Below are 115,343 nucleotides of genomic sequence, written 5' to 3'. Positions count from 1 at the left end.
TGCCGAAGCGGTCACAGCGAACGGTATTTCCCGGCCAGACCAGGGTGGTGGTGTCGGCCTGGGTGATTATCGCCGGCCCTTCACTGCACCAGCCGGGACCGATTGATTGTCTCTGGTATACCGGCAGGTCATGGTACCGGCCATGCAAATAAACCCGCCTGGTGCCTGAAACAAGCGGCTGGTCGCCGGCCGGCCGGGTTTGGGGCAGCGGTTTGGGCAGCGCGCCGGTGGCGGCCAGGCGCAAGGTGACAATTTCCACCGGGGCATTTTCCCGGCAGTAGCCGTAATGCTGCAGGTGCCGGCGGTGAAAACGCTGTCCGATGGCAAACAGGTCGGCTGCGATAAGGGGATTGGCGGGAACCGCCAGGGTCAATTCATAGGACTGTCCCCGGTAACGCAGATCCATAAACCTGCTCAGGGTGATTTGGGAGTTGTCAAATCCTTCCCCGGCCAAATCCCGGCGTGCTTTTTGGGCCAGCACTGCATAGGCGTCATTAATGGCACCACAGGCGGCGGGGGTTAAATCCGTGATATGGGTGACGGAATAATCGTGGCGCACGTCGGCGGAGAGCATGCCCCAGGCCGAGGTGACTCCGGGGTGGGGCGGCACCAGTACCCGCGGTATGCCCATCTCCCTGGCCAGTTCCACAGCCTGCAGCGGCCCCGCGCCGCCAAAGGGCACCAGGGTGAAATCCCGCGGGTCATAGCCCCTTTGTACCGATATAACCCGCATGGCCCTTACCATGGCGGCGTTCACCACTTTTATAATCCCCTCGGCGGCCGCCTCCAGGGAGAGTTTCAAAGGGTGGGCTATCTTTTCGCTGATGCACCGGGTGGCGGGCTCGACGCTGACATTATCCAGGCCGGTGAAATCACCCGGTGCCAGCCGGCCCAGTACCATATTGGCGTCTGTTACCGTGGGCTCGTTGCCCCCCAGGTTGTAGCAGGCCGGCCCGGGCAGCGACCCGGCGCTTCGGGGACCCACCCGCAGCGCCCCGCCCCGGTCAATCCAGGCAATGCTGCCTCCCCCGGCGCCGATGGTATGGATGTCCAGCATGGGCAGCCGCAGCGGGTACCCGCCGATGGTGCCCTCGGTGGTGAAGCGGGGTTTCTGGTTGTGGATGAGGCAGATGTCCATGCTGGTGCCGCCCATATCCGCGGTCAGCAGGTTATTATGCCCGGCCTGGCGGGCCAGGTAAACACCGGCCAGCACGCCGCCCGCTGGGCCGCTTAACACGGTCCGGGCACTTTGCTGCCGGGCCTGGTGGGCGGTGATCACTCCGCCGTTGGATTGCATGATAAATAATTTGCCATCGATACCGGTGGAACGTAAATTTTGGGCCAAACGGCTGACATAACGGTCAATGGTTGGCTTGACCAGCGCGTTGATTACGGTGGTGCTTGTCCGCTCGTATTCCATACATTCGGGCAGTATTTCGGAGGAAATCGTTACGGACAGGTGGGGCAGCGTTTCCAGCAGTGCTTTCTTTAGTTTTTGTTCATGGGCCGGGTTGATATAGGCGTGCAAAAGACACACGGCCACCGATTGGGCACCTGTTTGCTTCACTTGTTCCACCAGGTTGTTTATATCCCCTTCTGTAAGGGCGGTTTTAACGGTACCGTCCGCTAGAATACGCTCGTTGACCTCCAAAACCATGTGGCGGGGGAGCAGCGGAGCCGGTTTTGTGGTCCAAAAGTTATACAGGTGCGGCCGGTTTTGCCGCCCGATAAAAATAATATCCTTGAAACCGCGGGTGGTGACCAGTGCCGTCGGGGCACCCCTTTGCTCCAGGATAGCGTTGGTGGCCACTGTGGTACCGTGCAGCACTAAATCGATGGACCCGGGGTCAATACCATGCTGCAGCGTTATTTTTTTTATACCTTCCAGTACAGCCCGGGAAGGGTCGTCGGGGGTTGACGGTTCCTTGGCGATAAAAACTTCGCCGCCGGTACCCAGCAGGCAAAAATCAGTGAAGGTGCCTCCGGTATCCACGGCCAGTTTATATTTGGTCAAATCAATCACCTACTAATAAATATAATTTACGCCTGCTGCTTTTCGGCCAGTTCCTTCCGGCCGGGCAGCAGCAGGGCCAGCACAAGACCGATCACCGGGAAAATAATCATTGTCTCAAACACCGCCGGCAAGCCCCAGCGGTCGGCCACCCAGCCCAACAGGGTGGCGCCCACTCCGCCCATACCGATACCAAACCCCAGCATCAGCCCCGAAGCTAAACCCACATTACCGGGCATCATTTCCTGGCCCAAAACCACCGTTACGGCAAAGGTGGAAATAATGGCAAACCCCATCAGCGCCACTATAACCGTGGTCCAGATACCCTCCAGGTGCACGAACAAATACAGCAGGGGTACCAGTGCAACCATGGAGGCCACGATGATGTTTTTCAGCCCCCAGCGGTCGGCTGCCGGGCCGCCCACCAGCGTGCCGAAAACACCGGCAAACAGGAACACCGAGGTGATGGCGGCGGCATACTGTTCACTGTGCTGCAGGTAATGCACATAATACTGGGGCAAAAAGGTGACCAGGCCAAAATGCACAAAAGAACGCATGACGACCACTGTTATCAGCAGCGCCACCGGGAGCACATACCAGGGTATCCCTTTGCCCGCACTTTTTATGTCCCGGGCGGGAGGCGATATTGGGCCGGCGTTGGGCTTGATTTGCCCGGCGCTAGTAACCCCTGTGCCCCCCGGTGCGGCTGTTATGCGGGCCAGGGTAAGCCAGAGCAGCCCGGCCATAATGCCGTTTAATACCAGGAATCCCACCGATCCGCGCAAACCGGCCAGGGCGAAGAAAAAAGTAGCCAGCACGGGACCGGCTGCAAAACCCAGGTTTCCCCCCACTGAAAATATGGACATACCCGTGGCTTTGCGTTTTCCGCTAGCCAGGCGGGCATATTTGGAGCCTTCGGGGTGGTAAGCGGCCACGCCCAGCCCGCTGGCCAGCGATACCGCGAGCAATACCGGAAAATTAGTGGAAAAACCGGTCAATGCCATACCAACTCCGGCCAGCAGGCAGCCCAGGGGGATAAGCCAGGCCGCCCGGAAACGGTCACTGAGGATACCGAAAACAGGCTGTATCACCGAAGAACTTAAATTAAAAGCCAGCATCACCATACCTACCTGCAGTTGGCTAAGGGCAAACACGGGCTGCAAAAAAGCCAGCATCATGGGTAGCGCGCCCTGGCTGATGTCGGTCATGGCATGGCCGGTGCCCAGTAAAGCCAGTATTCTTTTGTTCATTTTCATTTGTGTTGATCCTTTCGTAAAAAGTATTAAATGCAGTGCAATCTATAAATTCACCCGCTGTATTTTTTTTCATCATTTAACCCGAAAACCCTTTTAATTATTGGATAAATGACAGTACGGGATGGTATCTTTCTGATAAGGCAAGGAGAAAATTTTTAGGAATGTGCTTGAAAGTTAAAAAGAGAAAGACGCAAAAAAAGCGCATTAAACCAAACGGTAAATGCGCTTCATTAACATACTGCAACATACTGCGACAGCACAAACCAAACTTAACAAGTCTATTCAAAAAGCCTGTGGGAATCCCATTAATAATCTTTGCGATAACGGGATTTTGTGGTGCTCATGCAGGTGCCGGGTGTTGAGTTATTTAATCTTTCAACACCCGGCGTCAAAGCTACATTTCAAATAAACCCCTAAGGCAGCTTATTTACAGTACTTGTTCATGGCGTCGGTAAAAAGCTGCAGGTGATGCTGCTCATCCATAATAAACCTTTCCAGCATTTCCACGATATAAGGGTCCCTGATTAATTGCTGGTGTTTGCGATATTGTTCTATGGCCGACTTTTCCGCAGCTATGTCGGCGGCCAGCCGGTCACAAACCGAGTTGCCGTAATACACATAATTACCGCACCAAAAAGTTGTCTTATTATTGGTCAGGGTGCGCAACTGGGGGTCCACACCCAGCAGGCGAATAGTTTCACCCAGCATTTCCAGGTGCCACATTTCAATTATGGAAATACACTCTTCCAGTTCAGCCAGGTCGGAGAACTTCTCCTCAAATACAATATGGTGGTGGAAGTACTGGTTGATGGCGGTCATTTCGCTGACCTGGCCGGCATAATCCTCCAGTAATAACTCGGCATAATAGCGGTTCGGCCTTTGAACCCTGACTTCCGGGTACGGTGTGGGCAAAGCGCACCACCTGTATATGTGTGCATTGCGGGTATTGGTCTGGTTCGTCGCGTTTGGATTAATAAAAATCACCTCCTTATTGATTGGCCGTTTAATGGTTGTTCTGCCGGGTAAAAAAGAAAATGTATCAATAAAGTATATGGTTGCTCATGATTAGTTAGAATGCAAATCCCGGCGAGCGAGGTCCCGGGTATCTGGGGGGTAGCGGTAAAAACTGTTGGTTCGTGGGATGGGTGTTGTATTTAATCTGTAAAGGGATGGTTAATTGGCCGGTGGGTTTGCGGGAGCGAAACTCTGACTTGGTAAAACCCGTCCCTTCGTTTTATAATGACACTTGCCTGTACATACTTTATTGGCTTTGATTTATTATGGAAGGAGAAAACCCCATGGAAAAAAACACAGCGCCAAACGATATTATAAACATAGTGGCCGGGGAAACCGGTATCCCCGGGCATAAAGTGGAAAGCACCGTCCGGCTGTTGGAGGAAGGGAATACCGTGCCCTTTATAGCCCGGTACCGCAAAGAAGTAACCGGCGAGTTGGACGAGGTGCAAATACGCCGCATCGAGGAGTTGGTTAAGTTTCACCGCCACCTGCAGCAGCGCAAGGAAGAGGTGCTCCGGCTCATTGATGAACAGGGTAAGCTGACCGGAGAACTCCGGGCGCGGATCGAAAGTGCTGTTAAACTCACCGAGGTGGAAGACCTTTACCGTCCTTACCGGCAGAAACGCAAAACCCGGGCCGGGGTGGCCCGGGAGCGGGGGTTGGCTCCGCTGGCTGAATATCTTCTATCCTTTCCCCGGGCCGGCAACCCGGAAGGTGAGGCTGCCAAATACTTATCTGATGCTGTGCCCACGGCCGAGGAGGCCTTGCAGGGGGCGCTGGATATAGTGGCTGAGCAGGTGGCCGATGACCCTGATGTGCGCGGCTGGGTGCGGGATTATACCCGCCGGCAGGGCCGGTTGGTGACCCGGGCCCGGGATGACGGAGCCGAATCGGTGTACCGGATGTATTATGATTACCAGGAGCCGGTGAGTAAAGTGGTGCCCCACCGGGTACTGGCCATCAACCGGGGTGAGCGGGAAGAGTTCCTTAAAGTAGCCGTACAAGTGGATGAGGATGTGGTAATTGACTGGCTGTATCGCCGTTTTGTCAAGCCGGGGGCGGTTACTACAGAACTGGTGCAAAGGGCGGTGGCGGATGCCTATAAAAGGCTGGTGGCACCCGCCGTGGAACGTGATATTCGCAATGAATTGACAGCGGAAGCCGAATCCCGGGCCGTGCAGGTCTTTGCCCGTAATTTGCGCAGCTTGCTGATGCAGCCCCCGGTTAAAGATGTGGTGGTACTGGCCATTGATCCCGCCTACCGGACCGGGTGCAAATGGGCTGTGGTGGATGAAACCGGCAAACTGTTGGATGTAGGCGTAGTTTATCCCACGCCGCCGCAAAAAAACATAGCCGAGGCCGAAGCTAAGCTCGCCGGGGTGGTAAAGCGGTACGGGGTGCAAGTGATTGCCATTGGCAATGGTACGGCCTCCCGGGAAACAGAGCAGTTTGTGGCCGATTTCATAAAAAAACAAAAGCAGCCCGGCCTGGCCTATACCATAGTGAGCGAGGCCGGGGCCAGTGTTTATTCGGCTTCAGAATTGGCCGCCAGGGAATTTCCCGGTCTGGACGTGTCCGCCCGCAGTGCTGTTTCCATCGCCCGGCGCCTGCAGGACCCGCTGGCCGAGCTGGTGAAAATTGAACCCCGGGCCGTTGGGGTGGGACAATACCAGCACGACGTGGCCCCAAAACAGCTTAACGAAAGCCTGGCCAAAGTGGTGGAGTCGGCCGTTAATTATGTGGGTGTCGATTTAAACACGGCATCGGCGGCGCTGCTTGGTTATGTCGCCGGTATCAACGCTGTGGTGGCCAATAATATCGTGCGCTACCGGGAGCAAAACGGCCGTTTTGTGAACCGCCGCCAGTTGCTCAAAGTGCCCCGTTTGGGACCCAAAACCTTCGAGCAATGTGTGGGATTTTTGCGTATTAGCGGCGGGGATAATATTCTTGATGCCACTCCCATTCACCCCGAATCTTACCCGCTGACTGCCCGGTTATTAAATATTTTAGGATTAAAAATGACGGATGTTGGCCGCCCGGTTCTGCGTTCTAAGCTGGCGGGACTGGATGTTGAAGCCGTGGCGGACCGGCTGGGTGCCGGTGTGCCCACCCTGCGGGATATTGTGGAAAGCCTGTTGCGCCCGGGTCGTGACCCCCGTGATGAATTGCCCCCGCCGGTGTTCCGGTTCGATGTGTTGAGCATAGAGGACCTCCGGGCGGGTATGGTATTGATGGGAACCGTGCGTAATGTGGTGGATTTTGGTGCCTTTGTGGACATTGGTGTTAAAAATGACGGCCTGGTGCATATATCCGAGTTGGCTGAAGGTTATGTCCGCCACCCGCTGGATGTGGTGTCGGTGGGAGATGTGGTTACCGTACGTGTTCTTGAGGTGGATGCCGGTCGTCACAGGATAGCCCTGTCCATGCGGGTGTAGCTGCACAGTCTACACCCGGCACTTGCATGAACACCGCAAAAGCGATCCAACATGGAGATTATCAGCGATTTCGCCCGGGCTTTTGAAAAGCCTTTTTTGAATATTTTCGTGTGGTGACAAAAAGTAGTTGCAAAAATGAAAAGAATTAAATATAATCTTAGTAAGTTACATAATGCACAAGCCGAACTCGTAATAATGACGGATTCCGGTAACAAAAAACAAATTAAAGTACGAGAGGAGGTATAAGGGAATAACCTGGACTTATATATAGTGTCTAGTGATATATTTCACTACCACTGATTGATAATTATTTTACTAATTGACTTCTGGGCTTAGTTAATTCTTTTGGGGGTGGTTATATGAGTAATACCACACAAGCAACCGTCAGCGCATCCGTGAAGGCCGAACAAGTTAATAATTTATCCGGCGAGTGGAAAAGAATAGCCTTTGCAACACTGGGTATCGGGCTGTTTGCACTATTTTACTTCCTGCCCCAGCTTCCTCCTGCTATAGATCCCACGGGTAAAGTATTCGAATTATCCCGGGAGGCCCAACTGGCCATCGGACTTTTCCTGCTGGCCGGGGTATGGTGGGTGTTCGAAGTGATACCCATCGGTGTAACCAGTCTTACCATCGGCGTTATGCAGGCCGCCTTTCTGATCCGCCCGGCTAGTGAAGCCTTTGCCGTGTTTATGGACCCCTCGGTGCTGTTCATTTTGGGTTCGCTGCTGCTGGGCGTGGCCTTTACCAAGGCGGGGGTAACAACCCGGCTGGCCTTCAAAATGCTGTCCGTGATCGGTGAAGATTCCCGTAAAATATTGTTGGGTGTGTTTATGGTGACCATGGTGTTGACGCTGTTGATGGCGCACACCGCAGTGGCCGCCACCATGTTTCCGCTGATGCTGGTCATTATGAGTATGTATGGTAAAGAGGATCAGCCCTCTAATTTTGGTAAAGCGATGTTTATCGGTATGGCCTACGCCGCCGGTGCGGGCAGTATGATTACGCTGCTGGGTGCCGCCCGCGGCCCGGTGGCCCTGGGATTTTTCAAGGAATTCACCGGTATTGACGTTGGCTTCCTGCAGTATTCCATAGCCATGGCACCCTTTGGTATCATTATGGTGTTGCTAACCTGGTTCTTGTTGTGCTTTGTGTTCTTCAAACCCGAACAAAATAAAATCGACGGTTTGAAATCGAAAGTGGAAGAAGTATATTCCCAAATGGGTCCCATTACTGGTAAAGAAATATTCGTCATCGTGCTGGCCCTGTCGGTAGTGACCGTGCTGGCAACCCAGCAGTTTATCCCGGCCATTGCAGATATGAGCAGGAGTATCCCCATATTGGTAGCGGCCATCATTATGTTTATGACTAAATTGTTTACCGTGGAGGATTTGGAAAAAAGCGTTCCCTGGAATATCGTGCTGCTGTTCGGCGGTGCCATGAGTATCGGAACCTGCCTGTGGGTGACCGGGGCCGCCGAGTGGATGGCCATCCACTGGCTCTCCATGTTCCAGAATGCCAACTGGCTGGTTTTTGTAGTGGCCATAGCCTTTTTGGTTATCATCATGACCAACTTTATTATGAACGTGGCGGCCATTGCCATTACCATGCCCGTGGCCCTGGTAATGGCCGGGTATTTGGGTGTTAACCCGTATCTGATTCTTTACGCCTGTCTGGCCATGGCGGCATTGCCCTATTTGCTGCTGGTGGGTGCAGCGCCCAATGCCATCGCTTATCAATCCAAGCAGTTTACCACCGGTCAATTCTTTATGGTGGGTGTTCCCTTCACCATCCTGGCTTTGGTGATGGTGGCGGTATTTGCCCTGGTGGTATGGCCCTTACTGGGCATTCCGGCCCTGGTTAATTAATGGATAATCCGGGTGACCGGTAAGAAAAACAAAGGCAACTGGTGCAGGTTATCTGCAGGCAGTTGCCTTTTTTCACGCTATAAATTTATGCTTGCTATTTTGGTTAAAAGCCAAGGATTTAAGTACAGAAATGCGCGCGTGAGAAAACCGGTTGGCGCGCTTTTCCTGTTGGTGTATTGCACAAATTATCAGACGTTAAATCAAGGCGGGATGATCCCGCCTTATTCCTTGTTTTTGATAGTGTTCACGCTGGCTTCTTTGATGATTTTCATTACCTGGTTCATCATGTTCTGAAATTTTTCCTGGGCATCGGAAAATGCCTTGATGGTCCTGTTTTCCACTATTTTAAGCTGTACCTGTTCGAATTCTTTAGCCTCTTCCGCTGTTAGCTGCTCACCTTTTTTTTGTTTTTCCTTTTGCAGTTGCTGTAATTCATGAAATCTTTTCAGTAAATTTTGCGCATCGGGATTGCCAATCATATCCCTTTCCCTGTCCTGTACTTCCTTGAACTCCTCGGATTCAATGATGCTTTTGCCCAGTGCTGAGGCTTTTTCAAATACATCCCGGGACATTGGTACCCTCCTTAAAATATGTAATTTAAGCACGTCCGACGGTAAAATATGATCGCCCTGGCTAACTTTCTACAGTATAACATAAATACGCATTATATCACAGTGGACAGGGAAGCAAAGCCTGTTTTTTAGTATTGGCTGTGGTGTATATTCTGATATAATAAACAACATTGATGAAGATTATTTATAAATAGCGGTTAGAACATATTTCATGCCGGTTGGGTGATATGACAATAACAACATTCGATGTAAGGAGAATGTAAAATGTTAAGGGACTATGTATTGTTTGATCTTGACGGTACTTTGCTGGATTCGCTGCCGCTGATTGAAGCTACTTTCCACCATGTATTTAATCAAATGCACATTCCCTGGGATGATGGTGCGGTGATGAAAACAGTGGGGCTACCCCTGCGCGATGCCTGCAAACAGTTTGGTGGGGAAAGATGGCAGGAGTTGTTTGATAGTTATGTTAACCACCAACTGTTGATACATGACCGGTATATTAAATTATACCCGGGGGCCTTGAAAACGCTGGATGCAATAACACCGCTGGCCAAAGGCCTGGGGGTGGTGACCTCCAAACGCCGGCCAATGGCGGAACGGGGGATCGCCGTAACGGGATTGGGCCGTTACTTTAAACACCTGGTTACCCTGGAGGATGTAAAAAAGCCCAAACCCCACGCTGAACCGGTGCTGCGGGGTTTGGATATATTGGGGGCCAAACCGGAACAGGCCGTATTCGTGGGTGATAGTTATTACGACATCGAATCGGGCCATAATGCCGGAGTGCTTACAGTGGGTGTCTCCTGGGGTATGGCTACCCGGAAAGAATTGCAAGCCTGTGCTCCGGACTATATCGTAGATACATGGTCTGAATTGGTTGCATTGTTAACCCGTTAGTTTCACCCACTCTTCCATGTACTTCTCCAACCGGGCTCGAAGTTTCTCCAATTCGGAGTTTTTAAGCCGGTAGACTTCATGGTCGTTATATACCTCGGGTAAATAAAGCTCCTGCTCCAGGCTAAATATTTCGGTTTCGGTAACGGTGATTAGATTTTCCAGTTCCTCCGTGCGGCGTTGTGCCTTGCGTTCCTCCCGTTGTTTTTCCTTGCGCCGCAGGTAATCTTGCTTGGTAGCACTGGCCTGGCCGTGCTTGCTTTCCTGCTGCCTGTCTTTGGCCCGGGCAGCCTTTTTATTTTGGTAATCGTCAAAGTTACCCGGAAAGTTAAAAACGCCGTCCGGGGTCAGCTCAATGACCCGGGTGGCTATTTTATTTATGAAGTAGCGGTCATGGGAAACAAACAGCAAAGTGCCCGGATATTGCAGCAGGGCCTCCTCCATTGCTTCGTTGCCCAGTATATCCAGGTGACTGGTTGGTTCGTCCAGCAGCAAGAAATTGGCCTTGTGGCACATCAGCTTGGCCAGGGCCAGCCTGGCCTTTTCGCCGCCGCTTAGGTCGGCTACATTTTTAAAAACATCCTCTCCACTGAATAAAAAATTACCTAAAATTGAACGAACGGTTTGCTCATCATATTGCGGGTATTCGTCCCATAATTCCTCGATTACCTGTTTGTGGCCCGACAGGTGCTTTTGTTCCTGATCATAATAACCCGTGCTGACATGGTACCCTTTTGTTATTGAACCCGATAAGGGGGGCAGCATGCCGGCCACCGTTTTGAGCAGCGTGGTTTTGCCGGTGCCGTTGGGTCCCAGCAGGGCCACCCGCTCACCGCGGTGGATGCTAAAGGTTATATTACGAGCCACCGCACGGCCCCGGTAGCCCACGTCCAATTCCCTTACCGCCAGCACCTCTTTACCACTGGACCGGGTGGTGCCCATGGAAATATTGATTTTTTTGTTGTCTGTTTGGGGTTTATCCAGGGGCTTGATTTTTTCCAGTAACTTTTGTTTGCTTTTAGCCCTCCCGGTGGTGGATGCCCGGGCAATGTTGCGCCTGACAAATTCCTGCAGCCGGGTGATTTCCTCTTGTTGTTTACGGTATTGTTTGGCCTGCTGTTCCAATTCCCCGGCCTTTAAGACAAGATAGCGGGAATAATTGCCATTATATCGCTTCAGGCGGGAAAACTCCAATTCATAAATCGCCTCGGCCAGGGTATCCAAAAAATAACGGTCGTGTGAAACGGTCAAAATAGCACCGGTGTATGTTTGCAGGTATTTTTCCAACCACCCCAGTGTCTCCATGTCCAGGTAATTGGTGGGTTCATCCAATATAAGTACTGCGGGCTTGGCCAGTAGTAATTTGGCCAGGGCCAGGCGAGTCTTTTCCCCGCCGCTTAAACGGTCCACGTCAATGTGATAATACTCCTCGCCAAATTGTAGCCCGTGCAGCACCCCGCGAACCGCGGCCTGGTATTCATAGCCGCCACTTCTGGCGAAACTTTCCCGCATATCGGTATATTCTTCGGTAATCTTTTTCAGCAAAACAGGGTTGGCGGCATTTTCAGGCCTTCCCATGGCAAATTCCAGCTTGCTGATTTTTTCTTCCATGGTTATGAGGTGGTCAAAAACCGACATCATTTCCTCCCAGACCGTGCGGTTTGATTGCAGGCCGCCCTGCTGGGCCAGGTAACCCAGGGTGACAGTTTTGGGGCAAATGATGTCCCCGGCATCCGGGGGCAGTTGTCCGGTAAGAATCTTGAGCAACGTGGTTTTTCCCGCTCCGTTTCTCCCCACCAGCCCTATTTTTTCCCCTTCCTTCACGGTCAGGGTAACATCGTCAAGTATTTTAGCGTCGCCAAAGGATTTGTGAATATGTGACGCCTGTAATACGATCATCCAACATCACTCCCGTATCCATAAAGTTTACCTTAACTGTACGGGTATAAACAAGTGAAAAGTTGTTTTTAATAGCCGCGTAAATATCGCAAAAGCCGGCCGGCGTGGGATCTCACGCGGGCTTTTCGAGCAGCCCCGATTGGTATCAGACGATACGAAAGTGAAAAGGATAATACTATAATTTACATGGTGCGGAGGTGGAAAAAAGTATGCGCACCAGTATTGCAGGGTTGATATGCGTGCTTTTAAAACCCGGGTCGTTGCGGGTCGTAGCTGGTTTGGTATTTGTCGCGGTTTTGCTTATGGCCGCCCGGGATTTACAGGCCGGTGAGCAACGGGAGTTGTTTTGGGGGGACCGGGGTGCTGATGTGGCCCGGGTACAGCGAAAACTAAAACAGTTTGATTTATACGGCGGGCCGGTGACGGGTTATTTTAGCTGGGATACCGTTCAAGCGGTACGCGATTTTCAAAAAAAGCATAAAACCACCGCCCGGGGTGTGGTGGATAATGAAACCCGTGCATTGTTATTCAGGGTTGTGCCAGAGGAAAAAATATCTCAAGAGGATATTTATTTACTGTCGGCCATTATAGAAAGTGAAGCCGCCGGTGAGTCCTATCTGGGTAAAGTTGCCGTGGGGGCGGTGATTATAAACCGGGTGGAAAGTGCCCAGTTTCCCAATACTTTAGGGGGAGTAATATTCCAACCGGGGGCCTTTGAGTCGGTGGCCAACGGGCAATTCGGGCGGGGGATCACGGCTGATTCGCGCCGGGCCGCCCGGGACGCCTTGTTGGGGCAGGATCCCACCGGCGATGCCCTGTACTTCTGGAACCCGGCCAAACCGGTTAATCCATGGGTTTGGCAGCGCCGGCAGGTGGCGCAAATAGGCCGGCATGTCTTCGCCCGTTAAATTGCCACTATTAAATGTACGTTAAAAAAATGTTAAGCTTGCAAATAAATTTTAAATTTGTTGTAAAAAAAATGTAAAAGCAAGCGCAGATAACCGGTAATTTGGTAGAATTGACGTGGCTTTTTATAATATCTGCGGGGGGACAAGTCATGCCTTTTTCGGTCCAAGATGTATTATTTTATGCGCTGGGCGGCCTGGGTATTTTTTTGTTTGGCATCAAATATATGTCCGAAGGATTGCAGAGCGTGGCCGGCGAACGTATGCGGGAGTTTTTGGAAAAGGGAACCAAAACACCGCTGCGTGGCGTTATCACCGGGACGCTGGTCACCGCCCTGATTCAAAGCAGCAGCGGTACCACGGTTTTAACGGTGGGTCTGGTTAATGCCGGGCTACTCACATTACGGCAGGCCATTGGCGTAATCATGGGGGCCAACATCGGCACTACCATGACCGCCTATTTAATTGGTTTTAAATTGGAACACTACTCCTTGCCTATAATTGCCATTGGAGTTATCATACTTTTCTTTGTTAAAAATAAAAAAATTGCCAATATGGGGCAGGTAATATTTGGCTTTGGCATGTTGTTTTACGGTATGAGTGTGATGGGCGACGGCCTTAAACCTTTAAGGGATTGGCCGGTTTTTCTTGATTTAATGATTAGTGTAGAAAATAACCCGCTTTTGGGGGTAGCCATCGGTACGGCGTTCACTTTTATCGTGCAAAGCAGCAGTGCCACCATCGGTGTACTGCAGGAATTGGCCGACCAGGGAGCTGTCACCTACTACCAGGCGGTACCTATTTTATTTGGCGATAATATCGGTACCACAGTCACCGCCTTGCTGGCCTCCATCGGTACCACCATTGCGGCCCGGCGGGCGGCACTTACCCATACCTTGTTTAATTTGAGCGGTACCGCCCTGTTTTTGCCCCTTTTCTTGCTGGGCATATTCCCCGAGTACGTTCGTTTGGCTACAAATTATTTTTTTGTGCTTTTTCCGGGCTTTGAGGGTACCTGGGAGACTATTAATATTCGCATGCAGATTGCCCAGACCCACGGCATGTTTAACATAACCAACACGTTTATTCAATTACCTTTCGTATCCTACCTGGCCTGGGCCGTCACCAAACTTGTACCCGGTGCGGATGCCCAGTTCGATATTAAACCGCGCTATTTGGAGCCCCGATTGCTGGCCAACCCGGCGGTGGCATTAGGACAAGCTGCCAGGGAAACACTGCGCATGGGGCAGTACGCCAGTGAATTTTTCAAAGAGTCAGTGCAGTTTTTCATGAACCCCAAGAGCAAGGAACTGAATCCCCTGTATTTGGAACAGAAAGAGGAACTGATCAACCGGCTTGATACCAATATTACCGATTACCTGGTAAAACTATCCTCCAGTAAAAAAATGAACGAGGACCAGTCCAATTACGCCCAAACTTTATTGCAGGCAATCAATGACCTGGAGAGGATTGGTGACCATGCGGACAATATAGTGGAACTGGCGGTTTACAGTGTGGAGCATAAAATAAAATTTTCGGATGAAGCCATGGCCAGCGTGCGTTCCATGGCCAGGTTGACCGGGGAAACACTGGACGCTGCCTTAAAAGCTTTGCAAACCAGTGATCGCTCCCTGGCCAGGCAGGTAATAAAAAATGATGTTGTTATAGATAACCTGGAAAAAGAATTCCGGGAAGGTCACATCATGCGTTTAAACGAAGGTATTTGTACCGGAACCGAGGGTTCGGTGTTTTTGGATCTGCTCAGTAACATGGAAAGAGTCGGTGACCATTCCGTTAATATAGCGGAATACGTGCTGGGACAAATGGGGGCCGTAGAGCGATTGGAAGTGAAAATGGCCAGCAAAAGGATAGCCTCAGGTGAGGATGTGGAAAGAAAAATAAATTAAACTTTTTAAAAAAGCAGGATTTTAAAATTGCATGTCGTATAAATCATAGAGGTAGGATAAGCTTGTTTATCAACTCTGTATCAGGGAATATCAAGCAGGCGAACATATTTGCTTGTTGCGGTTAATCAAAGATGTACCGGTGAAAATGGATACTCTTTTGCCTGATGAACCTGTTGCACTCCTTGGTACGGAATGATAATATAATGCTTAGTAGAAAAAGCTTTTCGCCCTAAAAATAGATATAGATAAATAAGAGAATTTTTTTTAGGGGAAAAATGAGAAAATCATTTTAACAATATTTTTGGAGGTGTAAGATTAATGGCTTTTCTTGAAGTGGATGGAAAGCAAATTGAACTGGATGAGGACGGTTTTGTTCTTAACCCTGACGAGTGGACCGAAGGCGTAGCGATAGCTTTTGCCGAAGGCGAAGGCATTAAGGAACTCACCGATGACCACTGGAAAGTAATTCATTACTTGCGTGATTATTACAAGCAATTCCAGGTTGCCCCGATGGTAAGAAAAATGTGCAAACAAACCGGTTACAGCCTGAAACAGATTTATGAACTTTTCCCGTCCGGCCCGGCCAAAGGCGCATGCAAATTGGCTGGTCTGCCCAAGCCAACCGGTTGTGTATAAATAAAAAACCAACCCGCCGATTAAAGGCGGGATTTTTTTATGCTGTTTATATTGACATTATGTTCATAATTAATTACAATCTAAATTGGGTAATTTTTCGAAATAAACAGGTGATTTACTAAGCGCTGGGAAACTACAGCAAGTGTTGTGGGATTGATTCAATTAGATAACAAATAATGGTAGCATTGGAGGTGCGCTAAATGAAAATTGCTTTACCCCATGAGTACGGTTATATTAACCAGCATTTCGGCAGGAGCAAAGAATTTATCATTGTTGAATTGGATGAAGGCCAAATTGCCAACAAAAGAATTGTTTCGGCTGAGCAATTACAGCATAATCATGAGGGGTTGGCCGGTTTATTAAAGGGTGAGCAGGTGGATACAGTGATAGTGGGCGGAATCGGTGCCCGCGCCCTTGAGCCCTTGAAGGCCAACGGTATGCAGGTGGTTACCGGAGTCAGTGGTAAAATTGATGAAGTGGTGATCAAATTTGCCCGGGGGCAGCTGCCCACCGGATCGGAGGCCTGCTGTAGTCATCACCACGGTGAGCACGGCCACGGCTGCAGTCATTAATCTAAATTCCATAACCGGCCAGCACGCCAGTTAAGGTCAATAAAAAGCCTGCACCGGTTATGATGATAAATTTCTTGGCCCGGTTATCCCAGTTTGCAGGGAGGAATCCGGGCCAATTGCCTGTTCCGGCGATATGCAGGGTCAGCAGCAGTATCCCGGCAACTATGAAGCAAATACCTGTTAAAATAAAAATAAAGCTTACCAATATCATCTTTGCGGCACACCTTTGACCATTATCTATTAGTTTATTAATGCGTTGTGGAAAAAAATAATTTTGTATTTAATCCCGATTTAATTTATTATAAGGTTGGTTGTGGTAACGACTCAAGATTAAATTTAGGAGGAGTTGGTGCTTTAATGTTGCCGTTGGTCAAACTGTTGCCGGCTATCAGCCAGGCCGAGGAAAACAAGTTGTTTGATAAGTTGGATGAAATATATGATCAATTGCCTGATACCGTATGCGGGCGCTGTGGAACTTGCTGTACCGTGCCGCCCCCGGCATATATAGTAGAGTATTTAAATATGTTTCGCTTTGTCAATAAGAACTTCCCTGAAAGGTGGCCCGGGTTTATAGCCGGCGCAGTCAGGTATTATTTTTTGGAATTGGTGGATATCAACCAGCGCTGCCCCTTCCTGGATGAGCACAATAACTGTCAAGTTTATGAAGCCCGACCCTTTACGTGCCGGACTTACGGTTTGATGGGCAAAGGGAATGAGACGCAGGATATGGTGCGCCGCAATATGGAAAAACTAGTTGAGAAATACAGATCGGAACATGATATTGAACTGCCCAGGGAAATAGTGGAATATGAGTTGCCCGGTTGTGATAAGGTAAAGGCGGTCAATGGGGCCAATAAAACTCCTTCGGAATTGATTCATCTTTTAACCTCGGATCTCGGGCAGTTGGAATTGTTCTTTGTGCCTATGCCTGTGGTGGAAAGCCAGTATACATTTGTGCCTTATGTAAATCACCTGGTTGCCAGTATCGTCAGCGAAGGGGCAAGGTTCAGGCGTCCCAGGGTGATGAAAGAATTCCTGGCCGAAGGCCGCAGTGAATTGCTGGAAGGTTATATAGAAAAATACAGGAACACATCATTTTAATGGTGTGTTCCTGTATTTTTCCATGCAACAAGGGGTTTTACAGTTCTTATGTCGTAGTGAAGGGCTTTATAAAGCTTGTCAAAGACTGTGATTCATGTTATATTCAACATATCATAAGGACGGGGTTTTTTGGGGTGCATTTTTGTGCACATCTTCACAATAGTAAAACCAGCATTACCTTTCTTAAATATTTTTTATTTTCTCGGTAACGAAAGAAGGAATATCCGCACCTTGTGTCTAATTTCATTAATATAACCCAGTGTATTTTAAACGGTATGCAGCATACCCGGATAGCAAATGAGCGACATTACCATGACAACTAGCTGACAGTTGCCCGCGTAGGGCCGTGTGGGGTGCTGTGTATATGTAATTGGGGAAGAGATTAAAAATCTATATTTAGTATCTGGGGAGATTGGGTTTTCAAAGGGAGCATTTTGCTCCTTGATTGCAAAATAAAAAAAATAGGAGGGGGAATCATTTATGGCGCTACCTAAACCACATGGCCCTGAAGGAAAATTAATGCCTTTGTTACTGTATGGCGACGAAAGAGCCGCTGAAATCAAAAGGGCGGAAGGTCTGCCCAAGGTTTATATGAGCTCAAGGGAGACTTCCGATGTCCTCATGCTTGGTATCGGTGCATTTACACCCTTAAAAGGCTTTATGAAAAAAGATGACTACACCGGCTGTGTATTTGATCTCAAATTGACTGACGGGACTATGTGGCCCATGCCGGTAACTCTGTCCATCACCGCCGAAGAGAAAGACGCCATTGGCCTCAAGGAAGGTATGGAAGTAGCTCTTTATGATAGGGCTTCCGGTGAACTCTATGCTACCATGCTGGTGGAAGAGATTTATACCTACGATAAAGAAGCCGAGTGTCGTGAAGTTTTTAAGACTCTGGATGCCGAAGGTCACCCCGGGGTAGCCAGCGTTATGAAGCAAGGGGAATTTAACCTGGGTGGCCCCATCAAAGTACTTAACGAGGGTGTGTATCCTCAAAAATATCCCAAATACTACCTGTATCCCGCTGAAGCACGCAAACTGTTTGAAGAAAAAGGCTGGTCAAATGTTGTTGCTTTCCAAACCAGGAATCCCATGCACCGCTCCCACGAGTATCTCTGCAAGTTCGCCCTGGAAAGCGGTCTGGTGGATGGCTGCTTCATCCATGCCATCGTTGGTGCATTAAAGCCTGGCGATATTCCCGGTGAAACACGTGTCAAGTGTTATGAGGTTTTGGTTGACAAGTATTTCCCGCAGGAAAATATTGCTCTGGGTGTTTACCCCATGGAAATGCGTTACGGCGGACCCCGTGAAGCTTTGCTGCATGCTGTTTTCCGCCAAAACTGGGGTTGCAAGTACCTCATCGTGGGGCGTGACCACGCCGGTGTGGGCGACTACTACGGCCCGTTCGATGCCCAGAAGATATTCGATACCCTCTGGGAGGGAGCCCTGGAACTTAAGCCCATGCTGATTGCCTGGACATTCTATTGTTACAAATGCCAGAGCATGGCCAGCCAGCGTACCTGCCCGCATGGCCCGGAAGATCGCTGCGTGGTCAGTGGTACCAAGTTCCGCCGCATGATGCAGGATGGCGAAGAGATTCCCAAAGAATTCGGCCGCCCCGAAGTTATGGAAATTCTTCGCGAGTACTACAAAACTGCAGAAAAAGTGGAGATCAAAAAGGGTGCTTATGAAGACATCCCTGGTCCCCAGAAATAAGACCGGCCTAGGGTTCGCTTGTTGCGCATGATTAATATAGTTACTTCTGCTTAAATAGTATATATTTAAGCAGAAGAACATCCCATATTATGCCGCCGGTTGGACTGCCAATGATACAACCCGCGACTTAAAGCGATTATCTGAACACAGAAAAAAGCAATAAAAAAATTAAAGATTATCGCTTGGGAAAGCAGGAACCCCGGGCAGATACGTCGAAAGTATAATTATCATTTAAAACAGTGTAACTTTTATACAATTATAAAACTATAAATTTTACTCATCTAACTTAATTCTAACATGGACCGAAGATGGATTTTAGCAATTAAGCGACAAATTGTGAGCAGGTACCTGACAAAAGAATATGAGGTAGCCCAAAAGCACAGACTAAATAGTTTTTGAAGGAGGTGATTTTACAGCACGGTGTATTATCAAGCACCGGCGCAAAATCAGTAAACATACAGTAAGGTTTTTCAGGGAGGGGAAGGGCTAGTTTTTTGTAACTGGTTAACTGTGTGCCGTGCTCCTCAAGAAGTAAAAACTACCTGTTATCGAAAAGTCAAAGTATTATTTAAAAGAAATTGGGAACGGGAGGTTGAATAAATGCCAACTTTTGTAATGGCTGAGAAATGTGACGGTTGCAAGGGTCAAGACAAAACCGCTTGCATGTATGCATGCCCCAACGATATTATGGTTTTGGACAAAGATAAAATGAAAGCTTATAACCGTGACCCCTGGCATTGCTGGGAGTGCCTGTGCTGTGCCAAAGCTTGCCCGCAGCAAGCTATTGACCTGCGTGGTTATGCTGACTTCGTCCCCATGGGCGCCAGTGTAACTCCTCTGAGAGGTTCGGACAACATTATGTGGACCGTTAAATTCAGAAACGGTATGGTTAAACGTTTCAAATTCCCCATCAGGACTACCGAAGAAGGTACTGCAGTACCCGGCGGCGATTTTGCTGAGGGCGATGGCGACCTGAATAGCCCAGCTCTATTCACCGAGCCGGCATCCCTGTTGCTGGATGCAGTGCCGACCATCAAGAAGTAACCAGTAATCCAGGTCGAGTTTAATTAAGAGAACTTTACGGAGGAGGTTAAATATAAATGCCGATGAATTTTGAAACTGTTGAAGTTACCACTGACCTTCTGATTGTGGGCGGCGGTATGGCAGCCTGCGGGGCAGCTGTGGAGGCAGCATACTGGGCCAAGAAAAACGGGTTGAAAGTTACCCTGGTTGATAAAGCCGCTATGGACCGTTCCGGTGCTGTAGCCATGGGTCTGTCCGCCATTAACCAGTACCTCGGTGTGGGTAAAGGTAAAAATACAGTAGAACAGTATGTTGAATATGTTAAGCAGGACCTCATGGGTGTTGCCCGTGACGACCTGGTATACAACATTGCCCGCCACGTTGACGGCAGCGTGCACCTGTTTGAAAAGTGGGGTCTGCCCATTTGGAAAACAGAAGATGGCGAATATGTAAATGAAGGCCGCTGGCAGATCATGATCAACGGTGAATCCTACAAGGTTATCATTGCTGAAGCTGCTAAGAACGCCCTGGGTATGGACAACATTTACGAGCGCGTATTTATCATTGAGCCTCTGCTGGATGGCGACAGAATCGCCGGTGCCGTGGGCTTCAGTGTCCGCGAAAATAAATTCTATGTGTTCAAGGCTAAAGCCGTTCTGGCTGCCATGGGCGGTGCAGTAGGCGTATTCAAGCCCCGCTCCACCGGTGAAGGTCTTGGCCGTTCCTGGTATCCTCCGTTCTCCACAGGTTCCAGCGCTTACTTCACTATCCGTGCCGGCGCTGAAATGACCTGTCAGGAAGTACGTTTCATCCCGGTCCGCTTCAAAGATGCTTATGGTCCGGTGGGTGCATGGTTCCTGCTCTTCAAATCCAGAGCCACCAACGCATTCGGCGGTGAATACATGGTTGAGCGCAGGGACGAGCTGCAAAACTGGGCACCTTATGGCCTGGTCAAGCCGATTCCGGCCAACCTGCGTAACTATCTCGGCATGCTGGATGAAAGCGAAGGTAAAGGCCCTCTGTTCATGAGGACTGAAGAAGCTATCGCCAACCTGGCTGCTGCATATAAAGATGATCCCAAGGCCTTCAAGAAGAAAATGAAGGAACTGGAAAACGAAGCTTGGGAAGACTTCCTTGATATGACCATTGCCCAGGCCCTGTTGTGGGCAGCAACCAACACTGCTCCGGAAGAAAAATCTTCTGAGATTGCCGCTGCCGAGCCTTACTTCATCGGCTCACACTCCGGCGCTTCCGGTGCATGGGTATCCGGTCCCGAAGACATTGCTCCGCCCGAGTATTTCTGGGGTTATGCCAACATGACCACTGTTAAGGGCCTGTTTGCCGCTGGTGACGCTTCCGGCGCTTCCAGCCACAAGTTCTCTTCCGGTTCACACGCTGAAGGCAGAATTGCTGCCAAGGCTGCTATTAAGTTTATCGTTGAGAACAACACCCAGCCCAATGTTGACCCGGCCAAGGTGGAAGAACTGAAAGCTGCTACCTACAAGCCGCTGGAAGTTTACGAAGCCAATAAAGACTTCACCACCGATCCCGAAGTCAACCCGAATTACATTAAGCCCAAAATGTTCATGTTCCGCCTGCAGAAATTGATGGATGAGTATGTCGGTGGTGTAACCGCTAACTTCTCCACCAACAAAGCTAAACTGGACAGGGCTATGGAACTGCTCGGCTTTTTGAAGGAAGACGCAGAAAAGCTGGCCGCCAAAGACCTGCATGAACTGATGAGATGCTGGGAAAATATCCACCGTATGTGGCAAGCCGAATCCCACGTACGTACGGTTATCTTCCGTGAAGAAACCAGGTGGCCCGGCTACTACTTCCGTGCCGACTATCCGAAGATGGACGAAGAAAACTGGCTGTGCTTCGTTAACCTCAAGTGGGATCCTGCCACCGGCCAGTGGGATGTATTCAAGAAGCCCATTATCCGCCTGTTTGGCTAGTTAATAGAAATGGGACACACCTCCAAATAGCTCCCGGGATACTCCTCCTTGGAGGGGTATCCCAGCGATTCAATGTCCCAACGATCTCACCCCATGTCCCGGGCGAGATCAAGTAACTCTTCGCATGTGCCATCCACGGCGCAAAGAGGGCCCGTAGCCGATGGCCACGGGCCTTTTGCGCTGTATAATAAAAAACAGGGTGCGCAAGCGAACGGTTATCATTGCGGTCTTGGCTGTTTCACGCTGTAGGGACTGGGCGAATGTTTATCGCAATAGTATTTTGCCAGGCGTCCTTACAGGCCGCCTGGAGTTTTTTTGCATTCCCGGTGGCATAAGAAAAAATTTATAACCGATGTTTAATAATCAGGATAAATACAAACACGGGAGAAATGGCGTGGTGATAATATATGGCAAATAAAAGTATATTGGTAGTAGGGGGAGGAATAAGCGGTTTAACTGCGGCCCTGGAAGCAGCTGAAACAGGGCAGCAGGTATACATCGTGGAAAAAAAGCCCTACCTCGGTGGTAAGGTAACCCAGGTAAACCAGTACTTCCCTAAGTTATGTCCGCCAAACTGTGGTTTGGAAATCAATTTTCAGCGGATAAAGAAAAACCCGCGGATTAATTTTTTTACCATGGCCGAAGTTGAAAGTATTTCCGGGCAGGAAGGTAACTTCGATGTTACTGTAAAAATTAATCCGCGTTTTGTTAACGAAAACTGCACCGGCTGCAATAACTGTGTTGATGTATGTCCCGCCCAAAGACCCAATTCCTTTAACTATGGCATGGATAAAACCAAGGCAATTTACCTGCCGCACCAATTTGCCTTCCCTATGAAATATGTTATTGATATGGACGCATGTCAAGGAGCACAGTGCGGAAAATGTGCCAGTGCCTGTTTATATGATGCCATTGATTTAAATATGCAGCCCAAGACAATTACCCTAAACGTGGGAGCCATTGTATGGGCTACCGGATGGGATGCCTATGATGCAAACAAACTCAGTTACTATGGCTTTGGCCGCTATGATAATGTTATTACCAATGTAATGATGGAAAGACTGGCCGCCATTAATGGACCAACCGGTGGTAAGATTTTACGTCCTTCCGACGGCAAGGAAATTAAGAGTATAGCTTTTATTCAATGTGCCGGTTCCCGGGATGAAAACCATTTAAAGGCTTGCTCATCGGTATGTTGCTTAGCTTCCCTGAAACAGGCAACATACGTGCGGGAACAGTATCCGGAAGCCGATATTTATATTTATTACATTGACATCAGGGCCCGGGGCAAGTATGAAGATTTTTATACCAAGGTGGAACGGGAGGCCAACGTTCAATTTATCAAGGGTAAGGCCGGCGAAATCAAAGAAGATCCTTCAACCAAACAATTAATTGTTGTGGCTGAAAACCAGATGGAACAGAAAGTCGAGGAAAGAGCTTACGACATGGTAGTACTGGCCACCGGAATGGCACCTGCTACCGCTGTAACCAAGGTGCCCGCCGAAGTGGCTTACGACGAAGACAACTTTTTAATATCCGGTTCGCAGCCTGGTATTTATGCCGCCGGATGCGTCAAAAACCCGTTGGACGTTGCCTCAGCTGTGAGAGATGCCACAGCCACAGCACTTAAGGCGATCCAATCTACGGTGAGGGGGCAACAGTAATGGAAAAAAAGATAGCTGTATATATTTGTACCGGATGCGGAATTGGGGATGCCCTGGATATAGATGCCCTATCCAAAGTGGCATCTAAAGAATTTAAAGCAAACATTTGCAAAACCGATGCCTTCCTATGTGGCAAAAGTGGTATTGATTTAATTAAACAGGATATAGATGGAGAGGGAGTTAACACGGTTGTCGTTGCGGGTTGTTCCTCTCGGGTTAATACCGATGTCTTTAATTTTGGACCGGACAAGATAGTGGAAAGGGTAAACCTGCGGGAACAGGTTATCTGGTGCCACCCCGGCGAGGATGAAGACACCCAAATGCTGGCCGAAGACTATCTGCGCATGTCTCTGGCCAAACTTAAAAATCTAAACTTACCGGAACCCTTTATCGGTGAAAATCTTTCCAGTACTGTTTTGGTGGTCGGTGGTGGATTCACGGGTCTTACCGCTGCTTTGGAATCGGCCAGGGCCGGTTATAAAACAGTGTTGGTGGAGAAGGAAGCCGAACTGGGTGGCTATGTAGGAAAAATGTATAAACAAGTTCCCATGAAGCCGCCCTTTACCGATCTGGAAGAGAACAGTATACCGGCTTTGATCAAAGCAGTGGAAGATGCAGGTGTCAAGGTGTACACATCCGCTGTTATAGCTAAAACAGCCGGTGGACCCGGTATGTTTGATGTCACCATCAATCAAAACGGCACTGACGTTGAAGAAAGGGTAGGCTCCATTGTTTTGGCCACCGGTGCCAAGCCGTATGAGCCCGAGAAACTGGGACACCTGGGCTTTGGTCAATATAAAAATGTGATCACCCAGTTAATGTTTGAAGAAATGGTTGCCGCAGGTAAGATGGATGCAAATAAGGTGGCCTTTATCCAGTGCGCCGGCTCCAGGGATCAGGAGCACCTGCCGTACTGTTCCGCTGCCTGCTGCATTGAGTCCATCAAACAAGCCTTGTATGTAAAGGAAAAGAACCCTGAAGCCAATGTATATGTGTACTATAAAGACATTCGCTCCAACGGCCAGTACGAGCATTTTTATAAAAAAGCCCAGCAGGCCGGCGTTATATTTATCAAGGGCGATATAACTGACATCAGCGAGAGCGATGGCCAGTTAACCATTGAAGCGGATGACCACACCATGGGCACCAAGTCCGTAGCAGATGAGTTTGATCTGGTGGTGCTGGCCAATGGTATGGTACCGACCGCTGCGCTAGGTGAAACGGTTGAAGAGGCTCCCGCTGAAGATGAAGCCGCAGCGGCCTCTGACGAACCCAAGGTAACTGTTGCACCCATTATCAAATCCAATCTGTTAAATTTGGAGTACCGCCAGGGGCCTGAGTTGCCGGCTCTTAAGTACGGTTTCCCCGATTCACATTATATCTGCTTCCCTTATGAAACCAGGCGAACCGGCATTTACGCGGCCGGTGTGGTCAGGGCGCCCATGGATATGCTTTCAGCGGCTGAAGATGCCACCGGTGCCGCCCTTAAAGCTATCCAGTGTATTGAGTCCACTCTGAAAGGGGAGGCAGTGCACCCCCGTTCCGGCGACATGTCTTTCCCGGAATTCAACATGAACCGTTGCACCCAGTGCAAACGCTGTACTGAAGAATGTCCCTTCGGGGCCATCAACGAAGATGAAAAGGCAAACCCGCTGCCCAATCCCACCCGCTGCAGAAGGTGTGGTACTTGTATGGGTGCCTGCCCTGAGCGGATTATTTCCTTCAAGAATTACTCGGTGCCCATGATCGGTAACATGGTCAAGGCCATCGAAGTGCCCGAAGAGGCTGATGAAAAACCGAGAATCCTCATTTTTGCCTGTGAAAACGATGCTATTCCCGCCCTCGACATGGCCGGCATCAATCGCTTGCAATATAATCCCTGGGTGAGGATTATTCCCGTTCGCTGCCTGGGCTCGCTAAACCTGGTATGGATTAACGATGCCATGGCCAAGGGCTTTGACGGTGTGCTCCTGATGGGGTGCAAACATGGCGACGATTACCAGTGTCACTTCATGAAAGGTAGTGAATTGGCTGAGATTCGTCTTTCCAAGATATCCGAGACATTAAACAGGCTTGGTCTCGAATCCGAGCGGGTACGTGCCACCACGGTAAATATTATGGATTACGACAAGATACCTGCTATGCTGGATGAATTTGCTGCTGAGCTGGAGGAATTCGGACCCAACCCGATGAAAGACTTCCAGTAAAGTTAATCTTATCTTAGTTTGTTAAAGTCAACATAGACAGAAAGGACGGCCGCTACTAAGGCCGTCCTGTACTCCTTTAAAAAAAAGAAAAGGAGCATTTTCTTTTATGGAACAAACTACAAAATTACCTGAATCAGTCAAATATGATTTGACCTTTGCCCGGGAGATATACAGTTTAGAAAATGGTTCTTATATAAAACAGTGTATGCAGTGTGGCATGTGTGCCATATCATGTGCAACCCGAGATATCATGGATTATTCACCACGAAGGTTGTTTAATTTAATCAAGCTGGGCAAAAAAGATGAGGTACTGAAGTCCAATACCTTCTGGTATTGTACCTCTTGCTGCACCTGCAAGGCCCGCTGTCCCAGGGGTATTCCCCTGGTGGATGTTATGCACGATTTAAAAAGGTATGCCATTAAAAATGGCTATGTTGATTATCCCCAGGCAGCCTTTTGCAAGGCCTTTTGGGCGGAAGTGGCCGGCCGGGGCAAGGTTTTTGAAGGTGGTGTTACAGCCCGCTTTTATTTGATCCGCGGTTTGGATGAAGTTTTAAAAGCCATGGAAATGAAGGATATAGGCATAAACATGCTCAAACGTGGCCGGTTGCCCATGTTCCCGCCGAAAAAAATCAAAGGTATGGGTAACCTGAAAAAAATTATTCGCAAAGCGCAGGAAATACAACGAAAGGAGGAGGCCAGATAAAATGAAATATAGTTTTTACCCGGGCTGTTCCATGGAAGCAACCGCCCAGGCTAATTTGGTATCCATCAAGGCTGTGGCCTCCGCCCTGGATTTGCAACTGGAAGAAATACATGACTGGAACTGCTGCGGTGCAACGGTGGCCTCCGGCGTGGTGGGTGACTTTACCCAGCAGGTGATGACCGGGCGTAACCTGGCCATAGCCGAACCTAAGGGACAAGACGTTGTTGTGGGTTGCAGTTCATGTTACCTGAGCCTGGCGGTAACCAACAAGCGTTTCAGGGAGGATGAGCACTTCCGGGCCTTGGCCAATGAGGCCCTGGCTGAAGGTGGTTATAAATACAACGGTACGCTGCGGGTGCGTCAGTTTTTGGAAGTGGTTATTAACGATGTTGGTTTTGAAAAAATAGCTAAGAAAGTAAAACGCCCGTTAAAGGGGTTAAAAGTGGCCGGGTACGTAGGTTGCCAGACCGTAAGGGCTATCCCCTATGAGTTTGATGACCCCGAGTATCCCGTACTCATGGACCGGTTGACGGAAGCCCTGGGTGCAACGGCTACGCCGTTTCCCATGAAAGCACGCTGTTGTGGGAGTTCCAATGCCATTGCCGACACTAAAATAGTGTTGGATTCGGCGCTCAAAATATTTGAGTCCGCCAGCCAGGGCGGCGCGCAGCTTATGGTTACCCCTTGCCCGATGTGTCAATTAAATTTGGATGCTTACCAGCAGCTTGTCAATAAGGTGCATGGCACAAGCTACAATATGCCTATTTTGTTCTTCACCCAGTTAATGGCCATCGCCTTTGACCTGCCACCTGATGCTTGGGCGCTTAAATATAACATCGTACCACCCGGTGCTGCTCTGGCTTCTTTTGGAGTGGGATAAAAATGATATATGTATTAACTATGGCTTTTAAGCTCCCTTCGGAAAAGAGGGGAGCTTAAACTTTTTATAGCTTGCAACAGTGACAAAAGAAAAGCTTAAATCCCCCTTTACTGTATCCTGTATTATGAAAAAAACTGAATTGAATAGGCGGCAATGTTGTGCTAAAATAAATATAAAGTAGTGCAGTAATGACAAATTTTATTTTCTGTGCTATTTTTTTAATAAATAGATAGTAAATTATTTCACAACTGTTGGAAAGGTTGCCGGCGGTTAATTGTAGTGCATTATGTTATATTAGACAAATGAGCTTTTACTTGAAAGGTGGGGTAAATAATGAGATTTTTATGAATGGCAAATTATACTTATATATAAAATTAAACAAAGTATTAGCTAGCTTAGTTATCACTTTATGATAAAGGGGGAAGAGATTTGCCGGAGCACCTGCAAGTATATTTTGCCACTGCAATTTTTTTAATCACCTATGCTATCATAGTATCCGAAAAAATTCACCGGGCTGTTATTGCCCTGGTTGGTGCGTCGCTAATTGTCGTCACCAAAATATTAAGTCCCGAAGACGCGGTGCACCACATTGATTTCAACACCATCGGCCTGTTGGTGGGCATGATGATCATTGTGGGCATTACCAGGCAGACGGGAGTTTTTGAGTTTCTGGCCATAAAGGCGGCTAAAAGTTCAAAGGGTGAACCGCTTAAAATTATGGCTGCCCTTTCCCTGGTTACAGCGGTTTTATCGGCACTTTTAGATAATGTGACTACTGTACTGCTTATTGTCCCGGTAACTTTCGCCATTGCCCAAAAGCTCAAAATAAACCCCATGCCGATATTAATCGCTGAAATACTTTCTTCCAATATCGGCGGCACTGCCACTTTGATAGGCGACCCGCCCAATATTATGATCGGCAGTGCGACCCACCTGGGATTCATGGACTTTATAATTAACCTTACACCGATTGTTGTGGTTGTGTATGTGGTTACCCTTACTTTATTGCGTTTGATTTACCGGTCGCAGTTGGTAACGGACCCGGAGCGGCAGGCTAAAATTATGGAGTTAAACGAGCAAGACGAGCTAAAGGATATGAAGTTGCTGCGGAAGTGCCTGATTGTGCTGGCTCTCACCATAACGGGTTTTGCCCTGCACCAGTATGTGCACCTGGAATCTTCAGTTATTGCTTTGACTGGAGCCAGTTTACTGCTTTTAGTCAGCCGTGAGGACCCCGAACATGCCCTGCACGCTGTGGAGTGGCCTGTTATATTCTTCTTTATAGGTTTATTCGTGCTGGTGGGCGGTTTGGTGGAAACCGGTGTTATCGCTGCAATAGCCGCAGCTGCCATGGATTTAACCGGTGGTGCCTGGATCCCCACTTCCATGCTTATACTGTGGCTTTCCGGTATTGCATCGGCATTTGTGGACAATATACCATTTGTGGCTACCATGATTCCCATGATTAATAATATGGGCATCTTAATGGGCATTACCGATCCCAGTGCCCTGAATCTATTCTGGTGGTCTTTATCCCTGGGTGCCTGCCTGGGTGGAAACGGTACCATAATTGGTGCCTCCGCCAACGTTGTGGTGATCGGCATGGCGGAAAAACGCGGTATTCATATAACCTTCATGAAATACTTTGTAGTAGCTTTCCCGTTAATGTTAGTATCCCTTGTGCTGAGCAGCGCATACATGTTATTGTGGCATATTTATCCCGAGACAATTACTATTTTAGTCACGCTGGGATTTGGTGTGCTGGTGGCAGTAGCAGCCATGCCTATAAATAAGGCGCTGGAAAGAAGCGCTGCCCGGAAATTAAACGCTTAAAGGGTTAAAGGGTATACAAAAATAGTAAATGAGCATAATAGATGAGCATAATAAGGTTAGTGGATAATTAATAAAGGCTGTTCAAAAAGTTCGCGCGTGATTAACTTCATCTCTATGTTAGCCGGCTTTTGTGGTGCTTACGTAGGTGTCAGGTGTTGAAAGATCGAAAACCTTTAACCTTTCAACACCCGGCCCCAAAGCCTACTCTCGAACAAGCTTTGTTGTTGTTGGTTAAAAGGCACCCACCCTTGGGGTGCCTTTAACCTTGAGCTTGAATGTCTCTTTCGGGTTGCCGGCGGTTTTTAAAAAGGGGACAGGGTTTTATCCGTAAATGGCCTGGCTGTACGATTCATTTTGGGCATGAGCCCTTTCACTGACAATTAAACGAGTTATTTCGTGGAATAAATCGGCTCTGCGCACCATACCCACAATGCGTTCCTTGTTCTTAACCGCTATCTCATCAACATTATATTGAGTCATGTAATATGCCGCTTTGAGTAAGGTATCATTTAAACCGATATGGTTTTCAATTGGTTTCATGTAGTCAATAACCTTCTTACCGGTAACCTTCAAGCAGCGCTCTGTGAGCAGTCCTTCCCAAAAAATTGGCATTGCCCAAACATTGTATGTTTTTGTGCCACCAAACACGGTTCCCTTTAGATGACGGGGCTCAATGGCTGAGAGCAATTCGGTGACACCAAATGTACCCACCATTTCATTGTTTTCCACAACAAAAACACACTGGCGTCCCGTTCGGGGCTTGTTTTTTTGTGATGTATATGCGTTTGCCAGTACCCGTACGGCAGTTTTAAGGGTTGCCTGGGCAGAAACTGTGGGGTAATCGTAGATGGGGATCATAATGTCTTGCACCTTTTTTTCGCAGGGGCTATCCATATTAAATGCCTCCCTTCGCTTACCATTACCATGTTTTTATAAGTAGTGACGAAAATATAAACAAAATTATTGTCAAAAGGCTTTAGTTGTGATATTATTTACAAAAGCAGAATATTAAAAAGTATGATAAATATAATGACAAAAGTTTTTCAGGCGTGTCGTGTTATACTGTAGTAATTAAAGTAACTTTAAAGTGTTAAGGAACAGGGGAAGTTATCTTTGACCGGGTGGGGGCCGGGTTAAAGGACTTCCCTGATACGCTTTTTATTTTATTAACACCCCCTTTGCGTTGACAAATAAATTATCAAGTTTTTTGTATAAACAACGTGTTTTTGTGCGTCGTAGAAGATATATTTTTTAGAGTAATTATACAATAACCAGTAACATAGTGCAATGTTTCACATTTAAAATAAAAAAATTTTTGGGCAAGTCCACTGGTTATTATTGTTTAATGCTATCCAGTGGATGGTTTTATCTGCTCAAGTGTTCCTTGCACCCTTTTTATGGTATAAAGGGTGCTGTTTTTTTGTTGCTGTTGAAGTATAATTAAAGATAACCGGCTGTCAATATGCCCGTCTAGATATATGGTTAAACGAGGGTTTTATGGATACGCGCAAAATTATTGATTTAAAAGATTTCAGAAATAAGGATAACCCTTCCGGACATGAAATTTTGCCCCCGAGCGGCAGTCCAAAACGGCGGTTTGACGAGCGCAAATGGCTTATTTTAGCCATGTTGCTGCTTGTTTTTATTTGTCTAATGCCTACGCCCGAAGGGCTTTCCAAAGAAGGTAAATATGCCATCGGCCTGTGGGTATTTGTGGTGGTTTGTTTTTTGACCGAAGCTGTTCCACTCCCCATGACCGCCATGATAATTGGCTCTTATCAGATTATCATGGGTATCAGTGCATACCAGGAAGTGCCGCGTACTTTTATGGACGATACCGTGGTATTTATTATGGGTGTGCTGATGATGGGGGCCATGCTGGTTAAATATAATATACATAATAAGCTGGCCATGTACATGCTCAGCATATCCGGAACCAGGATTAGCCGGGTAGTGCCGGGTATGGTTGCTTTTTGTGCTTTAAGCGCCGGTTTCATCACCGAGCATGCTACGGTGACCATTATGCTACCCATAGGTGTAGGCATTGTATCCTTAAGCGGGGGTATTAAAAAAGTACCCAATCTTGGCAAGCTGATGATGCTGGCCATTGCCTACGGGGTGATTATAGGCGGAGTGTTTACACCTTCAGGCGGTGCCCGTAACGCTCTGATGTTAAGTTATTTAAACAGCCTGGGGATCAATATGGGTTACGGCCAGTGGATTTTGATGGCCTTCCCGTTTACCTTGCTGATGATACCCCTGGTGTCTTTTTGGCTGCTGAAATTGTTTAAACCTGAAGTTAGTGATTTGGAGGAAGTATTGGAAAGGATACAGCAGGAAATTGATGCCGACGGCCCTATGACTGTCCGGGCGAAACTTGCCCTGGCCATATTCCTTTTGGTGGTGGCGGGTTGGGTGTTGTTCAGCCGCCAGTTGGGGGTGGGTAATATAGCCATGATAGGCATCGTCGCGGCGACTGTATTAGGTTTGGTGGACTGGAGTTATTTACAGCAAAGAACCCAGTGGGGCGTGGTACTCCTGTATGCAGGGGCCATATCCATGGGCAAAATGCTGGTGGCCACCGGTGCGGCGGCCTGGTTGGCCGCTCAACTGCTTGATGCCGCAGCCGCCATTGGGGTGACTATGGGTCTATCGCTGCTGGCTGTAACTACCGCCATAACTGCGTTTACCACCAGTACCATGGCTGATGGGCCGACCGTGGCCCTTTTGGGGCCGGTTTTTATCCAGGCGGCGGAATTGACCGGTACCTCTCCCAGCGCCATTGGGGTGGCCACCTCCTTGGGATCGGCCCTGTCGTATTTGCTGATCATAGCCACTCCGGCCAATGCCATAGTTTACGGGCCGGGGTTTTTAAAGGCATCGGATTTTTTAAGGGCGGGCAGCCTGTTGTTTATACTATCCCTTACGCTTATAGTGGTTGGCCTGGCGGGTATGTGGTGGCACTTGCTGGGAGTCTGGTAACTGCAAATTTTAAATGAAAAAAAGTGACAATATTAATGGTGCCTGGTACTTATGATTAATAATTCAAACTATTTAAACTATTTAAATCTGCCTGGTGAAATATTGCACAAAGACTATGGATGTGATATATTAAGTTTAAATAGATAAAGTGTTTTCCCCATGGAAAACATAGCGAGAGGTAGTGCTTAAAAGTGGTGAAAACCACGGGGTAAAAATTATAAGCGTGATGGCCGGTGGTAATGTGCCAGTAGCGATCATATTATTTAATTAAACGTATAATTGTGTGGTTATATTTTTATACGGCAAGGTGGTGATTCTAGTGTTTTTCCGGAAAATAACCAGCCGTAGTAACGGTAAAGAATATACCTACCTGAAATTAATAGAAAATTACAGGGAAGGCGATAAGGTCAAACAACGGGTTATTGCTAATTTGGGCAGTATGGATAAGCTGACTCCAGATAAGGTTAGCGGGTTGATTGCCGGCTTATCAAAAATATGCGGAGTTTCCCGCCAACCCGGCAATTTGGAAACTAAAAAAATATTACGCTATGGAGAAGTCCTGGCTATTCATAGAGTATGGGAACTGCTGGATGTTGATGGGATTATTCGGGATGTTGTGGCAAGTCCGAACAGGGATGACGAATCAATAAATATACCTTTGCTGGTTGAATTGATGGCCATTAACCAGGTTATTCAACCGCAACACAAACAGGCCATCAGTGATTGGTATAAATGCCTGTATATGCCGTCACTGTCAGGAAAGGAACTATCCGCGCAACATTTTTACCGGGCACTGGATGTGGTTGCCGATTACAAGGAAGAGCTGGAAAAAAGATTGTTTGAAAAATTAACTTCCTTGACGCACATTAATACTGACCTGGCGTTTTGTCGCCTCACCACGGGTATGATAGAACCGGCACCCAGGATGGAACTAAATTTGACAGCATACGGTAAATATATCATAGGGGAACCTGAAGAATATCAAAAGGTGGACTTCGGGTTGCTGGTTAGCCGGGATGGTATGCCTTTAGGACACCGCGTTTTGCGAGAATCTTCGGATGATTGGGAACTGAGAAGTGTGATGGATTACCTGAAGGCGAACTTTGATACAGATAGGTGTATTTTTATAGGGGAGCGCAATATTATGAGCAACCCTAACCTGGAAATTTTAGTTGCCCATAATTATGATTATATTATTGGCAGTAAATTAATGACCAGGCAAAAAAGAGAGCTATTTATTAATGAATGGTATGCAAACAGGCATGAATTTCAGGAAGTATCTGAGGACTTGTGGTTCAAGGAAATTAGGGATGGCGATATCAGGTACCTCTTATGCAGTAACCCCACGGGATCAGAGCAAGTGAAAGCTCTTCTCGGTGAAAGGTTGCACGATATAGAGAATGAATTAAGAGCTGTTCAAAAGGCAGTGGAAGATAGGCGTGGTATTAACGGTAAGCCGGCATTCAACAAAAACCTGCCTGTTTTTAAAGATAGCTATTGCCGTAAATACTTCGAATGGCATTATAATGAAAATGCTAAAGAATTTAGTTTTCGGCGCAGAGATGATTTGCTGGAGCAGGATGGTATGTTGGCCGGAGCTTTTCTTCTGGAAAGCAACAATAATTTTCTTAGAGGTCAAGAGGTAATTAAAGCTTATACAGGACTTGCCCTGATGGCGGAATCATTCAGGGAAATCAAAAACTTCGAGCCGTGGCCAAATTTGCTGCACGCTGAACTTAAAGTATCAGCTAATATATTTGTCTGTGTTCTGGCTGTTATTTTGGAAAAATTTTTGGAAAGGTTGTTGCGGCAAGCGGGACTAACATTTGATGTGCGTCAAGCACTGCTTATGCTGGAAGATATCAAGATTGTTATAAACCAGTTGGATGATCAGGAATTTAAATCATTAACCCACATTTCCAAACACCAAGATGATATATTAAATGCCATTGGCTTGCCTAAAGAACATAGAACCGTAGTTTAATACGCCAACGGGAATTTTATTTATAGTTGTCTGGTAACGGACAGCTATTTTTTTCTGTTTTGGTTTGTTGAAAGATTCTCAAAAAGAGCCACCGAAAATTTGTAAATTTTAAACCCTACTTTTACACAACATATTAACACAACCTGGCACCATAATTCAATAGTTTTTTAAAAATTTTTGTCACGGAATTTGTCACCACTTACAGCGGGCGGTGTAAATCACGGCTTGTTCCCCCCATTGTTAATCGGCTATGGTCTAATACCAGGCGGCTTTTTTGGTGGTTGAATAGAAAAATAAAGCGACATCTGCTATTATAAAATAAAAGTAAGGCATGATGACAGGGGGTAGATTTGTGTCGGTTGAATTCAGGCGCCGCCTATTATTTATCGGGCTGGCCGCGTTTGTCGCCGGCGTAATGTTTGCCGGGGGTTGTCTTCTGGTAAATGACGGGCAAGGAGACGGAAACGGGGCAAAAAATATTTTGCTCGGCAATAAGACAAACGCCGAACAGGTCGTTCCAGGAGTGAGTGCCGGCACCATAGCTGAAATCGTCAAGAATGCCGGGCCTGCCGTGGTTAAAATAAATGTAGAAAAAATAAACCGGGGAACCCGTAACGACCCGTTCTGGGATGATCCGTTCTTCCGTTATTTTTTCGGTTCTTCCGGGCCGCAGCCCCGCACGGAAAGTGGTTTGGGTTCGGGGTTTATAATATCCCCTGACGGCTATGTTTTAACCAATGAACATGTGATATCGGGAGCCGATAGAGTGATGGTGGAGATGCAGGATAATGAAAAACAATATGAGGCCAAATTGATAGGCGCGGATTATGATCTGGATTTGGCGTTACTAAAAATAGAAGCCGGCAAAGACTTGCCCCATTTAGAATTGGGGGATTCCGGCAATATCCAGGTTGGTAACTGGGTTATTGCCATAGGCAACCCCTACGGTTTTGATCATACCGTAACAGTGGGAGTGATCAGCGCCAAGGGAAGGCCGGTACCCGTGGAGGGAAGATATTACAAAAATTTGCTGCAGACCGACGCCGCCATTAACCCCGGCAACAGCGGTGGTCCATTGCTGGATTTGCATGGTGAGGTGATCGGCATTAATACTGCGGTGGCCCAAGCTCAGGGGATTGGTTTTGCCATACCTACCAGCACGGTTAACGACGTGCTGGGAGAGTTGATGGAAAAGGGTAAGGTGATTCGGCCGTGGTTGGGTATACAAATGCAGGATCTGACTCCTGAACTGGTGGATTATTTTGGTCTAGCCAGTGACGACGGGGTTGTGGTGGTCGGTGTTGTGCCGCAAAGTCCTGCTGCCAGTGCGGGTCTGCGCCAGGGTGATGTGATTTTGGAGATAAATGAGAAACCCGTCAAGAACTCCGAGCAACTGGCGGAAGAAATCCAAAATGCGGGTGTGGGGCAAAAAATACTGCTTCGGGTATACCGGGAACACAGTGCCCTTTATGTTACTGTTCAAGTGGGAGAGAAGCCGGCAAACCTGCAATAGGAATTTACAATACCGGCTTTGGTATGAATGCTTTTTATGCTTTGCTTAAACCTCCAAACCCGGTGCCAGGTGTAACAAAAAAACCTCCGGTTTTAAACCGGAGGTTTTTGTTTGGCCATCCAACTTTGCAATTCTTTGCGCATTAACTTGCCGGATGATGTTTTGGGTAAATTGTCTACAAAGCGGAAATAGCGGGGTATTTTATACTTGGCCATTTTATCCTTGCAAAAGGTCTTCAGTTCCGCTTCGGTCATTTCGTGTCCTTCCCTGGGCATGATATAGGCTAATATCTCCTCGCCCATTACCGCGTCCGGGACGCCCACCACGGCAACTTCAAATATGCCCGGGTGGTCGTAAAGCACTTCTTCAATTTCACGGGGATTAATATTTAACCCGCCGCGGATAATAAGGTCCTTTTTGCGATCTACTATATAAATGTAGCCGTCATTGTCCTCATAGGCCAAGTCGCCGGTGTGAAACCAGTCGTTACGCATAAGCCATCGCGTTTCCTCTTCCAGGTTTAAATACCCTTTCATTACGTTGGGACCGCGGACAACAATTTCACCTACCTGGCCTTTTGGTACTTCGCGGTCTTCGTAATCAAATATCTTGACTTCCACACCAGGAATGGGTTTGCCCACAGATCCCCTTTTGCCGGACTCGCCAATAAAGTTAATAGTTACCACCGGAGATGTTTCAGTTAAACCATAGCCTTCGACAAGTGATATGCCTAACTTTGAAATCATTGATTCATAAAGTCCCGGCGGTAGACTGGCACCACCGCAAAGGGCTATGCGCAATGATTTAACATTGCATTTGTCGAGTTCCGGGTACTTCAAAAGCAGGCTGTACATTGTGGGCGTGCCAAAGAAAAAGGTGATCTTTTCCTCAGCTATTTCCTTCAAAACTTCCTCTGCACCTCTCCAGCCCTCCTGTATAACAAGGGTGCCACCTGAAACAATTGTACCATTCATTACGCAGGTCTGGGCAGCCGCATGGTAGACAGGTGCCGTCAGCAGGGCGCGATCTGCCGGGCTTAAGGAACAAACCTGGGCGAATGTCAGTGCATTGCTATAAAGATTATAGCTGGTCAGCATTGCCCCTTTGGGTTTTCCGGCCTGGCCGGCGGTATACATGATTTCAGCCACATCTTCATGGCTGTATTTTACTTCTTGAAAAGCAGCAGTTCCCTTTTTATTAATTTGTTCATAAGTGAAGATGTCCTCTTTTTCAGGGTCGCAGCTGTTAACAATTATTCCGGCCGGGATTTTTATTGTCCGGCTTATTTTTTCAAATAATTCCTGTTTTTCCGGGCAGGTTATTACGGCGGCCGGCTGGCAGTCCTTAATAATTACACCCATTTCATTAATGGTATAATGAGGGTTGACTGGCACCACGATACCCTTCATGCGCATTATGGCGTAATAAGCAATGACGTATTCCGGGCAATTACGCATGGCTAACAGTACCCGGTCACCCGTTTTAATGCCCAGTTGCTTTAAGCCACTGGCCAACTGGCTGACCCGGGTATCCAATTGAGTGTAGGTCAATCTTTGGTTCTTAAAAACAATGGCTTCCTGACCCGGGGAAACCCTTGCTATTTCTGCAAGCCTTGTAGGCAGGTTCATGTGGATACCCTCCTTGTTGTGCCGGAGATAGGGGTTATAAGCGATTTATCCTGATATATGATGAAATATATTATGAAGCCTGTATCATTATATTTCCTATTACATGGCATACAATATGATTCTCTATAAAAGTGCGGAAATCCTTCTTTGTTAAGATATTGTAAGGTCAAATGCTTTATTGTAATAATTCGTGTAACCCTGGTTTATCGATGTTTTGCTATTTTACTTTAAATGTTCTAATTTAATGTTGACATATTGGGTGTTTCTTGATAATATATATTTGATTAAGTTTCAAATTGCTCCTTTGCCGAATCGAACAACGATAGGTTGTCCATATTTAATGGGCAGCCTATTTTTTTACACCACCCAAGTAAAAGATTAAAACCAATGACAAATAATAAAACCACATTAATAAAAAGATGTTATATATCGCTATTCTCGCAAAAAAAGCTTGCTAAAAAATGTGGTGACAAGGTAAAATATAATCAGGTATCCCAAACCGAAAAGATTAATTTGTGAAACACTAGACTTTAGTTAATGGGTTTTAGGTTTGCAAAATTTGCTTTTCGGCATGAAAACGGTTCCTGATTTTCAGGAGTTGGTTATTATATACGAAAAGGGTGGTGAGTAAAAATGTCGAGTATATCCCAAACAAGTAATCACGGTTTTGAGTTGGGAATAGCAAATGTAATGCAGCACTTGTTAAAATCTTTGGAAGGTTTTTTTAGTGCACCAAATATTACAAAGAAAGCTCGCATTTGGCACGGCAACTTTTCTTACCCCCTGATACCCAATACATCAATTCGAAATTTTTATAATATGCCTCCCGTAACATCAATTGATACCGGTGATTGCTATATATGTGTTTTTGAAGCTATAGGGTACCAGGGGAATTACCGGATTATCGGACCGGGAGAGAAGGTGCAGTTAAACGATTGTAGCTCCCTGGTGGTTAGTAGCCAGAAATTCTCCGTGGCTTCGATACGCCATAATGCCAAACCTCCTGCGGGGTATTGGGAAATGGACGGTCCAACTTATCTGGCGCGTTTTTCCTCGGGCTATCGGTACGCTTAGTTGAAATACAGTAAGATATATATACAAAATAGATAAAAAAAACTGCCGGCATTACTGCTGGCAGTATAGTAGCGAGAGGGAACCGGGTTAGCTTGGTCGGGCCTTACCCGGTTTCGTTAAGCTTGAACCTTTTGGGCCGATTTGGTGGCGGTAATGCCGAAACCATCAGCCAAAAAGTAGATGGCGAAACCGTACCACATGGTATACACAACGTAGAAGACCAGTAACAAAATGACAACTGCTGCATAGTCCGCAACCTTTTTGGGTTCAATGCCATAGTAATTGTAAGAGGGTTCCAGGGCTTTTTGCATGACACTCTGGATGGCAGCAGATTCCGCGAAACTTTGCTGCTTCTCCAGGGCAGCGCTTATGGCCTTAAATGAAGTGTGCCAGCCATAGACTGCAACCTTGGCCTCCACACCATAACTGCCGGCAATCCGGTCACCCTGGTTGTTGTACATGGCATCGCTGTCAGCAATGGCTGCTTTAAGAATACCGCCAAGATCGCCACTCAGGGTGAGTTCAGTGCCGCTAACGCTGATATCAGCGCCGGCAGCGGTGTAAAGTTTTTCCCAGGTTTGAGCTTGGGTGTTATCAGCCGCCGCGATCGTCACATTAATTTCATGGCCGGTCATCTGATCCGCCTTCCCCATTTCTTCTTCAATAAAGTAGGCGGAGCCCTTGGAAAGCGAGTTAAACATGTCATCGGCATATTCCAGGCCGTTTCGGCCGTTGCCGAAGGAAGGCGACATTATAAAGGCGAACACAGCCATAAATGAAAACATTAACACAATACCCAGGGTGAATGTTTTCTTATTGGTGATCATGAAGTCATTCCCCCTTTCCGCCGGAGGCCAGTGCTGCTTCTTCCCGCAATCTGGGTACGCTCTTGATAAATACCCCTATGACCCAGGCGGCAAAAATTCCGACAATGGCAAAGAAGACAACTGCGCCAATCTGTGAAATAAGGCTAACTGTTCCAGAGCTTATTGAAATATAGCCCATTTGCTGGAGGTTTTTGGGCATATCAAACAGCCTGTTTACAAAGCCCGCCAGGATGGTGATGGCGTAAAAACCGTTAATAGTGGCACCGGATACAACCTTGGTGGTCATGGCCCCCACTTGAATGCCCAGCAGGGAACCCACCAGCATGCCCATGGCCAGGGTGTAGAACACATAACCGTAAATTGCATACTGGGTAATGGCACCAAAACCGGCGGTAAAGATAATTTGCAAAATATCAGTGCCTACAGTGGTAAAGGATGATACGCCGAGGCCATATACGAACATGGGGAAGGTTAAAAAACCGCCGCCTACACCCATGATCGCGGCCATGAAGCCGACGATGGATCCGCAAATAGCCACGAATACGCCGGAAATTTTCCTGCCGCCGGGATAGATATCCTGGTCAAAGGTTATCATGGGCGGAATCTTGGCTGATTGCATTTTTCTTGCTATACTGGTAAGATCGGTAGATCCTCCGCCGTGACCGTGGGCATTGCTGGAATTTCCGGATTTTCTGGATCTGAAGAAGTCGCTTAATGCATAAATGGCTAAGAAGCCAAGCATAATAACATATACGGTATTTATTACAAAACCACTTAATGCAGGGTTCATGGTAAAAAGCGCCCTGTTCAGCATGCCGCCTGCGGTAACTCCCAGCAGTGAACCGCATAAGAATGCTATGGCCAAACCAACATGGACGTTGCCAAGTTTTTTGTGCACCACAGTGCCCATAATGGATTTGGCAAAAATATGGAATTGGTCGGTACCTACGGCCATAATCCCTTTAACACCCATGGTCATCAGGGCGGGGGTGATGATAAATCCGCCGCCGGCGCCTACACACCCTGTGATTAGACCTGCGGCAAGACCCACCAATATGGAGCCGTAAAAGATGGTCGGGTTATAATATGAAGGACCGTAAGCTGATTTACCTCCGATTATCTCCGGTAATCCGGTGCCGCTTGCGGCGTGGGCAATGGCCGGGATAATTACAGGCAAAAGCATAACGAATAAAAGGAATACTCTTTTGCGATCTCTTAATATGGCGTTGGAGTTTGCTATCTCCCACCGGGCATATGACCTTGAGGCCTGCATCATGCCCTCGTAGACTCTCCTCATGGGTTTGCCCCCCTTTTTTTAAACGATTGAAGATGAATAACGGTTAATACTGAAATATCCAAATCGATAACTGTGGTATCTACTCCGGGGTCAAGGGGTCCCCGGGGCAATGACAAAAATTCTAATTAAATGAGTCCTTAACCCCTAATTTGATTGGGCTAAGATGGTGAAAAATTTCACAAATGTAGTGAAAAAAAATACTTCTTTCTTCTTGTCATTATCACTTCCCTTCCGGCTTATTGCAAAGGTATCCTTGTTCATACCTCCCCCAAATGGCTATTCCTACTCAAGTACCCACGCTTGACATGGAGTTGCTTTAGTGAACAAATGAGCCGGTTATTACCTAATTGATTACTTAATAATAAGTATATATATGTCACTACATTTGTCAACAGGCACTTGTAAAGTTTTTCACAATCAATTGAAATTTTTTTACCTTGTTACCTTGGTAGATGGTTTTTCTACAGGCTTGCAGTACTTCCGTTGGTAATATATACTTTTTTCAAGAATGTTACCGTCTTACAACGGTGTTATATGAGCGGGGGGATTTTTTTGCATGTCGAGCAAGGTCCAATAAGGCCGCCCAGCGAGGCATCCAGTTTGCTTATTCGGGTTACCAGAAATTGCCCTTGGAACAAATGCGCTTTTTGCAGCACTTATAACGGCAAACAGTTCAGCAGGCGTGCGATTGAGGAGATCAAGCGGGATATAGACACGCTGGCCATGGTAACCGAACAGGTCAGACAGATTTCCCGGGACAAGGGATGGGGAGGACGAATCAACGGACAGGTGGTAAGTGAGGCGGGGGCCGTTTATGGTTATCTGCATTACCATGTGGCCTGGTGGCTATATCAAGGTGCGAAAAATGTTTTCTTGCAAGATGCCAATTCGCTTATCTTAAAGACTTCTGATTTGGTGCATATTATAAAGTATGTGCGGGCCACCTGGCCATCGGTGGAAAGAATAACTACCTACGCCAGGGCTGACACTGCCTCCAGAAAGAACCCCGGGGAATTGCGGGAATTGCGGGAGGCGGGGCTGGTTAGGATACACATGGGTATGGAATCGGGTTCTGATATAGTATTGAAAAAGGTCCGCAAGGGGATTACCGCCAAACAGTTGGTAGAAGCGGGCCAAAAAATTGCAGCGGCGGGTATATCCCTCTGCTGGTATATCATACCGGGTTTAGGTGGCAGGGAGCATTCCCGGGAACATGCCCTGGAAACCGCCGCCGTAATTAACCAGGGAAAACCGGATTTTATCCGTTTTAGGACACTGGCGGTGCGCAAAAACACACCATTATATGAAATGATGTTAAGCGGTGATTTTACGCCATTAGATGAGGATGAAGCAGTGACAGAGCAGCGGTTGCTGCTGGCATCATTATCAGGGGTCAATGTAACGGTGGTCAGTGACCACGTTTTAAATTTACTGCAGGAACTTGAAGGTACCTTACCCGCTGACCGGGAAAGGCTTTTGGGTATTATAGATCGCTACCTGGACATGACACCGAAAGAAAAAGCGATTTTTCAGCTAGGCAGGCGGGCCGGGGTTTTTGTAAATATGAATGACATGCGGGACCGAAACAGAGTTGGGTATGTGGAGAATTTGCTCAACAAAATAAACAGCCCGGAAAAACTACAGGCGGAGTTGGCCAGGATGCGTCGCCAATTTGTGTAATGTCTGGCTCCGGCGGTTATGGTGCGGGTTGTATATTGGCACGGAGGGATGAATTTGTCCAACAGAAACGGGCATGATAAGCAAAGCGGGCCTAAGAAAATAATCATTGGCCGCCTGGCTGTTGATCCGGTATTTTTACTTATCTTTTTGTTTTTTACGGGCTGTTCGTTACTTATGTTTTTTATCATGTGGCTGGCCGGTTAACTGCATATCGTAAACCCGTTTGGTTAAACTAAATTAGTTGCCAAACGGATTTTTTTGTGTATAAATTCGGTATTCAAGAGACTATAACGTCATCGCGGAGCGTCATATTCTACTTTTTGAGATAAGGTGAGCCAATGCAATGCAAAATGAAATACGGGCATGGCGAACTGAGCCTTGACCTGCCTGATAATCACGTGCAAAGCGTAATTAAACCTTGTTTCCCTCAAATAGACGACCCCTGGTCTTTGTCTGTGGCGGCTATGCAAAATCCCATTGCTTCCCCGGCGCTGTCCCAGCTGGTTAAAGAAAGACGCCCGGAGCAAGTTGCCATAGTTGTTAATGACCACACCCGCCCCACTCCGTACCGTTTCCTGTTGGCTGCCCTGTTAAGGGACCTGGAGGAGGCTGGAGTTAATAAGACTGCCATAACTTTTGTGGTGGCCACCGGGGCGCACCGGGGCAATACTGGGGAAGAACATGCCCGGTCACTGGGACCGGCGGTGCAGGGTTACAGGATTATTAATCACGACTGCCGGGGTGAGCTTGTTTATATGGGTATGTTGAGCAACGGGTGTAAACTGGGGGTAAACCCCCTGGTGGCCGGGGCGGATATGCTTATTCTCACCGGGCTCATCGCGCCCCATGAGTTAGCCGGTTTCTCCGGGGGACGTAAATCAATTCTCCCCGGGGTGGCCGGTATGGAAGCCGTGTCGGCCAATCATGCATTACTCACCACAGGGGGCATAGGTGCGGGAAAACTGGATGGTAACCCTGTGCATCGTATCATGATGGAAGCAATGGGTTTGGTCCGGCCCGATTTTATTATCAATGTTGTGGCGGATAGCGAGCACAGACCGGTTCAGGTGGTGGCCGGTGACCCCGAAAAAGCCTGGCTGGCGGGGGTTGATTTGTGCCGCAAGGCAGTGCAAGTGAGTGGCGAAAAACAGGCTGAGGTGGGATTAGCCAGTGCCGGGGGATATCCCCGGGATATTAATTTATACCAGGCCATTAAATCCATGCGCAATGCGGCCAAGCTGATTACCGAAGGAGGGACTCTGGTGATTTGCGCCCAGTGTGCCCAGGGGGTGGGAAATGCTGTGTTGGAAAACTGGGTCGCTGGGGCCAAAAATCCCCGGGACATTACTGCCAGGCTGAAAAAAGGATTTGTTTTGGGAGGCCATAAAGCATACTTGCTGGCCGAGCTGGTGGAAAAAATCTCCGTGATTTTGATTTCTTCTATGCCTGGACACACGGTGCGTAACTTTTTTATGACCCCGGCTGCGGATTTTGAAGAGGCGTTAAAAATTGTTACCCGCAAGCATGGCGATAATTACCGGGCCGTCGTTATGCCCGAAGCGGCATTGATAATGCCCGGGATCTAATATGATATTGTTTGACAAAGATTTAACCGTGGAGTAAAATTTTAGCAAACGAATGTGATATATGTCGCAAATAGTATACAGAAAGGTGGTGACAGGCATAAAACAGCGGGTGTTTTATGCCGGGCAGGTGCGTATTGGCATTAAAACGAAACTGGCTTTATTTTCCACGGTAATAATAGTTATTTTAGTATTATCAATTGGTTATCTATCGTATAATAAATCCGGGGATATGCTGTTTAAATTTACTGAAGAAATGCTTTTGAATAATGGTAAAATATATGCTGATATGATAGACAAATATATCTATGAGCGCAGCCGGGATGTGCTGATTATGGCCGAACATCCTTTATTAATGGATGCCAAGGCCCCGGCGGAGGAAAAGTCGGCCCTGCTCAGTAAATTTAAAGCGGATTACGGACACTATGATACCATTTCCCTGACAGATACAAAGGGGCTGCAGATTGCTGATAGCGACGGTACTGTGGGGATGATGAAAAATGAATTGGAATGGTTTAAATCCGCCATTCAAGGTAATTTGTACATATCTGATGTTAGATTATCCATTGACTTGCAAAAACCGATTATAAATTTTGCCGGTCCGGTTAGGGATGATGACGGCAATATTATCGGCACAATTACTACCCGTTTGATATTGGAGGACAGTATTTGGGCCATGGTGGACGAATTTGCCGTTGCCCAGCAAGAGGCGGGTAAAAGCGGGTATGCTTATATTATTAACAAAGAAGGAGTATTTATGGCACACCCCGTAAGGGAAATGATCTTGCGGGACAATGTACTGCAATTGGGTGTGGAAGAGCTGGCGACTGCCGGTCAAAAAATGATCCGGGGCGAAAGCGGTTTTGCACGTTACTCCTTCGAAGGGGTGGATAAATATGTGGCCTATGTCCCCCTGGACGGCTGGGGCGGCTATGAGGGTATGGGGTGGTCCATAGCTCTCACTTCACCGGTAAATGATTTTCTTGCCCCTGTATATAGCCTGCGTAATTATATCCTGGTACTGGGAATCGTCGCGGTACTGGTGGGACTGGCGTTAATGCTGGTGGTTGCCCAAAAAATGGTTCAGCCCATCAATGAAATTTTGGATAGCGTCCGGCAGGTGGCCCGGGGGGATTTAACTAAGCAAGTGCGGGTCAATACAGCCGATGAGATTGGTGACCTGGCGGGTGGCTTTAATCAAATGATTAACAGCTTGCGGGACATAGTGGCCAAAGTACAGGACAATTCCTTCAAACTATCTTCCCACAGCCAGGAATTGGCCGCTTCCGGGCAACAGGTGAGTGCAGCCATGGAAGAGGTGACCGGGACCACCGGTGAGGTGGCGGCCACCTCCCAACAAAGCGCGGACAATGCCCGGGAGGCCGAAAAGGAATCGATGCGTATGCGGGAGGTGGCCGGGGAAGGCCATGCCGCTGTGAGCCAGGCATTGGATAAAATTAATATCATTGCCGAAAACAGCAAAATGCTCTCCGGGGCAGTGGAGGATTTGGGGCGTCAATCAAATCGTATTGGTCAAATTACTGGTGCCATTATCGACATAGCTGAACAGACAAATTTGCTGGCTCTCAATGCTGCCATTGAGGCTGCCAGGGCAGGGGAGCACGGCAGGGGATTTGCAGTGGTGGCCGAAGAAGTACGTAAACTTGCTGAACAGTCCGGACGGGCCGCCGATGAAATTACCGGTCTGATTAAGCAGGTGCAAGGAGGTGTGGATAAGGCTATAGCGGCCACGAAACAGAGCGTGTCCGGAGTGGAAGAAGGGGTTGTGCTGGCCGGTAAAGCAGGAACGGCGCTGGACGAAATAACCCGTTCAATAATCAAAAATACCGATATGATCAAGAACCTGGCTATTAGCTCGGATCAAGTCAATGAGGGTACCCAGCAGCTTTCTTCAGCCAGCCAGCAAATCTCTTCCACCATACAGCAGCTGGCCGGTGAAGCGCAAGAACTGGCCGACATTGCCCTGGAATTGCAGCAAATGGCGGCCAAGTTTAAAGCGGAATAAGCAAAAAAAAATTACGATGGCGAAACTCAGCCAGCCCGCTGATAAATAGGGCGTTGCCTGACAGTCGGTTTGACGGACTTGAACCAATTAACTTAGTTTCATACAATGTCGAAATGTTGCATCACTGAAGAGAGAAGTGACCGGTATTTATAAGGAGCCGTATACGTGGCCCGTGCGTACCGTTCTGTAACAGGGTTGACGCCGCAGCTAATTACTGCGGCGTTACTCTACTGACATATATATTTTTTGTGCTACCCCGGCACGTCCCGGTAAAACTAGTGTTCAGGGTGGCGGGATACCGCCAGCAGGTAAATTTCCTGCCCGGCGCCGGCATTATTTAATTCTTTTTCGGCGCTAATCAAGCGATTCAACTGTTCCTGGCTTAAATTGGCCACTTCCATACCCTTGGTGTCTATATTGGCCATACGGGCACCTCCTTCTAGGGTTATATTAAATTATCTCGAACCAATGGTTATATTTTTACCCGTTGGACAAGTTTTTATAAAAACATATTGACCGTGGTACAACTTAAAAATATAATATGAATGAGAACGGTTTTCTTTATCACCGACTGGAGGATTTTACATGACGCTGGATAAAGTGAAACGGGGCGATTTGATTAGAATTATATTCATTGGCAACTCCGGGATTAAAGAAAATGCACTGCGCATGGGTATTAATGAGGGATCTGTTTTAACTTGCGCGGAAGTAATACCCGCCGGTCCGGTGGTACTGGGCAAGCACAGGCAGGAAATAGCCATTGGCCGGGGTCTGGCGCAAAATATCCATGTCGAGCTGTTGGCCCGGGCGGGAGAGGCCAAAGCGATTGCTTCCCAATTGACAAGCGAATCGTGTTAAATATAATTAAATAATAAACCCCGGTTTACCGGGCTTTTTTATTGTTTGGATGTTGTGCCCCGGAAATGTAAAATTTTTTGCCAAGGACGGAATTAGCCATGCATAATTACAACAAAAATAGCAGAAAAAATACTAATGGCCCGGAACAAAAAAGAATAGTACTGGTGGGTACCCCCAATGTGGGCAAATCTGTTTTCTTTCACCGGTTAACCGGTCAGTATGTAGATGTCTCCAATTTCCCGGGTACCACCATGGAATTTTGCTGTGGTAAGTGGGAGGAGAACTTCCTGATAGATACCCCTGGGGTATACGGGCTTTCTTCCAACACATCCGAGGAATCACTGGTGCGGGACGCTGTGCTGACTGCTGATGTGGTAATAAACGTTGTGGATGCGGTGCACATTGACCGCGATCTTTTTCTTACCTGCCAGCTTGCCGACATGGGTATTCCCATGCTGGTGGTATTAAATATGGTTGATGAACTACTGGCCCGGGGGTTGGAGATAAATTTGACCAAACTGGAAAATTTGCTTGGTGTACCGGTGGTGCCAACGGTGGCCACCAATAATGAGGGATTGGATACACTCAGCCAGCGCTTGAGCCAGGCTTGCCCCGGACAGCCGTCAGTTATGGTGGCAAGATTACTTTCGTCGAGCTATTTGGGTTTACCACGGGGGGAAGCGCTATTGGCGCTGGAGGGAGATCCCGAGGTGGCGGCCCGCAATAATGTGGCTCCCGGTGGTGATAGGGAAAAAATATACGCCGACCGGAGGGCGCGGGCCAATGGGATTACCGCAGCCGTTCTTGTTGAAAGATCCGCTGACGTGGCCTTTGCCACCCGGTTGGGGCACTGGTTGATTCGCCCGCTGACCGGTATCCCGGCGCTGCTAATAGCCCTGTGGTTGTTTTATGAGCTGGTGGGAGTGTTTTTTGCCCAGACAGTGGTTGGCTATACCGAAGGTATTTTAATGACCAATTATTACGAACCGTGGATACGTTCGCTATTGGGCCGCTTTATTGATCTCAAATCTTCCCTGGGGACTATACTGGCCGGGCAGTTTGGTCTTTTGACCATGGCCATTACCTATGTACTGGGGCTGCTGTTGCCTCTGGTGCTTGGTTTTTACCTGGTGCTGTCAACCCTTGAGGACTCCGGTTATATGTCCCGGATAGCTATTTTAATGGACAGGTTAATGGGTTATCTGGGACTGAACGGACAGGCTGTGGTGCCAATGGTGTTGGGTTTTGGATGTGTAACCATGGCTCTAATTACCACCCGCCTGTTGACCACCGAGCGGGAACGGCGCATTGCCACTTTTTTACTTGCCCTTACAGTGCCCTGTTCCGCCCAACTGGCCTTTGTGGCCGCTATTCTGGGCGCTTTGGGGCCGGGTTATATGCTGTTATACGGGCTAATTATTTTTAGCCTGATGGCCGGGGTGGGTACTTTGCTGAACCGGTTTATGCCCGGAGGCAGCGTGCCGCTGCTGTTGGACTTGCCTCCGCTGCGCTTACCCAGGTTGGATAATGTGCTGCTTAAATCCTGGACCAGAACCTTTAGTTTTATTAAAGAGGCGTTTCCTGTTTTTTTGGGGGGCGCGCTGTTGTTGAGCATTTTGAGTATTACGGGGCTAATTGAAAAAATTCAACGGCTCATGGAACCATTGACTATGGGGTGGCTGTACCTGCCCGGTGAAACGGCGAGCGCTTTTATCATGGGATTTATTCGTCGTGACTTTGGTACTGCCGGTATTATGGAAATATCCATGGATCCATTGCAAATTTTTGTGGCCCTGGTTACATTGACCATGTTTGTGCCCTGTATAGCCTCGACGCTGGTTATCTATAAGGAGCGGGGATGGCGGGAAGGTACAGCGATTTGGTTGTTAATTACAACGCTGGCTTTTGTGTGCGGCGGGTTGTTGACCCGGGTGTTAAATTTTGCCCATGGTATGAACCCGGTCATGACGTTGCCTCTTACCGCACTGATCATATTGACAGTACTTTTTGTCATCGTGTTTATTGCACGAAAAAGGCAAACTATTGGTTGATGAAATAACCTGTGGTAAAATTACAGGTGGATATCGTCATTGAAACTAATCAGTCAGGGGAAAGAATAGCTTGGTAAATAAAGTTATTGCTTGGCCGGTTTTCATTATGTTGGTAGTTATTGCTGCCTTACCTGCTTTTGCCGCCCCGGAAACTGAGCCGCAGCCTGTGGGTAAGGCGGCGCTTGTGATGGATAGTGACACGGGGCAGGTATTGTATGAAAAAAATGCCACTCAGAGGATGTACCCGGCCAGTACCACAAAAATAATGACCACCTTGCTGGCCCTGGAAAAGTCTTCTTTGGATGACCTGGTTGTCGTGAGCAGGCGGGCGGCTGAAATAGGTGGCTCCCGAATCGGGCTGCAGCCCGGTGAGCAGGTGCAGATGAAACACTTGCTGTACATACTTATGCTCAGTTCCGCCAACGATGCCGGCATTGCCATCGCAGAGCATGTGGGTGGGTCGGTGGAGGATTTTGCCCGTATGATGAATGACCGGGCCCGGGAATTGGGGGCAAAAAGTACCAACTTTGTTAATCCGCATGGTATGCCTGACAAGAATCACTATACCACTGCCATGGATCTGGCGGTGATCAGCCGGCAGGCTATGCAAAATACCACTTTCCGCGAGATAGTGATGACCCTTAATTACAAAGCAGACCGTAAAAAAAATATGTCCCCGGAATTATTGGCGCAGGTGGAAAAACTGGAGAGTATTTACGGGCCGGTTCAGGAAGACTTTTATAATCACAATAAACTGTTGGGGAACGGTTACTACAGCTACAGCGGTGCTAATGGTATAAAAACCGGCTACACCGTTGAGGCGGGTCAGTGTATAGTGGCCTCCGCCCGGCGGGGAGGGCGGGAAATGATCGCTGTGGTGCTGAACAGCCAGGGTGCCAACCTGTGGTCCGATGTAGCAATGCTGCTGGATTATGGTTTTGATAATTTTACACCGGTGGCTCTGGTTAAGCCACGGGAAATGATCACCGATGCTAAGGTAAAGCACGGGGCTAAAAATGCAGTGCTGGAAACCGCCGGTTATTTTTATTACAATTTTCCGGTAGGTGAAGAACCCCAAGTTACCCGCCGGGTTGAGCTGGTGGGAAATATTCAAGCCCCGTTGGAAGAAGGAGAGAAGCTTGGTGAACTGGTGCTGACAGCCAGTGGTGAGGAACTGGGCCGGGTACCGCTGGTAACTGTTTACCCTGTCTCCCGGGATATTAATAGTTATTGGTGGTTCTGGGCCGGGGCGGGGCTGGCAACTTTATTTTTACTGTGCATAGTAAAGGCATGGTTTAGAAGCAAACGCCGTTCCCGGCTGCGTATAAGACGCTGGTAAATAAAATTAGTGCTGGTTGTTGAAGGTAAAACCGGATAAATGGAAACAGCGCCTGCTGATTCCGATAAAGCCCCGGAAAAGCCGGGGCTTTAATAGTGGGCTGGTTTAATGAACATTCACTGGGTGCCCTGTACCGGATGAATAAAAACCTGTATTTTATGATAGATGTATATATTAATGATAGATGGCAATGCTGGTTCCCCGGGTTTTACTTGTTACCGGGCACTATCATGCGAACCAGGGCGGTGAATTGGTAAACCAGCGGTAGGGCAATCAGGCTGCTGATAATGTTAAACAACGCGTGGGCATTGGCCACCTGGCGGGGCAGTGTATCGGTTGTAAAGGACACCAGCGTTGCAAAAGGGTGCAATAGAGGCAAAAACAGCAATGCGCCCAGCACATTTAGCAGCACATGAGCTGCGGCCACCTGCCGTCCTGCCCGGGAGCCCCCCAGACTGGCCAACACAGCGGTGATACAAGTGCCGATATTATTGCCCAGCACCAGGGCCACTGCTGTGGGTAGTGCTATGAGCTGGTAACCGGATAGTAGCATGGCGATGCCGGTGGCGGCGGCGCTGCTGTGCAGCAGGGCGGATACCAGCGCCCCGGCCAGTACAGCCATAGCCGGGCTATGCTGTAAAGATAGTAGCGTTTCGAGAAACCAGGGTGCTTTTTGCAGCGGGGCCAGCGCAGTGGCCATTAACTGCAGGCCCGCAAATACCAGGCCAAAACCACAGAGGGAACGGCCTAAATGCCCGGCCGGCCTACTTTTGAAAATAGCCCATAATACAGCCCCTCCCAGGGCGGCAGGTGCAGCCAGCCGGAATAAATTAAAGGACAGTAATTGAACGGTTACACAAGTCCCCACATTTGCTCCCAGCAATATCCCAACGGCCTGGGCCAGGTTCATGATACCGGCGTTGACAAAACCGATGGTAATAACTGAAATGGCGGTGCTGCTTTGGACCAGCATGGTAAATACCAGCCCGGTAACGGCGGCCTTCAATGGTGTGGCGGTAAAAGCCGCCACTGCCCGGCGGATTTTTTCCCTGGACAGGTTTTCCAGACCCTCCTTCATGGCTTGCATACCCCACAGCAGCACAAAAAGCCCGGCGGTAAATTCACCAAGAATAAGCAGCAATACATGCCCCCCTTGCCGTAAATACTATTACTTGTTTATGGGACCGAGAAAAGGGATATGACTAAAATATAGCTAATGTTATTGACATACGTTCATATTGACAGAATAGAGTAATGTTCTATATACTGTTTATAGAAAGAAATTTTTGGTGGTGGTTTAATGCGCGGGATGATAGGGGAAGTGGAGGAGATACTGCGTGCCCACGATTATAAGATGACGCCCAAGCGGGAGCATGTGCTTTGCGTGCTGCTGGAAAACAAGAAGCGGCACTTAAGCGCTGAAGAAGTGTATAACCTGGTGAAACAACGGGTGCCTGATGTGGGCTTAGCTACGGTTTATCGCACACTGGAACTTTTTTCAAATTTTGACATCATACGAAGTACGGATTTCGGGGATGGTCGTAAACGTTACGAATTTGGCACGGGGAGTAATGATGGGCACAGGCACCACCATCTTATCTGTGTTGAATGTGGCAAAATTATTGAAATGAATGAGGATTTGTTAGAAGATTTAGAGGAACGGGTTACCAGTGCCTATGATTTTACAATCAGTGACCACGAGTTGAAAATATTCGGTAAATGCCGGGATTGTATGGGGCAAAAGAATAAATAGCCGTTAGAAATGCTATCGGACGCTAACAAGTCGCACCGAAGAGGGTGAAGCTTTGCTTGAACGGGAAATTAGGATTAGGGAACTGGAAGAACAAATCGAGGACTTGAAAAAAAGGTTTCCGGCCCATTCCATTAAGCCGGCCATGGTAAACCGGCTGGAGGAACTGGAGGAAGAACTGGACCGGTTGCGGCAAGAAGAATAGCATACACTACCACCGCCTATTCATACAATGGTATTAACCTTAAAACGAGGCGGTGGTTTTTTATGACTGCCAGGCCGCTGGTGGGATTGGCGCTGGGTGGGGGAGTAATGCGGGGTATGGCCCATATAGGGGTCCTCAAGGTGTTAAAAAATGCCGGAATCCCCATTGACATGGTGGTGGGAACCAGTTCCGGCGGCATAGTGGCCGCTTTGTATGCCTCGGGGCACAGCCCGGAGCACATTGAAGAAATAGCCATGAAACTGCGCCCCCGTGATGTTTTTGACTATGGTAGTGTGCTTCTTAACTTATTTTTAATTACCGGTGGTATCATTGCCCGCGTCTTGCATATTCCTTATCCAATAACCAGCCCGTTGGGGCTTATGCGGGGCAATAAAATAAAAAAGTTTGTCAACAGGTTTGTGGGGCAAGACCGGTTATTCGGGCAAACTGTAATTCCACTGGGCATAACAGCTGTAGACGTGCGGGACGGCACGCTGGTGGTTTTTTTGGAAGGTGAGCCCGCTGCCAATGCAAAGCAGTATACAGCCCTTGGGTATCCGGATCTTACATCAAGCAAGGAATCCGTTAACTTGCGCACAGTGGTGCCGCCCGAGGATGTATTCATCAAAGGCAAGCCCGTGGCGCTGGCCGCCCAGGCCAGCGCCGCCGTACCGGGTATCTTTGAACCGGTGCGGGTGGGTGACCGTATACTGGTGGACGGGGGCGTTCGGGAAAATGTGCCGGCTTATGTACTGCGGCGCATGGGAGCTCACTTTGTTATTGCTGTGGACGTGGGTTACAGTGGCCGCCGGGTGAACGGAATAAGCAATATAATTAAACTTTTGTTTAACAGTTTTGAAATTGTAATTTCAGAGGGTATTAATTTAAAATTGGAGAGTTATGCAGATGTAGTGATCAGACCGGTAATTAATGTAGACCCCTGGGATACTGGCAGCACCAAGTACAGCATTGAGCGGGGGGAACTGGCGGCGGTTAAAGCTCTGGATGAAATAAAACGCAAATTATATGACCAATAACATGGTATAAGTAAAATTCACCTTCCCAATCATAAAAGAATTAAAAATTGAACTTTTAATTTTTTTAATTATTAGTTATTATATATGGTAATATTGAACAAAGGTAAGGGGGGGTGAAATATGTTTGAAGCTTGGTTTAGGAATACTGAGCCAATAAAATTGGAGCCTTACAAAGGTGACTTAAAGGGAGTTGACGGATGGCTATCAAGAGAAGGAGTTTTCTACCGGTGTAATTATGTGGACCATTCGATTTATGCCGATAAACTTTGTAAAAAATATGGTTACCAGCTGCTCAACAGCTTCCCTCTTAGTATGAATGGTGAGTACACCCTTGAAAAAAAGGGGTGGGCAAAAATCAGTAACGGTAAAGTGCATTATGCAAATGAAAAACCCCTGAGCAAAAAACAGCTGGATTTTTTGTTTGACTACTTTATTTGTAATGGATACAGCGTTAATGAATATAATGAGCTGGTGCGTATGCAGGAAGTGCCGGCCCCGTTTTAACCACCCATATATTGCTTTAAAAGCATAGAGACGTAAAGAGTTTTTACGGTGGTTTCCATAAAAAACTTTTACGTCGCCATAAACTTAAAGTTTAACTGACCGGTTATTTTTATTTCATGATTGTTAAACATATTTGTATCCCATCGCACAGTGATATTGGTAACTGGCCCCTGTTACTTCCCATAATCCCTTTGGTGGTTTACCGTTGTTTTGTATTATGCTCACCGGAAGTTTTTTCCGGCTGATTATCATGGATCCGCATTTGCAAACCGGAACAACTTCCTTGGGACCTGCTATGATATAACTACCCTGGTAATTGGGCTTGTCAAATATATAAACATAGCAGTCACCCGTTTCGACGAATGTTATCCTCTGCATATGCATAAAGTTGCAAAAGGCCGTGTCATGTGTTGAGTGATAAGAGTAGTCCCCGTGATAGATTCTTGCCGCCCTGGATATGGATTTGCGCCTGAAAAATGTCGATATTGATTTAATAAATTTTAAAACAGCACCTTCAGATGCGATATCCCGACAGTTTTCGTAGGTGTGGGAAATGCTAGACATATACAATCCCTCCTTTAATAAAGAATCGATTATAAATTGAGCGGTTTTTCATTAAAGTCCGTAAGGTATGAATTTAACGGCAACAAAAACTCCCTGATGTAAATAATTAAGGCCGGCACGCTGGGATAACGTGCCGGCCTATCGTTGTTCGATTCAGCCAACGTTAAACTGACTTTGGGGGTTTATTTAGTTTTTTTTCCATTAGATAAATCTTCTTAATGATGTCTTAATGATGTCGGTTATCCTACCGCAGGGGGGGATAGCGATAAGGATAAAAAATAGGCTGACAATGATTATTGCCAGCCTATCGTTGTTCGATTCGGCTACGTTTGTGATATTTTTCATTATTCTAGCACCAGTTTTCCTTTGTGTCAATAGGTACAAGTAAAAAATTTAAAGTGTTATGTAAAAAAAATAATATAAAATAATTTATATAAGGTTTTTTATTTAATTATAGACATATTTTCGCAAGGGCTATATTGACCATCCGCTTGAAGGGTGTTACTATGTGATTGATTGAACAATTAAACTTGGGGGGAGGATATGTGCCATTAGATAAATCAGAGAAACAATTGATTAAATTTATTAGGGACCTCGGTTGGGGCGAGGTTAATGTGCGCGTTGAGGAAGGAAAACCGGTATTAATATGTGAAGCAATAAGGACATTTAAGTTGGAAGAACAACCCGTGGAAATACAGCAACCCAGGAAAAAGGGTCGCATGACATTTTTCAATGGCTAGTAATCACCATGCTTAAAGGCCTTACGGGCAGTGGATGATGTGTTTGTGTGCTATTGTTCAAGGTTAAATAAAGAAATAATGGCAGGGGAGGAGTTTTTATGTCCCCAAATAATAAGCCTAAATCGTTAACTAATCGTGAAAAGCAACTAATTCGTTTTTTGAGACAACTTGAATGGGGTCAAGTGAGGGTAAGGGTTGAAAACGGCCAGCCGGTGTTAATATACGAAGCTATTAAAACCTTAAGGTTAGGGGATGCAGGTGCTGCACTACCGAACACTGGCAGCAAAAGCGTCGGTTAATTGAAGACGGTAATGTACAAGTCCATATAATAAGTTATTAACAGTAAACTATGACTGTACATATAAGATTGTGATTGATTGAACAATTATATTGACTTATTATAAAATTTATCATAATATGTAATTAATTTAAATAGGCAGGGCTGATTCGAACAACGATAGGCTCGGGTTTTTCATGTTTTGTTTATCATGGGATATCCGGCCTTTATTTTTTTACAAATATATACAGATAATATAAAATGATGGCATCTTCAATTGGATAGCAACGTTGTGATATTTACAATGACTGGCAGGAGGGGTAAAATGAAGAGAATTTTGATCATTGACGACGAAGAGGGAATGTGCTGGGCGCTGGATAAACTATTGACCCAGGACGGTTATGAAGTAATGACAACCACCAGTGGTCATGAGGGGCTGGGTATTTTTAGCAGTAACCCGGTTGATCTGGTACTGTTGGATATTAAGATGGCGGAAAGCAATGGGTTGGAAATTTTAGAACAAATACGTAAAATTGATTCCAATGTACCGGTGCTCATCATGACAGGTTACAGTTCCATGTCCATAGCCCTGGAGGCGATGGATAGGGGTGCCACCGGTTATTTGACTAAACCCCTTAAAACTACTAATTTACGAGAAACGGTGCGGCGATTGTTATCAGGTGAATCTGTGGAAAGTGACCAGACTATACCCTGGAATAATCACCATGATTAATAGTCATTGTGTTCTGTAGCTTTGTCCTAATTTCATCTTAACCGGGAGGGGATTTTATGCCCTCAAGAACCGAAAACTCCAAACCGCTGACCAACCGGGAAAAGCAATTAATCCGTTTCTTAAGACAACTTGAATGGGGCGAAGTAAGGGTAAGGGTTGAAAACGGCCAGCCGGTTTTAATATACGAGGCTATTAAAACTTTGAGGTTGGGTGAAAAGGATACCACCCCTCCAAGCCCCGGGAACAAAATTATTCGTTGAAATGGAGTTAATAGTCACAACGTAGCTTGAAGGGGTGTGACGCACGCAAAAGGAAATAGCAGTTTAGCGTGCTTTTCTTTTTCGTTTTTGTTGTTAGCTATCACCATACCGGTCCGTAATAATGGATGCAGAAATAGATCCATGAAAATGAGATGGCGTAAATACCGAAGACATCAACAATTTCCTGCAGCAGGCTGGTTTTTTCTTCCTCCATGTAATCATCTTCCCACAACGTAGCCTCACTCCCCCCGTTATCCTTAATCACAATCCCCCAAGATATATTTTAGAAAGAAAAAACAGGCTAGTCAATTTAAAAATAGCCAGTGCATAAAAAAATTACAACTAAATTGTGATAAATTTTACAAAAACTATTGACTGGGATATTTGCTGGGAGTATAATAGTCCCAACATAAGAATTTAATAAAAAGGCTGAATCGGACAACGATAAGCTGGGTATTCTTACCAAGTAGTGGTGAGGTGTGCCCGGCTTATTTTTGTTTCCACAAAAGTTTTGCCTCCATCATTACCATGATGGGTGGCCAGGATAAAGCGAAAGGGGGAGATTAGGTTAAGTTATTCTTGTGAAAGTGCCAACGTTCACATCCGGTAAGGGAGGTGATGGTTTATGAAATTTCTGGCCCAGGCATTCATGGTAGTAAGCTGCATTGGTTGTGTCGGCTATTGGCTGTACACCATGGCCACTTTGAAATTCCTGAACTAATCAATTGTTATCATAAATGGCAATAATGGCAAACCGGTAAATGAAAGGAGGTACAAGGTATGGGTTTTTTTGACTGGTATCATACCTATCAGGCCAGCAATCCTATTTTAGGAGGCTTTATTGTCCCACTGTACATGGCAGTGTTCGGGACGATATTTGCTGTGGTAGCTGATGTATTGTTCAGGGTTTTGGGTATTCATCTCGGCGAATACAAGAAGGAATATGAAGATTTAATTGATGAGCAGCAGGGAAAAGCCTAGTTGGGTGTTTTTTCAGCAATTGTCATAAAATCATAATCGAAAGTTTGTAATCAGTTGATAATTTGCCATAAATGGAGGTGGGTATAGATATGATGACCATGCCAATGAGCGGTGTGGAAATGGCTTGGTGGCCGCTCGTTTTAATCGGTTTTACCGTAGGTGTTGTTGGTGGTTACTTCGGTCTTGGCGGGGCATGGCTGGTAACACCGGCCCTGAACCTTTTCGGATTTCCGATGGTTTATGCAGTGGGTACCGATATGGCCCACGTTGCCGGTAAATCCATTGTATCAACTTTCAGGCACTGGCGATTCGGCCACGTCAGCGTGATTATTGCATTAACCATGCTGATAGGAACTATGTCGGGTGTCGAGGTGGGCGCCCAGGTGCTGATGTTCTTGAACAGCATAGGCCTGGCCGGGCCGGTGGTTCGATACATCTACATGGTATTACTGTTCTGTATGTTCTTCTTTATGCTGAGGGAATATCTCGGTGCCAAGAAGATGGAAAAGGAAACCGGTAAAGAAGTTAAAGACCTGGTCGGTAACAGGTTGTCCAGGTGGATTCAAAACAACCTGAACGTGTGGCCGGTAATTTACTGCAAAACCGCTCGCATGCACATCTCGGTTTGGGCGCTTATTTTCCTGGGCATTTTCACCGGTTTCGTAGCTGGTATCCTGGGTATCGGCGGCGGCCTGCTGCGGGTCCCCGCCCTGATCTACCTGGTTGGTGTTCCCACCAAGGTAGCCGTGGGCACCGACCTGTTCGAGGTAATGTTCTCGGGGGCTTACGGTGGTTTCACATACGGCGCCAAGGGGATGGTGGAACTGGCAGCAGCTACCCTGATGCTGTGCGGTGCAGCTGTGGGCGCCCAGTTCGGTACCATTTGCACCAAGTACGTTTATGGTCTCACCATTCGCCTGGTTTACTCCATTGCGTGCTTCTTTGCCTTTACCTCGGTGGTGCTGAAACAGGTGGCTTCCAACTACTCAAAGGTATATGAAAAGGGCATGCTGGAGGTGCTGGCAGCCCAGGGTATTACCGGAAACCAGGCCAAGATTATGCTGCAATACCCGGAGCAAATGCAGCATTATATGCTGAACGTAGCCAACCGGCCCGACTGGTGGCAGGCCTTCCAGACATACAATACAATCAACACGGTGGGCTGTGTGGTAATTATGACGGCGGCGTGCGGTATTAGCGGTTATATTCTCTACCTGCTGGCGATGGGTATTATGAAGGAAAGGCGTGAAAAACGCCAAGCGGAGCAGCAGGCGCAAATTAAAGCTTAATAATTGGACATAATCTCCAGAGACAATTACAGTTATACAGGGAAAGTCCAGGTTTACGCCGGGACTTTCCCCCACCAAAAGTTACCTTTAACAGAAATCAATTAATGCATAAATCTCCAATTATATATTGTGCACTTTTTTATTAACGTTATTATAAATTTGTCACAAAGATTAGTGGTATTAACCTTTGTTTCCTCGGTTAAGGGAGGGATTGGCATGAAACGGTTGATTAGAATTGAAACGCCTCCTTGTCCGTCTTGCGGTTCAACTGATACAACCACAGGGCGCATTGTTAGATTTGCTGCGGGTTTGGGCCTGGGTATAGGCGTTTCGTTGATTTTGTACCTGGTAGGCTATATTTACCCCCTGGGACGTATATTAATTCCCTTTACTTTCATTGGTGGGATGATTATATGTTGTATACCTCCTTTGGGGAAGTATTGCTGCCTGGAATGTGATGCGTACTGGAACCCCGATAATCCCAGCCTTGTTTGGAGGACAAGACCTCCAGGGCTTTAATATAGACTCTCCTCTCCTCATTCAAAAGCCCCCTGAAGAGGGGGCCTTTTTTTGTGCTGTTTGAGAACCTGTTCACATATTCTTTTGAAGCCGGAAGAACATCTGTGTAATTAGTTATTGTCTACCGGGGAGGTGTGTCTATTTTGTACCGGCAGGCGTACTGTAAATATGCTTCCGCTGTCCGCCTTGCTTTCCACTTTAATTGAGCCCCCATGTATTTGAATGATTCGTTTACTAATGGCCAGGCCCAGTCCGTTACCCTTGGCCTTCCTGGTATAAAAGGGTTCAAATATGTTTTCCAGGTCTTCCTGAGGTATGCCCTTACCCGTATCCTGGATGGTTATCACGGCCATATCCCCTTCGGTTTGAATTCCAATGGTTAACTTTCCTTCATTATCCATGGCCTCAATGGCGTTGACAATTAAATTGATAAACACCTGTTTTAGCTTATCCGCATTACCGTCCAAAAGAAGCGGCCCCGTAACGGTATTTTTACAATCAAGTAAGATATTATTTTTCTCAATCAGTGGTTTGACATATGATAATACATCGTTAATCAGTACGTTTAAATCAAATACCTCCACCACCCCGGGATTGGGACGTCCGAATTCAAGCAATTCATTAATCAGCTTATTGTGCCGGTCCACCTGCTGCCCTATTCTGTCAATAAAGTCTTTCATCTCCGACGCATCTTTGGCGCTTACTTCCATGGCCTCGGCAGTAGCCTGGATGATACTAACCGGTGCCCGCAATTCATGGGCAATTTCAGTGGTCAGGCGTCCCATGGCCAGGAGGTCTTCCTGGCGTTTGTAATGCTCAATCACCTGTTCCTTTTCAATGAGCCCGCAGGCCATTTTATTGATGGCCCTGGTGATCTGGCCCATTTCTCCCGGTAATTCGGGCAGCTTATTATTTAAGTTTTTTTGTAGTTGCAGCAGGCCGTCTTTAATTAAGCGTACACGGTTCATCATATTGCTTAGGGTTAGTAAGGTAAAGCAGACACCCAGGCCGAAAACAGTAAATACAACGTAACGCACCGCTAAACGTACGTGTTTGCTCTTGGCAAAAATCGGGTGCATCCTCTCTTCGGCCCACAAAACGGCTACCATTTGGTCGTTTGTTTTGATGGGAACAAGATGTTCCAGGAATTGATCATCCCAGGTGTTGCCCAGCCGGGTAATGGGGGTGCCACTGGCCTGTACAGCAGCGATGCCTTCTTTGGCCTCATTGTATATGCGCCGGTCCCGCTGGTGTTTTTCTTCGGGTAGCCGCTCGCCGAACTCGTGCAGGTAACCTTCAATGGTTATTTGGGCGCTGTCGGTTAGATACAGGCCCAGGCGAACACCGGGGTAATTGCTGGTGGTCAGGGGTACCGCCACCGATTTGAAAACTCTGACCAATTCTTCATCATTATATGCTTTTCCCTCTTTATCCAATTGATTATATATCTCGCTTGCCACCAGGTTGGTTATCTGTTCCAGTTTATTTTCGGTTTCGGCCAGTAATACCTCGTCCGACTTGGATGCATAGTATATATCATAGAGCATTGTTGCTGAGGGTAATAGTAAAGCTATCAACACTATGACAACCAACTGGTTTTTTAGTGATTGAAGTTTAGATATCACCTATGCATCATCCTTTGTTAAAAATTTAGTATTTTGGGGTATAAGAGGTTAAATTGTTTGTTATTATTTTAACAAATCATAATCAGAAAAAACAGACACCTGGACAACCACTATTAAAAAAGTTTGAGAAATAATACACAATATCATGCGGAAATAATGTAATTAACACTGGCGCATATAGCGTTTGCAGGATAATTCATTTTGGTAATGAATTAGTTGTAAAGCGGCAACAGCTAGCTGTATGGAGGAAGGTATCATCAAGTGTATTTATTCTTATTTGGAGGGATTTTTATTGGCAACTACAGTGGAATTTTCACCCCGGGGATTGTCCGCCGGTATTGGCAGTATGCCATTTAAGGAAGCCGGTCCCGCGCTGCAAATAATATGGGAAAACATGCCTGCTATTCCCCACTGGCCCCAATTGCCCCGGCGGGGCGGGGATGAGGGTTTTGTGCACCAGTTTCTTGACCCCCTGGTCAGGATAGGTTTGCTAGAAAAAAGAGGGGATAAAACTGTATTTCCGGTGGATAACCCCCGGTGGCCCGAACGGCTTACTCAGTTTTACACTACCTATCTATCCGCCGAGGCTGGGGATGATAAAGCCCTTGAAATGTTTGCCTTTCCCCGGTCGGCTGCCTCGGGTTTTTATGCCTTTATGGAAGAAATTCGGGCCAAGGGTACCCGGTCGGCCCGCTTTTTAAAAGGTCACCTGGCCGGGCCGCTGACCATTGGTTTTCAATTAAAGGATGAGCGGGGGCGCCTGGCATATTACGAGGATCAGCTGCGGGACGTGCTGGTTAAAACGCTGGCCATGCACGCCCGCTGGCAGGCGGCGGAGTTGGCCAAAACGGGTCTAAAGCCCATTATTTTTGTTGATGAACCCGGCGTTCGGGTATATGGCAGCAGCAGTTATATTACCGTAACCCGGGAAATGGTGGTAAGCGATTTAAATGCGGTTTTTGCCGGCATACACGCGGCGGGCGGATTGGCCGGAGTGCACTCCTGCGATGCTGTTGACTGGTCGCTTTTGTATGAGTCAAACCTGGAGATAGTCAACTTGGATGTCTACCAGTATGGTGATTCGTTGTTTCCCTATGTTAAGGAAATGAAAAAATATTTGGAACGGGGCGGTGTTTTAGCCTGGGGCATTGTGCCCACACTGGATAAAGCCTTTGATGAGAGCGCCAGTACACTGCTGGCCAGGTTGGAAAAACTCTGGGCCGAACTTGGTGAGCGCGGCATAGAACGGGCAACATTGCTCCGCCAGAGCCTGATCACCCCGGCCTGCGGTACCGGGTTGTTGGAACCCGATCTATCGGAACGGATTTATGTGCTGACCCGGGGGATTTCGGAAAAAGTCACGGAGATGGCGGCCGGTATCTAGAAAGTGAGGTGACGGCCATGTCCTTGCCGGATTATCATATACATACCGCCCGCTGCGGCCACGCCAGGGGGGAAATGTGGGAATATGTTGAAAGGGCACTGGAATTGGGATTGCCGGAAATAGGTTTTGCGGATCACATACCCTTGTACTGGCTTGATGAAAAGGCCCGGGAGCCTGGTATTGCCATGTCACCGGGGGATTTGGCGGGCTATGTGGAGGAAGTGGAAAAGCTGCAGGCGGCTTATCCCGGCATATCTATAAAGCTGGGCATTGAGGCTGATTATATCCCGGGTTACGAAGCAGAATTAAAAAGGATTTTAAATCAATACCCTTTTGATTATGTGCTGGGTTCGGTACATTATATAGACGGTTGGGGGTTTGATAACCCTGCTTATCTGGACCAATACACGTATTTAAATATAGACCGGTTGTATTTCCGGTATTTTGAATTGGTGCGGCTAGCCGCCCGGAGCGGGCTTTTCGATGTGCTGGCCCACCCGGATTTAATCAAAAAGTTCGGTTTTCGACCCCGGGGTGACCTTAAGGAAATATACGATAAAACCGCCCGTGCATTTGCCCGGGCCGGTGTGTGTGCAGAAATTAATACCGCCGGGCTGAGGATGCCCGTGGCTGAAATGTACCCGGCCCCCGGCCTGCTGAAGGCATTTAGAAAATATGCGGTGCCGCTTGTCACGGGTTCCGATGCCCATGAACCGGGGCAGGTGGGGTATGGATTTGATATTGTGTTAAGACTTTTAGAGGAAGATGAGTATGATATAGTTCTATTGCCTTAGTAATACTAAGCCATTGGTAGCAAATAGTTGTCATAATATGGTGATTCTCCTTATATAATTAGAGTTTTTACTCGGTCAAATATCTACAAAAACATAGCGATTAGCACTGTTTTTTGTTGATACTTGGAAGGCAGGCCGCCCAAAGTGGTCCCTTTAATGTGGCGGGATATGAATTTGATAAAATACCACAACTATTAAAAAATAGGTTATAACAAATGAGTCAGAAGCTTACAGCTCTGACTTATTTTTTTTTTACGGTAAATTTTTGTTCAGGACCTGGGAACCATTGAAGGAGATTTTAAAAAGATATAGAATGAGTTAATGGTGGTATAAAGTGGGGAGAAGTGGTTACTTGTTGTAACACAGTGGGGTGCCCGGCATGTTTTTGGGTGAATACCAACATACCATAGATGTCAAAGGAAGACTGATTGTCCCTGCCCGTCTCCGCGAAGGCCTGGGCGATAAATTCATCGTTACCAAGGGTTTGGACGGCTGTTTGTTCGTGTATCCACTCCAGGAGTGGACCGCTCTGGAACAAAAGATGCGTTCACTGCCCTTTACCCGAGCAGATGCCCGGGCCTTCGTCAGGTTTTTCTTTGCCGGTGCCGCCGAGTGTGAATTAGATAAACAGGGGCGGGTTTTAATACCCGCCAATCTCAGAGAGTATGCCGGGCTGGAAAAGGAAGTGGTGGTGGTGGGGGTATCCAGCCGGGTAGAGGTTTGGTCCAAAGAACGTTGGGAAAAATATAATACGGAATCTGCTTCTTCTGTGGAAGAAATCGCTGAAAAGATTGTGGATTTTGATTTGGGCATATAATAAACCAGGGTGATTCTTTTGCATAACATGGAAGACAAGTTCACCTTCAAACACCGTCCCATCATGGTGGGTGAAGTGCTGGAGGGATTAAACCCCAAGGCGGAAGGGGTTTTTGTTGACTGTACCGTGGGTGGAGGCGGGCATGCCTGCGCTCTGTTGGAATCCACCGGTTCCGGTGTACATCTGGTGGGATTGGATCAGGATGCCGATGCACTGGCGGCAGCGGGTGCAAGACTGGCTCCTTTCAAAGGTAGATATACCCTGGTACGGGCAAATTTTAAAGAGCTGCCCCGGGTGCTGGCGGATTTGGGGCTTACGGCTGTAGACGGTTTTTTATTTGACCTGGGGGTAAGTTCCTATCAATTGGACAACCCCCGGCGGGGATTTAGCTATATGCACGACGCGCCGCTGGATATGCGTATGGATACCTCCGCACCGCTTACAGCACGGGATTTGGTAAATGAACTAACCGAACAGGAATTAACCGCTATCATTAAAAACTACGGGGAAGAACGCTGGGCTTCCAGAATAGCTGCTTATATTGTTGAATATCGAAAAAAGAGCGTTATTTCCACCACCGGGGAATTGGTGGAGATCATTAAAAACGCCATCCCCGCCCGGGCCCGCCGTGAAGGCCCCCATCCCGCCAAGCGCACCTTTCAGGCGCTGCGCATTGCGGTGAATAATGAGCTGGATATTTTAGCCGGCACCTTTCGTTCGGCTGTAAAACGGCTAAAACCCGGTGGAAGGATATGTGTAATCACCTTTCATTCACTGGAGGATCGCATTGCCAAAGAGACCTTTAAAGAATTGGCCAGCCCGTGCAAATGCCCGCCGCAATTGCCGGTTTGTGCGTGCGGCCGGGTGCCCCAAATTAAGCTGGTAACCAGACGTCCGGTAATCCCGTCCAATAATGAGTTGGAAAATAATCCCCGTGCCCGTAGTGCCAAGCTACGGGTGGTGGAAAAAATAGGCTCTGTTCTAAACAGCCGGGAGGGTGAATAAGTTTTGATAGTAGCCAGAGAAAAGACGGAGTATTATGGTTTACCTGAAAAGCCCTCGCGCAGCAGGCGCCCCCGTAAGGGCGCGGCTATGCGCGGGTTGCTCCGAAAAGAGCGACTGGCCTTGACGGGCTTGGTGCTGCTTGGTTTTAGCTGCTGTCTTGTGATTGCCTTTTATTATACCCAGGTGTTGATCACCGGGTACCGGATCAGTATGGCGGAAAAAGAGCTGGCCCGGTTGCGGGTGGAAAGTCACGATTTATATACAGAGGTCAATCAATTGGCCAGCCTGGAAAACATCGAAGCTATTGCGGTGCATGAATTGGGTATGGTAAAACCGCAAAATGATCGTATTGTGATCGTGGAACAGGCAGGTCCGGTAAAACAGCAGGCGGTTGCCAGTAATGATGCTGAGGACGGTCAGGCCGAAACTGTTACCCTGAACGATCCCAAGGAAGAACAGCAGCGGGGGCAAAACTGGCTGATCAAAACCTTCGCCGATATGGTTGGCAAGTTGGAAGCCAGTATCCAAACAGGTTAAATGCGCTGAATTTGGAGGTCTTGGGGCATGTACGGAACCAATATGGGGATGCGCAAAAGATTAACCTGGGTGTTTCTTATAGCCAGCGGGTTATTTGTAATATTGATGAGCAGGCTGGCCTGGGTGCAGTTTGTTCATGGTGGTGAATTGCAAAAAAAAGCGCTGGAGGTGCGCATGCGGGATATTCCGGTGGAAGCCAAGCGCGGTGCCATTATGGACCGCAACGGTAATGAACTGGTAACCAGTATCAGCGTGGATTCCATCTATGCCACTCCCGGCCATATAAAGGACCCCGGCGGCACTGCGGAAAAGCTGGCTCCTATATTGGATATGGATGTAGATACTTTATATGCCAAATTGACTAAAAAATCTTCCTTCGAGTGGGTCAAACGTAAAGTCAGTAATGAAGTGTCCCAAAAAGTCAGGGACCTGGAACTGCCGGGCATTGGTTTTGTAGAGGAAAGCAAGCGCTATTATATGCATCCCACCCTGGCACCTCACGTGCTGGGATTCACCGGCACGGATAACCAGGGACTGATCGGTATAGAAAAAAGTTATGATGCCCAGTTACGGGGCGAGCCGGGGCGGATTGTCACTGAGTATGATGCCGCCGGGCGCCAGGTGCCCGAGGCCATGCACCAGTATATAGCTCCCAAGCCGGGGTACGATCTTGTATTGACCATTGATGAAACGATCCAGTATTTTGTGGAGAGAGAGCTGGACAAGGTAGTGGCCCAGTATAATCCCAAGCTGGCCATGGTTATTGTCATGGACCCGGAAACGGGCGGAATTTTAGCCATGGGCAACCGGCCCACCTTTAATCCCAACCGGTGGACCGAGGAACCACGGGAGGTTTGGGACAAAAACCCTGCCATTTGGTATAACTATGAACCCGGGTCTACCTTTAAAATTATAACGGCTGCCTCGGCCCTGGAAGAGGGAACGGTGCGCGTTGAGGATACTTTCCATGACCCGGGATTTATTAAAGTGGCTGATCGCAATATACGCTGCTGGAAGGCCGGCGGCCACGGTACTCAGACCTTCGCCCAGGTGGTGCAGAATTCCTGTAACCCGGGCTTTATAGAAGTGGGACTGGAGCTGGGCAAGGATAATTTTTACAAATACATCAAAGCCTTTGGTTTCGGATCGCCCATGGGTATTAACCTGCCCGGCGAGGCCAGCGGGATTATCATTCCCCAAAAAAGCGCCACCAATTTGAATATAGCCACCATGTCCATGGGGCAGTCCATTGCCGTGACGCCTATTCAATTGATTACCGCCGCTGCGGCAGTAGCCAATGACGGTATACTGATGAAACCGCAACTGGTTAAAGAACTGCGGTATAACGGAAAAACCGTGGAGGAGATCAAGCCGGAAAAGGTGCGCCAGGTTGTGTCCGAGGCAACCTCCCGCCAGCTAAGGAGTTTACTGGAAAGTGTGGTGGCGGAAGGAACAGGCAGCAATGCCTTTGTAGAAGGCTACCGGGTGGGAGGTAAAACAGGTACGGCCCAGGTGGTGGGCGAAAGAGGCGGGTATGTTAGTGGCCGTTATGTAGCCTCCTTTGTAGGTATGGCACCCGCCGACGACCCCAAAATGGTGATGTTGGTGGTTATTGCCGAGCCCCAGGGTGGCGTGTATTACGGTGGTTTGGTAGCCGCCCCCGTGTTTCAGGCCATTGCCCGGGATACTTTGCGTTACATGGGTTTGCCCGAAATACCCGGGCAGAAAAAACCCAAACAGCCCTGGGAAACTGATGTCACCGTACCTGATGTAACGGTGCCCAATGTAGTTAACTATGCCACCGGTGAAGCCATTAAGCTGCTTAAAGCCGCGGGGTTGCAGTATCAGACCAGCGGGGAGGGTGATATTGTCCACCAGCAAACGCCTGGTGCCGGGGCCCGGGTAAAAGGCGGTACCAGTGTGATATTGAAGCTGCAGCCTGCCAAGCAAAGCGGCAAAAACGGCGAATTAATTACCGTGCCCAGCTTGCAGGGTATGACCATCAAGGAAGCGGGTAATTTATTGGAAGCCATCGGGTTGCGTTTGGTACCCGAAGGCAGTGGTGTAGCCGTTGCTCAAAGCGCCAAGCCCGGCACCCGGGTAACCGGTGGAACCGTGATAAAAGTTAAATTTGCACCGCCTGGACAAAAGGAGGGTGCGGGTGAAAAATCCTCAGGGACATCCAATGGAGCTTCAGAGCAAAACAATCTTATCAATCCCTATGAAAGGTAAACCTGAAAACATGCTATGGTTGTCGGGGGACGGGGAATATGTACGTTTACCTTTTAGGGTAAAATGCCGCCGGGCGGTTTAAAACCGTCCCGGCGGAAGTGTTTTTCGGGTTATTTAGGATAATTATTCTAATATTGGAAATAATCAATAGTAAACTAAGGGGGGCTGCGGGTGTTATTATCAAACCTGTGGGCGGGTCTACCGTTTTTGGAAGTAGTGTTGGCTTCGGACCGGCCGGTACGGGGTATTGCCTACGATTCCAGGCAGGTGGAACGGGATTTTGTGTTTGTGGCCATCAAAGGATATAAAACAGACGGCCACCTGTATGTACCCGCCGCCGTGGAACGGGGTGCCTGCGCCGTGGTACTGCAGGAAGCGGTGCCTGTGCCGGAAGGTGTCTCGCGGGCGCTTGCAGCGGACACCCGAAAAAGTTTAGCCCAGGTGGCGGCCCGTTTTTATGATTACCCGGCCCGGAAAATGAAAATGGTTGGGGTGACAGGCACCAACGGCAAGACCACCACTACGAATTTAATTAATGCCATCCACCGGGAACATGGCCTGAAAACAGGATTGATCGGCACTATACATAACCGTGTTGGGGACCGGGTACTGCCTGTGGCCCATACCACCCCCGAGTCTGCCGATTTGCAGAGTTTGCTGGCGAAAATGGTCGATGCGGGGGTGCAGGCGGTGGCCATGGAGGTCAGTTCCCACGCCCTGGTGCTATCCCGGGTGGAGGAATGTGCCTTTGATATTGCTGTGTTTACCAACCTGACCCAGGACCACCTGGATTTTCACGGTGACATGCAGCAGTACCTGGCGGCCAAGAGCCTGCTATTTGCCGGGCTTGGGCAAGATATTCACAAACCCGGCTCGGGCTGTGCCGTGGTGAACGCCGATGACCCGGCGGCGGAGTACATTATTAAAGCCTGCCGTGTGCCGGTGCTTACTTACGGGCTGGGCAGTGCTGCTGATATCAAGGGCCGGGATGTGCAGGTAACGGCCCGGGGTGTGGCTTTTCAAGCCGTGGTGGGCGTCGATAAAATTGATTTGCAACTGAAATTAACCGGCAAGTTTAATGTTTATAATGCCCTGGCGGCAGTGGCAGCGGGGGTGGCGGACAATATACCCCTGCCCACCATAAAGCGTGCGCTGGAACAGGTGCCCGGAGTGCCGGGGCGTTTTGAACTGGTGGATTGCGGGCAGCCCTTTGCGGTGGTGGTGGATTACGCCCATACCCCCGACGGGCTGGAAAATGTGCTGGCCACCGCCCGGGAAATTACCACCGGCAGTTTGATCACAGTGTTCGGTTGCGGTGGGGACCGGGACCGGGCCAAGCGTCCCCTGATGGGGGAAATCGCTGCCCGGATGAGTGATTTGGCCGTGGTAACTTCGGATAATCCCCGCACCGAGGAACCGGAGGCCATCATTGAGGATATACTGGTGGGCGTTCGCCAGGTGGAAGGTGCCCGTTATACAGTAATACCCGACCGCCGGGAAGCTATCCGCCGGGCCATTGGCGGTGCCGGGCCCGGCGATGTGGTGCTTATTGCGGGTAAAGGGCACGAGGATTATCAAATTATTGGCAGCCGGCGCCTGCATTTTGACGACCGGGAAGAGGCGCGCCGGGCTTTGGGGTTAATTTAAATTAATTTGGATTTTATGCATAATAATCATCACCCCGGCTAATGTCAGTACATCATGTATATTAGCGGTGACTGTTTACGGTGCTGGTTTAAGGAGGTATTTCTTTAAAGTGAAGAGGATGACGGTGGGCGAGATATACCGGGCTATCGGCGGTAGGCTGCTGCAGGGTGATGAAAAAACAACGGTATCCCGGGTTTGTACTGACACCCGGCAAATAATGCCCGGGGATTTATTCTTTGCTTTGCGGGGAGAAAAATATGATGCACACGATTTTTTAAATCAGGCCGCTGCCGGTGGGGCGAGTGCGCTGGTGGTCAGCCGGGTTGTGGATGTGCATACCCGAGTGCCCCTGATCAAGGTGGGTGATACCCTGGCGGGCTTGCAAGCTCTAGCGGCTTACCACCGCCGGCAGTTTGCCGTGCCCGTGGTGGGCATTACGGGTAGCAGTGGCAAGACTACAACCAAAGACATGGTGGCCGCCGTACTGGAAAGCAGTTTCAAGGTTTTAAAGACCAGGGGTAATTATAACAATGAAATCGGCCTACCTCTGACCCTGTTGGAGTTCTCCCCTGAACACGGGGTTGCGGTGGTGGAGATGGCTATGCGGGGCCCCGGCGAAATAAATGCTTTGTGTCAGATAGCCCGGCCCACCTGTGCCATTATTACCAATATCGGCGTGGCCCACTTGGAGAGACTGGGCTCACCCGAGAATATAGCCCGGGCCAAGGGTGAAATACTGGATCATATTCCGGCGGATGGTTTTGCCTTACTGCCGGGAGACAGTCCCTTGGCCAGGGAGCAGGCCCGGCGCTGCCACGGCAAGGTCCTGTTTTTTGGCTTGGAGCCGGGCATGGATATTTATGCTGCAGATGTGCGCCGGGATGGGGCCGGTAACCGGTTTACAGTGGCAATGGGCGGTATCAAGCAAGAGATATCCTTGCCTTTGCCGGGCAGGCATAATGTGCAAAACGCCCTGGCTGCCTTCGGTGCAGGTATACTTCTGGGTTTGACTCCCGAACAGGCGGCTGCCGGGCTGTCCCGGGTAACCCTTTCGGGGATGCGCCTGGATATTGCGGATACCGTTATTAATGGCGGAACAATAACAATAGTAAACGATGCCTATAATGCCAACCCGGATTCGGCCTGTGCAGCCCTGCAGTCTTTGGAGGAGATTGCTGCCGGCAGCCGCAGGACAGTGGCGGTGCTGGGTGATATGCTGGAGCTGGGGTCCGGGGCGGTGGCCGGGCACCGGCGGGTAGGTACCGCTGCGGTGCGGCACCGGGTGGCGCAACTGGTCACGGTGGGCGAACTCTCCCGGGAAACGGCTGAAGGCGCGCGGCTGGCAGGCGGTACTCAGGATGGTATGGTGTGCTGTCGAAACAATGAAGAGGCATTGGCCGTGCTGCAAGAAACATTAAAGCCGGGTGATGTGGTTTTAGTTAAGGGCTCACGCGGTATGCGCATGGAGGAAATTATTAAAGGCTTATTGAAAGATTAATTGCATGGCAGAGATAAGAACCGAGCGGGGAGTAATATAAATGAGTATTGTTTTAGAACCTCATATTATACGGGCCTTTGCGATCGCCCTGGTGGTTACCCTGGCCCTGGGGCCGGTCTTTATTCCATTGCTGCGCCGGCTGAAGTTCGGCCAAAGCATCCGCAGCGACGGCCCGTCCCGGCACCTGGCCAAGGCCGGTACACCCACCATGGGCGGGGTGATATTCATAACCGGTGTGCTGGCTGCGGGGCTGGTTACAGGCGGGCATGACCGGGACGCCCTGGTGGTGCTGGGGATTACCTTTGGTTTCGGACTAATTGGTTTTATAGATGATTTCATCAAGGTGGCTTTAAAGCGGTCTTTGGGGCTGCGAGCCCGGGAAAAGCTACTGGGGCAGATTTTACTGGCGGTTCTGCTGGGAGTGCTGGCTATAACGGTGCTGGGCCGTGACACCGGCATTGTGCTGCCCTTTGGCGGCCTTATCGCCGGGCATAACGTGGTGCTGGAGCTGGGTACCTGGCTGTATGTGGCCTTTGTTGTGCTGGTGGTGGTGGGTACAACCAATGCTGTTAACCTCACCGACGGCCTGGACGGTCTGGCAGCCGGTGTTACGGTGGTGTCCGCCCTTGCTTTTGTAGTGGTGGGGATGCTGTCCGGTCACCCGGGGGTGGCCCTGGCCATGGCGGCGCTGGCCGGTGGGTGCGTGGGGTTTTTGTTCTACAACCGTTATCCCGCCCGGGTCTTTATGGGTGATACCGGGTCACTGGCCCTGGGCGGTGCCCTGGGCGCCGCGGCCGTCATTACCGGTGGTGAACTTTTCCTGCTAATTATCGGGGGTGTTTATGTGTTGGAAGCCCTTTCGGTAATATTGCAGGTGTTTTCGTTTCAAGTTTTCGGGCGGCGCATATTTCGCATGAGTCCTCTGCACCATCACTTTGAACTGGGCGGTTGGAGCGAGCAGCGGGTGGTGCGTACTTTCTGGCTGGCGTCAATAGTGTTTGCTGCGCTGGGGTTATATGGCTTTGGTGCCGGGTTTTGAGATGTTAAAAGGATTTAGTGGTTAGCGTTAAAAACATGATTACACGCTATGCTGAAGGGCACAAGGGTCTTTAAATGTTAGGCTGATATGAAAGAAGGTACTGCTTTTGAATATTAGGGATAAAAAAGTACTGGTGGTGGGGGCCGGCAGGAGCGGTACGGCGGTGGCTCGCTTCTTGTTGCGCAAAGGCGCCCGGGTGGTGCTTACGGATAACCGGGATCAGGATAAATTGGGCGCTACCCTGGATACATTACTGGAGGCCGGTTTGCGGATTGAATTGGGCAACTATCCCGCAGTGCGGGAAGACAACTTCGACCTGGTGGTGATCAGCCCCGGTGTGCCCCCCGGCGTGTCGCCGGTGGCTTCGGCCAGACAGTGTGGTATCCCGGTACTGGGCGAGTTGGAGCTGGCTTATCGTTTTGCCCGTGCTCCCGTGGTGGCCATCACGGGCACCAACGGCAAAACCACCACCACCACGCTGGTGGGTGAAATATTTAGGGCGGCTGGTCTACGCACCCTGGTGGGGGGCAATATCGGAGTGCCCCTGGTGGATGTGATAGAAGAATATGGCCCGGAGGACATGATAGTAGCCGAGGTTTCCAGTTTCCAGCTGGAAACGGCGGAACAATTCCATCCCCGGGTGGCGGTGATACTCAACATTACCCCTGATCACCTTGATCGCCACGGCACCATGGAAGGATACATCGAGGCCAAGGCCCGTATTTTTGCCCGGCAGGACCCGGGAGATTTTACCGTGCTTAACTATGATGACCCTGAAACCAGGAAGCTGGCGGAAATTACCGGTGGTAAAGTCATATTTTTCAGCCACAGGCATAATTTAAAAGAGGGCGTACTTGTCCGCGGGGATATTATTGTCGTGCGTCAAAACAATCAGGAAATTGAAATTTTACCGGCCCGTGAGGTGGCTATCCCGGGATTACATAACCTGGAAAACGCCATGGCCGCGGTGGCGGCCACATATGCGCTGGGGGTGAAGCCCGGGGTGCTGGCCCGCGTCCTGCGAACCTTTGCCGGGGTAGCCCACCGGTTGGAAACAGTGGCGCAAAAGAACGGAGTATTGTTTGTCAATGATTCTAAAGGTACCAACCCCGATGCCAGTATCAAGGCTTTACAAGCCTTTGACCGGCCCATTATACTGCTGGCGGGGGGACGTAACAAAGGTAGCGATTTTACCGAATTCGCCCGGCTAGTAAAACAAAAGGTGCGGGTGCTGGTGGTACTGGGTGAGTGTGCCGTTGAAATCGAGCAGGCCGCCCGGGCGGCGGGCTGTACCAATATATTAAAAGCACCCGGTTTCCGTGAAGCTGTACTAATGGCGCACGCTTCGGCCCGGCCCGGTGACGTGGTGCTACTGTCGCCGGCCTGCGCCAGTTGGGATATGTTCAAGAACTTTGAGGAACGGGGCGATTTATTCAGGGAAATAGTAACCGGCCTGTAGGGAGGGGTATGGTATGCGTGTGCGCCGAGGGGCACCGGATTTTGTTTTGTTTTTAACTGTACTGATACTGTTAAGTATTGGTTTGGTTATGGTGTTCAGTGCCAGCGCGTACTTTGCCGGTGATCCGGAAGGATCATACCGCGATCCCTTCCATTTTTTTAAACGGCAGCTGTTTGGTGCGGCATTGGGTATTGTTGCCATGCTGGTGATGATGAATTATGACTACCGGCGCTTAAAGCGCTGGGTGGGTCCAATGTTGATTGTGGCCTTTGTGTTGCTGCTGCTGGTGTTGATTCCGGGGATTGGTATGGAAGTGCTGGGAGCCAGGCGCTGGATAAACCTGGGCTTTATTAGCTTCCAACCTTCGGAACTGGTGAAAATATTTATTATCACCTTTACGGCCTATGGCCTGGCCCGGAAGAAAGAGCGCATTCAAAACTTGAGTACGGGCCTGATGCCCTTTTTGGCCGTGACGGGCCTGGCGGCTCTATTGATACTGGCCCAGCCTGATCTGGGTACGGCGGCTACACTGTGCGGCACCGTGTTTATCATGCTGTTCGCTGCCGGCGCCCGGGGTGGGCACCTGACGGGCCTGGCGGGTCTGGGGGCGGCTGCGGTGGCTGCCGCCATATATTTTGAACCCTACCGGATGCGAAGGTTCACTGCCTTTTTAGATCCCGAGGCCGACCCCACCGGGGCGGGTTGGAATATTATTAATTCTTTAATGTCCCTGGCCTCGGGGGGCTTGTTGGGCATGGGATTGGGCCAGGGGCGGCATTCCAAATTTTTGTTCCTGCCCGAGCGGCATACCGACTTTATTTTTGCCGCCATTGGCGAAGAATTGGGTTTCATCGGAGGCTGTCTGGTAATATTTTTGTTTATATTACTGGCGTGGAGAGGGTTTCGGGTGGCCATTACCTGCCCGGACACCTTTGGCAGTCTCCTGGCTGCCGGTTTGGTATCCGGGATAGTGCTGCAGGCCTTTGTTAATATCGGTGTGGTGACGGGATCGCTGCCCGTTACAGGTATAACCCTGCCCTTTGTCAGTTTCGGTTCTACGTCACTGATTTTTTCACTGATGGGCGTGGGCATTATATTAAACATTTCCAGGTACAGTTCCCGCAAATAAAGGGGTGAAACGTTTGCGATTTATTGTAAGCGGTGGCGGTACCGGCGGCCATATCTACCCGGCGCTGGCCATTGCCGGCGGCTTAAAACAGCGTTTCCCGGGCTGCTCAGTTATGTATATCGGTACCAACCGGGGACTCGAGGCCGATATTGTGCCCAAGGCGGGTTACCGGTTTCACGCCGTTCGGGCGGTGGGTATCAAACGCAGTCTTTCCTGGCATAACTTGAAAGTGCCCTGGGAGGCCTGGGCCGGTTACCGGGAGGCCCGGCGGCTGATCCGCGGCTTTGCTCCCCGGGCGGTGGTGGGTACCGGTGGTTATGTTTGCGGCCCGGTGCTGCTGGCCGCCGCCAGGTTGAAAATCCCCACCTTGATACATGAACAAAACGCTTTACCGGGCATTACCAACCGGATTTTGTCCCGCTTTGTGGACCGGGTGGCGGTTACCTTTGAGGATGCGCTGCCCTTTTTTCCCCGCCGGGCCCCGGTACGTCTTACCGGGCTACCGGTGCGCAGCGAAGTGCTTACCGCTGAGCGGGAATTGGCCAGGGAGCGGTTCGGGGTGCACCAGGGGGAATTACTGGTGCTTTCCTTCGGTGGCAGTCAGGGCGCCCGCACCTTGAACAGGGCAGTAGCCCGGGCAATTACGCACCTGGCGGGTATCCCGGAGGTGCGGCTTTTGCATGTTACCGGCAGCGGCCAGTACCAGCAGTTTATGGACATGCTGGCAAAGGAAGGTTTTGGACGGGACATGCCGGACAATGTTACCGTGGTACCTTATTTGTACGAAATGCCGGAAGCTCTGGCGGCGGCGGACCTGGTGGTGAGCAGGGCCGGTGCCGCCACCCTGGCTGAAATTACGGTGCGGGGTCTGCCTGCTCTGCTGGTGCCCTTTCCCTATGCTACGGGCAACCACCAGGAACATAATGCCCGGGCATTGGTGTCCCGGGGGGCGGCGGAGATGGTTGCGGATGCCGAATTCTCGGGCAGCACCCTGGTGGGTGTAATAGAAAAGCTGCTGGCTGATCGCAGCCGGCTTGAGGAAATGGCCGAGGCCAGCCGCCGGTTGGGCAAGCCCGGAGCTTTGGACGATATTATCGGTATAGTTGAGGAAATAATTTAGATAAGCCAGCAGGTTGTGCATTAAAGACCCGGTTGATGATGTTTCATAACCGGGTTGAGGTGTATGGCCCAAAACTTACTTTAACAGAGATGGACAGGCCCGGGAGTTTATATACGCTAGCTATGGCATGTAACACCTTGTTTAAACAAAGCATAATATAAGGTATCTTTCTCTCCCGACTGCCGTATATGCGCCATTCGGTGCAGGAAGGAGTTGATTAGCGGGTGCAGGATATTCCAGGCAAAATTCATTTTATAGGTATTGGCGGAGCCGGAATGAGTGGGCTGGCCAGGGTACTTTTAGATTTGGGCTTTGATGTCCGGGGATCAGATATCAATAGCACGCCGGTGACCGAGCGGCTTAAAGCGCTGGGTGCCACCATATACAGAGGGCATGCAGGGGTAAATGTGGGAGACGCTGAACTGGTGGTATATTCCACTGCCATTGGTGCTGATAATCCCGAAATGCAAGCGGCCAGAGAAAAGGGTGTGCAGGTGATCCACCGGGCGGATTTACTTGGTCTATTGATGAAGCGGCAAAAGGGTTTGGCAGTGGCCGGTGCACACGGTAAAACCACCACTTCCGCTATGCTGGCGCTGGTTTTGGAAAAGTGCCAACAGGATCCCACAATATTAATCGGAGGTGAATTGACTGATATTGGCGGTAACGCCAAATTTGGACGGGGCGCGTTCCTGGTGGCTGAGGCGGACGAAAGTGACCGGTCATTTTTAAAGCTGCAACCTTATCTGGCGGTGGTTACCAATATCGAAGATGACCACCTGGACCATTACGGATCATTAGAAGAAATAATTAATGCGTTTCGGCAATTTATCAGTAAAATACCCGCTAACGGTACGGCGGTACTGTGTATTGATGACGAACATGTAAGAGCTGTGGCCGCAGATTGTGCGGGGCAGGTAATTACATATGCCCTCGATAATCCCAATGCAGACTACACTGTGTGCGATATCAGAGTGGATGCGGGAGGCTCTACGGGAGAGGTCTACTCAAAAGGGCGGTACCTGGGAAAACTGGTGCTGGCGGTGCCCGGACGCCATAACCTGGCCAATGCACTAGCGGTGGTAGCGGTTTGCCGTAACATTGGTTTGTCCTTTGGCGAGGTAGCCCGGTGTTTACAGGGGTTTAAGGGGGCCGGCAGGCGGTACCAGTTAATTGGCCGGGAAAAGGGAATCACCGTGGTTGATGATTACGCCCACCACCCCACCGAAATTGCCGCTACGCTACGGGCGGCCCGGCAGGTGCACTCGGGACGGGTTATTGCCGTGTTTCAGCCGCACCGGTACACCAGAACCCAGTTATTGTTCAGGCGCTTCGGAGCTTGTTTTGCCGATGCCGATATGGTGATCGTAAACGATATATACAGTGCCGGGGAAAAGCCCATTGCCGGAGTATCCGCCGGGCTTATTGCAGATGCCGTGCAGGCCAGCAAAGGGGAGCGCCCGCAGCAATTGCCCTCAGGAAGCAAAACCGTTGATTACCTGACCGGGATATTAAGGGAAGGTGATCTGGTACTTACCATGGGTGCGGGTGACGTTTGGAAAACCGGTGTGGAACTGGTCAATAGATTAAAGGAGAGTAAATAGTTGATAGATTCGGTACTCCATACGGAAATACAACAAAGCATAAAAGGCCCGGTTTATCGCCAGGAACCCATGAGTAAATATACCAGCTGGCGTATCGGAGGGCCTGCGGATTTGCTTATCAAACCCCGGGATCAGGAAGATCTACGCCGGGCGCTGGTATATGCCCGGCGGTATGACCTGCCTGTTACCGTGATCGGTAATGGAACCAACCTGCTAGTTTCCGATCGGGGCATCAGGGGTATGGTGATTAAAATCGGGCCGGGGCTCGGGGATATTAATGTGCGGGGTCATATGATTTACGCCGGTGCCGGTGCGCCGCTGCCTTTGCTGGCCAGGAAGGCCATGCAGGCCGGGCTGGCCGGGTTTGAGTTCCTGGCCGGCATACCGGGTACTGTGGGCGGTGCACTGATCATGAATGCCGGTGCCAATGGTTGCGCCGTGGGAGAAAGGGTCAGGCAGGTAACGGCCTTTGATTATGCCGGTAATTGTTTGACCTTTGACGCACACCAGCTAACTTTTTCCTACCGGCACAGCTCTTTGGCCGAAAGGAATGTTATTGTGGTGGGTGTGGTGTTGGAAGGTAAGCCGGACCGGGCGGAAGAAATCAAGCAAAGGATGGAACATTACCTGGATCGGCGCAGGCAGACCCAGCCCCTGGAATATCCTAATGCCGGCAGTGTATTTAAAAACCCGCCCGGTGATTCAGCTGGCCGGCTGATTGAAATGGCGGGTTGCAAAGAAATGCGGGTGGGTAATATACAGGTCTCTCCGCGCCATGCCAATTTTATTGTCAACCTCGGTGGCGGTACCGCCGGTGAGGTGTTGGAAATAGTAAACCGGGTACAAAACATTGTGGAACAAAAATGTGGCGTAAAACTGGTAATGGAGGTGCAAAAGCTGGGGGAGTTTTAGCGGAGGTGATGTATAATTGCAAAGATTTATGATCACGGGTGGTAACCGGTTGAGCGGTGCTGTTAAAGTTAGCGGATCCAAGAATGCCACATTGCCCATAATGGCGGCCAGCCTGCTGTTGGACGGCAAGTGCACCATCAAGGGGGTGCCTCGCCTTAAGGATGTGGCGGTGATGAAGGAATTGCTGGTTTATCTCGGTGCCAGTGTGGTTTGGGAAAAGGACGTAATGCATATCGACACCCAGGGGATCGGCTATCAGGATGTTTCCGAGGAATTGATGCGCCGTATGCGGGCCTCCAATCTGGTGCTGGGGCCACTGATCAGTCGCTATAAATATGCCAGAATATCTTACCCGGGCGGCTGCAACATCGGCTCCCGGCCCATGAACCTGCATTTAAAGGGTATGCAGGCCATGGGGGTGGAGATTAAGGAAAAATTCGGCTATATTACCGCCCAGGCAAAGAGATTAAAAGGGACCGACATATACTTGGATTTACCCAGCGTGGGGGCTACGGAAAACTTGATGATGGCCGCGGTACTGGCCGAAGGAACTACGGTGATTCGCAATGCCGCCCGGGAGCCCGAGATAGTGGATTTGCAGAATTTCCTAAACTGCCTTGGGGCGCGGGTCAAGGGTGCGGGTACGGATATCATTAAAATAACCGGTGTAGATGGGTTAAACGGGGCTGAGTATACCGTAATACCGGATCGCATTGAGGCAGGTACCCATATGGTAGCGGCCGCCATTACCCAGGGAGATGTACTGGTAACCAATGTCATACCGGAACACCTGGAACCAGTCATTAATAAATTGCGGGAAGCCGGAGTATATGTGGAGGTGAACGACGACCAGGTCCGGGTGGCTGCAGATAAAAGGCCCCAGGCAGTGGATATAAAAACCATGCCCTATCCCGGGTTCCCCACTGACATGCAACCGCAATTTATGGCCCTGTTGACACTGGCCGAAGGAACCAGTGTGATTAGTGAAACCATCTTTGAGAACCGCTATAAACATGTGATGGAACTGCGCCGGATGGGTGCGGATATCCGCCTGGAGGGTCACACCGCGGTGGTCAGGGGGGTGACCAGCCTGTCAGGGGCCTGCGTAGAGGCCAGCGACTTGCGGGCCGGGGCTGCACTGGTGCTGGCCGCCATGGCCGGGGAAAACGGCACAGTGCTGGACCAGGTGGATCATATAGACCGCGGTTACGAGAGAATGGAAAATAAATACAACTCCCTGGGAGCCCGGATTATTCGAGTGCACAGTTAATGTGGACTCTTTTTTGGTTTTATGGGGGACAAGGGCGAAATTCGGGGGAAGAAACGCGGTCATATCAATGGTTGGCGGATTCACCAATATTAGTATTTACGAAGTGAATTTTTTAGCTAGCAGAATGGGAGTAGAATGGGAGCAAAAAATCTCAAAGCCCTTCTAAGACGGGTAAAAAAGGTATCAAGCTATCAAGAAATTAGAAGCATTGCACATAAAAATAACCCGGTGCTTTGCCGGGTTTATTTACGTCTTACTTAAAAAGTTTACCTAACAGCCTGCCGGTGGCTTTCCCCGCTGCCCTCCTGGCAATGCGTTTGCCTATAGTACCCTTTCTGACGGCGTTTACGTCCCCCAATAGTTTAGCCGCACCGTACAATATCTGACGTGTTTGGCTAATTGGATCTTTCTTTCGTGCCATTGTATCCCTCCTTTTAATTTTTCCTAACAGGTGGATTACAACAGTTCTAACAGTTCGTCAACGGTAAGGCCCGTTTGGTCCAGGATACTTTTCAATGTTTTGGGTTTAAGTGTCTTGTTACCGTGTACCGGCACGGTTACCAGCCTCCCACCGCCTGGTTGCTCCAGGTAGTGGTGACTACCCCGAACGTGTACCAACCTAAAGCCGGACCTGGTAAGCGCAGCCATAACATCTTTACCGGACGCACGAGGGAGGCGGGGTGTCATCATTATAGTGATACCTCAACCTCACCGTAGAATAGCTGTATATCCTTTTCGGGGAGCGGGCGTCCCTGGATTTGCAAAGCCTCCAGGTAACCTCTAATAGCCTCTTGGGCGTTCTCTAAAGCCTCCTGAATGGTATCTCCCTCAGTGATACAACCGGGTAAGGCCGGAACAGTTACAGTATAACCCCCGTCGTTTTCATCCTGCTCAAGAATGACCTTGAACTTATGCTTTCGCATTATTACCCTCCCCTTCTTCGTCGGGTATGTATTCCAGCAGATCACCAGGCTGGCAGTTGAGGGCGGCACATATACGGTCAATTACTGATACGTCAATCCTTGTTATTGAGCCGTTGTAAATAGCATACAGTGTATTTTTATTAACGCCACTAATTTCTTGTAATTTGGGCACTTTCATATTTCCATTCTCAAATAACACTCTATCCAGTTTGAATTTAATCATGTAACCACTCCCCGGCGATATATCAATATTATACAACGAATGCAGTATTAAATCAAATAATGGTTAGAAAATTTACAATGAAGTGTTGACAATAAACATTGTATTAAGTACAATGAAGTCAATACAAAATACCATAATGTGTGTAATGTAGTCCAAACTACCAGGTGGCGGGTATCGCGATGTAAACCTTTGGCGTGGATTCTGGCGGGTAGTATTGCCGTAACTGTTGGCTATATGGCCGGCATGGCAGTGTAAAAAGGGAATAAAGGAGGCGTGAGCATGGACACGGAGGTAAAAACCAACCAAGATAAACAAATACCCAAAAAAGGAAGGGATTAGATACAAGCAATTTAGTCACTACTGCCAGGGGTAAATTTTACCCTATTATAGTCAGCGAAAAAGGTACGTACATAATTATCCTCATTATTGGTAAAGTTATCTTTAGTAAATGACGGAGGTGATTTGTTATGATTAACACAAACGATAAGGCTGAACTGCAAAATTGCATTAATAATGCCAAGAACGTAATTGGCGAGATTAAAACTTTTGTAAACCGTATCAATGATCAACAGGAAAAACAAGAATTGCAGAGGCTTTCCAACAAAGCGGATGTTTTGCTGGATGAGGCCAGCCAAAGGTTTCATAAGCTTTTGTAAATCTATTGTCATGACACAAATAATGGACCCGAATCTTAAAGGGTCCTTTTTTATGCTCACCGAAATAAACTGCAATGTTAATCTAAAATATCCATCTCAAAATGAAAGTGTAACAATAGCAAACCCGCCAGCAATTTAACCAGGCATATGACCAGCCTTTTGCGTTCCACCACACCGGAGCCGACCATGGATATCAAATCCAGCAAAAACATCAATGCAAGCACCATCCCTGCCAAAGCGCAGGCCAGGGAAATGGCTATTTCCATAATATATCACCTCTGTTAATTATACGAATTTGACGGTAGGAAAATGCCAGGTTCTGGTGGGAAAACCCTGCTTTTTGTAACGTCCTGGTTCTAACACTTGGGCGGTTTATAATATGATGATGTCCTGGCTGGGGAGAGGTTGTATTACGGTACTAAAAGGGAAGCCCCTACCCTGTGTAGAAATCCTATGGGTAATGCCTAAACAAAGGAGATAGTATAATGGACATGGCTATTGGTGACAAAATAGTAAAATTTATAACAAATTCGGTGCTGCAAGCCCGGACCGTGACCCGCTACCGGGAGCCGCTGGTGGGTTTTGCCTCGGCCAATGACCACTTGTTTACCCAAATCAAGCAGGTGATCGGTCCTCATCATTTGCATCCCCGGGAAATGCTGCCCGGAGCCAAAACTGTAGTGGCTTTTTTTATTCCCTTTGCGGAGGATGTGGTAAAGGCCAACAGGCGGGATAAGGAAAAGATAGCCCGGGAATGGGCCGTGGCGTATATAGAAACCAACCGGTTAATCAGCGAAATTTGCCAGGAGCTTACCGGGGTGCTGCGGGAGGAAGGAATTGAAGCGGTGGCGGAAAAACCTACCCATAACTTCAACGAACAAGATCTGACCGCGGGCTGGTCTCATAAGAGCGTTGCCTTTGTTGCCGGTTTAGGTACCTTCGGTCTAAACCGCATGTTAATCACTGCTTCGGGCTGCGCCGGCCGTCTGGGCACACTGGTAATTTCCGCCGGGGTTCCCCCAACACCCCGGCCTACAGAAGAATTATGCCATTATCACCGTGATGGGAAATGCCTGTATTGTGTTCAAAACTGCCCTACCGGTGCGTTGCAGGTACAGCAATTGGATAAGCAAAGGTGCTATAAACAGCTGCTGGAGGTGGACAGTCTGTTTAGCGATTTGGGTCTATGTGATGTTTGTGGTAAGTGCGCCATGGGACCCTGCGCCATGAACGCCGGGTAACCGGAGAAATAGCGGTTGAGGCAAAACAGAGGAAGGAAGCCACTATGGCTTCCCCCTCCTGAACTCTCATTTACTTAAATTTATAGGGCTTGTGCTGTATCAGGTCAATGGTGCCTAAAATGACATGCGCCAGTCCAAAGCCCGTTATACCCCAGCCGACCGTAGGGTTTACATTGCGCAAAGCCAGTCCGGTGGTGGTTACTGCTGCGCCGAGAACAGTGGGTATTAAACCTTCCCGTGCCACTGTCATCCCCCCCGTTGGGTTATTGAGAGTTCAGCCTTATTATTTGGTTATGACAAATCTTTATACCTGTCAATTACGTGAAAACAACCCCGGCAAAACGGCCGGGGTTTTTTAGGGTCATGATTAACTTAACCTCATTTGGCAGGAGTCGGGATCCTCACCGGATTCACATACGTAAATAATGCCACTGGCGTCCGCGGCCACCTGTTTGCCGGGATTTTGGCTTTGGGCCATCTCCAGTGCTTCATCTAAACTATTGGCGGTAATTTCGTTACATTCTTTGCCGGGTCCCCGCACGGTGTATTTGTCCATTTATTATCACCTCCATTAAGATTTTGTCCAGGGAGGGAATATAAATTACATGTTTATTAAAACCGGGGCGGGCACGTTGATAAAGGGTCAATAAAAATGCTGCACTGTGCTTTAGTTGTTAACATCCATGGTGATAGGATACCTTATAACATAATAAATTTTTAAATAATGTATTTTGCAGGAAAAATATAGAAAAGAAAAGGTATTTGGATTATAATAACACAGGGAGGTAATAGTTTTGAAAAGTGCACATTTACCCACTCGCCGGGAAATTCCCGACCGGTATAAATGGAGGCTGGAGGATATTTACCCCGGTGACGATGCTGTGGAGCGGGACTTTCAGCAAACGCTGGAACTGGCTGCCCGGGTGGAGTCTTACCAAGGCAAACTGGGCACATCGGCTCGTGTGTTGTTGGAGGCCTTTCAACTACAGGAGCAGTTGGATATGCTTAATGAAAAAATATATACCTATGCCCGCATGAGAAGGGATGAAGATAACACCAACCCAGTTTACCAGGCTTTGTCCGACCGGGCCGAAAGCCTGAATGCCCGGGTCCAGGCTGCGGTGTCATTTTTTGTACCCGAAATTCTGGCTCTGCCCGGCCAAACCCTGAAAAAATTCCTGCAAGAGGAACCCGGTTTGGCCCTGTACCGGTTTATGCTGGAGGAATTGGTGCGACAAAAACCCCACACCCTATCCGCTTCGGAAGAGCAGATAATGGCCCGGGCCCAGGAAGTAACCCAGGCGGCTGCCAATATATTCAGAATGATTAACAATGCCGACTTTACCTTTGACCCGGTAAAAGATGAGCGGGGTCGCGAGGTGGAACTCACCCACGGCCGCTACTTGCAGTTTATGGAAAGCAGGGACCGCCGGGTGCGCCGGGATGCCTTTACCTCTTTGTACAGAACTTACCGCCGGTTTCAGAATACCCTGGCGGCCACGCTGGGTGCCAGCGTAAAAAAAGATGTGTTTTACGCCCGGGTGCGCAAATACCCTTCCGCCCTTGAAGCGGCTCTTTTTGCGGATAATATACCCGTGCAGGTTTATGATAATTTAATCCGGACGGTGCGCGGCAACCTGGAGCCATTTTACCGCTACATGAGACTGCGCAAGAAGCTTTTGGGAATTGATGAGCTGCACATGTACGATATTTACACCCCCGTGGTTAAAGACGTAGAATGGACCATTCCCTACCCGGAGGCGGTGGAGATGGTGCGGGAAGGGCTGGCCCCGCTGGGCAAGGATTACGTAGAAACAATGACCGGGGGTATCGGCGCGGGCTGGGTGGATGTTTACGAAAACAAGGGTAAAACAAGCGGTGCCTATTCCTGGGGCCCCTATGGCACACATCCTTATGTGCTGCTTAACTACCAGGATAACCTGAACAATGTATTTACCCTGGCCCATGAAATGGGACATGCCATGCATTCTTACTATTCCTTTAAGTCACAGCCTTATGTATATGCCCATTATAAAATATTTACCGCCGAGGTGGCCTCTACGGTCAATGAGTCTTTGTTGATGCAGTATTTGCTGCAGACGGTTAAGGAGCGGGAAAAGAAAATTTATCTGCTTAATCACTATCTGGAACAATTCCGGGGCACCGTGTACAGGCAGACTATGTTTGCCGAGTTTGAAAAGATTATTCACGAACAGGTGGAAGCGGGGGAAGCTTTAACTCCTGAACTGCTTTGCACTATATACCACCAACTGAACGTCGATTACTACGGGCCGGAGGTGGTGGTGGACAGAGATATAGACATGGAATGGGCACGTATACCACATTTCTATACCGCTTTTTACGTATATAAATATGCCACCGGTTTTTCGGCAGCCACTGCCCTGACGCGCCGTATCAGCAGCGAAGGCAGTGGCGCCGTGGAACGCTACATTGATTTTTTAAGCCGGGGTGGTTCCGATTATCCCCTGCAGCTGTTAAATTCCGCCGGTGTGGATATGACCAGTCCCCGGCCGGTGCAGGAATGTCTTGATGTGTTTGCCCGGTTGGTGGGGGAATTGGAGAGCATGGCCTTGGGGGTGCCGGGCGCCTGTGAATTGTAGGAAATGCAAGCACTTTTATGTAACCTGGGATGTCAGATTCCCCTATGGTTGCAAAATTTATGGGATCAAGGGCAGGTACAATCCCTCCAATGAGGTTTTGAGGGCTACGGGAAAGAAGTGTCTTTGTTTCGAAGAGAAAGAAGTAAGAAAGTAGCTGGTGAATTTGGCGGTTTTCGGTTACCGGGAACCGTTTTCTTGTAAAAGCCAGGTTTATGGCAGTTTTATTTGGACAAGTTTGTCATGGTGTTCTATAATTTAAAGAATTAATCGATTAGCGGGTTAGACCAGTTTAACTTGGGGTTAGCGGATGCTGTTAGGAAGGGAAGACGGTATGTCAGGCACAGTGCGTATAGTGCGAAAAAAGAAAAAGTTTATCTTTTGGCAGAGTTTTTTTTTTATTTTCGTTGCCCTGATGGCAGGCTATGTTTTGCTGCAGTCACCCATTTTTTCAATAACTAAAATTACCGTACAGGGAAATAATAATATGACCGCCGGGGAGATCGTGCGGGTGTCCGGTATAGTAACCGGGATGAATATTTTTAAAGCCGATTTGCAAACTGCTTCCACCAAGGTAAAGGCTCTGCCCATGGTCAAAGAAGTAAACATCACCAGAGATTTCCCCGATACCATATCCATTGATGTTATCGAACGGGAGCCTGTGGTACTGGTGGTGGTGGACGAGCATTTTGTGGAACTGGATGCCGAAGGCTATTTCCTGCGCACCGGCAGCGCTGCAGCCACCGGACTGCCCGTGGTTACCGGTATACAGGTGCAGTCCGCCGGCCCGGGTAAAAAAGTTACCGGCAAGGGATTGGATGTTGCCTTGAAAGTGGTGCAGGAATTGACCGAACAACTACGTAATAACCTGTCCGAGGTGAGTGTCAATAACGTAGGATTGGTAACGCTGTACACCCTGGATGGTATAGAATGCCGGTTGGGTATGCCGGAAAACGTGAATGTAAAAGGAGATTATTTTTTGCAGGTAATAGAGGAATTGCAGGAGGGAAATAAGAATATTGAGTATGTGGATTTCTCCATTGTCAACTCGCCGGTTGTAAAATACAGGGATTAACGGGTAAGCTTATTGGGGGAACTGGCATGAAAATAAAGTCATACTACTGGATACTGCTGCTGTTTGGTGTGGTCACGGGGTTTATACTGGCAGTGCAGTTTCGGGTCACCCAGGATATTGCCGAGAATGCGCCGATGGATCTGGACAGGTCCCTGGCACTGGCTGAAGAGTTGGACAAGGCCCGCCAATCCAGAAATCAACTGCAGGCCAGGGTTGATGAACTACGCAATCAGCTTGATGACGCGGCAACCGACCCGGAATTATCCAAATTGAAAAAGGACTTGGAGGAGGCCCGCCAGAAGGCCGGCATGAAAGAGGTGCAGGGAGCCGGTGTGGAAGTGACCCTTAATGATAGCAGCAAAGAGCTGCAGCCCGGGGAAAATCCCAACTTTTACGTGCTGCATGACGGGGATGTGCTACGGGTCTTAAATGAACTGAAAGCAGCCGGAGCCCAGGCTATTTCCCTGAACGGGCAGAGAATAATCACCACCACCGAAATACGCTGTATCGGGCCCTCAATTTTAGTGAACAAAAACCAGCGTCTCAGCCCACCCTTTGTTATTTCCGCGGTGGGTAGTCCGGAAACGTTGTCCAGTGCTTTAAAAATGAAAAACGGAGTAATTGATTATCTGCAGTTCTGGGGTATTCAGGTGGATGTAAAAAAGGTGGACAAGTTGACTATCCCCGCCTATACTGGTAGTCTTGTATTCGATTATGCCAAACCCAAGACGTGATACGGGAGGTGGTTGGTGGTGCCCCAAAAAACAGGTATGTATGCCTCCATTATGCTGGTTGCCGCGGTGCTGGGTCTAATGCTGACTATGCAGTTTCGCGTGACCAACAGCGCCACCAATGGCATATCCATTGACCGGGCCCAGGAACTGAATGCGGAATTAAAGCATATTAACGAAGAGAAAGAAAGCCTGTCCAAAGAGATAAGTGACCTGACTTTCAAACTAAACCAGATCAATCAAGGTCAGGCCGAGGCTAAAAATGCCCTGCAAAGTGAATTGAACAAAGTGCGAATGAACGCGGGGTTGGTTACGGTTAGCGGCCCCGGTATTGAACTGGTGCTGGATAAACCTGATACTGACACAGAGAATTCTCAAATACCGCCTGAGTTGATGATTATTCGGGATGAGGATTTGTTAAGCGCGGTAAACGAGTTGTGGGGCGCTGGAGCGGAAGCAATATCCATTAACGGGGAGCGTATTATCGCCACCACTGAGATCAGGCTGGCCGGTTCCTTTATTAATATTAACCTTAACCGGGTGATACCTCCGTATCAAATACTGGCTATTGGTAACCCGGACATTCTGATGGACAGCCTGGAATTACCCGGTGGATTAAAGGAATACTGGCGGGATTTGGGTATAAAGGTAACCGTGGAAAAACACGATGATTTAACTTTGCCGGCCTACGGGAAGTGAAAACCATGCCGGTGGAACGGTGGGTGACTTGAATCATGAGGATTGGCATCCTGCTAGCTGTGGTAGGTCTGGGGATTGGTACTTTAATTGGTTTGTACATCCCGGTGGTTATACCGCAGAATTATGCCAAGTATATGTCCATTGCTGCTTTGGCGGCGTTGGACTCGGTTTTCGGCGGTATCAGGGCTGCTTTTGAAGATAAATTTGATCAGGATATATTTGTCACCGGCTTCTTCAGTAACGCCCTCTTGGCCGCAGGACTGACGTATATCGGCGACCGGTTGGGTATTGACCTTTATCTGGCTGCGGTGGTGGCCTTTGGTGTCAGGCTGTTTCAAAATTTGGCCATTATTCGCCGTCATATTTTAAAAAATTAAATTAGCAAATAAAAAAAGGAAATTATTACTGTACGTTGAAGTTTACAATATAAGTAAAGATAGGGAGGTAGGCCTGCTTGGCCGGCACAGCACAAAAAGATGTGGTGGTAGGTCTGGATATTGGCACATCCGGTATAGCCGTGGCCGTGCTGAAATGCGGTTGCGGGGCCAAACAGGAACCTTTGGGCTTTGGTTATTGTCCATCAATAGGCGTGAAAAACGGTCAGGCGGTGGATATACACGATGCCGCTGCGGCCATAAAAAAAGCCGTGTCCGATGCCCGGGCTGCCGCAGGGGTACCCTTTGACTCCGTTAATATAGGTATTGACGGCCCGGAATTGGTGGTCAGGCACGGCAGGGAGAAACAAGTCATGGCCAGGCGGCGGGCGGTGGACCGGCAAGATTTACAAAATCTGCAGCACAAATTCAGTCAAGCTGTTTTGCCTGCGGATTGGGCAATTGTTCAATTGGTTAATGCCGACTTCCGTATTGATGGTAAACATACTGCCAGGCCTTTGGGCTGCAGGGGAAGGGAACTGGAAATGGAGGCTACAGCCCTGGCTGTTCCGGGAAGTAATTTGGAAACGACCATGCTTTGCCTGCACAACGCAGGTTTGCAGGCGGTGCAAAGCAAGGTTGGCTCGCTGGCAACAGCCCGGGCGGTGCTGGCGGCTGTGGAAGGACAAGTGGGTGTGGTATGTGTGGATATGGGGGCCGGCATGACCAGGGCGATTTTTATCAATCATGGCACGCTGCGTTATATAAGCGTATTTCCGGTGGGGGCGGGACATATTACCGCCGACCTGGCAGTGGGCCTGCATACCACACTGGAGACCGCTGAAAAGATAAAAATTACTTACGGGCTGGGCTCAATCGACGAAGAGGTTCGTGTTCCGAATATATCCGGGACGGGTTGTAACGTTGTCTCAGGTAAACTGGTACATAGAATTATCAGGTCGAGAATTGAAGAAATACTTGAGTTTGTGAAACAATTCTTAGAACATCTGGAACTGGGGGCTTCCCTGCCCGGGGGTATTGTTATTACAGGGGGGGGCGCCCGGCTGCGCGGTTTGTTGAAGATGGCACGGGACTACTGGGAAATGCCTGTGCGCAGGGGTTGTAATACGTTGCTGGTGGAAAGCGTGCCTGAAGAGGAAGCTTACCGGTATAACACTGCCGTTGGACTGGCTCTCCGGGAACCCGGGCAGGGACAGGTACCCTGCGGGGTGAAGCGAATGACGGAGGGGGGTTTGGTGGGTCGTATCAAAAGTTGGCTTCGCTGATAGATACATAGCTTTACGAAAATTACTGACCCCCTAGGAGGAGGATTCTTTTATGCTGGATTTTGAACTTGACCTGGATCAATTTGCGAATATCAAGGTAATAGGGGTGGGCGGTGGCGGCAACAATGCCGTTAACCGGATGATTGGCGCCGGGTTAAAGGGTGTGGAATTTATATCGGTTAATACCGATGCCCAGGCGTTGCAAATGGCTTTGGCCAGTGGCAAAATACAAATTGGGGCTAAGCTGACCAAAGGACTGGGGGCCGGAGCAAACCCGGACATTGGCCAAAAAGCCGCAGAAGAAAGCAGGGACGATATTGAACAAGCCCTTCGAGGTGCCGATATGGTCTTTGTAACAGCTGGTATGGGCGGTGGTACTGGTACCGGTGCAGCGCCGGTGGTGGCCGAAATCGCCAAGGAAATGGGTGCCCTGACCGTGGGTGTGGTAACAAAACCCTTTACCTTTGAAGGCAGGAAGCGCATGCTACAGGCCGAGCAGGGTATCCAAAATCTCAAGGAGAAGGTGGATACATTAATCACCATCCCCAATGACCGGCTGTTGCAGGTGGTGGAGAAAAATACTTCCATTGTGGAGGCGTTCCGCATTGCCGATGATGTGCTGAGACAGGGCGTTCAGGGCATTTCCGACTTGATTGCCGTCCCCGGTTTAATTAACCTTGACTTTGCTGATGTAAAAACCATTATGAAAGATACCGGTTCAGCCCTTATGGGTATCGGGCATTCCAGTGGTGATAACCGGGCCGTTGAATCAGCCAGGGCGGCTATTTCAAGCCCGCTTCTGGAAACTTCCATCGAGGGTGCCCGGGGGGTGCTGTTGAATATTACCGGCGGCACGTCACTGGGACTGTTTGAGGTGAATGAGGCGGCGGAAATAATTGCCCAGGCGGCCGACCCCGAGGCCAATATTATCTTCGGGGCGGTGGTGGATGAACGGATGGAGGATGAGGTGCGGGTTACTGTGATAGCCACGGGCTTTGATCAAAGACTTTACACCACGCAAAAGCAAAAGCTCAGCGATGAAAAGAGTGAGCCCAAATCTTTCGCCACCCATGACGATTTGGATATCCCAGCCTTTTTACGTAGGAGATAATGTCGAAGGGAAATGCTTTGTATGTGACATTTAATAACAAATTTTACCAGCCGCGGCGTGTATAATAAAAAACAGCCGGGGCTTTTTTTATGGCCCGGGTTATTCATAAACACAATGTACGGGCCATATTTATCTAATAGAGGCTTTGTGCCTCGCTTTGTTGGGGGGAACCAATGCCGGCTTATGTAGTTTATGTCGACCAGGTATTTATTGGCAGCCTGGTGATGAATATGATGATCCTCTGGGCCACGGCCAGACTGGGGAAAATCGCCTACAAAAGGTGGCGTTTAGTGGCCGGCGGGGCGGTGGGTGCCCTGTATTCTTTATTCTTGTTTATCCCTGCGCTGGAAGGGTATTTAGGGCCCGGATATAAACTAATGGTGTCTTTATTGATGGTGGCAGTGGTTTTTTTGCCCAGTCCGCCCAAAAAAGTGCTGGTGTTACTGGCCTATTTTTATATCAGCACCTTTGCGTTAGGCGGAACGGTGCTGGGAATTATAACCTTTTTACAGAAAAACACCTTTGACGGCCGGTTGGCCGGCATTATGCAAGCCGTGGATGCCTTTCTGTGGTATGGTGTATTGCTGGCCCTGGTCATTTACTGGATTTTGGGGCGGGTAATGCCGGTGGCACTGCGCAAGCGGTTAACGCTGCCGCTATTGCGGGCCGACTTGACGGTATCCCTGGCGGGGCGGAAGGTGACACTGAGCGCCCTTTGGGATACCGGTAATAGCCTCAGCGACCCGCTCACCGGCTTCCCGGTGATTATCGCCGAGTATGCGGCGATTAAAGATATATTACCTGAAAAGGTATGCTTGGCGGTGGAGTCCTGTGGGCGGGATGATGGTGCGGCAGTACTTGCCGCGCTGGGAGAAAACATCCGCCCGGGCAATTTTCGTATTATCCCCTACCGTTCGGTGGGGCGGGAAAATGGTTGGCTACTTGGTTTCCGTCCAGATGAAGTGGAACTCAAGTACGGTGGTAATATTATCAAAGTCAGCGATGTGGTGGTTGCTCTTTACCAAGATGGCCTGCAGGATGATACCTCGTGCCGGGCGTTATTGCCCACCGGTTTGTTTTAATTTTGAAAATTTATTCGGAGGGAGAGTGTTTGATGCTGCTGGGGAAAATAAGATTATTTCTGCGCATAACATTGTATAAAATATTATTGCGGTTGGGTTTGAAGTCGGAAGTCTATTACGTGGGCAGCAGCGAAGCTCTACCACCGCCGCTGACCACCGATGAAGAATCTTACCTGATCGATAAACTGGAAGCCGGGGATGGAGCCGTGCGCAGTGTACTGATTGAAAGAAACCTGCGCCTGGTGGTATATATAGCCCGCAAGTTTGAAAACACCGGGGTAGGTATCGAAGATTTGGTTTCCATCGGTACCATTGGTTTGATCAAGGCTGTAAACACCTTTGATCCCGCTAAGAAAATCAAGCTGGCCACTTATGCTTCCCGGTGTATTGAGAACGAAATATTAATGTACTTGCGCCGGAATAATAAAACCAGAACAGAAGTCTCCTTTGACGAGCCGTTGAATATTGATTGGGATGGCAATGAATTACTTTTATCCGATGTGCTGGGTACGGAAAATGACATTATTCACAAGTATATAGAGGAAGAGGTGGATCGCAAATTACTGCACCTGGCCCTGCAGAAATTAAACGGCCGGGAGAGAGGGATAATGGAATTGCGATTTGGCCTTAAGAGCGGCAAAGAAAAAACCCAGAAGGAAGTGGCGGATATGATGGGGATTTCCCAATCCTATATCTCCAGGTTGGAAAAAAGAATCATCAAAAGATTAAAGAAGGAAATCAACCGCATGGAATAGGCGGGCGACCATCATGTATAAATCACCAATCCCGAGGTAATAATGAAATTGAGCTCAGCAGCATAAGTCATGGGAAAGGGTGGTTTGTCCATGCTGGTCAATAAAGTTGAGATTTGCGGCGTAAACACATCCAAACTCCCGGTACTGTCCAGTGCCAAGATGAAAGAATTGTTTATTGCACTGCAAAACGGCTATTACCCGGCCCGCGACCAGTTGATCAATGGCAACTTGCGGCTGGTGCTCAGTGTGATTCAACGATTCACCAACCGGGGTGAATATGTGGATGATCTGTTCCAGGTGGGCTGCATTGGTTTGATGAAAGCCATCGATAACTTTGACCTCTCCCAAAATGTTAAATTTTCCACCTATGCAGTACCGATGATCATCGGTGAAATTAGAAGATATTTAAGGGACAACAATCCCATCCGGGTGAGCCGTTCCCTGCGGGATGTGGCTTACAAGGCACTTCAGGTACGTGATTCCCTGGTCAACAAACATTCCCGGGAACCGTCCATCAATGAAATTGCCAGTGAGATGAAGATGCCCCGGGAGGAAGTTGTTTTTGCCCTGGACGCCATTCAAGAACCCATTTCTTTATTCGAACCCATCTTTCATGACGGCGGAGACCCCATCTTTGTTATGGACCAAATCAGTGACGAAAAAAATTTGGATTTAACCTGGCTGGAGGGTATTGCCATCAGGGATGCGCTGCGCAAACTTAGTGATCGTGAAAAATTGATTCTAACCTTGAGGTTTTACGAAGGCAAAACTCAAATGGAGGTAGCCGAGGAAATCGGTATTTCCCAGGCCCAGGTTTCGCGCCTGGAAAAGGCTGCACTGCACCATATGCGCAAACATGTGTGAAACCAAGGCGGTTAACCTGAAGGGGAGTTTGGCTTGCTTAAAAAATCATTCTGGTGCGTTTTTGCCATAGTCGTCCTTATGGCGGTGCCGGTATACGGTTCCGTGCCTGATGAGGATGCGGTGTATGCTTATAACCGGCATAATTTATTCTACGCCGGGGATTATTGGGGTTCAGATTGATCCGGCACCCTCATATACATACCTATGGGGGTGTTTTTTTATATGGTTAAAATCTCCGATTTACGCGCGCGGGAAGTGATCAATATAGCGGACGGGCGCCGTCTCGGTCCCATAAAGGATATAGATATCAATTTGGAGGAAGGACGCATCAATGCCATTATCCTGCCCGGGCACGGCGGTGGTGCTGGAAGGTTCATGGGCTTTATCGGTCGTGAAGAGGAATTGGTGGTGCCCTGGCAAAAAATAAAAAAAATTGGCGTTGATGTGATTTTGGTGGACCTGTCCTTTAGCTTACCCGGTGCCGAAATGCACGGTGGCATAAAAAATAAGTGGTAATTTTTGTTTTTGCCCGGCTAAAAGCTTTGTCCAAAATTTATGGATTCCTGAAATATTAAGTTTTTACCATAGCAAGGGTTAGCAAAATGGACCAAATAAGGTTTGAAGTGCCGTTATCCTTTTTCCCTTTGGAAACAAAGTTTAGTATAATTAAGGGGATCATAATACTATATATATTGTTTGGTTGACATTATACAGGGGGTGAAACAAATGCGATGCCCCTATTGCGGCACTTCTGAAAGCCGGGTGTTGGATTCCCGGCCTGCGGAGGAAGGTAATGCGGTGCGCAGGCGCAGGGAATGTGCCCGGTGCAGTAAGCGGTTTACCACTTACGAGCGGGTGGACGAGCTGCCGCTGATGGTGGTAAAAAAAGATGGCCGGCGGGAATTCTTTAGCCGGCAAAAGCTGCTGGCCGGGCTGATCACGGCCTGTCAAAAACGCCCCATATCCACCGGCCGGTTGGAGCAAATGGCCGGTGAAATTGAACGGGACTTAAAAAGCACCATGGAAAGGGAAGTGCCCAGCAGTGATATCGGCGAACAAGTTATGGTCCGGTTGCGGGATTTGGATGAGGTGGCTTATGTACGCTTTGTTTCGGTGTACCGTGAATTCAAAGATGTGCAGGGTTTTATGCGGGAAATCGAGCAACTGATTAAAAAGAAAAATTAGCAGTGTAATAGCGAGTTTTGAGGAGGCTAACTAATTGTTCAAGGTAATCAGGAAACGGGACGGGCGTGAAGTGCCCTTTGATGACGCCAAAATTACCGACGCTATTTTTAAAGCGGCCCGGGCAGTGGGTGGAGAAGACCGGCAAACTGCCATGGAACTCACCATTGATGTGCTGAAAATGTTAAAGAAGAAATATAACGGCACTACTTTCGGCGTGGAGGATGTGCAGGACGTGGTGGAAAAGGTGCTCATTGAAGCAGGCCACGCCAGAACAGCCAAGGCATATATACTTTACCGGGACAAGCGTACGCGTATCAGGGACGCCAAAAGCGATTTAATGGATGTGGTGGAGGAGATACTGGAGGAGACCAGCAAGGAAAATGCTAACATAAGCAATTCTCCTTCAGCTAAAATGCTTCAAATAGCCAGCGCGGCCAGCAAGAAATATTACCTCACCCGGCTGATTCCCGAAGAATTTTCCCAGGCCCACCAGAGGGGCGACATTCATATCCACGATCTGGATTTTTACGGCAAGACCCTCACCTGCGTGCAAATCCCACTGGGGCGGCTTTTAGCCGAGGGGTTTGACAACGGGCACGGTTATATCCGCCCGCCCAAGCGGCCCAACTCGGCCACGGCGCTGGCGGCCATTATTTTGCAGAGTTCCCAGAACGACATGCACGGCGGGCAATCCTTTGCTTTTTTTGATAGAGATATTGCCCCTTATGTGGAAAATGCCAGCGACGATGAAACCTACCAGGCCATGGAAGCACTGGTGTATAATCTTAACTCCATGCACAGCCGGGCCGGGGCGCAGGTTCCATTTTCATCCATAAATGTGGGCACCGAGACTTCCGAGGCGGCTCGCAAGGTAACCAGAAATCTGATTCTAGCCTATGAAGCCGGGCTGGGCCGGGGGGAGAATCCCATATTCCCCAATATCATATTCCGGGTTCAGGAGGGGGTTAACTTTAACCCCGGTGATCCCAACTATGATTTGTTCAAGCTGGCTCTGCGGGTGGCGGCCAAGCGCCTCAACCCCACCTTCAGTTTTATGGACTCCAGCTTCAACAAAGAATGGGGCGATCAGGTAAGTTATATGGGCTGCCGCACCAGGGTGATGGCCAATCGCCGGGGACCGGCGGTTACTGACGGGCGGGGTAACCTCTCATTTACCACCATTAACCTGCCCCGGGTGGCTATCCAGGCCGAGCGAGATATGGATAAATTTTTCCGCGATTTGGACAGGCTGGTGAACCTGGCCATTCGCCAGCTGTACCACCGTTTTGAAGTGCAGGCCAAATTAAAGGTTAAGGATATGCCCTTTGTGATGGGACAGGGGCTTTACTTGAATTCCCAGGGACTGAAGGATTGTGACCCCATTCGGGATGCCATTGTTAATGGTACTTTATCAGTTGGTTTTATTGGTTTGGCCGAGACGCTGACCGCTTTGACGGGCAGGCACCATGGCGAGGACAAGGAATCCCAGAAGTTGGGCGAGCAAATTGTGGCCCACTTGCGGCGCCGTATTGACGAGGCTTGCGAAGAATATGATCTCAACTTCACGCTGCTGGCCACCCCCGCGGAAGGCCTGAGCGGCCGGTTTATTGCCATGGATCGTAAAGATTACGGTATTATTCCGGGGGTGACCAATAAGGAGTATTACACCAACTCTTTTCATATACCAGTCAGTTTCCCCATTTCCAGTTTCGATAAAATCAGCCTGGAAGGGGTTTACCACAAATATTGCAATGCCGGGCACATCAGTTATGTGGAAATGGCCTCTCCGCCGGTGCATAACCCCGAGGCGATGGAAACTATTATTAGACACATGAAGGAAAGCGACATGGGTTATGCCGCAGTGAATTTTCCGGTGGACTTTTGCACGGGCTGCAACACTATCGGGGTAATTAACGAGGATGCTTGTCCCCGCTGCGGGTCCACAGCCATTCGGCGGGTGCGCCGTATTACAGGCTACCTCAGTACTGTGGACCGGTTCAATGACAGTAAGGTAGCCGAACTGCGCGACCGCATCGTACACAATTTTTAACCCTGCAAATGTGTTAATACAATGGAAGGGTGTTGGCCTTTGCATACAATCAGGATATCCGGTATTATCAAAGAAAGTGTGGTGGACGGGCCTGGTTTTCGCCTGGTGATATTCACCCAGGGCTGCCCCCGGCATTGCCCGGGATGCCATAATCCCGATTTGATACCGGCCAGGGGCGGGCGGGAAATGACTCCGGACGAAGTATTGCAGTTGATCAGGCAAAATATTACGCCGCTGACCGGGGGCATCACCTTCAGCGGCGGCGACCCCCTGATGCAAGCCCGGGCGCTGGCCGAAATACTGCAACTGCTGCGCAAAGAATACCCACTGCTCAGTATCTGGGTATATACCGGATATGTTTTTGAGGAAATAAAAGACTGGCCGGTGCTGCGGTATATTGATGTTCTGGTGGACGGTCCTTATGAGGAAAGCAAGCGGGACATATCTTTAGCCTTCAGGGGTTCATCAAACCAGCGGCTCATTGATGTACCGGCGTCCCTGAACGGTGAAGTGCAATGCCTGGCCGTACCATAATATAAAAACCTTTATTAACCAATATTATCCGGTTAAGTTGGTGGCACTTTCCCTCCCTTCGGCACATAAAATGTGTAGAAACCTGTGATCGAAAGGAGGGAAAATTAATGACTTATACCGTACAACCCGGTGATACGCTGGCATCCATTGCCTATTTGCACGGCACCACCGTGGAAAGGTTGGTTGAGCTTAATAACATACCCGATCCCGATTATCTCCCGGTGGGGCGGAGAATTGAAATCCCCGCTGGCGACAATCTTTTTCGCCAGCAGGTTGATACGGGGGTAACAATAAGGACCCCGTCTGCCAGTAGAATTGTAAGCGGCCTGCGCTATACCATCAGCACTGATCGTGTCCGCTACCAGCGCGGGGACCGGGTGCGTATAACCTTTACCAAGTGCAATGTTTCCGGCCGGGTCATCAGGCTGCGTTATAATACGGGCCAGCGCTTTGATTTCGTAGCCCTGCGCGGTGGCCGGGAGGTTTGGCGCTGGTCGGACGACCAGTTTTTCACCCAGGCCGCCGGTACGGAGGTGCTGCGGCCCGGGGAGTGCCGTACTTACAGGGCCACCTGGGATTTGCGCAACAGGCAGGGTAATTTTGTGGCCCTGGATACCTATACTATCAGGGCTTTCAACGTAGCTCGCACCTTAAGCGGCCAGTTCGTCCAAACCAATATCCAGGTGGTGCGCGCAGGGGGGCAACCGGTACCGCCCCAGCAACCATGTCCAAGGACAAACATGCTGTTGGACCCCGGTATCGAAAGGTGGCTGGACAGAAATACCCCGGTTATCTGGTCGGGTAACAATGTGGTACGTACCACATCTGCCCATTCCGGCAATTATGCCGCAGAGCTGGGCAGGGACCCAGACCGCCAGGCGGTGCTGTCCCAGAGTGTGAATGCCGAACCCAACCGTATTTACCAGATAACCTTCTGGGCTATGGAGAATGTGCGACCCGGGCGGACAGCCAATTTCGTACTGGAAGCGGAAATATTTATATATGACAGTGCCGGCCGGTTGATCGGCCGGGTGGATCCCGCCTACAACCCCGGCAGCTTGCCCAATAACACTTACCAGCAATTCACTTTTACTTCCGGGGTGCTGCCGGCACGTACTGACCGTGCGGAACTGCGCTTTGTATTCCGGCCCCGTACCGGTAACGACAACACGGTGGTAATTGATGATGTGACAATGACCTGTGTGCGTTAAGTAGAAGTATAATGGGGGAAGATAAAAGGCAGCCTGTGTTTAATCCGGCTGCCTTTAAAAATGCACCTTTATATCACGCTGGCGGTAACCCGTTGTCCGGGGCTTGGCTCCTTAGTGCCCGCAGGAACTGCAATTGGAGGAACTGCAGGTGCTGCATCCACCGCCACCGCCTCCGCCGGTTACCGGATCGCCGGATCCTTTCTTGCAGAAGCCTGACATAACCCTTTGGGGGGCCGGGGCCGAGCAGGCGGGACACTGTATGTTGGCGCCGCTTTCGCCCATAGAACATAACTTCTCAAAACGGTGTCCGCATTTATGGCAACGGAATTCGTAAATTGGCATGCCATACACTCCTTTCATTATTAATTTATGACCGGGACCACATGCTGTCAAGGGCAGATTACTTTTTTCGCGGCTATTGCAGGGATTGCCGGGCAAAAAGTGAATAGTTAACTACATTGTTACCTCTACATAGACAGTTAATTCAATAATTATCAGCAGGAGGCAAATATGCGTATAACTTTTTATGGCGCGGCCCGGACAGTAACCGGCTCGTGCCATGTTGTGGAAGCGGCGGACAAAAAAATAATGATCGATTGCGGCCTGTTTCAAGGACACCGGCTGTCCCGCGAGCGAAACTATCTGCCCTTTGCCATGATACCCCAAACAGTGGATTATTTGCTCATCACCCACGCGCACATTGACCATAGCGGCCTAGTGCCCAAGTTATTTAGGCACGGTTTTCGAGGACGGGCGCTGGCCACCGGGGCCACCGTAGATTTGCTGGAGGTTTTGCTGCCTGATAGCGGGCATATACAGGAAATGGAGGTTGAGCGCCTTAACCGCAAAGCCATGCGGGCGGGCAAAAAACTAATTGAACCCATATACACCGCCGAAGATGCCTTTGCTTGTGTAAAGAAAATAGAACGGGCAAAATACAACCAGGTTATCAGCTTGGATGATAATATTACCGTACGATTCGCGGACGCCGGTCATATCCTGGGGTCATCTATACTGGAACTATGGGTGCGCGAAGGTCCGAAACAGACCAAACTGGTATTCAGCGGAGATCTGGGGGCTACCGGCAAACCCTTTGTCAAGGACCCTTCGATCATTGATGAGGCGGATTACCTGGTAATGGAGTGCACCTATGGTGACAGGCTCCACCGTGATAAGGGTGACCGGGTGGAAAAACTGCGCGCAGTAATTCAGGAGACCTATGAAAAGGGCGGCAACCTGATTATACCGGCCTTTGCGGTGGAACGTACCCAGGACTTATTGTATGATATAAATAAACTGTTGTTGAGCGGCCAACTGCCGCCCGTGCAGGTATATATAGACAGCCCCATGGCGGTGGCCGCCACTGAGGTCTTTAAACGGAATTATGAACACTTTGACCAGGAAACCAGCCGGTTAATATCAACGGGTGAAAACCCCTTGACCATGTCGGTACTGCACTTGTCCCGTACCGTGGAGGAATCCCGGGCCATCAACGAAATCAAGAGCGGTGCCATTATACTGTCAGCCAGCGGCATGTGCGATGCCGGCCGAATTAAGCACCACTTAAAACACAACCTTTGGCGGCCCGAGTGTACAGTGCTGTTTGTGGGCTACCAGGCCCCGGGCACCAAAGGGCAGCGGCTATTAAGCGGGGTACCTTCCATTCGTATTCACGGTGAAGAGGTGGCGGTGCGGGCGGACATCAGATCCATTGACGGTTATTCCTCCCACGCCGACCAGCGGGAGTTGCTGGACTGGGTAAATGCATACAAACAAAAGCCCGCCCGGGTTTTCCTGGTTCACGGTGATCCGGAGGCGCTGGCGACCATGGAAAAGTTAACACCGGAAAAAACCGGTGTAGCCGCGTATGCCCCGGCCTGGCAGGAAACCATAGAGTTAACGCCCGGAGTTGTCTTCAGCACCGAGGAACTGCATAAGGCCTACCAGGCCGTGGCGGCAAAAATGGATGATTTTATGCAGTCTACTCCCAACCAGAGCGATTTAAAACGGGTGCTGGAGCAGTTTAAACAGTTGGAAGCTCTGCTGGAGAAGATGAACAAAGCCGGTTAGTGAATGGTTAATAATGCAGGTGAAAGGAAAAAAATTGATGGACGATGGTTTTCAATTACACCGGTGCGGAGATCTGGCTTATTTAACCGTGCCGTCATTTACAGCCACCGGGTTGGTGGCACATGCCTTTACCACCAGGCAGGGTGGTATAAGCAGAAAGCCTTACCACTCTTTGAACCTGGGACTGCATGTGGGTGATGAGCCCCGCCATGTGGTGGCTAACCGGGAGCGAATCTGTAAAACGTTGGGCGCCGGTATTGATTGTTTGGTGGCGGGACAGCAGGTGCATGGTAACCGGGTGGTTACCGTCACTGCCGTCCATGGCGGCAGGGGAGCCACTTCCCTGCATGACGCTCTACCCGGCGTGGATGCCCTGGTGACCGGGGAACCTGGAATACTGCTTTCCAGTTACTACGCCGATTGTGTACCGCTGTTTTTTTTGGACCCGGTGCGCCGGGTAGTTGCCCTGGCTCACGCTGGTTGGAAGGGTACGGTGCTTGGTATAGGAGTCCAAACAGTGCGACATATGGTGGAGGAATATGGCTGCCGGGTGGACAATATTTTAGCTGCGGTGGGACCGGCCATCGGACCCTGTTGTTATGAAGTGGACGCTACCGTGATGGAGGCGGTGGAAAAGTGTTGGCCCGGCGGACCGGTACCAGCCCGCCCTGGTGAGCCGGGGCGCTGGTGGTTGGATTTGCCCGCAGTGAACCGGCGCCTGCTGCTGGGTGAAGGAGTGCTTGAGGGAAATATTACCATGGCGGACTGCTGCACAGCCTGCCGGGATGATTTGTTTTTTTCATACCGAAAACAAAACAGTTGTACCGGCCGAATGGCTTCGTTAATTATGCTGACCAGGGGATGATATTGTTGCCCAGAATTCTGGTTGTGGATGATGAAAAAAACATTGTGGAATTGATCAAGTTTAACCTGGAGCGGGAGGGCTTTCAGGTAATTGCAGCCTATGACGGTTTGGAGGCGGTCAAGGAAGCGCAGTCTAAAATGCCGGACCTCATCATACTGGACGTCATGCTGCCCCGGATGGACGGGTTGGAGGTATGCCGCAAGCTCAATCATAATTCGGCTACCAGAAACATACCCATTATCATGCTCAGCGCCAAGGGGGATGAACTGGATAAAATACTGGGGCTGGAAATCGGTGCTGATGATTATGTGACCAAGCCATTTTCTCCCCGGGAACTGGTGGCTCGGGTCAAGGCCAGGCTGCGCCGGGTGCAATCCGGTCCCGCAAATAACAGCCGTGAAGCCCGGGGAGCAAGGATGGTGCGGGGCCGTTTAATTATTGACCAGGAACGCTTTGAGGTGCTGGTGGACGGCGAACGCCAGGATCTCACCCCCAAAGAGTTTGAACTGCTGCGCTTTATTGCCAGTGAGCCGGGCAAAGTCTTCTCTCGTGATCACCTGCTGGAAAAAATTTGGGGTTATGACTTTGCCGGTGATTCCCGCACCGTGGATGTGCATATTAGACATTTGAGGCAAAAGTTAGAGAAATACAATGGTATGGATCAATATATTGAGACAGTGCGTGGAGTGGGTTACCGGTTCAGGGAGGTGCCCGGTGAATGGTAAAACGCTTTATCCAGGGGATTAGCTGGCGACCGGTGGCCAGTTATTTTTTTATGCTGTTGCTCTTCGGGACCATGCTCAAGCTTTATGCTGTGGAAAAGATCAATATTGCTGTTGCCGTGGTTGTATTCCTAATCTTTTCTGCGGGACTGGCCTGGCTGCTTTACCACCGGGTAATCAAGCCCCTCAACGAAATAACACTGGCGGCCCAGGAAATTGCCCGGGGTAATTTTGACCGGCAAATTAATATTTCCTCCCCGGATGAAATAGGGGATCTGGCCAGAAGCATTAATAATATGGCTGCCCGGCTGAGATCTACCATCGATGAAATCACCGAAGAAAAGAACCGGGTCCAGACCATATTAAACAGCATGGGCGACTGTGTGATGGCGGTGGATGGGGAGGGATACATCATTATGGTTAACCCGGTGGTGGAAACACTTTTTGGAATGAGCCAGGCGGAGTGTATGGGTATTAATATTTTAGAAGTAGTTCGCAATTATGATTTGGATCATTTATTGAAAAGAGTGCAGGCTTGTCAAAAGCCCCTGACCAGGGAAATTAAAATCCTTACCCCCGAGCTGCGCATTTTTTATCTGCATGTCGCGCCCCTGCACGGCAGCGGTCAGGGCGGCGGTGCGGTGGTGATAATGCGGGACATTACCGAGCGCAGGAATATGGAACAAATGCGCAGCGAGTTTGTAGCCAATGTATCCCATGAACTGAGAACACCCCTTACCTCTATCCGCGGCTTTGTTGAAACGTTACTGGAAAGCGGCACCGACGACCCCGAGATGAATAAACATTTTTTAGAGATTATTGCCGATGAAACCCGGCGGTTATCCAATCTGGTGGAAGAGCTGCTGAACCTGTCCAAAATTGAAGAGCGCCGGGTGGTGCATCGCTGGCGCCAGGTTACCATCGGCGAATTGATGGACCGGGCGCTGGCGGTATGCGGTGAACGGGCCGAAGCGAAGCAAATTGCCGTTAAAGCGAATATTCCTGCCCGGCTGCCCCCTTTTTACGGTGACCCCGATATGTTGGCCCAGGTGCTGATCAATTTGATGGATAATGCCATCAAATATACCCCGGCGGGCGGCAGTGTCACGGTGAGTACATCATTATACGGTGATGAGCTTAGATTGGATGTGGTGGACACCGGAGCCGGTATAGCGGCGGAAAGCCTGCCCCGTATATTTGAACGGTTTTACCGGGTGGAAAAGGCCCGCTCCCGGGAATGGGGCGGTACCGGTTTGGGGCTGGCTATTGTAAAACACATTATAAAAGGACACGGGGGGCGTATAGAGGTGAAAAGCGCCGTTGGTAAGGGTACTACATTTTCGGTATTCTTGCCCATGGACAGCCCCGAAAACAGTTAACAATAAAGGTATTTATATTTGACATGATAATGATAAGTTGATTTTATTAATAAAATGTTAACAGTGGTCTAACACCCGTCTAACCAACAACCTGTATAATTATAAAATACTGCTACGGTACAAAGGCCCTTCGTTCCAGTGTGCAGGTTTTTTAAGCATACTTTTTGGTAATGGAGTTTGAAATGAACAGTAAAGTATCGGTGCATGGATTAAATTTGTTTTATAAAGGTTTTCAAGCCTTGCGGGATATTAACCTGGAAATTTTAGCCAACCGGGTTACTGCCCTGATTGGCCCTTCGGGCTGCGGCAAATCAACTTTCCTGCGCACTTTAAACCGCATGAATGACCTGTATGAAGGCGTACGGGTGCAGGGGCGGGTTTTAATTGATGGTGATGATATTTACCGTGAAAGGTACGATGTCATGGCTCTGCGCAAAAAGGTGGGGATGGTATTTCAAAAACCCAATCCCTTTCCCATGTCTATTTATGACAACGTGGCTTACGGACCCCGGGTGCACGGTATTAAAAACCGCAGGCGGTTGGATGAGATTGTGGAAACAAGTTTGCGGGCGGCCTCCTTGTGGGATGAAGTAAGCGATCGCTTGCACCGGGGCGCCACGGGGTTATCCGCCGGGCAACAGCAGCGGTTGTGTATAGCCAGGTTACTGGCGGTGGAACCGGAGGTACTGCTGATGGATGAGCCCACTGCGACCCTGGATCCCATTGCCGCGTTAAAGGTGGAGGAGCTCATCAGGGTGTTAAAGCATGATTACACCATCATTATGGTGACCCGTAACACGCGGCAGGCGGCCCGGGTTTCCGACTATACAGCATTTTTTTTGGCCGGTGAACTGGTGGAGCATGGTATGACCGGCGACATGTTCACCATGCCCAAAGACCGGCGTACCGAAGACTATATAACGGGGCGTTTCGGCTAATAACAGGAGGAGTATGTATGACGGCCAGAAGCTACTTTGACAGGTCGTTGAAAGAAATACAGCAGGATATTTTACGCGTGGGCAGCCTGGTGGAGCAGGCGGTGTACGATGCCATCCAGGCGCTGGTACAGCAGGACATGGCCCTGGCCGCCCAGGTGATCATGGGTGATGAAATAATTGATGAACTATGCCTGGAGATTGAAGAGAAATGCGTCAGGTTAATGGCCACCCAGCAACCCATGGCCCGTGATTTGCGGGTTATCGTTACGGGCATCAACATATTAACCAGTCTGGAACGCATGGGCGACCATTGTGTGGACATCGCCCGGGCCACCATGTGTCTTACTGGTCATCCCTTTACGGTTCGGCCCGTGCAATACATACCTGAAATGGCGGATATTGTGCAGCAGATGGTCAAAGGCGGGCTGGATGCCTATGCTAAAGGTGATGTGTACAAGGCCATCGATATGTGTGCCATGGACGATGAAGTGGATTTTATTTTTAACCGCATATTCCGCGAGTTGATTGGCTGCATGAAAGAAAAACCGGCTAATATCCACCAGTCGGCTTATTTGTTGTATGTAAACAGGTATATTGAACGGATTGCCGATCATGCCACCAATATCGGTGAAGCTGTTATTTACCTGGTAACCGGTGAACGGCGGGAATTGAATTAGTATCCCAAAATTTTCACTATTTTAATCAATCGGGGTGTTTTTTTTTAATTCAGGCAGGAAATTTGCCTTTTGCGGGGTAGATAATAATATATACCAATTAAGGAAAGTTATTTATGCCAGGCGGCAAGTTTAAATAGACCGTTTTACCTATTTTAATCAATGCTAAGTTATGTAATTATGTTAACGTAAGGAATTATAAATTATACGGGCAAAGGAGGGAAGGTGTGGGCAAATACAGAGTGCGCCCCGGCCGGTTAATTCCCGCGCTGTTTGTGTTGCTGGGCGGGATCGGGTTAATCCTGTGGGGTGCCTTTAGCACACTGGCCTGGGCGAAAAACAATGTGCTGCTGCATTTGCTCGATATAACAGTCCTGGTTCAGGGAGAGGTCAGGGAAACCCTGGCCACCCAGGGGTTACTGATAAAACATGAGGAACCGGTAAAGGCACCGGTGTCCGGTCAGCTGCATTTGCTGGTACAAGACGGTGACCGTTTACGTACGGGGGCGTTAATGGCTGAGATAAGCGGTACTTCAAATGAAAAAATCTGGAGCCCCCGGTCGGGTATTTTTTGTACACACCTGGATAATTTGGAAAACTTGCTGGTGCCCGATATGATAGATGTATTGGACCTGGCTGCGGTTGAAAAAATAAGTAATAATATAACACCGGCTACGAATGAAGTGACGGGCGGGCAAATTATCGGTAAAGTGGTGGACAACCTGCAGCCGGTACTGGTTTTTATCCGTTTGGAAAACCCTGGTGAACATGTAACCCGTACATTTTCCAAGGATGCAGCAGTGACCTTGTTCTGGAATGGTGAAAAGTTAAACGGAAAAATTATGCAAATACATAGCGCAGACAGTGTACTTAATATGCTGGTGGAATTGCCGCAATACCCGGAAAAATACATTCACCAGCGGCGTGTAGAGCTTGATCTGGTGACCCGCCGGATGGCCGGCTGGCTGGTTCCCGAAGAGGCCATAGTTTTTAAAGAAGGTAAGCCGGGCATTTATATAGTGTCCAAGCAGATCGTACGCTGGATACCGGTGGCGGTGCAGGACCGTTTACAGGGTATGGTGGCGGTTAGCGGTGATAAAATAAACAATTCTGTGCGTTTTGTAAAGAACCCCGGCTGGGCGCGGGAAGGTGTCCGGCTGGATTAAGGGGGAGTTCCATGGGGTAGAGGAAAATTTGCAGCGGGTCAGGGAAAGGGTTCGCCTGGCTGCGGCCCGGTCGGGTCGTGAACCGCGGCAAATTAAAATCATAGCCGTGACTAAAGGCGTGGAGGTTCCCCGGGTGCGGGAAGTTGTGCAGCAGGGTATTACGGATTTGGGGGAAAACCGGGTTCAGGAAATGACCGGTAAAATCACCGCCCTGCCGCCGGACATAAACTGGCATATGATTGGTCACCTGCAGACCAACAAGGTGAAATATGTGGTGGGCCGGGTGGCACTCATTCATTCTTTAGACCGCTGGAGCCTGGCCGAGGAAATCAATCGCCGTGCTGTTAAAGTTGGAGTAGCGGTTGGGGTATTGGTGCAGGTAAATACCTCCGGAGAAAGAACCAAGCAAGGACTTACCCCTGGAGAACTGCCGGACTTTTTGACGGCTTTGCGGGATTTACCTCGAATAACGGTGCATGGATTGATGACCATTGCTCCTTACGCCCGGAATCCTGAAGAGGTGCGCCCTTATTTTAGAGAACTGCGGCTTCTGGCTGCAAAGCATAAACTAAAACATCTTTCCATGGGTATGACCAATGATTACGAAGTGGCGGTGGAGGAAGGTGCCGATATGCTTCGTTTAGGCACGGCAATCTTTGGCACTCGTGATATAAAAAAATAGTTACTTATTGAAATGAAAGGAACGGTGGGCAGCTTTGGCAAGATTAGTGGATAAAATGCTTAATTTCATGGGCTTTGAGGAAGAACAGGAAGAGAGCAGAGAACAGGAAATTCGTGCCCTGGAAGAAGAAAAGACAATCATTCAAAAGCCCAAGAAAAACAAGGCTCAAGTGGTTAGCCTGCATTCCCAGCGACAAATGCGTTTTTGCGTGGTCGAGCCCAGCAGTTTTGATGATGTTCAGGGTATGGCCGATCACTTGAAAAATCGCCGGCCGGTGATCGTCAACTTGGAGCAGGCCGAGCCGGAACTGGCCAAGCGGGTGGTGGATTTTGTCAGCGGGGCTACCTATGCACTGGACGGCAGTATGCAAAAGGTGGGGAAGGGAATCTTCCTTTTTGTGCCCAGTAATGTGGATATAGATATGGATATAAAGGAAAAAATCAGTGAAAAGGGTATTTTGGGCTGGATGAAGTAAGCATGGAAGGATGTTAAAAAGATGTCACTGGCAGGAAAAAAGTTCGGCTTTATCGGCGGTGGATCCATGGCCGAGGCTTTGATTACCGGGCTAATCGGGGCAAATCTGGTTGGCGCCGGGCAGGTGCTGGTTAGTGATCCCAGCGGGCAGCGCAGGGATTACCTGGCGGAAAAGTTTTCCGTTGGGGTAACCGTAGATAACAGCGCGGTGGTAGCCGGTAGCGATATTATCGTGTTAGCGGTAAAACCCTTTGTCATGGGTGAAGTACTGGACGAAACAGGTAGTGGTTTCAATCCTGATCATACTGTGATCTCCATCGCTGCAGGTATTACCACGACTTACATAGAAAAATCAATCGCTGATCAAGTACCGGTGGTACGGGCGATGCCCAATACACCGGCACTGTTGGGGGCAGGGGCCACGGCGGTGTGCTGTGGCCGGTGGGCCAGTGAGCAGCACAGGGAACTGGCCCTGGCGGTCTTTGGTGCGGTGGGCCGGGCAGTGACGGTGCCTGAAAAATTAATGGATGCGGTAACAGGACTCAGCGGCAGTGGTCCGGCATATATGTATATTATAGCCGAGGCGCTGGCCGACGCCGGAGTACGTATGGGACTGCCCAGGGATGTGGCGTTGACCCTGGCCTCCCAAACTATGCTGGGCGCCGCTCGGATGATACTGGAAACGGGTCGCCACCCGGCGGTGCTCAAGGATATGGTAACCACCCCCGGGGGTACCACCATTGAGGGCTTGTTTGCCCTGGAGGAGGGCGGCATCAGGGCCGCGCTGTACCGGGCGGTGGAAAATGCCTGCCGGCGTTCCGGCCAGCAATCCGGGGACGACAAATAACCAAACGGGGTGACTTATGAATATAGGTATTACGACGGTAATTTACTATGCCATAGAGGTATATACCTGGCTAATTTTTATACGCATTATCTTATCCTGGGTCAGGGTGAATCCCTACCAGCCCGTGGTTAGATTTATCTTTGAGACCACCGAACCGGTGCTGGGCTTTTTCAGAAGGCTGATCCCCCCGGTGGGTATGATTGATTTTTCTCCCATTGCCGCCTTTTTGGCTCTGCAAATACTGGCCACAGTGGTCATCAGGCTGCTTCATTCCATTGGTATATATTAAAATTACAACCTGATCTTGGCTTAATCGGGGTGAAAAATAAAATGGACCCGGATAAATTGCGGGACATGTTCACCAGGCCGGAAGACAGGGAAATATTAGCCCGGGCATTGGACCTGGCGGAAATGGTTGGCAAAAACCATCGCCCCCAGGCGACGGATTTCTATGATCCGGCTGCCTGTGCCATGATTGCCCGGGCTGTGGGATCTATCCCCGATCTGGCGGTGCTGGTGGACGGTGGTTATCCCGCGGCGGAAAGGTCGCGGGTATTAATTTTTCCGGATTACTTGCCTGCCGGGGAAGTGGACGCCGGCCTGGCCTTTTTAAACGTCCAGAGTAATTCACGTTTTCACACCCTCACCCACCGGGATTACCTTGGTGCGCTGCTGGGTCTGGGACTGCGCAGGGAAAAACTGGGTGATATACTGGTGCGTGAAGATGGTGCTCAGCTAATCGTGGCCGCAGAGGTGGCGGGAGTTATCAAGATGGATCTAACCGGCGTGGGCCGGGTGGGGGTTACGGTAAGTGAAATAAACCGCGACGGGCTTATTCCACCGGTAAAGAATTACCGTGAAATTAAGGTTACGGCGCAGTCATTGCGCCTGGACGCGGTGGCGGCTCATGGTTTTGGCCTATCCAGAACAAAGATGGCCCGGGAAGTCGCCGCAGGTAAGATATACCTCAACTGGCGCCCTTGCCTTGACCCTGCCACGCCGGTGCAGCCGGGAGATATGATTTCCGCCCGGGGTCGGGGCCGGGTGGCGGTGGAACAAACCGGTGGCCAGACTAAAAAGGGCCGTATAAACCTGTTATTACATCGCTACGGCACTGCCCGTTAAGTAACCCGGTTACCCCACCCCGGTCCGGTGTCACCCGGGTGGTGCCGGGTGTTGAAAGTCTAAAAGAAATTCTTTCATGGCGTTTTGTGCCCTGGAAAGGCATGCATGCAAGAGTGAAAGGTTAAGTGATTAACGTTTGTACATTGGATTATGGCTATGGTCATCTTATTTTACTGTCAGTTAAAAATCTGATAGGAGATGTTGCATGTGCTCACCCCCCTTGATATTCAGAAAAAAGAATTTCGACGCTCCTTCCGGGGTTATAATGAAGAAGAGGTAGACAAGTTCCTCGACCAGTTGGTGCAAAATTACGAGGCTTTGTATCTGGAAAACCAGTCCCTGAAGGAAAAGCTGGAAAACGGCGAAGCTGCCATGGCGCGCTATTTAGAAATGGAGAAAGTTATTAAGAATGCAGTTATCATGGCCCAAAAAAATGCCGATGACCTGGAGCGCAACGCCCGGCAAGAGGCCGAACTGTTGCTGGAAGACGCTCGCCTGCGGGCTGAAAAAATTATTGGTGATGCCGAGGGAAAGGCGGCCAGGACGCTTCAGGAGGCGCGGGAGCGGGCCCGGTATCGCATCGAGGAAGCTGAAAACCGGGTTAGAGATGTTATGGAGGAATACCGCCTGTTAAACAAGCAAGTTCAGATGTTCAGGGTTAAATTTCGCTCTTTCCTGGAGGCCCAGATAAGCTTGTTGGACGATCAGGAGGAAGAGGTATTGGAAATGATGAGTAACTTCGGGTCGGGTTGGCTTGAGGCGGCTGCGGGCCGGAATGGTGATGATGCCGGTGGTCGTGAGGATACGGACAGTGCTGCGGGTGCAGCCCGGGGCAATCTCCGTGCCGGGGAAGGCGACCCCGGTGAACAGGGTGATGATGGGGACAGGTAGTTATACCTGGTTCTAACCGGTATGGCATACATACGGTAATAGTAAACCTACCCCGGCGATGAGGACGGTGAGGTTATGTTGGATATTCAAGAGGATGCCGGTGGTGTGACTATAAAAATACGGGTACAGCCCAGGGCTGCCAAAAACCAGGTGTCCGGTATCATGGACGGCGCCCTTAAAGTGCGGCTTACTGCTCCTCCGGTGGACGGTGCGGCCAACAAAGCCTGTTGTGCCTTCATAGCTGAACTGCTGGGGGTGGCCAAAGGCCGGGTGGCGGTTTGCCACGGGCATACCGGGCGTAATAAAACTGTGCGGGTTGAAGGTTTGACCGCCCGGCAGGTGCTGGAACGGCTCAATTATTGACTGGCCGGGCGTTTTTATATATAATGGTATAGTTAAATTGTCGATATCAGGTTGCCTGTGATCGGGACGAGTAAACGGTGCGGCTGCCCAGAGAGCCCGGGTGTGGTGTGAGCCGGGTGCAGTGTAAACCGCTTGAAAATCACCCGGGAGGCGACGGCTGAAATCCTTTAGGGAGATTAAGCTTGTCCGGTGGCCGCCGTTAACGGCCATATAAGCGGGATCGGTCTTTTTTATAACGGCCTAATATTTTCGCCGGCGGCCGGTCCAATCAGGGTGGTACCACGGAAAACATCCGTCCCTTTGCCGGGACGGTTTTTTATTTTTGTCAAATCATCATGATTGAGGTGACATTATGGATTACGGAAAAACCCTTAATTTACCCCAAACCGACTTTCCCATGCGAGGCAACTTACCCCAGCGGGAACCGGAAATCATGCAGTTCTGGGAAGAAAATAATATTTATCGCCAGGTACAGCAGCATAACAGCGGCAAACCCAAATTTATATTACATGACGGCCCCCCCTATGCCAACGGCCATATTCACCTGGGGCACACTTTAAATAAAGTGCTCAAGGATATTATTGTCAAGTTTCATTCCATGGCGGGCTACGATGCCCCCTATATTCCGGGCTGGGATACCCATGGCCTGCCCATCGAGCAGCAGGCCATCAAAAACCTGGGCCTTAACCGCCACGCCGTGGACACGGTGGCTTTCCGGCAGAAGTGCCGGGAATACGCATTGAAATTTGTGGACATTCAGCGGGAAGAATTTAAACGCCTGGGCGTGCGGGGGGATTGGGAACGCCCCTATCTAACCCTGATGCCCCACTTCGAGGCCCGGCAAATAGGCGTATTCGGCGAAATGGCCAAACGGGGCTATATTTACAAGGGATTAAAACCGGTGTACTGGTGCGCCACCTGTGAAACCGCCCTGGCCGAGGCCGAGGTGGAATACGCCGATAAAAAATCTCCTTCCATCTATGTTAAATTTCCGGTGCGGGACGGCAAGGGAGTATTGCCGGAGGAGAATACCTATGTGGTCATTTGGACCACCACTCCCTGGACACTGATTGCCAACCTGGCCATAACCCTGCACCCGGAATTTGACTACATTCTTATGGAGTCCGGGGGGCAAAGGCTGCTGCTGGCCAAAGAGCTTCAGGGACAGTTTTTAAAAGAAACAGAGCTGGCCGGGGGGAACATCACCGGTGTATTCAAAGGTAATGAACTGGAGGGTATTGTGTGCGGTCACCCCTTCATTGACCGCGACTCGGTGCTTATCCTTGGCGACCATGTTACCCTGGAAGCGGGCACAGGCTGCGTGCACACCGCACCGGGGCATGGCCATGAAGACTATCTGGTGGGTCTTAAATATAAATTACCCATCCTTTCACCCGTGGACGGCCAGGGACGTTTCACCGGTGAAGCCGGTCAATTCAGCGGTCAAGTATATCACGAAGCGAACCAGGGTATCCTGGATGTTCTACAGCAAGGCGGTGCGCTGGTTAAATCCGGTAACATAAGCCACCAGTATCCGCATTGCTGGCGCTGTAAAAAACCGGTATTCTTCCGGGCTACCGAGCAGTGGTTTGCCTCCATCGACGGCTTCCGCCAGGCGGCCCTGGATGAAATAGACAAGGTGCGCTGGATACCCGCCTGGGGTCGGGACAGAATTCACAATATGGTGGCCAACCGGGGCGACTGGTGTATTTCCCGCCAGCGTACCTGGGGTGTACCCATCCCCATATTCTATTGCCGGTCTTGTAACAAGGAAATTGTCAATGATGAAACCATAAGCCACTTGCAAGGGCTCTTCCGGGAACACGGTTCCGACGTGTGGTTTGCCCGGGAGGCGGCGGAACTGGTACCGCCGGGACTAACCTGTCCGGCCTGCGGGGCTACGGAATTTACCAAGGAAACCGATATTATGGATGTGTGGTTCGACAGCGGTTCCAGTCACCTGGCCGTGCTGGATGAACCGGATATTTGGCCGGAGCTCAACTGGCCGGCTGACTTATACCTGGAGGGCAGTGACCAGCACCGGGGGTGGTTTAACTCATCCTTGAACACATCGGTGGCGGTGACGGGGCAGGCCCCTTACCGGGCGGTGCTCACCCACGGCTTTTTGGTGGATGAAAACGGGCGCAAAATGAGTAAATCACTGGGCAACGTGGTGGATCCATTAAAGGTGATTAAGCAAATGGGTGCCGATATACTAAGGCTATGGGTTTCCTCGGCGGACTACCGGGGCGATCTGGCGGTGTCCCAAAACATTCTCAAACAGCTAACCGAGGCTTACCGGAAAATAAGGAACACCTGCCGGTTCATGCTGGGTAACCTTTATGATTTCAAGCCTGAACAAGATAGTTTACCCTATGATAAAATGCCCGAGTTGGACCGTTATGCCTTATTGAAGTTGCACCGGCTGATTGAGAAAGTATTGGAGGGGTATCGCAATTACGAATTCCACGTGGTATATCACGCCATCCATCATTTTTGCACGGTGGATATGAGCAACCAGTACCTGGACATTGTTAAAGACCGGCTTTACTGTGAAAAGGCCGACTCGGAACTGCGCCGGTCCGCCCAAACGGTGATGTACCAAACGTTGCATGCTCTGGTGCGCCTGCTTACTCCCATACTGGCCTTCACCACCGAAGAAATATGGCGTTACGTGCCCAAGACGGCGGATGCGCCGGTAAGTGTTCAGCTTACTGAAATGCCCGAGCCCAACGAGCTTTACCTGGATGTGGCCCTGGAGGAAAAATGGGGTCAATTGATGAAAATACGCAGCCTGGTTACCCGGGCACTGGAAAAGGCTCGCCAGGAAAAGGTAATCGGCAACTCCCTGGAGGCTCGGGTGCATCTGTACGCTGATGAAAAAATTACTGAATTTATTAAGCCGTACTACAATGACCTGGCCGTGCTGTTCATTGTCTCGGGAGTTACTATGCACGCTTTTGCTGAAAAAACAGCCGCTGCTATAGCGTCCGATGATATGCCCGGCCTGGCTGTTGGTGTTTCCCGGGCCGCCGGTGCCAAGTGCTCCCGCTGCTGGATGTACCACGAAGATGTGGGGCAAAACGAAGCTCACCCCGAAACATGCCCCCGCTGTGCCACAGTGCTGGGGGGGCAGGCTTAAAGTTTTATAGACTAATCGACAAATGCCTGCAAAAAATACAGTAATTCAAAAACTGTTTGTTATAAGATACTGTTTGCCCGGGTGACTGTTTTATCTTGTAATGATCCTTCTTTGTTAAAATACAGGCAAAAGAGGCGATAAAGGATAGTCTTTGTTATCCTTTGTCGCCTTCTTTATTATTAAGATTGTTATGTTTAATTGCCTTCGTTGGCCAAGCTGCTATCGGACTGAGTAATATCTCGGCTGAGCATTTCAGAGACAGTCACCGGTTCTAGACCGCGTTCCCGGAGTTTTTGGATTATTACCGGTAAAGCCTGCAGTGTGTTCACGTGACCTTCATGCATTACAATGATGGAGCCCGGCTTAACTTGCCCCAGTACGCTGGCCACAATTTGGTCCGGAGGGGGATCCTCCCAGTCCCTGGGATCTACATCCCAGATGATCACTTTGTAGCCGTGCTGCTCTGCGGTTGCCAGCAGGACATCACTGCGTGCGCCATATGGGGGGCGCAGCAGGCTTACCGCCTGTCCCACTGCGGCCTGTACCTCGTTAGCCACAAGGCGCATGTCTTCAGCGATGGCTTCGGCTGTTAACTCGTCCAACCGGGCATGCTGCCAGGAATGACTGCCTATTTCATTACCCTGTTCCGCCACCCGGCGGGCCAGTTCGGGATAGTATTTAATACGCTGGCCAACCATGAAGAAAGTAGCCCGGACATTGAGCTTGTCCAATACTGCCAGGTACTGTTCGGTCATTTGGGGAAATGGACCGTCGTCGAAGGTTATGGCTACCATATTATGGACACTGTCCACTCTTTTAATTAACTGGTTGCCTGTATTGGATGCCGGTACTGCCGGCGGTGCAGGCGTTTGCGGGGTAATGCTGTCACTGGGGTTGGTTATGTTTTCCGGGGTTTCAGGGGCGACTTCTGTTGGTTCCTTTTGTACCGGGACTACACTTTGTTCGGTACCGGGAGATGAGAAACTTTCTGGGGCACCGTTTTTATCACCGGACTGCCATTGTGATTGCCCGGACTCATTTGTTCCCTGGTTTGCAGCCGGCGGGCTTTTAAGCGGCTCATTTTTTTGCTGGTCTGTATCCGCCCCGGCATATTCCCCATGCAAGCTGGATGGGGGGTGGGCATAAGTGGGATAATAGAATACACAGAAACAAACACCCAATAAAAACATTATCCCGGACATAACACGTAAAGAAGTGGATGACATAATTTTACTTCCTCTCCCGGAAAATTTGTACACGCTTATAAATAATAGACGATTTATAGTAGATTTTGTTGCATTGAATAACTGTTATTTGAAACAAACATTTAGTGCATGCCCATAGAAGTGAAAAGCGTGTTGGGTTCCTCCCGGCGTTGGTATTAAATTAAATGCAACTGGGCGTTTCTGTGCAACAATTGACCGAATATTCGTAAAATTTATCTGGCTTAACAATAACATATAAATAAATGACAAAGAGGTGTTTCGGGTGCTAAGTGATTTCTTACATTGTCTGGAAACGGAAGTGATTAAAAGGGATCCCCGGATAACCGGGCTGGAGATGGTTTACCCGGCAAGCGGGCAAAAAAGGCTGCAACTCATAGTATCCGTTTTACATTTGGAGCGGCGGGAATTACGTATACCGGTGACGGTTTCCCTGGAAGATATAAATGAGGGCAACTTACCACCGGTCATAGGCGTAATCCTTCAAACGGTGGATTTGAGTACCTGGGGATTATGGGGCTGTAAACATGTGCGGGAATCGGTGAAGGTCACAGCATAACTGTGCCTTTAAAAGTAGACCCGGCACGGCAGACGTTCGCTATTAAGAACGACCGCTGTTGCCGGGTTGCCTAACTGTACTGGAACACTGTAGTTAAACGTTTTAAAATAGAAATTCAAGCAGAATAATATGCGGGAGATAATAAAAATGGAAAACAATTGAGGTTGCATTAAATAGTTGCGGCCTCAATTTATTATTTGGTGTAAAATATATATCAAAGTTAATAGTAACCCATATAAGGAAAGGTTCCTGATGCTTGGCCGAATGTCTATCAATTTTAATGATCGATATTGACTTTTTTAAAAAAATCAACGACACTTATGGTCATTTGACTGGCGATCAAGTTATAAAGGATATTGCAATGGCTTGTAAAAAAAGAATACGTAAAACGGACATTATTGGACGTTACGGCGGTGAGGAATTTGCTGTTTTGTTACCTGCTGCGGATATAAACAATGCAAAAAGTATAGCTGAACATATCTATATAGCCCCTTAAAAGGATTTGAGTCTTATCCCTAAATGATATAAACTTTAATCAACAGAAGGGGGATAAGAATGCAGCGCAAAAGATACCCTAAAGAATTTAAAGAACAATTAATTCAGGAAGCAGCGGAAACCGGCAATGTTGGACAAGTAGCTAAACGCCATGAAATAAGCCCCAAAACCCTTTACCGCTGGATTAGTGATTCAAAACACAAAGCGTGGGAGTATACAAGCAGCGGTGCAAAGAAAACAGCAGTTTACGTACCCTCACCTCAAGAGTTTA

Annotated in this window: 111 protein-coding genes and 1 other annotated feature (1 of these 112 running past the window's edge); of the genes, 87 read left to right on the top strand and 24 right to left on the bottom strand. The window is 49.2% G+C overall.

What is annotated here, in order from left to right; translation table 11 throughout:
- From LX24_RS06805 to LX24_RS06795, 3 genes are all read right to left on the bottom strand, one after another.
- Positions 1-2,014: the 5' portion of a hydantoinase/oxoprolinase family protein gene (locus LX24_RS06805; RefSeq protein WP_243131650.1), read on the bottom strand. 29 nt of this gene lie to the left of the window's left edge; the window shows 2,014 of its 2,043 coding nt (coding positions 1-2,014); its start codon is at positions 2,012-2,014; its stop codon lies beyond the left edge, outside the window.
- Positions 2,015-2,040: 26 nt separating this feature from the next.
- On the bottom strand, positions 2,041-3,267 hold the full coding sequence (locus LX24_RS06800; protein WP_166511392.1) for an MFS transporter: 1,227 nt from the start codon (positions 3,265-3,267) through the stop codon (positions 2,041-2,043).
- A 423-nt stretch (positions 3,268-3,690) separates the two neighbouring features.
- The gene (locus LX24_RS06795; protein ID WP_243131649.1) at positions 3,691-4,179 is read right to left on the bottom strand and encodes a ferritin-like domain-containing protein; all 489 of its coding nucleotides are present in this window, start codon (positions 4,177-4,179) and stop codon (positions 3,691-3,693) included.
- 386 nt (positions 4,180-4,565) lie between these two features.
- On the opposite strand from LX24_RS06795, the gene LX24_RS06790 reads away from it, so the two are divergent.
- Both LX24_RS06790 and LX24_RS06785 read left to right on the top strand, forming a co-directional pair.
- The gene (locus LX24_RS06790; protein ID WP_207706545.1) at positions 4,566-6,719 is read left to right on the top strand and encodes a Tex family protein; all 2,154 of its coding nucleotides are present in this window, start codon (positions 4,566-4,568) and stop codon (positions 6,717-6,719) included.
- A gap of 359 nt (positions 6,720-7,078) precedes the next feature.
- On the top strand, positions 7,079-8,587 hold the full coding sequence (locus LX24_RS06785; RefSeq protein WP_166511390.1) for an SLC13 family permease: 1,509 nt from the start codon (positions 7,079-7,081) through the stop codon (positions 8,585-8,587).
- 221 nt (positions 8,588-8,808) lie between these two features.
- Here LX24_RS06785 and LX24_RS06780 read toward each other — a convergent pair whose 3' ends face one another.
- On the bottom strand, positions 8,809-9,159 hold the full coding sequence (locus tag LX24_RS06780; protein ID WP_166511389.1) for a YlbF/YmcA family competence regulator: 351 nt from the start codon (positions 9,157-9,159) through the stop codon (positions 8,809-8,811).
- Between the two features lie 264 nt (positions 9,160-9,423).
- On the opposite strand from LX24_RS06780, the gene LX24_RS06775 reads away from it, so the two are divergent.
- Positions 9,424-10,059 carry an HAD-IA family hydrolase gene (locus LX24_RS06775; RefSeq protein ID WP_166511388.1) on the top strand — a complete coding sequence of 212 codons (636 nt, stop codon included), beginning with the start codon at positions 9,424-9,426 and terminating at the stop codon, positions 10,057-10,059.
- Here the strand turns inward: LX24_RS06775 and LX24_RS06770 are convergent.
- Positions 10,048-11,955, bottom strand: coding sequence for an ABC-F family ATP-binding cassette domain-containing protein (locus tag LX24_RS06770; RefSeq protein ID WP_166511387.1), 1,908 nt, complete (start codon positions 11,953-11,955; stop codon positions 10,048-10,050). The genes LX24_RS06775 and LX24_RS06770 overlap by 12 nt on opposite strands.
- Before the next feature lie 209 nt (positions 11,956-12,164).
- Here LX24_RS06770 and LX24_RS06765 point away from each other — a divergent pair, with 209 nt between their 5' ends.
- The 4 genes from LX24_RS06765 to LX24_RS06750 all read left to right on the top strand — a co-directional run bounded on the left by LX24_RS06765 (position 12,165) and on the right by LX24_RS06750 (position 15,975).
- A complete protein-coding gene (locus tag LX24_RS06765; RefSeq protein WP_166511386.1) occupies positions 12,165-12,863 on the top strand; it encodes a cell wall hydrolase in 699 nt (232 codons plus the stop codon).
- A 149-nt stretch (positions 12,864-13,012) separates the two neighbouring features.
- Positions 13,013-14,767: a Na/Pi cotransporter family protein gene (locus tag LX24_RS06760; RefSeq protein WP_166511385.1), complete on the top strand. Its 1,755-nt coding sequence runs from the start codon at positions 13,013-13,015 to the stop codon at positions 14,765-14,767.
- 318 nt (positions 14,768-15,085) lie between these two features.
- Complete coding sequence (locus tag LX24_RS06755; protein ID WP_166511384.1) at positions 15,086-15,403, top strand: TusE/DsrC/DsvC family sulfur relay protein; 318 nt, start codon at positions 15,086-15,088, stop codon at positions 15,401-15,403.
- 200 nt (positions 15,404-15,603) lie between these two features.
- Positions 15,604-15,975: a NifB/NifX family molybdenum-iron cluster-binding protein gene (locus LX24_RS06750; protein ID WP_166511383.1), complete on the top strand. Its 372-nt coding sequence runs from the start codon at positions 15,604-15,606 to the stop codon at positions 15,973-15,975.
- Between the two features lies 1 nt (position 15,976).
- Here LX24_RS06750 and LX24_RS06745 read toward each other — a convergent pair whose 3' ends face one another.
- Entirely contained in the window at positions 15,977-16,186 is a 210-nt protein-coding gene (locus tag LX24_RS06745) for a hypothetical protein (RefSeq protein WP_166511382.1), read from the bottom strand.
- Positions 16,187-16,332: 146 nt separating this feature from the next.
- On the opposite strand from LX24_RS06745, the gene LX24_RS06740 reads away from it, so the two are divergent.
- The 9 genes from LX24_RS06740 to LX24_RS06700 all read left to right on the top strand — a co-directional run bounded on the left by LX24_RS06740 (position 16,333) and on the right by LX24_RS06700 (position 29,066).
- Complete coding sequence (locus LX24_RS06740; protein ID WP_166511381.1) at positions 16,333-17,076, top strand: YkgJ family cysteine cluster protein; 744 nt, start codon at positions 16,333-16,335, stop codon at positions 17,074-17,076.
- A gap of 480 nt (positions 17,077-17,556) precedes the next feature.
- Positions 17,557-18,795 (top strand): sulfate adenylyltransferase, encoded by a 1,239-nt coding sequence (sat, locus tag LX24_RS06735; protein ID WP_166511380.1) that lies wholly within the window; start codon positions 17,557-17,559, stop codon positions 18,793-18,795.
- Between the two features lie 600 nt (positions 18,796-19,395).
- Positions 19,396-19,839 carry an adenylyl-sulfate reductase subunit beta gene (aprB, locus tag LX24_RS06730; RefSeq protein WP_166511379.1) on the top strand — a complete coding sequence of 148 codons (444 nt, stop codon included), beginning with the start codon at positions 19,396-19,398 and terminating at the stop codon, positions 19,837-19,839.
- Positions 19,840-19,895: 56 nt separating this feature from the next.
- Positions 19,896-21,776, top strand: a complete 1,881-nt coding sequence (gene aprA, locus LX24_RS06725; protein ID WP_166511378.1) for an adenylyl-sulfate reductase subunit alpha — start codon at positions 19,896-19,898, stop codon at positions 21,774-21,776.
- 407 nt (positions 21,777-22,183) lie between these two features.
- Positions 22,184-23,440, top strand: a complete 1,257-nt coding sequence (locus LX24_RS06720) for a CoB--CoM heterodisulfide reductase iron-sulfur subunit A family protein (protein WP_166511377.1) — start codon at positions 22,184-22,186, stop codon at positions 23,438-23,440.
- Positions 23,440-25,647, top strand: coding sequence for an FAD-dependent oxidoreductase (locus LX24_RS06715; RefSeq protein WP_166511376.1), 2,208 nt, complete (start codon positions 23,440-23,442; stop codon positions 25,645-25,647). Before LX24_RS06720 ends, LX24_RS06715 begins: the two co-directional genes overlap by 1 nt.
- A gap of 106 nt (positions 25,648-25,753) precedes the next feature.
- A complete protein-coding gene (locus tag LX24_RS06710) occupies positions 25,754-26,353 on the top strand; it encodes a 4Fe-4S dicluster domain-containing protein (protein ID WP_166511375.1) in 600 nt (199 codons plus the stop codon).
- 1 nt (position 26,354) lies between these two features.
- Complete coding sequence (locus LX24_RS06705; protein ID WP_166511374.1) at positions 26,355-27,233, top strand: CoB--CoM heterodisulfide reductase iron-sulfur subunit B family protein; 879 nt, start codon at positions 26,355-26,357, stop codon at positions 27,231-27,233.
- 429 nt (positions 27,234-27,662) lie between these two features.
- Complete coding sequence (locus LX24_RS06700; RefSeq protein ID WP_166511373.1) at positions 27,663-29,066, top strand: ArsB/NhaD family transporter; 1,404 nt, start codon at positions 27,663-27,665, stop codon at positions 29,064-29,066.
- Between the two features lie 321 nt (positions 29,067-29,387).
- Here LX24_RS06700 and LX24_RS06695 read toward each other — a convergent pair whose 3' ends face one another.
- On the bottom strand, positions 29,388-29,960 hold the full coding sequence (locus LX24_RS06695) for a CBS domain-containing protein (protein WP_166511372.1): 573 nt from the start codon (positions 29,958-29,960) through the stop codon (positions 29,388-29,390).
- Positions 29,961-30,563: 603 nt separating this feature from the next.
- Here LX24_RS06695 and LX24_RS06690 point away from each other — a divergent pair.
- From LX24_RS06690 to LX24_RS06680, 3 genes are all read left to right on the top strand, one after another.
- The gene (locus LX24_RS06690; protein ID WP_166511371.1) at positions 30,564-32,048 is read left to right on the top strand and encodes an SLC13 family permease; all 1,485 of its coding nucleotides are present in this window, start codon (positions 30,564-30,566) and stop codon (positions 32,046-32,048) included.
- 319 nt (positions 32,049-32,367) lie between these two features.
- Positions 32,368-34,032, top strand: coding sequence for an IS1634 family transposase (locus tag LX24_RS06685; protein ID WP_166511370.1), 1,665 nt, complete (start codon positions 32,368-32,370; stop codon positions 34,030-34,032).
- 352 nt (positions 34,033-34,384) lie between these two features.
- The gene (locus LX24_RS06680) at positions 34,385-35,545 is read left to right on the top strand and encodes a S1C family serine protease (RefSeq protein WP_341473556.1); all 1,161 of its coding nucleotides are present in this window, start codon (positions 34,385-34,387) and stop codon (positions 35,543-35,545) included.
- Positions 35,546-35,637: 92 nt separating this feature from the next.
- On the opposite strand, the gene LX24_RS06675 is transcribed toward LX24_RS06680, so the two are convergent.
- Positions 35,638-37,173, bottom strand: coding sequence for a class I adenylate-forming enzyme family protein (locus LX24_RS06675; protein WP_166511369.1), 1,536 nt, complete (start codon positions 37,171-37,173; stop codon positions 35,638-35,640).
- Positions 37,174-37,806: 633 nt separating this feature from the next.
- Between LX24_RS06675 and LX24_RS06670 the strand changes: the two genes are divergently transcribed.
- Positions 37,807-38,247, top strand: coding sequence for a hypothetical protein (locus LX24_RS06670; protein ID WP_166511368.1), 441 nt, complete (start codon positions 37,807-37,809; stop codon positions 38,245-38,247).
- Positions 38,248-38,363: 116 nt separating this feature from the next.
- On the opposite strand, the gene LX24_RS06665 is transcribed toward LX24_RS06670, so the two are convergent.
- Together LX24_RS06665 and LX24_RS06660 are read right to left on the bottom strand one after the other, a co-directional pair.
- On the bottom strand, positions 38,364-39,074 hold the full coding sequence (locus LX24_RS06665) for a hypothetical protein (protein WP_166511367.1): 711 nt from the start codon (positions 39,072-39,074) through the stop codon (positions 38,364-38,366).
- A gap of 4 nt (positions 39,075-39,078) precedes the next feature.
- Positions 39,079-40,371: a sulfite exporter TauE/SafE family protein gene (locus LX24_RS06660; RefSeq protein WP_166511366.1), complete on the bottom strand. Its 1,293-nt coding sequence runs from the start codon at positions 40,369-40,371 to the stop codon at positions 39,079-39,081.
- Positions 40,372-40,923: 552 nt separating this feature from the next.
- Between LX24_RS06660 and LX24_RS06655 the strand changes: the two genes are divergently transcribed.
- The 4 genes from LX24_RS06655 to LX24_RS06640 all read left to right on the top strand — a co-directional run bounded on the left by LX24_RS06655 (position 40,924) and on the right by LX24_RS06640 (position 45,660).
- On the top strand, positions 40,924-42,051 hold the full coding sequence (locus LX24_RS06655) for a radical SAM protein (RefSeq protein ID WP_243131648.1): 1,128 nt from the start codon (positions 40,924-40,926) through the stop codon (positions 42,049-42,051).
- Positions 42,052-42,105: 54 nt separating this feature from the next.
- Positions 42,106-42,255: a hypothetical protein gene (locus tag LX24_RS06650; RefSeq protein ID WP_166511364.1), complete on the top strand. Its 150-nt coding sequence runs from the start codon at positions 42,106-42,108 to the stop codon at positions 42,253-42,255.
- Positions 42,256-42,389: 134 nt separating this feature from the next.
- Positions 42,390-43,637: a nickel-dependent lactate racemase family protein gene (locus LX24_RS06645; protein WP_166511363.1), complete on the top strand. Its 1,248-nt coding sequence runs from the start codon at positions 42,390-42,392 to the stop codon at positions 43,635-43,637.
- A gap of 61 nt (positions 43,638-43,698) precedes the next feature.
- Entirely contained in the window at positions 43,699-45,660 is a 1,962-nt protein-coding gene (locus LX24_RS06640) for a methyl-accepting chemotaxis protein (protein WP_166511362.1), read from the top strand.
- A gap of 275 nt (positions 45,661-45,935) precedes the next feature.
- On the opposite strand, the gene LX24_RS06635 is transcribed toward LX24_RS06640, so the two are convergent.
- Positions 45,936-46,085 carry a hypothetical protein gene (locus LX24_RS06635; RefSeq protein WP_166511361.1) on the bottom strand — a complete coding sequence of 50 codons (150 nt, stop codon included), beginning with the start codon at positions 46,083-46,085 and terminating at the stop codon, positions 45,936-45,938.
- 160 nt (positions 46,086-46,245) lie between these two features.
- Between LX24_RS06635 and LX24_RS06630 the strand changes: the two genes are divergently transcribed.
- From LX24_RS06630 to LX24_RS06620, 3 genes are all read left to right on the top strand, one after another.
- Positions 46,246-46,518 carry a FeoA family protein gene (locus tag LX24_RS06630; protein WP_166511360.1) on the top strand — a complete coding sequence of 91 codons (273 nt, stop codon included), beginning with the start codon at positions 46,246-46,248 and terminating at the stop codon, positions 46,516-46,518.
- A 98-nt stretch (positions 46,519-46,616) separates the two neighbouring features.
- Positions 46,617-48,569, top strand: coding sequence for a ferrous iron transport protein B (feoB, locus tag LX24_RS06625; RefSeq protein WP_166511359.1), 1,953 nt, complete (start codon positions 46,617-46,619; stop codon positions 48,567-48,569).
- A 106-nt stretch (positions 48,570-48,675) separates the two neighbouring features.
- The gene (locus LX24_RS06620; protein WP_166511358.1) at positions 48,676-49,908 is read left to right on the top strand and encodes a D-alanyl-D-alanine carboxypeptidase family protein; all 1,233 of its coding nucleotides are present in this window, start codon (positions 48,676-48,678) and stop codon (positions 49,906-49,908) included.
- Positions 49,909-50,116: 208 nt separating this feature from the next.
- Here LX24_RS06620 and LX24_RS06615 read toward each other — a convergent pair whose 3' ends face one another.
- Positions 50,117-51,049, bottom strand: coding sequence for a Na/Pi cotransporter family protein (locus LX24_RS06615; protein WP_243131647.1), 933 nt, complete (start codon positions 51,047-51,049; stop codon positions 50,117-50,119).
- A 159-nt stretch (positions 51,050-51,208) separates the two neighbouring features.
- On the opposite strand from LX24_RS06615, the gene LX24_RS06610 reads away from it, so the two are divergent.
- The 4 genes from LX24_RS06610 to LX24_RS06595 all read left to right on the top strand — a co-directional run bounded on the left by LX24_RS06610 (position 51,209) and on the right by LX24_RS06595 (position 53,404).
- Positions 51,209-51,661 (top strand): Fur family transcriptional regulator, encoded by a 453-nt coding sequence (locus LX24_RS06610; protein ID WP_166511357.1) that lies wholly within the window; start codon positions 51,209-51,211, stop codon positions 51,659-51,661.
- 52 nt (positions 51,662-51,713) lie between these two features.
- Positions 51,714-51,863: a histidine kinase gene (locus tag LX24_RS06605; protein ID WP_166511356.1), complete on the top strand. Its 150-nt coding sequence runs from the start codon at positions 51,714-51,716 to the stop codon at positions 51,861-51,863.
- A gap of 62 nt (positions 51,864-51,925) precedes the next feature.
- Entirely contained in the window at positions 51,926-52,900 is a 975-nt protein-coding gene (locus tag LX24_RS06600) for a patatin-like phospholipase family protein (RefSeq protein ID WP_166511355.1), read from the top strand.
- A 120-nt stretch (positions 52,901-53,020) separates the two neighbouring features.
- Positions 53,021-53,404 (top strand): hypothetical protein, encoded by a 384-nt coding sequence (locus LX24_RS06595; RefSeq protein WP_166511354.1) that lies wholly within the window; start codon positions 53,021-53,023, stop codon positions 53,402-53,404.
- A 123-nt stretch (positions 53,405-53,527) separates the two neighbouring features.
- On the opposite strand, the gene LX24_RS06590 is transcribed toward LX24_RS06595, so the two are convergent.
- Positions 53,528-53,968, bottom strand: a complete 441-nt coding sequence (locus tag LX24_RS06590; protein ID WP_166511353.1) for a hypothetical protein — start codon at positions 53,966-53,968, stop codon at positions 53,528-53,530.
- A gap of 545 nt (positions 53,969-54,513) precedes the next feature.
- On the opposite strand from LX24_RS06590, the gene LX24_RS06585 reads away from it, so the two are divergent.
- From LX24_RS06585 to LX24_RS06570, 3 genes are all read left to right on the top strand, one after another.
- On the top strand, positions 54,514-54,708 hold the full coding sequence (locus LX24_RS06585; protein WP_166511352.1) for a transketolase: 195 nt from the start codon (positions 54,514-54,516) through the stop codon (positions 54,706-54,708).
- Between the two features lie 602 nt (positions 54,709-55,310).
- Entirely contained in the window at positions 55,311-55,718 is a 408-nt protein-coding gene (locus LX24_RS06575; protein ID WP_166511350.1) for a response regulator, read from the top strand.
- 56 nt (positions 55,719-55,774) lie between these two features.
- Complete coding sequence (locus LX24_RS06570) at positions 55,775-55,978, top strand: transketolase (RefSeq protein WP_166511349.1); 204 nt, start codon at positions 55,775-55,777, stop codon at positions 55,976-55,978.
- 100 nt (positions 55,979-56,078) lie between these two features.
- Here LX24_RS06570 and LX24_RS06565 read toward each other — a convergent pair whose 3' ends face one another.
- On the bottom strand, positions 56,079-56,243 hold the full coding sequence (locus tag LX24_RS06565; RefSeq protein ID WP_166511348.1) for a hypothetical protein: 165 nt from the start codon (positions 56,241-56,243) through the stop codon (positions 56,079-56,081).
- A 515-nt stretch (positions 56,244-56,758) separates the two neighbouring features.
- On the opposite strand from LX24_RS06565, the gene LX24_RS06560 reads away from it, so the two are divergent.
- On the top strand, positions 56,759-56,959 hold the full coding sequence (locus LX24_RS06560; RefSeq protein ID WP_166511347.1) for a hypothetical protein: 201 nt from the start codon (positions 56,759-56,761) through the stop codon (positions 56,957-56,959).
- Positions 56,960-57,048: 89 nt separating this feature from the next.
- Positions 57,049-58,248, top strand: coding sequence for a sulfite exporter TauE/SafE family protein (locus LX24_RS06555; RefSeq protein ID WP_166511346.1), 1,200 nt, complete (start codon positions 57,049-57,051; stop codon positions 58,246-58,248).
- 629 nt (positions 58,249-58,877) lie between these two features.
- On the opposite strand, the gene LX24_RS06550 is transcribed toward LX24_RS06555, so the two are convergent.
- The gene (locus tag LX24_RS06550; protein ID WP_166511345.1) at positions 58,878-60,392 is read right to left on the bottom strand and encodes an ATP-binding protein; all 1,515 of its coding nucleotides are present in this window, start codon (positions 60,390-60,392) and stop codon (positions 58,878-58,880) included.
- A gap of 292 nt (positions 60,393-60,684) precedes the next feature.
- Between LX24_RS06550 and LX24_RS06545 the strand changes: the two genes are divergently transcribed.
- The 15 genes from LX24_RS06545 to murA all read left to right on the top strand — a co-directional run bounded on the left by LX24_RS06545 (position 60,685) and on the right by murA (position 78,839).
- Entirely contained in the window at positions 60,685-61,776 is a 1,092-nt protein-coding gene (locus tag LX24_RS06545) for a uroporphyrinogen decarboxylase/cobalamine-independent methonine synthase family protein (protein WP_243131646.1), read from the top strand.
- Positions 61,777-61,793: 17 nt separating this feature from the next.
- Positions 61,794-62,570 carry a histidinol-phosphatase HisJ family protein gene (locus LX24_RS06540; protein ID WP_166511344.1) on the top strand — a complete coding sequence of 259 codons (777 nt, stop codon included), beginning with the start codon at positions 61,794-61,796 and terminating at the stop codon, positions 62,568-62,570.
- Between the two features lie 379 nt (positions 62,571-62,949).
- Positions 62,950-63,387 (top strand): division/cell wall cluster transcriptional repressor MraZ, encoded by a 438-nt coding sequence (gene mraZ / locus LX24_RS06535; RefSeq protein WP_166511343.1) that lies wholly within the window; start codon positions 62,950-62,952, stop codon positions 63,385-63,387.
- Positions 63,388-63,414: 27 nt separating this feature from the next.
- A complete protein-coding gene (gene rsmH, locus LX24_RS06530; protein ID WP_166511454.1) occupies positions 63,415-64,392 on the top strand; it encodes a 16S rRNA (cytosine(1402)-N(4))-methyltransferase RsmH in 978 nt (325 codons plus the stop codon).
- Positions 64,393-64,395: 3 nt separating this feature from the next.
- A complete protein-coding gene (locus tag LX24_RS06525; protein WP_166511342.1) occupies positions 64,396-64,929 on the top strand; it encodes a cell division protein FtsL in 534 nt (177 codons plus the stop codon).
- A gap of 27 nt (positions 64,930-64,956) precedes the next feature.
- Positions 64,957-67,161 carry a stage V sporulation protein D gene (locus LX24_RS06520; protein ID WP_166511341.1) on the top strand — a complete coding sequence of 735 codons (2,205 nt, stop codon included), beginning with the start codon at positions 64,957-64,959 and terminating at the stop codon, positions 67,159-67,161.
- A 171-nt stretch (positions 67,162-67,332) separates the two neighbouring features.
- Positions 67,333-68,808: a UDP-N-acetylmuramoyl-L-alanyl-D-glutamate--2,6-diaminopimelate ligase gene (locus tag LX24_RS06515; RefSeq protein WP_166511340.1), complete on the top strand. Its 1,476-nt coding sequence runs from the start codon at positions 67,333-67,335 to the stop codon at positions 68,806-68,808.
- Between the two features lie 118 nt (positions 68,809-68,926).
- Entirely contained in the window at positions 68,927-70,306 is a 1,380-nt protein-coding gene (locus LX24_RS06510) for a UDP-N-acetylmuramoyl-tripeptide--D-alanyl-D-alanine ligase (RefSeq protein WP_166511453.1), read from the top strand.
- 40 nt (positions 70,307-70,346) lie between these two features.
- On the top strand, positions 70,347-71,345 hold the full coding sequence (gene mraY, locus LX24_RS06505; protein ID WP_166511339.1) for a phospho-N-acetylmuramoyl-pentapeptide-transferase: 999 nt from the start codon (positions 70,347-70,349) through the stop codon (positions 71,343-71,345).
- 106 nt (positions 71,346-71,451) lie between these two features.
- Positions 71,452-72,804, top strand: coding sequence for a UDP-N-acetylmuramoyl-L-alanine--D-glutamate ligase (gene murD / locus LX24_RS06500; RefSeq protein ID WP_166511338.1), 1,353 nt, complete (start codon positions 71,452-71,454; stop codon positions 72,802-72,804).
- Between the two features lie 13 nt (positions 72,805-72,817).
- Positions 72,818-73,933: a putative lipid II flippase FtsW gene (gene ftsW, locus LX24_RS06495; protein WP_166511337.1), complete on the top strand. Its 1,116-nt coding sequence runs from the start codon at positions 72,818-72,820 to the stop codon at positions 73,931-73,933.
- 13 nt (positions 73,934-73,946) lie between these two features.
- The gene (gene murG, locus LX24_RS06490) at positions 73,947-75,053 is read left to right on the top strand and encodes an undecaprenyldiphospho-muramoylpentapeptide beta-N-acetylglucosaminyltransferase (protein WP_166511336.1); all 1,107 of its coding nucleotides are present in this window, start codon (positions 73,947-73,949) and stop codon (positions 75,051-75,053) included.
- Positions 75,054-75,277: 224 nt separating this feature from the next.
- On the top strand, positions 75,278-76,657 hold the full coding sequence (murC, locus tag LX24_RS06485) for a UDP-N-acetylmuramate--L-alanine ligase (protein WP_166511335.1): 1,380 nt from the start codon (positions 75,278-75,280) through the stop codon (positions 76,655-76,657).
- Positions 76,658-77,569: a UDP-N-acetylmuramate dehydrogenase gene (murB, locus tag LX24_RS06480; protein ID WP_166511334.1), complete on the top strand. Its 912-nt coding sequence runs from the start codon at positions 76,658-76,660 to the stop codon at positions 77,567-77,569.
- Positions 77,570-77,585: 16 nt separating this feature from the next.
- Positions 77,586-78,839 (top strand): UDP-N-acetylglucosamine 1-carboxyvinyltransferase, encoded by a 1,254-nt coding sequence (murA, locus tag LX24_RS06475; RefSeq protein ID WP_166511333.1) that lies wholly within the window; start codon positions 77,586-77,588, stop codon positions 78,837-78,839.
- Positions 78,840-79,092: 253 nt separating this feature from the next.
- Here the strand turns inward: murA and LX24_RS06470 are convergent, their stop codons facing one another.
- From LX24_RS06470 to LX24_RS06455, 4 genes are read right to left on the bottom strand one after another with little or no spacing between them, the layout of a single operon-like run.
- The gene (locus LX24_RS06470; protein WP_166511332.1) at positions 79,093-79,260 is read right to left on the bottom strand and encodes a hypothetical protein; all 168 of its coding nucleotides are present in this window, start codon (positions 79,258-79,260) and stop codon (positions 79,093-79,095) included.
- 35 nt (positions 79,261-79,295) lie between these two features.
- Positions 79,296-79,529: a type II toxin-antitoxin system HicA family toxin gene (locus LX24_RS06465; RefSeq protein WP_166511331.1), complete on the bottom strand. Its 234-nt coding sequence runs from the start codon at positions 79,527-79,529 to the stop codon at positions 79,296-79,298.
- Entirely contained in the window at positions 79,529-79,762 is a 234-nt protein-coding gene (locus LX24_RS06460) for a type II toxin-antitoxin system HicB family antitoxin (protein WP_166511330.1), read from the bottom strand. Before LX24_RS06460 ends, LX24_RS06465 begins: the two co-directional genes overlap by 1 nt.
- Positions 79,749-79,985, bottom strand: a complete 237-nt coding sequence (locus LX24_RS06455) for a helix-turn-helix domain-containing protein (RefSeq protein WP_166511329.1) — start codon at positions 79,983-79,985, stop codon at positions 79,749-79,751. The genes LX24_RS06460 and LX24_RS06455 overlap by 14 nt, the downstream gene beginning before the upstream one ends.
- A gap of 467 nt (positions 79,986-80,452) precedes the next feature.
- On the opposite strand from LX24_RS06455, the gene LX24_RS06450 reads away from it, so the two are divergent.
- Positions 80,453-80,641 (top strand): hypothetical protein, encoded by a 189-nt coding sequence (locus LX24_RS06450; RefSeq protein ID WP_166511328.1) that lies wholly within the window; start codon positions 80,453-80,455, stop codon positions 80,639-80,641.
- Between the two features lie 77 nt (positions 80,642-80,718).
- Here the strand turns inward: LX24_RS06450 and LX24_RS06445 are convergent, their stop codons facing one another.
- Complete coding sequence (locus LX24_RS06445) at positions 80,719-80,907, bottom strand: hypothetical protein (protein ID WP_166511327.1); 189 nt, start codon at positions 80,905-80,907, stop codon at positions 80,719-80,721.
- Between the two features lie 219 nt (positions 80,908-81,126).
- On the opposite strand from LX24_RS06445, the gene LX24_RS06440 reads away from it, so the two are divergent.
- Positions 81,127-81,882: an epoxyqueuosine reductase gene (locus tag LX24_RS06440; protein ID WP_243131645.1), complete on the top strand. Its 756-nt coding sequence runs from the start codon at positions 81,127-81,129 to the stop codon at positions 81,880-81,882.
- A gap of 70 nt (positions 81,883-81,952) precedes the next feature.
- Here the strand turns inward: LX24_RS06440 and LX24_RS06435 are convergent, their stop codons facing one another.
- Both LX24_RS06435 and LX24_RS06430 read right to left on the bottom strand, forming a co-directional pair.
- Positions 81,953-82,132: an asparagine synthase gene (locus LX24_RS06435; protein WP_166511326.1), complete on the bottom strand. Its 180-nt coding sequence runs from the start codon at positions 82,130-82,132 to the stop codon at positions 81,953-81,955.
- A 117-nt stretch (positions 82,133-82,249) separates the two neighbouring features.
- Positions 82,250-82,438 (bottom strand): hypothetical protein, encoded by a 189-nt coding sequence (locus tag LX24_RS06430; RefSeq protein ID WP_166511325.1) that lies wholly within the window; start codon positions 82,436-82,438, stop codon positions 82,250-82,252.
- 232 nt (positions 82,439-82,670) lie between these two features.
- Here LX24_RS06430 and pepF point away from each other — a divergent pair, with 232 nt between their 5' ends.
- From pepF to LX24_RS06350, 16 genes are all read left to right on the top strand, one after another.
- Positions 82,671-84,503 (top strand): oligoendopeptidase F, encoded by a 1,833-nt coding sequence (pepF, locus tag LX24_RS06425; RefSeq protein ID WP_423244328.1) that lies wholly within the window; start codon positions 82,671-82,673, stop codon positions 84,501-84,503.
- Positions 84,504-84,810: 307 nt separating this feature from the next.
- The gene (locus LX24_RS06420; protein ID WP_166511323.1) at positions 84,811-85,575 is read left to right on the top strand and encodes a cell division protein FtsQ/DivIB; all 765 of its coding nucleotides are present in this window, start codon (positions 84,811-84,813) and stop codon (positions 85,573-85,575) included.
- 26 nt (positions 85,576-85,601) lie between these two features.
- Complete coding sequence (locus tag LX24_RS06415) at positions 85,602-86,309, top strand: DUF881 domain-containing protein (RefSeq protein WP_166511322.1); 708 nt, start codon at positions 85,602-85,604, stop codon at positions 86,307-86,309.
- Positions 86,310-86,327: 18 nt separating this feature from the next.
- Entirely contained in the window at positions 86,328-87,005 is a 678-nt protein-coding gene (locus LX24_RS06410) for a DUF881 domain-containing protein (RefSeq protein ID WP_243131644.1), read from the top strand.
- Between the two features lie 35 nt (positions 87,006-87,040).
- Positions 87,041-87,382 (top strand): small basic family protein, encoded by a 342-nt coding sequence (locus LX24_RS06405; RefSeq protein ID WP_166511321.1) that lies wholly within the window; start codon positions 87,041-87,043, stop codon positions 87,380-87,382.
- 77 nt (positions 87,383-87,459) lie between these two features.
- Positions 87,460-88,665, top strand: coding sequence for a cell division protein FtsA (ftsA, locus tag LX24_RS06400; RefSeq protein ID WP_166511320.1), 1,206 nt, complete (start codon positions 87,460-87,462; stop codon positions 88,663-88,665).
- A 52-nt stretch (positions 88,666-88,717) separates the two neighbouring features.
- Entirely contained in the window at positions 88,718-89,776 is a 1,059-nt protein-coding gene (ftsZ, locus tag LX24_RS06395) for a cell division protein FtsZ (protein WP_166511319.1), read from the top strand.
- 173 nt (positions 89,777-89,949) lie between these two features.
- The gene (locus tag LX24_RS06390) at positions 89,950-90,858 is read left to right on the top strand and encodes a sigma-E processing peptidase SpoIIGA (RefSeq protein WP_166511318.1); all 909 of its coding nucleotides are present in this window, start codon (positions 89,950-89,952) and stop codon (positions 90,856-90,858) included.
- Between the two features lie 32 nt (positions 90,859-90,890).
- Positions 90,891-91,613 carry an RNA polymerase sporulation sigma factor SigE gene (sigE, locus tag LX24_RS06385; RefSeq protein WP_166511317.1) on the top strand — a complete coding sequence of 241 codons (723 nt, stop codon included), beginning with the start codon at positions 90,891-90,893 and terminating at the stop codon, positions 91,611-91,613.
- Between the two features lie 90 nt (positions 91,614-91,703).
- Positions 91,704-92,477: an RNA polymerase sporulation sigma factor SigG gene (sigG, locus tag LX24_RS06380; RefSeq protein WP_166511316.1), complete on the top strand. Its 774-nt coding sequence runs from the start codon at positions 91,704-91,706 to the stop codon at positions 92,475-92,477.
- A 33-nt stretch (positions 92,478-92,510) separates the two neighbouring features.
- On the top strand, positions 92,511-92,657 hold the full coding sequence (locus LX24_RS06375) for a hypothetical protein (RefSeq protein ID WP_166511315.1): 147 nt from the start codon (positions 92,511-92,513) through the stop codon (positions 92,655-92,657).
- A gap of 42 nt (positions 92,658-92,699) precedes the next feature.
- Entirely contained in the window at positions 92,700-92,993 is a 294-nt protein-coding gene (locus LX24_RS06370; RefSeq protein WP_166511314.1) for a YlmC/YmxH family sporulation protein, read from the top strand.
- A gap of 210 nt (positions 92,994-93,203) precedes the next feature.
- Positions 93,204-93,662, top strand: a complete 459-nt coding sequence (gene nrdR, locus LX24_RS06365) for a transcriptional regulator NrdR (RefSeq protein WP_166511313.1) — start codon at positions 93,204-93,206, stop codon at positions 93,660-93,662.
- 34 nt (positions 93,663-93,696) lie between these two features.
- A complete protein-coding gene (gene nrdD, locus LX24_RS06360; protein ID WP_166511312.1) occupies positions 93,697-95,712 on the top strand; it encodes an anaerobic ribonucleoside-triphosphate reductase in 2,016 nt (671 codons plus the stop codon).
- A 39-nt stretch (positions 95,713-95,751) separates the two neighbouring features.
- Positions 95,752-96,246 (top strand): anaerobic ribonucleoside-triphosphate reductase activating protein, encoded by a 495-nt coding sequence (gene nrdG, locus LX24_RS06355; protein ID WP_243131643.1) that lies wholly within the window; start codon positions 95,752-95,754, stop codon positions 96,244-96,246.
- Between the two features lie 107 nt (positions 96,247-96,353).
- Entirely contained in the window at positions 96,354-97,457 is a 1,104-nt protein-coding gene (locus LX24_RS06350) for a BsuPI-related putative proteinase inhibitor (RefSeq protein WP_166511310.1), read from the top strand.
- Between the two features lie 111 nt (positions 97,458-97,568).
- Here LX24_RS06350 and LX24_RS06345 read toward each other — a convergent pair whose 3' ends face one another.
- Entirely contained in the window at positions 97,569-97,799 is a 231-nt protein-coding gene (locus LX24_RS06345; protein ID WP_166511309.1) for an FmdB family zinc ribbon protein, read from the bottom strand.
- Positions 97,800-97,967: 168 nt separating this feature from the next.
- On the opposite strand from LX24_RS06345, the gene LX24_RS06340 reads away from it, so the two are divergent.
- The 15 genes from LX24_RS06340 (at position 97,968) to ileS (ending at position 112,795) form a co-directional block, all read left to right on the top strand.
- Complete coding sequence (locus tag LX24_RS06340; protein WP_166511308.1) at positions 97,968-99,527, top strand: MBL fold metallo-hydrolase RNA specificity domain-containing protein; 1,560 nt, start codon at positions 97,968-97,970, stop codon at positions 99,525-99,527.
- Between the two features lie 13 nt (positions 99,528-99,540).
- Positions 99,541-100,392 (top strand): peptidoglycan editing factor PgeF, encoded by an 852-nt coding sequence (gene pgeF / locus LX24_RS06335; RefSeq protein ID WP_243131642.1) that lies wholly within the window; start codon positions 99,541-99,543, stop codon positions 100,390-100,392.
- 5 nt (positions 100,393-100,397) lie between these two features.
- Positions 100,398-101,117 carry a response regulator transcription factor gene (locus tag LX24_RS06330; protein ID WP_279233187.1) on the top strand — a complete coding sequence of 240 codons (720 nt, stop codon included), beginning with the start codon at positions 100,398-100,400 and terminating at the stop codon, positions 101,115-101,117.
- Positions 101,111-102,493, top strand: a complete 1,383-nt coding sequence (gene pnpS / locus LX24_RS06325; RefSeq protein ID WP_166511306.1) for a two-component system histidine kinase PnpS — start codon at positions 101,111-101,113, stop codon at positions 102,491-102,493. The genes LX24_RS06330 and pnpS overlap by 7 nt, the downstream gene beginning before the upstream one ends.
- 182 nt (positions 102,494-102,675) lie before the next feature.
- A complete protein-coding gene (gene pstB / locus LX24_RS06320) occupies positions 102,676-103,431 on the top strand; it encodes a phosphate ABC transporter ATP-binding protein PstB (protein ID WP_166511305.1) in 756 nt (251 codons plus the stop codon).
- 17 nt (positions 103,432-103,448) lie between these two features.
- Entirely contained in the window at positions 103,449-104,108 is a 660-nt protein-coding gene (gene phoU, locus LX24_RS06315) for a phosphate signaling complex protein PhoU (RefSeq protein ID WP_166511304.1), read from the top strand.
- A 224-nt stretch (positions 104,109-104,332) separates the two neighbouring features.
- Positions 104,333-105,271, top strand: coding sequence for a biotin/lipoyl attachment domain-containing protein (locus LX24_RS06310; protein ID WP_166511303.1), 939 nt, complete (start codon positions 104,333-104,335; stop codon positions 105,269-105,271).
- Positions 105,255-105,953, top strand: coding sequence for a YggS family pyridoxal phosphate-dependent enzyme (locus LX24_RS06305; RefSeq protein ID WP_243131641.1), 699 nt, complete (start codon positions 105,255-105,257; stop codon positions 105,951-105,953). Before LX24_RS06310 ends, LX24_RS06305 begins: the two co-directional genes overlap by 17 nt.
- A 34-nt stretch (positions 105,954-105,987) precedes the next feature.
- Positions 105,988-106,428: a cell division protein SepF gene (locus tag LX24_RS06300; RefSeq protein WP_166511302.1), complete on the top strand. Its 441-nt coding sequence runs from the start codon at positions 105,988-105,990 to the stop codon at positions 106,426-106,428.
- A gap of 21 nt (positions 106,429-106,449) precedes the next feature.
- On the top strand, positions 106,450-107,274 hold the full coding sequence (gene proC / locus LX24_RS06295) for a pyrroline-5-carboxylate reductase (protein WP_166511301.1): 825 nt from the start codon (positions 106,450-106,452) through the stop codon (positions 107,272-107,274).
- A 16-nt stretch (positions 107,275-107,290) separates the two neighbouring features.
- On the top strand, positions 107,291-107,563 hold the full coding sequence (locus LX24_RS06290) for a YggT family protein (protein WP_166511300.1): 273 nt from the start codon (positions 107,291-107,293) through the stop codon (positions 107,561-107,563).
- A gap of 41 nt (positions 107,564-107,604) precedes the next feature.
- Positions 107,605-108,399: a YlmH family RNA-binding protein gene (locus LX24_RS06285; protein WP_166511299.1), complete on the top strand. Its 795-nt coding sequence runs from the start codon at positions 107,605-107,607 to the stop codon at positions 108,397-108,399.
- 207 nt (positions 108,400-108,606) lie between these two features.
- Entirely contained in the window at positions 108,607-109,290 is a 684-nt protein-coding gene (locus LX24_RS06280; protein ID WP_166511298.1) for a DivIVA domain-containing protein, read from the top strand.
- A 75-nt stretch (positions 109,291-109,365) separates the two neighbouring features.
- Positions 109,366-109,653 (top strand): DUF167 domain-containing protein, encoded by a 288-nt coding sequence (locus LX24_RS06275; RefSeq protein WP_166511297.1) that lies wholly within the window; start codon positions 109,366-109,368, stop codon positions 109,651-109,653.
- Between the two features lie 48 nt (positions 109,654-109,701).
- Positions 109,702-109,956, top strand: a binding site (T-box leader).
- A 49-nt stretch (positions 109,957-110,005) separates the two neighbouring features.
- Complete coding sequence (ileS, locus tag LX24_RS06270; protein ID WP_166511296.1) at positions 110,006-112,795, top strand: isoleucine--tRNA ligase; 2,790 nt, start codon at positions 110,006-110,008, stop codon at positions 112,793-112,795.
- Positions 112,796-112,989: 194 nt separating this feature from the next.
- Here the strand turns inward: ileS and LX24_RS06265 are convergent, their stop codons facing one another.
- Entirely contained in the window at positions 112,990-114,021 is a 1,032-nt protein-coding gene (locus LX24_RS06265) for a polysaccharide deacetylase family protein (RefSeq protein WP_166511295.1), read from the bottom strand.
- Positions 114,022-114,283: 262 nt separating this feature from the next.
- Here LX24_RS06265 and LX24_RS06260 point away from each other — a divergent pair, with 262 nt between their 5' ends.
- The 3 genes from LX24_RS06260 to LX24_RS06250 form a co-directional block, all read left to right on the top strand.
- Positions 114,284-114,577, top strand: coding sequence for a hypothetical protein (locus LX24_RS06260; RefSeq protein WP_166511294.1), 294 nt, complete (start codon positions 114,284-114,286; stop codon positions 114,575-114,577).
- A gap of 256 nt (positions 114,578-114,833) precedes the next feature.
- A complete protein-coding gene (locus LX24_RS06255; protein WP_279233186.1) occupies positions 114,834-115,073 on the top strand; it encodes a GGDEF domain-containing protein in 240 nt (79 codons plus the stop codon).
- Between the two features lie 59 nt (positions 115,074-115,132).
- Positions 115,133-115,343, top strand: a 211-nt coding sequence (locus LX24_RS06250) for a transposase (RefSeq protein WP_166511292.1), incomplete at its 3' end; no start/stop codon positions are given.

The organism is Desulfallas thermosapovorans DSM 6562, from assembly GCF_008124625.1.
GTDB classification, from domain to species: Bacteria; Bacillota; Desulfotomaculia; order Desulfotomaculales; family Desulfallaceae; genus Sporotomaculum; species Sporotomaculum thermosapovorans.
Note: the sequence above shows the minus strand (reverse complement) of the source record. Positions and strands in the feature narration are given on the sequence as shown.

Coding starts and splice junctions, on each gene's coding strand:
- LX24_RS06465 (WP_166511331.1), bottom strand. CDS start 79,529: ATGATGACACCCCGCCTCCCTCGTGCGTCCGGTAAAGATGTTATGGCT.
- LX24_RS06765 (WP_166511386.1), top strand. CDS start 12,165: ATGCGCACCAGTATTGCAGGGTTGATATGCGTGCTTTTAAAACCCGGG.
- sigE (WP_166511317.1), top strand. CDS start 90,891: ATGCTGCTGGGGAAAATAAGATTATTTCTGCGCATAACATTGTATAAA.
- LX24_RS06390 (WP_166511318.1), top strand. CDS start 89,950: ATGCCGGCTTATGTAGTTTATGTCGACCAGGTATTTATTGGCAGCCTG.
- LX24_RS06590 (WP_166511353.1), bottom strand. CDS start 53,968: ATGTCTAGCATTTCCCACACCTACGAAAACTGTCGGGATATCGCATCT.
- LX24_RS06715 (WP_166511376.1), top strand. CDS start 23,440: ATGGAAAAAAAGATAGCTGTATATATTTGTACCGGATGCGGAATTGGG.
- LX24_RS06640 (WP_166511362.1), top strand. CDS start 43,699: ATGTCGCAAATAGTATACAGAAAGGTGGTGACAGGCATAAAACAGCGG.
- LX24_RS06510 (WP_166511453.1), top strand. CDS start 68,927: ATGACGGTGGGCGAGATATACCGGGCTATCGGCGGTAGGCTGCTGCAG.
- LX24_RS06705 (WP_166511374.1), top strand. CDS start 26,355: ATGAAATATAGTTTTTACCCGGGCTGTTCCATGGAAGCAACCGCCCAG.
- LX24_RS06275 (WP_166511297.1), top strand. CDS start 109,366: ATGTTGGATATTCAAGAGGATGCCGGTGGTGTGACTATAAAAATACGG.
- LX24_RS06645 (WP_166511363.1), top strand. CDS start 42,390: ATGCAATGCAAAATGAAATACGGGCATGGCGAACTGAGCCTTGACCTG.
- LX24_RS06520 (WP_166511341.1), top strand. CDS start 64,957: ATGTACGGAACCAATATGGGGATGCGCAAAAGATTAACCTGGGTGTTT.
- ftsW (WP_166511337.1), top strand. CDS start 72,818: ATGCGTGTGCGCCGAGGGGCACCGGATTTTGTTTTGTTTTTAACTGTA.
- LX24_RS06560 (WP_166511347.1), top strand. CDS start 56,759: ATGGGTTTTTTTGACTGGTATCATACCTATCAGGCCAGCAATCCTATT.
- LX24_RS06610 (WP_166511357.1), top strand. CDS start 51,209: ATGCGCGGGATGATAGGGGAAGTGGAGGAGATACTGCGTGCCCACGAT.
- LX24_RS06415 (WP_166511322.1), top strand. CDS start 85,602: ATGAAAATAAAGTCATACTACTGGATACTGCTGCTGTTTGGTGTGGTC.
- LX24_RS06405 (WP_166511321.1), top strand. CDS start 87,041: ATGAGGATTGGCATCCTGCTAGCTGTGGTAGGTCTGGGGATTGGTACT.
- LX24_RS06770 (WP_166511387.1), bottom strand. CDS start 11,955: ATGATCGTATTACAGGCGTCACATATTCACAAATCCTTTGGCGACGCT.
- LX24_RS06420 (WP_166511323.1), top strand. CDS start 84,811: ATGCTGTTAGGAAGGGAAGACGGTATGTCAGGCACAGTGCGTATAGTG.
- LX24_RS06450 (WP_166511328.1), top strand. CDS start 80,453: ATGATTAACACAAACGATAAGGCTGAACTGCAAAATTGCATTAATAAT.
- mraY (WP_166511339.1), top strand. CDS start 70,347: ATGAGTATTGTTTTAGAACCTCATATTATACGGGCCTTTGCGATCGCC.
- LX24_RS06785 (WP_166511390.1), top strand. CDS start 7,079: ATGAGTAATACCACACAAGCAACCGTCAGCGCATCCGTGAAGGCCGAA.
- LX24_RS06555 (WP_166511346.1), top strand. CDS start 57,049: ATGATGACCATGCCAATGAGCGGTGTGGAAATGGCTTGGTGGCCGCTC.
- LX24_RS06370 (WP_166511314.1), top strand. CDS start 92,700: ATGGTTAAAATCTCCGATTTACGCGCGCGGGAAGTGATCAATATAGCG.
- ftsZ (WP_166511319.1), top strand. CDS start 88,718: ATGCTGGATTTTGAACTTGACCTGGATCAATTTGCGAATATCAAGGTA.
- LX24_RS06755 (WP_166511384.1), top strand. CDS start 15,086: ATGGCTTTTCTTGAAGTGGATGGAAAGCAAATTGAACTGGATGAGGAC.
- LX24_RS06350 (WP_166511310.1), top strand. CDS start 96,354: ATGACTTATACCGTACAACCCGGTGATACGCTGGCATCCATTGCCTAT.
- LX24_RS06750 (WP_166511383.1), top strand. CDS start 15,604: ATGAAAATTGCTTTACCCCATGAGTACGGTTATATTAACCAGCATTTC.
- ileS (WP_166511296.1), top strand. CDS start 110,006: ATGGATTACGGAAAAACCCTTAATTTACCCCAAACCGACTTTCCCATG.
- LX24_RS06600 (WP_166511355.1), top strand. CDS start 51,926: ATGACTGCCAGGCCGCTGGTGGGATTGGCGCTGGGTGGGGGAGTAATG.
- LX24_RS06440 (WP_243131645.1), top strand. CDS start 81,127: ATGGACATGGCTATTGGTGACAAAATAGTAAAATTTATAACAAATTCG.
- LX24_RS06595 (WP_166511354.1), top strand. CDS start 53,021: ATGTTTGAAGCTTGGTTTAGGAATACTGAGCCAATAAAATTGGAGCCT.
- LX24_RS06635 (WP_166511361.1), bottom strand. CDS start 46,085: ATGGCCAATATAGACACCAAGGGTATGGAAGTGGCCAATTTAAGCCAG.
- LX24_RS06710 (WP_166511375.1), top strand. CDS start 25,754: ATGGAACAAACTACAAAATTACCTGAATCAGTCAAATATGATTTGACC.
- feoB (WP_166511359.1), top strand. CDS start 46,617: ATGCATAATTACAACAAAAATAGCAGAAAAAATACTAATGGCCCGGAA.
- LX24_RS06285 (WP_166511299.1), top strand. CDS start 107,605: ATGGACCCGGATAAATTGCGGGACATGTTCACCAGGCCGGAAGACAGG.
- nrdR (WP_166511313.1), top strand. CDS start 93,204: ATGCGATGCCCCTATTGCGGCACTTCTGAAAGCCGGGTGTTGGATTCC.
- LX24_RS06620 (WP_166511358.1), top strand. CDS start 48,676: ATGTTGGTAGTTATTGCTGCCTTACCTGCTTTTGCCGCCCCGGAAACT.
- LX24_RS06665 (WP_166511367.1), bottom strand. CDS start 39,074: ATGATCACCAATAAGAAAACATTCACCCTGGGTATTGTGTTAATGTTT.
- LX24_RS06800 (WP_166511392.1), bottom strand. CDS start 3,267: ATGAAAATGAACAAAAGAATACTGGCTTTACTGGGCACCGGCCATGCC.
- proC (WP_166511301.1), top strand. CDS start 106,450: ATGTCACTGGCAGGAAAAAAGTTCGGCTTTATCGGCGGTGGATCCATG.
- sigG (WP_166511316.1), top strand. CDS start 91,704: ATGCTGGTCAATAAAGTTGAGATTTGCGGCGTAAACACATCCAAACTC.
- mraZ (WP_166511343.1), top strand. CDS start 62,950: ATGTTTTTGGGTGAATACCAACATACCATAGATGTCAAAGGAAGACTG.
- LX24_RS06780 (WP_166511389.1), bottom strand. CDS start 9,159: ATGTCCCGGGATGTATTTGAAAAAGCCTCAGCACTGGGCAAAAGCATC.
- LX24_RS06460 (WP_166511330.1), bottom strand. CDS start 79,762: ATGCGAAAGCATAAGTTCAAGGTCATTCTTGAGCAGGATGAAAACGAC.
- rsmH (WP_166511454.1), top strand. CDS start 63,415: ATGGAAGACAAGTTCACCTTCAAACACCGTCCCATCATGGTGGGTGAA.
- LX24_RS06660 (WP_166511366.1), bottom strand. CDS start 40,371: ATGAGGAGAGTCTACGAGGGCATGATGCAGGCCTCAAGGTCATATGCC.
- pstB (WP_166511305.1), top strand. CDS start 102,676: ATGAACAGTAAAGTATCGGTGCATGGATTAAATTTGTTTTATAAAGGT.
- aprA (WP_166511378.1), top strand. CDS start 19,896: ATGCCGATGAATTTTGAAACTGTTGAAGTTACCACTGACCTTCTGATT.
- pnpS (WP_166511306.1), top strand. CDS start 101,111: ATGGTAAAACGCTTTATCCAGGGGATTAGCTGGCGACCGGTGGCCAGT.
- phoU (WP_166511304.1), top strand. CDS start 103,449: ATGACGGCCAGAAGCTACTTTGACAGGTCGTTGAAAGAAATACAGCAG.
- LX24_RS06435 (WP_166511326.1), bottom strand. CDS start 82,132: ATGACAGTGGCACGGGAAGGTTTAATACCCACTGTTCTCGGCGCAGCA.
- LX24_RS06575 (WP_166511350.1), top strand. CDS start 55,311: ATGAAGAGAATTTTGATCATTGACGACGAAGAGGGAATGTGCTGGGCG.
- LX24_RS06675 (WP_166511369.1), bottom strand. CDS start 37,173: ATGAACCTGCCTACAAGGCTTGCAGAAATAGCAAGGGTTTCCCCGGGT.
- LX24_RS06790 (WP_207706545.1), top strand. CDS start 4,566: ATGGAAAAAAACACAGCGCCAAACGATATTATAAACATAGTGGCCGGG.
- LX24_RS06630 (WP_166511360.1), top strand. CDS start 46,246: ATGACGCTGGATAAAGTGAAACGGGGCGATTTGATTAGAATTATATTC.
- aprB (WP_166511379.1), top strand. CDS start 19,396: ATGCCAACTTTTGTAATGGCTGAGAAATGTGACGGTTGCAAGGGTCAA.
- LX24_RS06760 (WP_166511385.1), top strand. CDS start 13,013: ATGCCTTTTTCGGTCCAAGATGTATTATTTTATGCGCTGGGCGGCCTG.
- LX24_RS06740 (WP_166511381.1), top strand. CDS start 16,333: ATGTTGCCGTTGGTCAAACTGTTGCCGGCTATCAGCCAGGCCGAGGAA.
- LX24_RS06265 (WP_166511295.1), bottom strand. CDS start 114,021: ATGTCATCCACTTCTTTACGTGTTATGTCCGGGATAATGTTTTTATTG.
- LX24_RS06570 (WP_166511349.1), top strand. CDS start 55,775: ATGCCCTCAAGAACCGAAAACTCCAAACCGCTGACCAACCGGGAAAAG.
- LX24_RS06670 (WP_166511368.1), top strand. CDS start 37,807: ATGTCGAGTATATCCCAAACAAGTAATCACGGTTTTGAGTTGGGAATA.
- pgeF (WP_243131642.1), top strand. CDS start 99,541: ATGCAGGTGAAAGGAAAAAAATTGATGGACGATGGTTTTCAATTACAC.
- LX24_RS06745 (WP_166511382.1), bottom strand. CDS start 16,186: ATGATATTGGTAAGCTTTATTTTTATTTTAACAGGTATTTGCTTCATA.
- LX24_RS06340 (WP_166511308.1), top strand. CDS start 97,968: ATGCGTATAACTTTTTATGGCGCGGCCCGGACAGTAACCGGCTCGTGC.
- LX24_RS06430 (WP_166511325.1), bottom strand. CDS start 82,438: ATGGACAAATACACCGTGCGGGGACCCGGCAAAGAATGTAACGAAATT.
- LX24_RS06695 (WP_166511372.1), bottom strand. CDS start 29,960: ATGGATAGCCCCTGCGAAAAAAAGGTGCAAGACATTATGATCCCCATC.
- LX24_RS06775 (WP_166511388.1), top strand. CDS start 9,424: ATGTTAAGGGACTATGTATTGTTTGATCTTGACGGTACTTTGCTGGAT.
- LX24_RS06540 (WP_166511344.1), top strand. CDS start 61,794: ATGTCCTTGCCGGATTATCATATACATACCGCCCGCTGCGGCCACGCC.
- LX24_RS06470 (WP_166511332.1), bottom strand. CDS start 79,260: ATGGCACGAAAGAAAGATCCAATTAGCCAAACACGTCAGATATTGTAC.
- LX24_RS06445 (WP_166511327.1), bottom strand. CDS start 80,907: ATGGAAATAGCCATTTCCCTGGCCTGCGCTTTGGCAGGGATGGTGCTT.
- LX24_RS06720 (WP_166511377.1), top strand. CDS start 22,184: ATGGCAAATAAAAGTATATTGGTAGTAGGGGGAGGAATAAGCGGTTTA.
- LX24_RS06690 (WP_166511371.1), top strand. CDS start 30,564: ATGGATACGCGCAAAATTATTGATTTAAAAGATTTCAGAAATAAGGAT.
- sat (WP_166511380.1), top strand. CDS start 17,557: ATGGCGCTACCTAAACCACATGGCCCTGAAGGAAAATTAATGCCTTTG.
- LX24_RS06345 (WP_166511309.1), bottom strand. CDS start 97,799: ATGCCAATTTACGAATTCCGTTGCCATAAATGCGGACACCGTTTTGAG.
- LX24_RS06290 (WP_166511300.1), top strand. CDS start 107,291: ATGAATATAGGTATTACGACGGTAATTTACTATGCCATAGAGGTATAT.
- LX24_RS06455 (WP_166511329.1), bottom strand. CDS start 79,985: ATGATTAAATTCAAACTGGATAGAGTGTTATTTGAGAATGGAAATATG.